Genomic DNA, 90271 nt, shown 5'->3' with positions numbered 1-90271 from the left:
AGATCTTCCGCAGATCCCGCATCAGCCCCATCCGCATGACCGTCATCGCAAAAGCCGTCCTCACCCTGGAGAGGCAACGCTGAAAACGCTCAGTGACCGTCGACCTGGACGGGGTGCTGGTGAGTGCCCATTCCGACAAGGAGGACGCCGCCCCGCCCTGGAAGGGGAAAGGGCCTCCATGACCGCACACCGAAAGGCCGATGCCGCGTAGACGGCCCGGTGCTTTGCGCGCCGAACGATGCGGCCCACGCGCCTGGGAGGACTTGCCCCTGATCGGATCCACGGGCTCTCTGCCCACCACCAGGGTTGATATCGGGGAGGGCGCCGGCGGCGACCGACAGTGACCGGCGAGTCACTCGCGTCCGCGGCGAACCCCCAGCTCACGCCCCCCGCCAAGAACGAGTTTCCGCGGAAGGCTGGCCGTACGGCAAGATGGGGTGTATCTGCCCACTGCCAGATTTCAAGCTGCCGGACGGTTTCTCTTGGCTGAGTTCATTTACACCATGCGCAAGGCGCGCAAAGCGCACGGCGACAAGGTGATCCTCGACGACGTCACCCTGAGCTTCCTGCCGGGGGCGAAGATCGGTGTCGTCGGTCCGAACGGTGCCGGTAAGTCGACCGTGCTGCAGATCATGGCGGGGCTGCAGCAGCCCTCCAACGGTGACGCCTTCATCTCCCCCGGTTACAGCGTCGGCATCCTGCTCCAGGAGCCCCCGCTGAACGAGGAGAAGACGGTCCTGGAGAACGTCCAGGAGGGCGTCGCCGAGATCAAGGGCAAGCTCGACCGGTTCAACGAGATCGCCGAGCTGATGGCGACCGACTACTCCGACGCGCTGCTCGACGAGATGGGCAAGCTCCAGGAGGAGCTGGACCACGCCAACGCCTGGGACCTCGACGCCCAGCTCGAGCAGGCCATGGACGCGCTCGGCTGCCCGCCCGGCGACTGGCCCGTCACCAACCTCTCCGGTGGTGAGAAGCGCCGCGTCGCGCTCTGCAAGCTGCTCCTCGAGCAGCCCGACCTGCTGCTCCTCGACGAGCCCACCAACCACCTCGACGCCGAGTCGGTGAACTGGCTGGAGCAGCACCTCGCCAAGTACCCGGGCACCGTCGTGGCCATCACCCACGACCGGTACTTCCTGGACAACGTCGCCGAGTGGATCCTCGAGCTCGACCGCGGCCGCGCGTACCCCTACGAGGGCAACTACTCCACGTACCTGGAGACCAAGCAGACGCGTCTGAAGGTCGAGGGCCAGAAGGACGCCAAACGCGCCAAGCGGCTCAAGGAAGAGCTGGAGTGGGTGCGGTCCAACGCCAAGGGCCGCCAGGCCAAGTCCAAGGCCCGCCTCGCCCGCTACGAGGAGATGGCGGCCGAGGCCGACAAGATGCGGAAGCTGGACTTCGAGGAGATCCAGATCCCGCCGGGCCCGCGCCTGGGCAACATCGTGGTCGAGGTCAACGACCTCAACAAGGCGTTCGGCGAGAAGATCCTCGTCGACGACCTGAGCTTCACGCTGCCGCGCAACGGCATCGTCGGCGTCATCGGTCCGAACGGCGCCGGCAAGACCACGCTGTTCAAGATGATCCAGGGTCTGGAGATCCCGGACTCCGGGGACATCAAGGTCGGCGAGACCGTCAAGATCAGCTACGTCGACCAGAGCCGCGAGAACATCGACCCCAAGAAGACGCTGTGGGAGGTCGTCTCCGACGGCCTCGACTACATCAACGTCGGCCAGGTCGAGATGCCGTCCCGTGCCTACGTCTCCGCGTTCGGCTTCAAGGGCCCGGACCAGCAGAAGCCCGCGGGCGTGCTGTCCGGCGGTGAGCGCAACCGCCTCAACCTCGCGCTCACCCTCAAGCAGGGCGGCAACCTGCTGCTCCTCGACGAGCCCACCAACGACCTCGACGTCGAGACCCTCTCCAGCCTGGAGAACGCGCTCCTGGAGTTCCCCGGCTGTGCCGTGGTCGTCTCCCACGACCGCTGGTTCCTGGACCGGGTGGCCACGCACATCCTCGCCTACGAGGGCGACTCCAAGTGGTTCTGGTTCGAGGGCAACTTCGAGTCGTACGAGAAGAACAAGATCGAGCGGCTCGGCGCCGACGCCGCCCGCCCGCACCGCGCCACCTACAAGAAGCTGACCCGGGGCTGATCTCACCTTGCGCCACATCTACCGCTGCCCGCTGCGCTGGGCGGACATGGACGCGTACGGCCACGTCAACAACGTGGTGTTCCTCCGCTATCTGGAGGAGGCCCGTATCGACTTCCTGTTCCGTCCGGACAAGGACTTCAAGCAGGGGTCGGTCGTGGCGCGACACGAGATCGACTACAAGCGGCAGCTCGTCCACCGGCACGCGCCGGTCGACATCGAGCTGTGGGTCACCGAGATCAGGGCCGCGTCCTTCACCATCACCTACGAGGTGAAGGACGACGATCTCGTCTACGTCCGGGCGTCCACCGTGATCGTCCCGTTCGACTTCGAGGCCCAGCGGCCGCGCCGGATCACCGCGGAGGAGCGCGAGTTCCTCAGCGAGTACACCGACGACGGCGGCGAAACCGGCGCGGGTGACGAGGAGGAGGCCGTCGCCGCATGACGGTGCTCCATCTCGCCGACGAGAGGGAGGCGGCGGACCTCGGCGCCTTCCTCTCCCGGCTGCTCCATTACGACCGCGGAGCGGCGGTGCGTCTCCAGGCGGCCGGCACGGCGCTCGCCGTGTTCGGCCGGCCGCCGTCCTTCGAGGTGCTCGCGATCCGCGCGGCCAGGCTCGCCAAGCCCTACGAGGACGGGCTCGACGTCACCCTCGACGCGACCGTCTCCGCCGGTGAGCTGCTGGAGTCCCTGGACGACCGGGCGGCCACCGCCGCCGTTCCCGCCGCCGTCACGGGACCGCCGTGGGCCGGGCTGCTGCCGCCGCGCGGCGGCTGGCGTCCCGAGCCGGGGCTGCCCGCCCCGGAGGAACTGCGCCGTACCGTCGGCCGGTCGGTCGCGGAGTTCCGCGCCCGCACCGAGGAACTGGCCCCCGAGGCGCGCACCCGCGCCGAACTGGACCGTACGGGACGGGAGATCTGGTCCCGCGAGATCGGTACGACCCGGCTCCCGCTGCGCGCCGTCCACGCGGCGCACTCGCTCGGCTTCCTGCGCCCCGGCACCGGCGCGGAGGACGTCGTCCTGCTGTCCTCGGGCACCTGGCTGAGGCTGCGCACGCCGTACGGCTCGGTCGCCGTGCGCGGGGCGGGTCTCGGCGCGCTCGGCGTCAGCGTGCGCTGACCTTTTCCGGGGGCTCTTCGGAGCCCCTTTTCGGGCTTCAGCCCTCGGTGTTGACCATCGAGGCGGCGGCGTACGTGAGGTAGTTCCACAGCGTCCGCTCGTGCTCCTCGGAGAGCCCCAGCTCGTCCACGGCGACCCGCATGTGCTTCAGCCAGGCGTCGTGCGCGGCCCGGTCCACGGCGAACGGCGCGTGCCGCATCCGCAGCCGGGGATGTCCCCGGTTCTCGCTGTAGGTGCTCGGACCGCCCCAGTACTGGATGAGGAAGAGCGTCAGCCGCTCCTCGGCCGGACCCAGGTCCTCCTCCGGGTACATCGGCTTGAGCAGCGGGTCCTCCGCGACGCCCTCGTAGAAACGGTGGACGAGCCGCCGGAACGTCTCCTCCCCGCCGACCTGCTCGTAGAAGGTCTGCTCCTGAAGCGTGCCACGCCGGATCTCATTCACCCGTCCATGGTCTCAGACGGGGTGACCGAGGACCTGGGTCGTAGGACCCCTGCCCGGTGCCGTGCGGCGAGGTGCCGTGCCAGGGGGCACCTCCCGGCCGGAGGCCGGCGGAGTCGCGGGCCCGCGAAGACCGGGGAGACGCCCCCTAGGACGCGGTCGGCTCGGTGGCTCGCGTACGCCGTTGCCGGTCCAGTTCGGTGTAGCGGGCGCGCATCGCGTCGCTGGCGGCCGGGCCTGCGCTGAAGACGTACGCCTCACTGTCGTCGAGGCGTTTGCCGGTGCGGGCGTCGACCACCACCGGCTCGGACTCCTGGCCGGTCTCGGTGTCGATCAGGATCATGGAGCGGTCCTGGGGGTCGAGGTGCCGGTTGCCCCAGGCGGCGAGGGCGACGATCACGGGGCGCAGGGAGCGCCCGAGGTCGGTGAGGACGTACTCGTGGCGGACGGGGTTCGTCTGATACGGGCGCCGCTCCAGCAGACCGTCGCCGACCAGGGTCTTCAGGCGTGCGGTGAGCATGCTGGTGGAGATGCCGAGGCTCTGCTGGAACTGGTCGAAGCGCGTGTAGCCGTCGAAGGCGTCGTGCAGGATCAGCAGCGTCCACCACTCGCCCACGTGCCGCACCGTGGTCGACAGCGGGCACTCGCGGTCCTCCAGCCTGATCCGGTTCGGCATGGCACTCTCCTTGGTTACTGCTAAAGTCGAAGTTACTGGCTTCTATTCTAGCAGTGACCGGGTTCCCGGCACCGAGCCATGTCGCCATCTCCCTGTCTGCGAGGCACCCCCATGTCCGAAACCCCCGACACCGTCGAACTGCCGGAGGCCGTCGAGCGCTATCTCCGGGCGCACGACGCGCACGACGTCTCCGCCACCCTGGCCACGTTCGCGCCCGGCGCCACCGTCACGGACGACGGCCAGACCTACGAAGGAACCGTCGCTCTCACGCGCTGGCTGGAGGGGACGGCCGCCGAGTTCACGTACACGACCACACTCGTCGGCGCCGAGAGCGACGGGCCCGGCCGGTACACAGTCGTCCAGCACCTGGAGGGCGACTTCCCCGGCGGAACCGTCGACCTGCGGTACCGCTTCGTTCTCGACGGCGGGCTGATCAGCCGGCTCGACATCGCTCTCTGACAACGGTCTGGAAATCGAGGAAACATGAAAACCTGGTTCATCACCGGCGGGACCCCCGGCGGTTTCGGCCTGACCTACGCCGATGCCGCTCTCGAACGCGGCGACAACGTCGTTCTCACCGCCCGCCGCCCCAAGCTGCTCGACGACTGGGCCGCCCGCCACGGCGACCGGGTGCTCGTCCTGCCACTGGACGTCACCGACGCCGATCAGATCCGCGACGCCGTCCGCACGGCGGAGGATCGCTTCGGCGGCATCGACGTCCTGGTCAACAACGCGGGGCGGGGCTGGTACGGCTCCGTCGAAGGCACGGCCGAGGCCGACGTGCGGCGGTCCTTCGAGCTGAACTTCTTCTCCGTGACGGGACTCCTGCGTGCCGTCCTTCCGGGTATGCGCGCCCGGCGCGGCGGCTGGATCGTCAACATGTCCTCCGTGGCCGGACTGCGAGGCGTCCCGGGCTTCGGCTACTACAGCGCCGCCAAGTTCGCCGTCGAGGGTCTCACCGAGGCGCTGCGCGAGGAGGTGGCCCCCTTCGGCATCAAGGTCCTGGCCGTCGAACCCGGCGCCTTCCGGACCCACGCGTACACCGCCTTCGCCGACGAGTCGGTGTCCGAGACGGTCGATGCGTACGCACCGTTCGTCGAGTCGGTCCGTGAGGCGATGATCGGGCAGGACGGGCGCCAGCCGGGAGATCCGGAGCGGGGGGTGCGAGCCGTCCTGGAGGCGATGGATCAGGAGAAGCCTCCGCGGCGCATCGTGCTGGGGGCGGCGGGGTACGACGCCGTCCACGAGCAACTGGAGGGCATGATCGAGGAGTTGCGCGCCCACGAGGATGCCTCTCGGGGTGCGGACTTTCCCCCGGGTCAGTAGCCGCAGACGCTCGCGGCCCGCAAGGCCCTGACGCGGCCTGCTCCTGAGAGGGGGTCGCCATGAAGTCGAGACCACCGCTGCCGGTGACATACGACGAGGTGGTGGCCACCGCGCACGCCGCGTCTCAGGGGCGGCCCCTCCCCCACCCGCCACCCCGGAAGCCGCCGCCGAGGCGGAACGAACCACCGGCTTCCCGACGCCCCCGCTCCTGCGCCGCCTCCCCACCGAGGTGGCCAACGGCGGCTTCGGCCCGGACGAGGGCCTCCTGGGCGCCCGCGGCGGTCACGATCTCCGACCGGCGGCGGGCGGCTCGGCCGGGCTCCGGCAAAAAGCGGCGGGCGCTGAAAATAGGGCGCGGACCTACTTCCTACGTCGCCGCCCTGCCCGCTTCTTCAGCTCGGCCTGCCCCCGCTGCGTCCAGTCCCCCTGGTGGCGATAGCAGCGCGCCGTCCCCTTCACCGTCTTGTTCTGGCAGCGGCCTCCAGCCTCCGTAGGCCAGCCGCACTTCCCTTGCTTCCACTCCCCCACAGTCCACCCCCAGGCAGCTCACGGCATGTGTCGCCCCCAGGGTGCGCGACCACGCGAACGTACGGCAGGGCGCGAGGCGGGCGGCATCGGTGCCACACGCGCACGCCGGTCGGTACGTCGAGGCGCCCGAACCCGGCACCAGCGGAAAAGGTGACGCGAACTGTCACCTTTGGCGTGCACCGTGGTGGCATGGAGAACGACACCACCCCCCAGGACGCCCCCCGCCCCCTCACGAACCGGATCGCCCTCGTCGCCGGAGCCACCCGGGGCGCCGGCCGCGCGCTCGCCGTGGAGCTGGGCCGCGCCGGAGCCACCGTCTACGTCACCGGCCGCACCACCCGCGACCGCGTCAGCGAGGTCGGAAGGGCCACGGAGACCATCGAGGAGACCGCGGAGCTGATCGACGCGGCCGGGGGCACCGGGATCGCCGTCCCGACCGATCACCTGGACGAGGACCAGGTACGCGCCCTCGTCGAGCGGATCGACCGGGAGCAGGGCCGGCTCGACATCCTCGTCAACGATCTCTGGGGCGGTGAGCACCTGCTCGTCGGCTCGGTGTTCGGGAAGAAGAGCTGGGAGACGCCGCTCGCGGACGGCCTGCGCATCCTTGAACTCGGGGTGCGGTCACACGTGATCACCGCGGCGCTCGCCCTCCCGCTGCTGGTCCGCTCGGACGCGCCGCTGCTGGTGGAAGTCACCGACGGCACGGCGGAGTTCAACCGCCGTTACCGCGACAACCTCTACTACGACCTCGCGAAGACCGCCCCCATCCGGATCGCCTACGGACTGGGCGAGGAACTGGCGGAGTACGGAGGTACCGCGGTCTCCGTGACGCCGGGTTTCCTGCGCTCGGAGCAGATGCTCGCCCACTTCGGTGTGACGGAGGAGAACTGGCGCGACGCCGCGGCGAAGGAACCGGACTTCGCCATCGCCGAGTCGCCGTACTACCTCGCCCGCGGAGTCGCCGCGCTCGCCGCCGACGCGGAGAGGGCGGCCCGCTGGAACCGGAAGTCCGCCTCCAGCGCGGAACTCGCCAAGGTCTACGGTGTACGGGACGTGGACGGCAGCCGGCCGGACGCGTGGGCGTACTTCACCGACAAGTTCGACGGGAAGCCCGGCGCTCCGGACGACTACCGCTGATCCCCCGTCTCCGCGCCGGACCAGCCGTACAGCTCGGCGAGGGCCCGCGCCCGCTCTCGGAAGCGGGCGCGCAGGCCCGCCGGGGCCAGCACCTCCACCTCCGCGCCCAGCTCGGCCAGTTGAGCGAAGGCGACCTCCTCCGACTCCACCGGCAGGTCGAGCGTGACGCGCCCGGCGTCGTCGGGCCCGGTCGCGGAATCCAGCGCCTCGTCGACCCCGGCCGCGTCGACCACGGCGGGCAGCCGACGCAGCCCCCGCTCGGTCACGCGCACGGTGACGGCCGTACGCAGCAGAGCCCGCGCGAACTCGACTGCCTGCGCCTGCCAGTGCGCGGCCAGGTCGAAGGACGGGTCGCGGGCGAACGGTTCGTCCAGGCCCGGAGCGAAGGACAGCCCCGTCACCCGGTCGACGCGGTACGTCCGCCAGGCACCGTCCCGGTCCCGCCCTTCCCCCGGCACGCGACCCACGACGTACCAGACCCCCGCCTTCAGCACGAGCCCGTACGGCTCCAGCAGGCGGGTCACCGTCCTCGGCGGCGCCCCGTCCCGCCCCGGCCGCGCGTACGCCAACTCGACCGCCCGGTCCGCCCACACGGCCCGCGCCAGCTCCGGCAGCGACTCCGGCACCGACGGCTCCCGGAACCACGCCGGTGCGTCCAGATGGAACCGCCGCACCGACGACTCCGCCGCCTCCCGCAGCGACGGCAGCAGCGTCGCCGACAGCTTCAGCCGAGCCGCGCCAGCGGCGTCCGCCAGCCCGAGATCACGCAGCGCCGTGGGCAGACCGGACAGGAACAGCGTCTCCGCCTCGCTGGGATGCAGCGTGGTCAGCCGCGTCCGATGCCCCGGAGCCAGCCGATACCCACCCGCACGCCCCCGCTCGGACCGAATCGGCACCCCGGCGTCCTGCAACGCCTGCGCGTCCCGGATCACCGTCCGCTCGGAAACCTCCAGCTCCCGAGCGATCTCGGCAGCGGTCACCCCGGGCCGCGACTGCACGAGCAGCGCCATACGGATCAAACGAGAGGCACGCATGTCTCAAGGATCCCGGACCGGCGGCTGCCCAGGGGCGTCGCCTACTCGCCCGCCTGCGCCTCTCGCCCGCGCAGGAACACCAGCACCGCCCCGCCGATCACCACGAAGCCGATCGCCACTCCGGCGATCAAGGGAGTGATCGCCGAGCCGCCGGTGGCCGCCAGGTCCGTGCCGGGCGGGGTGTCGGCGGGGAGGGCGACGGGGGTGGGGTCGCTCAGGGTCTGGGTGGACTTGGTGGTGATGACGCCCTGGGTCTTGCAGTCGAGGACGCCGGTGAAGCGGCGGCTGAAGTCGTTGGGACCGGTGACGGTGAAGTCGTAGGTGCGGTCTTCCTGGAGGGGGACGGAGACCGTGGTCGCGGTTCCGGCGGCCACCGTGTGCTCCTCGCCCATCAGCTCGAAGGTGAACGGCTGGTCGCCCTTGTCGGCGACGGTGACGTCCACGCCGCCCTTGGCGCAGTTCGTGCGGGCCGAGACCGCGGGGATCGCGCCCTCGGCGGCCCAGGTGGCGCTCGCCGTCGCGGAGACCGTGGACTCGCTGGAGCCCGCGAGGATCTGGGTCTGGCTGCGGGAGTCGGAGGCGAAGGCGCGGCCGACCGGCACGGTGGTGGACGCCTGGACGGTGAGCTGGGTGGAGCCGTCCGGCGCGTCCTCGGGGATGTCGAAGTACAGCCGGCTGCCGTCCCGCGCCGAGGTGATCACCTTGCCGGTCTTGTCGATGATCCGTACTCCGGCGGCTGCCGCGTCCCCGGGCGGGGTCACCGTCACGGTGCCGCCGTTGGTGTGCACGGTCACCGGTCCGAGCAGGTCACCGGCGTGCCCGGAGACGGCGGGCGGGTCCAGCGTCAGGGAGGACCGCGGCTCGGCCGTGTCGCGCGCGCTCTTCTGGAGGTAGTCCGCGAGCTTCTCGGCGTCGGCGTCCACCGCGTCGACCTTCGCGCCGTCCGAGTAGCGCCAGATGGCCACCTGGGTGCCTGCCGCCGCGTCCTGCTCGGTCAGCGTCCGCGCCCCGGCCTTGCGGGCGAGCGCGGCGAGGTCGTTGACCTGGGGGTAGGAGTTCTCAAGGATCCAGCGGATGCGCCCGGCGTCCTTGTTGGTGCCCAGCGAGGTGCCGCTCCAGGGGGTCTCCTGGTAGTGCGCGTCGCGCTGGGTGGGGTTGTGCAGGTCGACGCAGTACGTCTGGAGGGTGCCGCCGCCGTCCACGGACATCTCGAACAGGCCCGCGGGGACCGTCAGATCGGTGCCGTCCTCGTGGATCACGGCCTCGCCGTACGTCTTGAGGCCGTTGATCGTGGCCGTAGCCCCGCCCTGAGTCTGCGGAGCCTCGTCGGCCAGGGCCGTACCGGCGCCAGACAGCACACCCACCGCCGCCAGGCCGGAGACCAGGACCACCGCTCCGACACGGGCGGGCACGGCGGACCGGGTTATCCCAGAGAACGCACCAAGCACAGAATTCCCCTTCGAGCAGGACCTGTTGGACGTGGGGGACGGTCCCACCAGCAGAAATCGGCTGCCCCAAGGGGGCACGCCCGGCATCCTATGGATCAACGCGGCCGCACTTGCCGGGTCCGGTCTCCGGAGGCCGATCCGAGCCGCAATCGTTATCGCGAACGTTGAGAACGAACCGGGCTTGTCGACAAATCCACCGGTCGGTAAGGGTGGGAAGCGGATGTTCCGCATGTTCGACCCGTTCGGCACTCATGCGCCGATAAGCCGCGGCTCCGCTCCGAGGCCGCCCACGGACGCTGACAGCCCATCAGCCGGATTCGGCTGACATTCCGTCATGTCACTCCGGCCGCCTCGGCCGGACTTTGCCCGACCTCCTCCGTCGGTGGCGTCTCCCACTCGGGCTCGGGACGTGTCGCGGCGCGAGGTGGCGTGTCCGGCCGGGCCGAGCGCCGGAAGGCCGCCGTACCGCGTGCCAGGTCGTGCCCGATCGCCACCGCGTCGATGTCGGCCGACGCCCAGTTCTGCTGACCCTCCCGTGTCTCCGAGCGCACCTTCAACCTGCCGTGGACCACGACCGGTTGTCCCACCTCGACCGACGCGGCCACGTTGACCGCGAGCTGCCGGTTGGCCCACACCGTGAAGAAGTTGGTGTGCCCGTCCGTCCAGGCGCTCTTCTCGCGGTCCCAGTAGCGCGAGGTCACCGCGAGCCGGAACCTGGCCGACGGTCCCGCCGCCATGTCCCGGTACAGCGGCTGGGTCGCCACGTTGCCCACCACGCACACCAAGGTCTCGTTCATCCCGAACCCCTCCTCACCCGGCGCCAGAACGCCGGGCCGTCCCCCGTACGAGCCCTTCCCGTACGGCCTGCGTGCGACCAGACTGCACCCGCTCCGCCGACCTCCGCCGAGCTCTGTGGACCACCTCCGGACCTGTGGAAAACCCCGCCACCCGAGTGGGTGACGGGGCTTCCCGCCGACGAGCGCAGAGGGACCAAGAGGGCCGGAGGGCCAGGGGGCCGGGGGCCAGGGGGCCGGGGGGGCCGGGGGGCCAGGGGGATCACCCCACCCCCGCCCGCATCACCTTCCCGTACTGCTCCCGCACCTCCCGGTACCGCAGCAGCTCAGCCGCCACCGGATCCAGCACCCGGGCCCGTCCACAGCTCGCCGCCGCCTCCCGCAGCCGCCGCTCTGCCTCCTGGCCGTACCGCCGTGCGGGCGCCCGCGCCGCCAGCCGGCAGCTCCACTCCACCAGCGGCCCGCCGACGATCCCGCATAGCATCAGCAGCACCGGAACCCACAGGTTGGGCGCCAGCATCCCCGCGATCTGCCCCGCGAGCCACAGCCCGCCGACGACCTGCAGCAACGTCATCGCCGCCTGCGCCAGCACCGCCACCGGCCACCACCCGGGCCGAGGCGGGCGTCCCGGCGGCGGTCCCGCTCCCGCCGCCAGCTCGTCCAGCGACTCCGACAGCCCCTGCGACCCCCGTACGGCCGCCTCGCGCACCGCCTGCGCCCACGGCCCGGGCAACCCGGCGGAGGCGCGGTCGGACACCGTACGGACCGCCTGTTCGACGCGCTGACGGGCCGTGGCCTCCGTGTCGGCGGGTGCAGCAACCGCCAGCTTGCCGGTGGGCGGGCCGCCCCGGTCGTGGTACCAGCGCCACAGCCGCAGCCAGGGCGTACCGCAGGCGCGGTTGGCGTTGCGCAGCCAGGCGCGCTCGGCGGCGTCACCGGCGGCCGTGGCGCCCACCGCGTCCGCGAGCCCGTCGGCGAACTCCTCGCGCGCGTCCTCGGCGAGTTCTACGCCCTGCCCGGCGGCGTACACCGGCCGCAGTCCGGTCGCGGCGGCGTCCAGGTCGGCCGAGACGCGCCGGGCGGCCGCGCCGCGCTCGGCCACGAACTTGCCGAGGGCACCGCGCAGTTCACCGAGACCGTCGCCGTTGAGCGCGGACAGGGCGAGCACCGTGGCGCCCGGTTCGCCATGCTCGCCGAGCGCGACGCCGTCCTCGTCCAGGAGACGGCGCAGATCGTCCAGGATCTGCTCGGCGGCCTCGCCGGGCAGCCGGTCGACCTGGTTGAGGACGACGAACATCACCTCGGCGTGCCCGGCCATCGGCCGCAGATAACGCTCGTGCAGGGCCGCGTCGGCGTACTTCTCGGGATCGACCACCCAGATCACCGCGTCGACCAGCTTGAGGATGCGGTCCACCTGATCGCGATGGCTCACGGCCGCCGAGTCGTGGTCGGGCAGGTCCACGAGGACCAGCCCGGTCAGCGGCGGCTCGCCCTCCGGACCCGGCACCGGACGGCGGCGCAGCCGTCCCGGGATACCCAGCCGGTCGATGAGGGCGGCGGCGCCGTCGCTCCAACTGCATGCGATGGGCGAGGAGGTAGTCGGACGCCGCACGCCGGTCTCGGAGATCGTCACACCGGCCAGCGCGTTGAAGAGCTGCGACTTGCCGCTGCCGGTCGCGCCCGCGATGGCGACGACGGTGTGCTGTCCGGAGAGCCTGCGCCGCGCGGACGCCTCGTCCAGGACGCGGACGGCCTCCGCCAGCGTGTGGCTGTCCAGGCGCGCGCGGGAGAGCCCGACGAGTTCGCGCAGCGCGTCCAGGCGGGAGCGCAGGGCGCCGTCGAAGGCGAGGGGCAGGGTGCCGGGGGCGGAGGAACCGCCGCGGGGCGGGGCGTCGAGCGGGGAGCGCTCCTCGTCGGGGGCGGCGCCGGAGGTGGCGCGGCGGGCGATGAGGCCGTCGTCCCAGGGCTCGGCGGCGGTGCCGGCCTGCGCGCCGGAGGGGTCCGCGCCGACGGCGTCGGACGACGACGCGGCCGGCACGCGCGCGTCCTCCGCGCTCACGGCGTTCGAACCGCTGCCGGGGCGCCCCGCTTCCGGCGAGGGCTGCGGAACGTACCCGGCGGCCGCTCCGGCGTGCTCCCTAAGCCCCTGCGTGCGGTCCGCGCCGTCCGTGCGGTCCGGCGGCCCCGTGCCGTCCGAGTGGTCCATGCCCGTGCGATCCGTATGGTCCTTGCGATCCGTGTGGTCCTTGCGATCCGTGTGGTCCTTGCGATCCGTGTGGTTCTGGTTGGCCACGGCGGTCACCGGTCACCTCTCCTTCTGCAGTACGGACAGCGCGGCGATGAGTTCGGCCTGCGATTCGGCGTGGACGTCCAGGGCGTCGAGGGGGGCGAGACGGCGTTCGCGCTCGGTGTGCATGACGCGGTCGACGTGCTCGGTGAGCAGGCGTTCCGTCCGGTCGCGCAGCCGCAGCGCGCCATGGGGGCCGATCCGCTCGGCGAGCCGCTCCCCCGCCGTACGCGCGCGGTGTCCGCCGAGTACGGCGGTGGCGACCAGCGCGGCGACGGCCTCGGCGTCGGCCGTCGCGCCCCGCTCCAGCTCGCGCACCTCGTCCTCGGCGTACTCCTCCAGCTCGCGCCGCCAGCGCCGTACCGCGAGCCCGATGCGGTGCTCGGGGGGCTCCGGGGAGGGGTCCGGAGCGGTCAGCTCGGGGGCCTGCGCGGCGGGCTCACGGCGCCACGCCTCGCGCATCCGCTCGTCGGCGGCGGTCACGGCGCACAGCAGCAGCTCGGCCAGGCTCTCGACCAGGGCGTCCAGGAGTTCGCCCGCGGTGCAGTCGAGGGGAAAGGCGCGCCAGCGCTTGAGGGCGTCACCGGCGAGGGCGGCGCCGGAGTTGACGCGTCCGCGCACGCGCGCGTGCTCGCTGTCGTAGGCGTGGTCGACGGCGGAGGTGAGCCGGAGGGCGGCCGCGTACTGCGCGGCGGCGGCGCCGGCCAGCTCGGGCATCCGGGACTTCAGCGAGTCGAGGAGACCGTACGCGGTATGGGCGAGGACCTGGCGGCGCGCGGCTGGGTCCTGCGAGTGGTGCAGCAGCCAGGCGCGCAGGGGGGCCACGGCGGAAGCGGGCAGCAGTCCGCCGCCCCAGGCCGACTCGGGCAGCTCGGGCACCGTGAAGCGGGGTACGTCGCCGAGCCCGGCCTTGGTGAGCAGGGCACCGTACTGGCGGGAGACCTCGGCGACGACCTGGTGCGGTACGCGGTCCAGGACGGTCACCAGGGTGGCGTCGTACTCCTTCGCGGTGCGCAGCAGGTGCCAGGGGACGGCGTCGGCGTAGCGGGCGGCCGTGGTGACCATGATCCAGACATCGGCGGCGCAGATCAGCTCGGCGGCGAGGACGCGGTTCTCGGCCACCAGGGAGTCGACGTCGGGGGCGTCGAGGAGGGCGAGCCCACGGGGGACGCTCTCGGCGGTCTCGACGCGGAGTACACGCGCGGGGTGGTCGCCGTGCGGGTCGTGGCGGGTGTCCTGGTGGTGGTTGTCCTGGTGACGGTCCTGAAGCCGGTCCTGCCGGGGCAGCGGGCCGCGGGTGAGGTCGGGCAGGACGCGCATCCCGCTGAACCAGTGATGATCCTCCGGGTGGCAGACGAGGACGGGCGTCCGGGTGGTCGGCCGCAGTACGCCCGCCTCACTGACCCGGCGCCCCACGAGGGAGTTGACGAGGGTCGACTTGCCGGTGCCGGTGGAACCGCCCACCACCGCGAGCAGCGGCGCTTCGGGCGAGCGGAGGCGGGGTACGAGGTAGTCGTCGAGCTGTGCGAGCAGTTCGTCGCGGTTGGCGCGCACGCGCGGTGCTCCCGCGAGGGGCAGCGGAAAGCGAGCCGCGGCGACACGGTCGCGCAGGGCGGAGAGTGTGTCGAGCAGCTGGGGCCGTACGTCCAAGGTCACCACATGGGAAGAATGCCCAATTTTGAGGGAATTCTGAAGCATATGGACATGTCTGCGCGCCGACGGAACAGAACGGACGGACGGGACGACTGGGGCACGGGCACACTCCAGGCATAACGAGTGCACAACACCCGGCGCGTCGGGGCGCAAAAGCGATGCACGATTCGTACCCGCCTGCGATTATCAGGACCGCTTCACCGAACCTCCACATCGAGCCACGGAGGCGAGGCGGCAGGGTCGGGGACCAGTCACCTTTATCCTTGACCCGCATCGGGCCCCCGTAGCTCAGTGGATAGAGCAGGCGCCTTCTAAGCGCTTGGCCGCAGGTTCGAGTCCTGCCGGGGGCGCGTCTTCAGGCCCTTCCTGTGGGGAGGGCTTTTTGCTGGTCGGGGTGCGCGGACATGGCGCGAGCCCCGGATTCCCCCGAGAAGCTCGCTGAAGGCTCCGGGCCGGCCGGCTGTCACCGGGTTCTGATGTGTGGCCTTGCCGAATACTTGCCGGAGTTTTCGGCCGTGCGGGTGTCGTGCGGCCAAGCGCCGTAGTGCCGGGCATCTCCGAAGCGAGCCTCGATCATGGCGGGGGGACTGTCAGTCGTGGGTGCCAGAATCCCCCACATGCCGCTGTGCGATTACTTCTCCGCCGCCGACGATCAAGCCGCTGTCGCTGTCCTCCGGACGCCGGGTGGGCCGGGGCAGGCGGACCTCGACGTGGTTTACCTCAAGAACGTCGACCCGGTCATCTCGATCGCCTGGCTCGAAGCGATCATGACGGGCTGCGGTTATGAGGAGGCCGGCGGGCGTCCTCGGGCCGGACGCCTGCTTTCCGAACCGGCGGAGGAGGGCGGTTCATTCGTGGTCAGCCTGACGGACACGCTGACCACTGCCCTCGCCTCGGCTTCGCGGGACGACCTCGCCCGCTGTGCCGAACCGTGGTCGAAGACGGACGAGCTCCGGCAACTCGGTATGAGCGTCGAGGTCACGGCTGGTGTCCTGGAAGCCCTGGCCGGTCTGGCACGGCGTGCTCACGCCTCCGGTCGGCACCTGTACTGCTGGTGGGCTCTGTGACTCACCGGTGGCCGGCGTCACGCGACCCCCGCCGCCTGTCCCCCTCAGCCCCGGACACCGTCCCGACCAGCGCGGTGACCAACAGGGACGCCACCACGCTCCCCGCCACCACCAGACCCACCCCGATCACGAAGAGCCCGCTGGCGTCGTCCGACCAGTCGTAGAACGACGCGATCGCCAGCCCCACCGGAGCACCGAGGATCGCGGCGGGGAAGTGCCTGCGATAAGCGGCCAAGGACACCGGGACCAGCAGGGTCAGGGCCAGGCCGATCACCTGCCACGGCTCGTAGGGGCCGGTGGTGGAGCCGTCGGGGTGGACGTCCCGGTGCTGGTCCCAGCCGAGCCACGCGGCCCAGAGGGCGATCGATGTGGCGGTCAGGGCGAGGATCGCAAGGGACTGGGTGAGGAGGGGCTTCCAGGCTCGGGTCATGGCACCAGGGTTTCCGTTCGGGGCGGGGTCGAACAGGGTGCGGGTACTCAGGTGGGGGCGAGTACGTCAGCGCACCAAGAGCCCTCGCCCGGGCACGGCACCCCGTGCTCCGAGGCCCACCAGGCGCCCGCCCCCACGCCGGGACTCCCGTGATCCAATTGCCTCCACAACAGCCCGTCCGTCAGGGGGAGATGACATGCGACTTCGGTGCGCGGTGCTGGACGACTTCCAGGGGGTGGCCACCGAGGTGGCCGACTGGTCCGAGCTGCCGGTGGACGTCGTCGTGTTCCGCGAGCACATCCGCGGCGAAGACGCCCTGGCGACCGCCCTCGCCGACTTCGACATCGTCGTCACCCTCAGGGAACGCGTGCCCTTCCCCGGGGCGCTCATCTCGCGACTCCCCCGGCTGAAGCTGCTCGTCGCCTCCGGGATGCGGAACAGCGTCATCGACTACGAGGCCGCAGCACAGCACGGTGTCACCGTGTGCGGGACCGCCAGTTCGTCGGCGCCGCCGGTGGAGATGACCTGGGCGCTGATCCTCGGACTCGCGCGTGGGGTCGTTCAGGAGAGCAATGCCCTCAGGCGACGAGGCCCTTGGCAGTCCACCCTCGGGGCCGATCTCCACGGCGCCCGGCTGGGACTGCTCGGGCTCGGGAAGATCGGGTCGAGGGTGGCGCGGGTGGGGCTCGCCTTCGGGATGCGGGTCAGCGCGTGGAGCCGGAATCTCACCGCCGAGCGGGCCGCCGACGTGGGTGTCGAGCCGGCCGCGAGCAAGGAGGAGCTGTTCGCGCACAGTGACTTCGTGTCCGTGCATCTCGCTCTCGGCGAGCGCAGCCGGGGGATCGTCGGCGCCCCCGAACTCGCCCTCATGAAGCCGACCGCCTACCTCGTCAACACCTCCCGCGCCGCGATCGTCGACCAGGACGCCCTGCTCGCCGCGCTGCGGGAGGGCCGTATCGCGGGGGCGGGGGTGGACGTCTTCGACGTGGAGCCGTTGCCGGACGGGCACCCCATGCGGACCGCGCCCCGGCTGCTGGCCACACCGCACCTGGGATACGTCTCGCGGGACAACTACGCCACCTATTACGGACAGGCGGTGGAGGACATCGCGGCGTACCTCGCGGGCTCGCCCGTGCGCCGGCTCCCCTGAACGCGAGCGGGCACCGCAGTCACGCACCCACGACCAGGCGCGCTCGATCGGGCACGACAAACGCCTTGACCCGTTTCGCCGCAAAAGGGGGATCTCTGCCCGGTCGCCCGTGACCACCCCCGGCATGGGCCGTTGAACGGGAAGTGCGGCGGCTGGTCCTGCCGACCGCGCTTCCCGAGCAACAAGGCAACAAAAGGAGAACGTGATGTCTCGCATCGCGAAGGCAGCCGTCGTCGCCCTCGGCACCGGCGCCGTGGTGGTCGGCGGGGCCGGCCTGGCGCTGGCCGACGCGGGCGCCCAGGGTGCCGCGGTCGGTTCGCCCGGCGTGCTGTCCGGCAACGTGATCCAGGTTCCGGTCAACGTCCCCGTCAACCTGTGCGGGAACACCATCAACGTGGTCGGGCTGCTGAACCCGGCCTTCGGCAACACCTGCGCCAACGTGGGCGAGCAGACCCCGCCCACCACCCCGGTGACGCCCGAGGCCCCCGGGGGCTACGGCAACTCCGGCTACGGCAACTGAGTCACCCCCGCGCGTCACAAAAGAGCCCCGGCACTCCGAGCGCCGGGGCTCTTCCCTGTCCGCGTCCCCGGTGGATCCCTCGGACAGATCCCTCGGACAGATCCCTCAGGTCCCACCGGCCCGCACCCCCGCCGTGCCGGCCTCAGGCGTACCGGTAGATCCCGCTCACGTCCTCCAGCGAATCCGGCGTCACATTCCACGGCGGCAGCTTCTGGAGGCGGGCGACGATCCGCCCCTGCTGCTTGTCCCCCGCCCCCGGCGGGTTCGCCGGGAGGTAGCGGTGACTCGTGTGGGCCCGCTGCCAGCGGTACCACTGGTAGTCGATGAAGGCGTGGTGCAGCCAGAACACCGGGTCGTTGACGGAGGCGCCGCCGAGCATCTCGCCGCCGACCCAGCGGTGCACACGGTTGTGGTTGCGCCAGGAGACGCTGCCGCTGCCGGTTCCCCAGCCCTCCAGTTTGTTGCGGAAGCCGCGGGTGACCGTGGAGTCCCAGGGGGAGGCGTCGTAGACCGGCTCGTCCAGGGCCGACTGGAGTTCGCTCTTGGTGGGGAGCTGGATGGGGTTGGCGGCGCGGCCGAGGTCGCGGGTGAGGGCCTTGCCGTCGGTGACGTTGACCTTGAGGGTCCAGTGCCCGGCCCCGTAGGCGAACGGACCCGTCGTCACCTGGTGGTCGGAGCGCCGTCCGTTGCCGCCGAGCAGGTCGGCCGTCCAGGGCGCGGCGGTGGCCGCGCGGTCACGGGTCCAGTCCCAGTACGGCAGGGTGACCGAGGAGTCGACGCGGCGCAGCGCGTTCTCCAGGTCGAGGAGGAACCTGCGGTGCCAGGGCAGGAAGGACGGGCACATGTGGGCCGCGCGCAGGCCCTTCTCGCCGTCGGAGGTGTAGTAGTCGATGTGCGTGCGCACGAACTCGTCGTACTCGCCGCGCCGTTTCACCTCGAGGAGCGCGTTGACGAACCGGCGGCGCTCGCTCGCGGTGAGCGTGGTGACGTTCTTACGCGTGTACGCCATGCGTGCCCCCCGCCATCTCGTCCATGGCTCCGCCCGAGTGCCTCATGGTCCCGCCCGCGTGCCCCATGCCGCCGCCGACCGGCCCCGGCGCCAGGTCGCGTACGTGCCGCCCGGGGCCCAGCTCGTCGACGGCCGCCCGGGTCGCCGCCAGGGGCGTGGGGTACGAGGTGTAGTGGTCGACCATGCTCATCCAGGTGCCGTCCGCGCGCCGCATGAGGTGCAGCGGGCTGCCGTCCACGGTGATCTGCCAGTCGCCCTCGCCGCGGCGGCTGAGCGCGGGGACGGCGTAGCCCTGGATGTGGCGACCGCGGTAGGTCTCGTCGAAGGCGGTGTCCGAGGGGTCGCCCGGGGGCAGCGGGCGGGAGGCGGCGACCACCGGGGCGAGGGCGAGAGCGGCGGCGGAGGCCAGCAGCCCTCGGGCCATCTCCCGGCGGGACGGTCTCGCCGTACCCGCTCCGACCGGCGTTCCCGCCCCCACCGCCGCACCACCGGCACCGACAGCCATGTCTCAACTCCTCGTCGCGGATCGGATGTCGGTACCGGTAACCGGCGCGGGCCGCGCGTAGTCACGCGGCAGGGCCATCCGGGTAGGGCGGCCCCGGTCAGCCGGTCCAGAAGTCCCACCAGCGGGTGAGCACGAGGACGCCGACGACACCGAGGTGCAGCAGCGCGAGGAGCCAGGTGAAGTCGGCGAGGAAGGCCGGTACCGGGTCCGGCGCGGGCAGATACCCCGCGCGGACGACCAGCGAGGTGACGTACCAGAAGAGGACGATCGTCGCCGCCCAGGCCAGACAGCACCACAGGCACAGCGCGTTGACGCGGTACAGCGACTCGAACTGCAGCCAGGTGACGAAGCCGACGCCGAACAGGCACCCGGCCCAGAACGCCAGCCAGTACCAGCCGGGGAAGCTGGCACCGGCCAGCAGACCGGTGCCCACGCAGACGACGACGGCGTAGGCGACCAGGCCCAGCATCGGGTTGGGGAAGCCGAACACGGACGCCTGCGCGCTCTTCATCACGCTGCCGCAGGAGACGACCGGGTTGAGGCTGCACCCGGGGACGAAGGCAGGGTCCTTGAGGAGCTTGAACTCGTCCAGGGTGATGGCCCAGGAGGCGAGCAGTCCGGCCGCTCCGGTGAGGACGAGCAGCGCTCCGAGGCCCCGGCCGGCTGCCCGGGCCCGTGGCATCAGCCGCGCAGGGAGCGGGCCGGGAGCATGAGGTGCGCGGCCGCGTGCAGGGTCTCGTCGGCTCCGGCGAAGGCGGCGAGGGCGGCCGGGGTGACGGGCATCCCGGGGCGGCCCTGCGGCCAGGCGCGGGTGGTGAAGACGAGGTAGGCGTAGCCGCGGTGGGCGACGGCGGCGAGCCACTCCGGGGGCGCGTCTGCCTGGGCGACGAGCTGCGGCATGTTGACGACGGCCTGGCCCGCCTCGACCAGCAGGGTCACGGGGAGGCTCGGCCGGGTGGAGCCGTCGATCACCTCGCCGCCGACGGGCAGGCCGTTGAGCGCGAGCAGTTGGTGGACCGCGCCGGCGGTGACGAGCGGGCCGCCGGCCGCGTCCCCGAGGGAGTAGGCCAGCAGGTACGGCATGTCGTAGCCGTCGGGGGCCTCGCCGCTCCAGGCCAGCAGCACCAGGGTGCCGAGGTCGGTGGCGCGGAAGGCGGGGGCGTCGCTTGAGGTTGAGGTCACCGCGCGACCTTATCGACGGCTTGGGGAGGTTTCGGGCGGCTTCTCACCCTTCCGGATGAGTCGCCCGGGGTGCTCCACACGAACGAGGGAAGCGGGCTCGAACACAGCGGGGGGACGTCTGGGGGGCGGGCGCGTCAGGAGCCGCCACGGGGCCGGTCCCCCGTCGTACGGGACCGGCCCCTCCTCGCGTCTGCGGTGCCGGGTCAGCCCTTGAGGGGCAGGCCGCCGAGCAGCTGGCCGGGCTGGTTGAGCGCGGCCGTGGCGCCGTTGACGGTGTTCAGGACGGACGCCTTGTTCTCGGTGTCGAGGGCGTTCGACTGGTGCTGGAGCGGCATCACGTCGCGCACGGTCAGACCGCCCTGGGCGACCTGGTCGACGGCGCCGTTGAGGCTGGAGGGGGTCAGATCGCCGGTGTAGGCGAACGCGGGCGCGGCGGCGCCGACGAGGGCGACGGAACCGGCGAGCACGGCGGCGGCCTTCAGGGACTTCATCTTGGTTCCTCTCTACGGCAACTCACTGAAACCGGCCGCCCGCCCGCGGTCGATGCGCGGGCGGACGGCCGGCCGAAGGGGTGCGCCGCGAGATCAGTCGTTGACGCAGGTGTTGCCGAAGGCCGGGTTCAGCAGGCCGATGACGTCGATGGTGTTGCCGCAGACGTTGACCGGGATGTGGACCGGGACCTGGATGACGTTGCCCGACAGGACACCGGGGGAGCCGGCGGCGACGCCGCTCGCTCCGGCGTCGGCGGCAGCCACACCGGCACCGCCGGCGACGGCCGCGACGGCGGCGGAGGTCAGGACCAGGCCCTTGGCGATACGCGACATGGAGAGGTGCTCCTTGCAAATCGAGACAAAAGTGCGGGCGGGGTGCCCGACGCAGTGTCAACGCGTGGCATCCCCGGGGGTTGTGCCGCCAAAGGAGTGAAAGGCGTGCGGGGCACTCTCGGCGATCCGGCACAGTTGTCCCGATTCGCCTTATTGATGGCTCGGTCAGCAACTCGATCTCCGGCCCGGGAAGGGCCGCGGGAGAAGGGCGAGCCGCGTGCGCTCTCCCCGGGGCACGGTCGTGCGCCGGGCGTGGGCGCGACCCGCCCTCTCCCCCGAATGGCGTAGTGGAGCGCACGACCGGCGCGGCAGGGCTCGTACTGCCTCGGGTCGAGCGGTGGATACGGCCGTCGCCCGAGGGTGCGGCCGGCACCTGTCGGGTCTCGGCCACGCCCGGCGCGCGGGGCGGTGACCAGCGGGGCTTTCCTCTCGTTCCCCTCGGGGACGCGACGAGGACCGGTGGGTTCCGCTCCGCGAGGGGCGCCCGGCAGTACGACGCGCTCCCCTCCCAAGCCCCTGGCGCCCCCACGGCGACCGCAGCCCCGAGCGCCCCCTTCCACGAGCGAGGTAGTCCGCGACATGCACCAGCCAGCCCCCGACTTCCGGCCCCGGGTCCTGCACCTCGCGCAACCCGCCGACGGCGGTGTCGTCCGGGTCGTCCTGGACCTCGTACGGGCCCAGCTCGCCTCGGGACTGCGGGTGGCCGTCGGCTGTCCCGACGGAGAACTGGCGGACGGCGCACGCGGGTTGGGCGCCGATGTGCGGGAGTGGGCGGCCGTGCGGTCACCCGGTCCGGGGTTGCGGGGCGAGGTGCGGCGGCTCGGGCGTCTGATAGCGGAGGCGCGGCCCGAGCTGGTGCACGCGCACAGCGCGAAGGCCGGTCTCGCCGCCCGGCTCGCCCTGCGCGGCCGTGTCCCGACCGTCTTCCAGCCGCACGCCTGGTCGTTCGAGGCCGCCGACGGGATCACCGGTCTGCTCGCCCGGCGCTGGGAGCGGCTGGGGGCCCGCTGGGCCGACCGTGTGGTGTGCGTCAGCGAGGCGGAGCGCGAGCGGGGGCTGCGCGCCGGGGTGCGCGCCGCGTACGCCGTGGTCCCCAACGGGGTCGACCCAGTGCGCTTCTGCCCGGCTCCGGCGGGACCGGCGCGGGAGACCCTGGCGGCGGAACTCGGGGCGGAGGGTCCCGGCGCGGAAGGTCCCGGCGCGGAGGGCCCCGGCGCCAGAAGCGCCGGCACCGACCTCGCCCCCCTCGTCGTCTGCGTGGGCCGCCTCTGCCGCCAGAAGGGTCAGGACGTGCTGCTGCGCGCCTGGGAACGGGTCCGGGGCGAGGTGCCGGACGCGCGGCTCGCGCTGGTCGGCGACGGCCCGGACCGGGCGGCGCTGCGCGCCGCGGCGGGCCCCGGTGTGCTGTTCCCGGGGGCGGTGCGTGACGTACGCCCCTGGTACCGCGCCGCCGATCTGGTGGTGCTGCCCTCGCGCTGGGAGGGCATGGCGCTCGCCCCGCTGGAGGCGCTGGCCTGCGGGCGGCCCGTGGTGGTCACGGACGTGGACGGCGCGCGGGAGAGTCTGCCGCCCCGGTCCGCGGGGCTGTGTCTGGTGCCGCCCGAGGACCCGGCCGCGCTGGCTGCCGCCGTCGCCGGACTGCTGACCGACGCGCCGCTGCGCGCGGAGTTCGGCGAGTCGGGGCGCCGCCACGTGCTGTCCACCCACGACGTGCGGCACACCGCCGAGCGGATCGCGGACCTCTACCGCGAACTCCTCGGCGCCCGGCCGCCCATGCCCGCCGAGCGCAGGGAGTCCCTTCTCTCGTGACCACGGAAAGCACCGCCCCCACCGCGCAGCCCTGGGACCGGGCGACGGGCCAGGTCCCCGTCGTACGGGCCCGTGCCGCGCGCGGCTTCCGGCTCCCGGTACGACGGCCGCCCGCCCGGGCCGCGTCTCTCCTGCCCCTGCTCGCCGCCGACCTCGCCGGAGCCCTCGTGGGCGCCGCCGCGCTGGACACGGCCACGCGCCGTCCGCTGCTGGTCGCCGCGCTGATGTGCGCCGCCCTGCTGCTCCGTCCCCGGCCGACGCGCGCGATGTCCGGCGTGCTGGACGAACTCCCCTCCGTCTGCGGGCGGATCGCGGTCTCCTGGCTCGCGCTCGCCGCACTCGTCGCGGCCCGCGAACCGGCCGCCGCGCTGACCTCCCGGACCCTCCTGCTCGGCTGGGCCCTGCACTGCGCGGTGGCCTGCGCGGGCCGGGGCGTGGTGCGCGGCAGGCGTACGGCCGCGCGGCTGCGGCGGCCGAGCGCGGCCCTGGTCGTCGGCCCGGCCGCGACCGCACAGCGGGTGGCGGCCGCGCTGCTCAGGCACCCGCGCTGCGGAGTGCGGCCGGTCGGCGTGGTCGCGGACCACCCGGACGGCAGCGACGGTCTGCCGGTGCTGACCGGTGAGGAGCAGGTGGAACGGGCCCTGATCCAGAACGGGGTCCGCACCGTCCTCGTCGTCGGCCCCGCGACCCGCGCCGAGCGGGCCCCGCTGCTGCGGGCGCTCGCCGAGTCGGGCTGCGCCCTGTGGGAGGTGGCCCCCGACGGTCCGGCGTACGACGTGCGCGAGCGGCTGGCCGGGTTCGCCGTACGGCGTCTCGACGCGGGCGCCCGGCGGCCGGACAGCCTGGCCAAGCGGCTGCTGGACGTGACGGTCTCGGGCGCCCTGCTCGTGCTGTGCGGTCCGCTGCTGCTCGGGTGCGCGGCGGTGCTGCGGCTGACCGAGGGGCCCGGTGTGGTGTTCCGGCAGGAGCGGATCGGCAAGGACGGGCACCCCTTCACCCTGCTGAAGTTCCGCACGCACCGCCCGGTGGACGAGCGTGAGTCCGCCACGCGCTGGAGTGTGGCGGGCGAGCCGGAGATGAGCGCCTTCTGCCGCTTCCTGCGCCGGACGTCGCTGGACGAGCTGCTCCAGTTGTGGAACGTCTTCCGGGGCGACATGAGCCTGGTCGGACCGCGCCCCGAACGCCCCTTCTTCGTCGCGCGGTTCAGCCAGCTCCACCCCGGCTACGCCGCAAGGCACCGGATGCGGGTCGGCGTCACCGGGCTCGCGCAGGTCAGCGGGTTGCGCGGGGACACCTCGATCGAGGACCGGGCCCGCTTCGACAACGCGTACATCGACACGTGGTCGCTGTGGCAGGACGTCTGCATCCTGCTGCGCACCGCGGCCGTGCTCGTGCGTTCCACCGGGAGCTGACCGATGAGTCTCGCTCTGTGGCTGTCGCGCCGTCCGGTCCTGCCGGTGCTCGCCGTCGTGGTGCTCTTGGCGCTTCCCGCGTCGGGCGACGACGGGGGCGCCGGACCGGCGGACGCCGCCTCCGCGCTGGTCGTCGGGTACTGCGTCCTGCGCCTGCTGCGCGAGCGGCGGCGCCCGCTGTCCCGTACGGCCGCGGTGGTCCTCGGGCTGCCGGTGGCCGGGACGGCGCTGGCCGCGATGGGCGCGGTCTCACCCGGCGCGGGGCTCGCGGGTCTCGGCCGCTACCTCCAGATCTTCGTCCTGCTCCCGGCGGCCGTGGTGCTGCTCCTGCGCGACCGGAGGGATGTCCGGCTGCTGGTGTGGGCGTTGATCGGTCTCGCGCTGTGGGAGGGGGCGGTGGGCGTGAAGCAGTACGTCACGGCGACCGGCGCCTCCTACCAGGGCGAGGACATCCGCGCGGTCGGCACCTTCGGGGCGCAGGACGTGATGGGGATGGCGACGGTGGTGTCGTTCGGGCTGATCTGCGCGGTGGGGGTGGCGCTGGGCGGGGGACCGGGTTCGACACCCGCACCGGCACCGACACCGACACCGGCGCCGGCATCGGCGTCCCGCTCAAGGCCCGCTCGCGAGCGGGTGATCGCCGGGGTCTGCGCCCTCGCCCTGCTGGTACCGCTCGCCCTTTCCTTCAGCCGGGGCGCGTGGATCGCGACCACCCTGACGCTCACCGTGCAGCTCGCGCTGTCCGGGCCGCGCCGGGCGCTGAAGGTGGGCGCGGTCGCGCTGGCGGCCGGGGTGGTGCTGGTGGGCGGTCTCGGGGTGGGTACGGCGATGCTCCAGGAGCGGCTGGACAGCATCACGCGGGTGGCGGACGCACCGGACCAGTCGGTGACCGACCGGTACACCATGTGGGCGGCGGCGACCGGCATGTGGCGCGAACACCCGCTGACCGGAGTGGGGTTGAAGGGCTTTCCCGAGTACCGCGACGGGCACGCCTCGCTGGCGCTGTCCTCCGGCGGCGACACGGCGGGCGCCGGCGCGGGCTACCGCAAGCAGCCCCTGCTCTCCCCGCACAACATGTACCTGCTGGTCCTCGGCGAACAGGGCCTGAGTGGCCTCCTCTGCCTCGCGGGCTCCTGGCTCGCGCTCCTCGCGCTCGGGCTGCGGGGGCTGTGGACGACCCGTGCGACCCGGGGCAGGGAGTACGGCGTCATCGGCTGCGGACTGCTGATCTGGCTGCTGGTCGACTTCGTGTACGCCGACATCGGCGGCCCGTCCACCGTGCTGACCGGGGTGGTCCTGGGGCTGGTGGCGTGGTGGGCGCTGGTGGGCGGGGCGGAGCCGGGGCGGACCGTCACGCGACGCGCGACCGGGGTCGTCCCCGCCGTCCCGGCGGCGAGGGGGGCGGGAGTCCTGTGACCATCACCCCGCTCCCGGAGCCGGTGCCGGAGACGCAACCGGCGCCCGTACCGCGGGCCGATCCCGGCCCGATGCCAAAGGCCGGTCCCGGCGCCGCGCCGAAGCCCGGTCCGGATCCCGTGGAGAGGACCGGTGCGGCCCCACCGCACTCCGGCCGCCCCACCGCCCCGGCCCCGGAACTCGCCACCACCCCCCGTTTCCTCGCCCGCGCCGCCCTCCTCACCGCCTCCCTCTCGGCGGCGGGTGCCGTCCTCGGGCTGGTCCGTGACCAGTCGCTGGCGCGGCTCTTCGGGGCCGGGCAGGACACCGACGCTTTCCTGGTCGCCTGGACGGTGCCGGAGTTCGCGGCCACGCTGCTCATCGAGGACGGGCTGGCGTTCGCGCTGATCCCGGCGTTCAGCATGGCGCTGGCCCGGCGGGCGCGCGGGGCGCAGGGCGATCCGGTGCGTGCGCTCGTCGCCCATACGCTGCCCCGCCTCGCCCTCGCCCTCACCGCGGTGGGCGCGCTGCTCGCGACGGCCGCGCCCGGACTCGTCGAGGTGCTGGCGCCCGGGCTGCCCGACTCCGCGCTCGCCGTCGACTGCACCCGGCTCACCGCCACCTGTGTGGTCAGCTTCGGTCTCGCGGGCTACTGCAGCGCGGCGCTGCGGGCCCATCGCAGCTTCCTGGCCCCGGCCGCGATCTACGTCGCCTACAACACCGGCATCGTGACGGCGATGTTCGCCCTCGGCGGCGCGTGGGGCGTGCGCTCGGCCGCGTTCGGGGTGGCGCTGGGCGGAGTTCTGATGGTGCTCCTCCAACTGCCCTTCCTTGTCGGGCGCTTACGCACGCGAGAGACCGACGCACCCCTGTCCGTCGAGCCGTGTCCCGCTCCGCGGAACCAGCGTGTCGACCTCCAGCTGATGGCCACCGTGCTGCTGTTCGCGCTGTGCCGTCAGTCGCAGGTCCTGATCGAGCGGTTCCTCGCCTCGGGGCTGCCGTCGGGGGCGATCTCGCATCTCAACTACGCCCAGAAGATCGCTCAGATCCCGATGACGATGTCGATGATGCTGTGCACGGTGACCTTCCCTGTGGTCGCGCGGGCGCTGGCCGAGGGCGACACCGAGCGGGCCCGGGTCCGGGTGGAGCGGGATCTCGCGGTCGCCGCCACGCTGGTGCTGCTCGGCACGGCGGCGGTGATGGCCTGCGCCCCGCAGATCGTCCGACTGCTCTTCCAGCGCGGTGCGTTCACCGCCGAGGACACGGCGGCCACGGCGGCCGTGATGCGGGTGTACGCGGCCGGACTGCTCGGCCAGACCCTGACCGGCGTCCTGGTCCGCTCCTACTTCTCGGCGGGCCGCGCTGCCTGGTACCCGGTCGGTGCCATCGCGGCCGGAGTCGCGGTCACCGCCTGGATCGGCGCGGCGACGATCGGCACCTGGGGCGTGACCGGGATCGCCGCCGCCAACGCCACCGGCATCACGCTGACCGCCGCCCTGCTGCTCGGCGGGATGCGCGCGCGGCGCCGCGGGGTGCGGCGCGGGGTGCCGGTCCGGGTCCGGCGGGTGCTGACCGAGCTGGGCCGCCCGTTGTGCGGGGCCGCGCTGGCCGCGCCCGCCGGGGCGTTCGCCGCGAGCCTGCCCGGCGGCGCGCTCACCGGGCTCGCGGCGGGGTCCGTCACCGTCGCCGCCGTGTTCGTCCTGCTCGGCCTGCCCCGGGGCGCCCCGGGCCTGGCATCCGCCCTCCGTTCCGTACGCACCCACACCCGAAGGCTCGCCCATGCCGTCTTCCGTTGAGTCCGCGTCCCTGCCCCTCGACCGCTCCCCGGGGCGGGCCAGACCCGGCCCGGTCCCGTGGATCGCCATGTACCACTCGGTCGGGGACTGCTCCGACGACCCGTACCGCGTCACCGTCACGCCCGCCCGGCTGGAGCGGCAGTTGCGCTGGCTGCGCGGACGCGGGCTGCGCGGGGTGAGCGTGGCCGAGCTGCTGGCCGCCCGCGCGCGGGGCGAGGGACGCGGCCTGGTGGGCCTGACCTTCGACGACGGGTATGCCGACTTCCTCACCAACGCCCTGCCGGTGCTGACCCGTTGGGAGTGCACGGCCACCCTGTTCGTGCTGCCCGGCAGGCTCGGCGGCGACAACTCCTGGGACCGTCCGGGACCGTGCAAGCCGCTGCTCACCGCCGACGCCGTGCGCGAGGCGCAGTACGCCGGAATGGAGATCGGCTCGCACGGCCTGGCCCACCTCGACCTCACCCGCGCCGACGACCGCACCCTGACCGCGGAGATCCACCAAAGCCGAGCGCTTCTCGCAGAGTTGACCGGCAGTCCGGCCGACGGCTTCTGCTATCCGTACGGCACCGTGGACCGCCGGGTCCGCGACGCCGTGCGCGCCGCCGGTTACGCCTACGCCTGCGCCATCGACCCCGGCGCGCTGACCGGACCGTACGCACTCCCCCGCGTGCACGTCGGGGAGAACGACACCGCCGCCCGGCTGTTCCTGAAGTACCGGCTGCACCGCCTGCGCCGCCGTCCCGTGCCGGGGCCACGATGAGGGCGCTGCACATCATCACCGGGCTCGGCGTGGGCGGCGCGGAGCAGCAACTCAGGTTGTTGCTGAGCCACTTGCCGGTCGAGTGCGATGTGGTGACGCTGACCAACCCCGGCCCGGTGGCCGCCGGTCTGCGGGCCGACGGGGTGCGGGTGACACACCTCGCCATGGGCGGCAACCGCGACCTGGCCGCGCTCCCCCGGCTGGCCCGGCTGATCCGGCGCGGCCGCTACGACCTCGTGCACACCCACCTCTACCGCGCCTGTCTCTACGGCCGCCTCGCGGCCCGGCTCGCCGGAGTGCGCGCGGTGGTGGCGACCGAACACTCCCTGGGCGATTCCCAGATGGAGGGCCGTCCACTCAACTCCGGCGTACGCGCGCTGTATCTGGCCGGGGAACGACTGGGCCGGACCACCGTCGCCGTCTCCCCGACCGTCGCCGCGCGACTGGCCCGTTGGGGCGTCCCCGAACCTCGTATCGCGGTCGTACCGAACGGCATCGACCTCGACCGCTTCCGCTTCGACCCCGCCGTACGGGAGCGCACCCGCGCCCGGCTGGGTCTCCCGCGGCAGGCGTTCGTCGTCGGCGGCATCGGCAGACTGGCCCCGGGCAAGCGCTTCGACGTACTCGTCCAAGCCCTCGCCCGGCTCCCGCGCGATGCACGGCTGCTGCTGGTCGGCGGCGGTCCCGAGGAGGGCGCCCTGCGTCGCCGTGCCGAGGAGGCCGGGGTCGCGGAGCGGGTGGTGTTCGCCGGTGAACGGCCGTATCTGGCCGACGCGTCGGACGGCCCCGACCTGCCCGCGCTGACCTCCGCGATGGACGTGCTGGCCTCGCCCTCCCCCGAGGAGGCGTTCGGGCTCGCGGTCGTGGAGGCGCTGGCGGCCGGGCTGCCGGTTCGCCACTCCTCCTGTCCCGCCGTGGAGGACCTGCCGTCCGGGGCCGCCCCGGACGCCGTGCGCATCCCCTGCGACCCCGAGGCGTACGCCGCCGCGCTCGCCGGGGTCCGCGCCGCCGGTCCCGGCCCGCGCACCGCGCCCGAGGCCGCCCGCCACTACTGCGTCACCCGCAGCGCCGCCCGGCTGATGGACGTCTACGCGGCGGCACTCGTCCCCTCGTCCCGCACCCCCTTGGGAGGCAGCCCCTCATGACCGAGAACCCACACCGGCGTCCCCGTATCTCCCGTCCGCCGTCCTGGTCGCTGGTGGCGGCCGGGGTCGTCGCGGGCGGGCTGCTCGGCGGCGCGTACGGCCTGGTGAAGCCGCCCGCCTACACCGCCACCAGCTATGTCGTCGCGGTGCCCACCGAGCGGTCCGACCCCGGTTCGGCGCTCGGGTTCGCGCAGGCGTACGGCCGGATCGCCACGCAGCCCGCCGTGCTCGCGGCCGCGCAGGCGAAGGCGGGGACGGGCACGGACACCCTGCGGGAGAGCGTGCGCACGGCGACCTCGCCGGACGCCCCGATGGTCGCCGTCTCCGCCACCTCGGACCGTCCCGCGCGGGCCGCCGCCATGGCCAACGCGGTCGCCGAGGCCCTCACCGCGCAGGCGGGCGGCGCCGCGGCCGACACGCACGTTGAGCTGCGTCGGTTCGCGCGGGCGGTCGCGCCCACCGAGCCGAGTTCCCCCTCGGCCGCCGTGACAGGGCTGGTCGGGGCGAGCGCGGGCGGGCTGCTCGGCGGTCTCGCCCTGCTGGTCCGGCCGCGCCGACGACCCGAACCGGAGCCCGTCCGCCCGGCCACGCTGCCCGCCCCGGCCGCCGCCGACGCCGCCGGCCTGCTGTGACGGCCACCTACGCGGCGCGCCCCGCCCGCACCGTCCGCCCCGCCCTCACCACCGAACTGGTCACCGACCCCGGCGCCTTCGCCGCGCTCGCTCCGGCCTGGACCCGGCTCCACCGCCGCTGCGCGACCGCCACCCCGTTCCAGAGCCACGCCTGGCTGCACTCCTGGTGGCGCTCCTACGGCCGTCCCGGACGGCTGCGGATCCTGCTGGTGCGCTCCGGGCCCGACCTGGTCGCCGCCGCCCCGCTGACCCTGGTCCGCAGCCCGCTCACCGCGCTCGTCCCGCTCGGCGGCGCGATCAGCGACTACGGCGACCTCCTCCTCGACGACGCCGACGACGGTCGCGGCGCCGACGCCCTCACCGGCGAACTCTCCCTCGCCGCCCGCACCGCGCTGATCGACCTCCGCGAGGTACGCCCCGGCGGCGCCGCCGAGCGGATCTACGAACGCTGGCCGGGACCGCGCCGCCGCGTGCCCGACTCCCTGTGCCTGGAACTGCCCGCCGCCCCCATGGCCGACCTCATCGCCCGCCTGCCCTCGAAGAAGGCCCAGCGGGTGCGCGCCAAGCTCCGCAAGCTGACCGCGCTGGGCGTGACCCGCCGGGTCGCCGGACCCCACGACACCGACCGCGCGCTGCGCCGCCTGCTGGAACTCCACCGGCTCCAGTGGGCCGAGCGCAAGGTGACCACCGAGCATCTGCGCCCGCGCTTCCGCGAGCACCTGCTGCGCGCGGTGGGCGCGATGGCGCGCTCCGGGGACGCCGTGGTGACCGAGTTCCTGCTCGGCACCGAGGTGGTGGCCGTCGACGTCACCCTGCTCTCCCCCCACCTCGCGGGCGGCTACCTCTACGGCGCCCACCCCAGACTGCGCGAGCTGCGCGCGGACGTCGCGGTGATACTGCTGGACGCCTGCGCCGACCACGCCGCCACCGGCGCCCACCGCACCCTGAGCCTCATGCGCGGTGACGAACCGTACAAGCACCACTGGCGCCCCGACCCGGTCCGCAGCGTCCGCCTCCTGCTGGCCCGGCGCCGCACCGTCCCGCTGCTGTCGGCCGCGCTCTACGACGTGGCGGCACGGCGGCACGGCAAGGAGGTCCTGCACCGCTGGCAGGACCTCCGGCGCGGCGAGAGTGCGTGCATGGCGCCGCGCGGCAGACGAGAATCGTCAGACAGGCCCTAGCGCATCCCCCGCCACCGGGTCGCGGGAAGGCAGAAGCCCTGCCCCAGCCACTCCTGGATCCAGCTCTCCGGCAGCAACGGCGTGCAGCCGTCCGGGAGTCCGGGGGCGGGGGACGGCTCGGGAGAACCGGTGGGCGTCGGCGAGGCGCTCGGCGTCCCATCGGGCGAGGGCGACGGCGACGGCGAGGGTGACGGCGACGGCGACGTCGAGGGGGGCGTCGGTGTCGGAGTCGGCGTGCCGCTCGGCGTCGGCTGACCCGCCCCGCCCGACAGCGCCGTCCGGTACACCGCCGCCGCCCTCGGATTGGCCGCGCACTGCCAGACGCCGTGCGGGCAGTAATCGGTGAGCGTGTTGTACAGCGGCCGGTGCTCGTCGAACCAGGCGAGCATCCGCCGCATGTACTCCGGGTTGTCGCCGTTGCGGAACAGCCCCCACTCCGGGTACGAGACCGGCTTGCCGTGGGCGCGGGCGAAGTCCACGTGCGCCTGGAGGCCGTACGGCTCGCTCACCTGCTCGTCGAAGGAGAGCCCGCTCGGCTGGTCGTAGGAGTCCATGCCGACGATGTCCACGGTGTCGTCGCCCGGATAGCACTCGGTCCACGGCACGGCGTCCCGGCCGCGGCTGGGCGCGAAGTCGAAGCGGAAGCGCTGGCCGGGGACCGAGCGCATGGCGGTGACGATCCGGTTCCAGTACGCCTTCCACGCCTCGGGGTCGGGCCCGCAGCGGTGGGTGTAGGTGACGCCGTTCATCTCCCAGCCGAGCACGAGGACCGTGTCGGGCACCTTGAGGTCGACCAGGTGCCGGGCCAGGGTGCGGAAGTGCTGGTCGAAGTCGCCGTCGGCGCCCTGGCGCAGGAGCTGTCGTACCCGCGCGTCGGAGAGGCGGTCCTCGTTGTGCTCCTGGAGCGGCACGTTGAGGACGAGCGTGCGGTCCGCCGCCGCGCGGCGCCAGTGCGCCCAGGGGGCGAGGAAGAGGGGGTCGCCCTCGATGTCGCTCCAGTGGCCGCCGGGCAGATAGGTGTGGGCGACCTTCAGCTCCCTCCCGCCGAGCCAGCGGCTCAGCCCGGCCATGCGGGCGACACCGAGCGGCCCGGAGTCGAGGAAGGCTCCGAAGGCGGGCGGCTGCGCGCTCGCGGGGTCCTCGCGCGCCGCGAAGCCGGAGCCGGTCATCAGTGCGGCCGAGGCGGTGACCGCGGCCACGGCCGCCGTCAGCCGGCCACGCCGGACCCGTCGTCGCGGTGCGTCCATGACCGCCCCTCTCTTCTCTGCGCGCGCTGTACCTGACACCCAGTCACAGGGTGCGGGCGCGCGCCAGCGCGGTGGGGCTTTCAGGTGGCCGCCCCCTGCCACCCGGGTGAACGACGCCGATCACACAAAGGGGCCGGCAGGCTGGCCAGGTCCCGCCGGACGGCGTGGCGGGACACCGGAGAAGGTCCGGCGCTGAAGGATTCGGTACGGCGCCGTGGCGGTACGGCGCCGCGTGCCGCCGGTGTGCCGGGCGCTCGGGTCCGGCACCCGGCGCACTACCGACGGGACACTGCCCGGCCTCGCCGGTACAGCACCGCACCGGCCGCGATCAGCACGGCACCGGCGGCCGAGGCGCCGAGCAGGAGACGTTCCTGCCCACCGGTGTGCGGAAGGGACGGCTTGTGCGGGTGGTGGTGTCCACCGTGGTGCGGCGGGTGCGTGTGGGGCGGGTGGGTGTACGGCGGAGGTGTGCTCTCCTCACCGCCGTAGGGCGGCGGCGTGCTGTGGTGCGGCGGAGGCGTGGTTTCCTCACCGCCGTAGGGCGGCGGCGTGCTGTGGTGCGGCGGAGGCGTGGTCTCCTCACCGCCGTAGGGCGGCGGCGTGGTCTCTTCACCGCCGTACGGCGGAGGAGTCGTTTCCTCACCGCCGTAGGGCGGCGGCGTGCTGTGGTGCGGCGGAGGTGTGGTCTCCTCACCGCCGTAAGGGGGAGGAGTCGTTTCTTCACCGCCGTAAGGAGGCGGAGTGGTCTCCTCACCGCCATAGGGCGGCGGCGTGGTCTCGTCGTCGCCGTAGGAGGGCGGAGTGGTCTCGTCGTGGTGCCCGTACGACGTGGGCGGCTTGGTCGCGTGGCCGCCGTACGCGGGGGGCGTCGTCTCGCTGTCGTCCCCGTAGGACGCGGGCGGGGTCGTCTCGTCGTGGCCGTAGGACGGTGGGGTGGTCTCGTCGTCGCTGCCGTACGAGGCGGGAGCGGTCGTCTCGTCGTGGCCGTAGGACGCGGGCGGGGTCGTCGCGGGCGCCGTGGTCTCGTGACCGTAGGCGGGCGGCGGGGTGGTGTGGCCGCCGGAGCCGTGGCCGTGGCCATGACCGTGGCCGGCGGAGCCGTAGCCAGAGCCGGAGCCGTAGCCGGAGTCGTCGTCACCGTAGGAGTCGTGGTGGCGCCCGCTCTTGCCGGTCAGGCAGGACTCGGCGAGGGCCGGGTCGAGGGCGGCCGACACGTCGACGGTGGTGCCGCAGATGGTGACCGGCATGTGGGCCGGTAGGCGGAGGGGATTGCCGGACAGTGCGCCGGGCGAGCGCTGTCCGGCGCCCTGCGCTCCCGAATCGGCGAGCGCCTGACTGCCGTACAAGGACAGCACGCCGGTCGCGGCCGCGGCGGCGGCCACGACGATGCCCTTGCTGAGGGTCTGTCTCACTCTCGTGGTCTTCCTGCTCGAAGAAGTGGGAAGGCCGGCCCCGGAACGCAGATTCGAAGGGATCGACGGTCCGGGGCCGGCCTGAACGCAGCCGTGCTGCTGGTGCCTCGCGGCGGTGGGGTCAGCCGTTGACGCAAGCGTTGCCGAACGCCGGGTTCAGCAGCGCGATGACGTTGACCGAGTTGCCACACACGTTGATCGGAACGTGGACCGGGATCTGGACGACGTTGCCCGACAGCAGACCCGGCGAACCGACGGCCGCACCCTCGGCACCGGCGTCGGCGAAGGCGGGGGCCGCCCCGCCCAGGGCCAGGATGGCGCCGACGACGACAGCAGCGGTCTTCTTCATGGTGTTTCCCTTCTCCGCGGTCATGTCCTTATGTCGGCCGAAGCCGAGCGAGCACAGCTTGAACGGCTCGCACCATGACCGGCAGGCTGTGAAACGAGGGATAGACAGCCGAAGAAACCATGGAACGGGTGCCGCCCCCGAATTCACTCGAACGCCTCCACGGAATTGACAGGTTGGCGGATTCGGAGAGGATTCGGCAGGGGGCGGAAAACGCGGTGAATCATGGGGAAACGGCGAAGGCCGCCCCCGTGCGGGGGCGGCCTTCGCTGCGGACCGGCGGACCGGCCCGCCGGGCGTCAGTGGTTGGCGACGCCGTTGCCCGCGAGGACGGAGACGTCGTCCACCAGGTGGGAGAGCGGCTCGTCGTTCTTCGCCTGGGTGGAGTTCTCCGCGCACTGCTGGTTCTGCGGGGAGGACAGCACCGGGATGTCCTGGACACCGACGTTGATCAGCGCGAGGACCGACTGCACGTCCGCCTTGACGGGCAGGCCGACGCAGAGCTTGTTGAGCGAGCTCTGGACCAGGGTGGCCTGCGGGCTGAGGTTGCCGCCGGTGACGTTGTTGCCGAACGCCTCGGAGGCGCCGTTGCCGCTCAGCGACGTGGTGCCGGTGTCGTTCCCGATGGCGAGAGCCTGGGGGGCGGCAGCCGCCGACACCCCGATGAAGGACGCGGCGACCGCGGCCGCGGCCATTGCCTTCTTCAGCATTTCGCTTTCCTTTCCCTGGCTCCACGCCAAGACGCACGTTCCTGTCCGGCATCAACCCCGGGGCGGCGAAATGGTTGCGGTATGTCACCCGATCGGATCGGAGCGCGGCACGGAGTGGATGCGGATTTCCCTTGGGAAGTCGGGCTTTCGGCCGTATCCCGTGTGGGCCATCGGAGTGAACGGGAGGAACCCCGCGGTGGGCGGGGCAGTTGAGCCGTGCACTCCGGTGACGGGGTTTCTCCAGAAGGGAATCGCAAGTGATCAAGAAGGTTCTGGCCGCCGCCGCGGTCGCCGCCTCCGTTGTCGGTGCGTCCGCAGTCGCCGCGTCGCCGGCCCTGGCCATCGGCAACGACACGGGCACCACCTCGTTCAGCGGAAACGGTGCTTCGCAGGCGTTCGGCAACTCCGCCACCTACGGCAACATGAGCCCGCAGATGGCGCTCATCCAGGGTTCGCTGAACAAGCCCTGCATCGGCCTGCCCGCGAAGGTCAACGCCCAGTCCCTGATCGGTCTGCTCAACGTCGGCGTCCAGGACATCCCGATCCTGTCCTCGCCGCAGAACCAGCAGTGTGTCGAGAACTCCACCCAGGCCAAGGGCGACGAGCCGCTGTCGCACATCCTGGACGACATCTCCGCCCTGTCCGGCAACGGCGCCGGCAACAACTGATCAGTCACTGATCCGGAGATGTGCGGTGCCCCTCGCGGGCTCCGCGTGGCGGGCCGCCGAGCGATCGGCGGCCCGTCGGCATGTCCGGGACCGATGAACTCATCTCTGGTTCAGGCGACTTGGGCGTGACTCCACGAACGAGGGGGCGCTTGTGAACTCATCGCACTGCGCTGCCCCGTTAGGGGCACAGACCGCAACCCCGGTGTCCGTCCGCCCGTTGACGATCACGCAACTCCTCCCCGGAGTCCGCCTTTCGAAAGGGAACGCACATGAAGAAGCTGTGGGCAACCGCGGCTGTCGCCGCCTCCGTCGCCGGTCTCGCGGGCGTGGCCGCCCCGCAGGCCCTCGCCATCGGGGACGACCACGGCACCACCTCGTTCAGCGGCAACGGCGCCTCGCAGTCGTTCGGCAACTCGGCCACCTTCGGTGACATGAGCCCGCAGCTCGCGCTGGTCCAGGGCTCGCTGAACAAGCCGTGCATCGGCCTGCCCGCGAAGATCAACGCCCAGTCGGTGCTCGCGCTGATCAACGTCGGCGTCCAGGACATCCCGATCCTGTCCTCGCCGCAGAACCAGCAGTGCGTGGAGAACTCCACCCAGGCCAAGGGCGACGAGCCGCTGTCGCACATCCTGGACGACATCTCCGCCCTGTCCGGCAACGGCGCCGGCAACGGCTGATCGAGCCCGTACCGCGACGGCGGGCCACCGGTTTCCCCGGTGGCCCGCCGTTTCGCGTGTCCGGACGCCTCGCCCGCCGACGCCCAAGTGCCCTACGACACCACGTCCTTGCCGGCGAAGCCCCGGAAGGCCAGGGCGAACAGGACGAGGGCGCAGGCCACCGAGACCGAGGCGCCCTGGATCATCCCGGCCCACTCGGCGTGCGGCTGGAGGGCGTCCGCCCAGGCGAACTGCCAGTGGGCGGGCAGGAAGTCGCGCCAGTGGCCGAGCGCGGTGACGGCGTCCAGGACGTTGCCGACGATGGTCAGACCCACCGCGCCGCCGACCGCGCCGAGCGGGGCGTCCGTACGCGTCGACAGCCAGAACGCGAGCGCGGCGGTGACCAGTTGGGACACGAAGATGTACGCGACCGCGACCGCCAGGCGCTGCACGGCGACGCCCGGCTCCAGCGCGCCCCCGGTGGGGATGCGCAGCGGGCCCCAGCCGTAGGCGGCGGTGCCCGCGACGAGGGCGACGGCGGGCAGCAGCACCATCGCGGCGAGGCTCAGCCCGAGGCCGACGACCAGCTTGGACCACAGCAGCCGGACCCGGGGCACGGGTGCGGCGAGCAGATAGCGCAGGGAGGACCAGTTGGCCTCGGAGGCCACCGTGTCCCCGCAGAACAGGGCGACCGGGACGACCAGCAGGAAGCCGGCCGAGACGAACAGGGCGACGGCGGCGAAGTTGGCGCCGGACGCGGTGGCCGTGTCCATGAGGGTGATCCGGGAGCTGCGGCCACCGGGCTTCCCGCCGATGGCGAAGGCGGCGAGGAGCACGAACGGCAGCACGGCGAGGAGCAGGCCCATGACCAGCGTCCGGCGCCGCTTGAGCTGGCGGATCAGCTCCACGCGCACGGGCAGCGTGCGGACGGGGCGGTAGCCGGGTGCCGTGTCCGCGCCCGGGGTGAGCGTGCTCACGGGGTGCCTCCGATCAGGGTGAGGAAGGCGTCTTCGAGGCGCCGGTGCGGGCCGACGGAGGCGACGGGCACCTCCAGGCGTACCAGGTCCACGACCAGGGCCTCGGCGGTGGCGCCGGGCTCCAGGCGGATCAGCAGCCCGTCCTCGGTGCGCACGGCGGAGGCGACGCCGGGCAGGGCGGCCACCTTCTCCACGAGCGGTTCGCGCACGGGGGTGCCGGTGCCGACCAGGAGGGTGTCGCCGGAGCCGATGATGTCGCGCACCGGGCCCGCCTGGACGAGTCGGCCCCGGTCCATCACCACGAGGTGGGTGCAGGACTGCTCGACCTCGGCGAGGAGATGGCTGGAGACGATGACCGTGCGTCCGGCGGCCGCGTAGCGGATCATCACCTCGCGCATCTCGCGGATCTGGGGCGGGTCGAGTCCGTTGGTGGGCTCGTCGAGGATGAGGAGGTCGGGCAGGCCGAGCATGGCCTGGGCGATGGCCAGGCGCTGGCGCATTCCCTGGGAGTAGGTGCGCACCGCGCGGTCGAGGGCGTCGCCGAGGCCGGCGATCTCCAGGGCCTCCTCCAGATGGGCGTCCTCGGCGGGGCGGCCGGTGGCGCGCCAGTACAGCTCCAGGTTCTCCCGGCCCGACAGGTGCGGCAGGAAGCCCGCGCCCTCCACGAAGGCGCCGACCCGGGAGAGGACGGGGGCGCCGGGGCGCACGGCGTGGCCGAAGACGCGGATCTCACCCGCGTCGGGCCGGATGAGGCCCATCAGCATCCGCAGGGTGGTGGTCTTGCCCGCGCCGTTGGGGCCGAGGAGTCCGAGGACCTGGCCCTTGTCGACGCGGAAGGACAGCTCGCGTACGGCGTACCGCTCGGACGAGCCCGCGTAGCGCTTGCTCAAGTCGCCGATGACGAGCGGGACGTCGGCCAGTTCCGGGTCGGGAGCGGGGGCGCTGGTGGGGCGGCGGGCGGTGAGGAGCAGGGCCGCGGCGAGGGCGGCACCCGCGAGGGGCAGCCACCAGACCCAGGCGGGCAGCGGGGTCCGGGCGGTGGTGACGCCGGGTGCGGTGGGCACGCTCAGGGCGCCCCTGAGCGAGACCGTGTACGTCGCCGGGGCGGTCGGGGAGGCGTAGGCGAGGTCGGTGGAGGCGAGGACCAGGCGGAGGCGGTGGCCCTTCTGCATCTCGTGGTCGACGGCGGGGAGGGTGACCGTGACGTCCCTGCCCGCGCGGGCGCCGGTGACACGCAGGGGCGTGACCAGCTGGGAGGGCAGCACGCGGGTGCCGCCGGGGCCGACGTCGTAGAGCTTGGCGAAGAGGACCGCGTCGTCGGAGGTCGCCTTCACGTGGACGCGTGCGGTGGGCGAGCCGGTGACGCGGAGCGTGGCGCGCAGCGGGGCGGAGTCGAACTGGGCGTTCTGGCCGGGGAAGTCGAGGGAGACGCCGGTGCCGAGGGCGGAGAGCCGGGCCAGGCTGCCGAGGCCGGGCAGCGCGGAGACGGCGGGCGGGCCCGCGCCGGCCGGGTTGGCGACGTGCTGGGTGCCGCCGCTGAGCTTCACGGTGTGCTGGTGGGAGTGCAGACCGGGGTAGGCGTTTCCGCTCGCACCGCGCAGTTGCACCGTGCCGTCGGTGGAGTCGACGCCTCCGGTGCGGGTGACACGGAAGGCGGGGCCGGTGGCGGCGGCCTTGTCGTCCTTGAGGTAGCGGTCGAACCAGGAGCGCATCCGGGTGGTGACGCGGTGGGTCTCGTTGTCGCCGCCGTCGTGGCCGCCGGAGATCCAGTCGACCTTCACCGGGGCGCCGTTGGCCTTGATCGCCTGTTCGGCCGCGTCGGACTGGGCGAGGGTGAACAGGGAGTCGGTCTGGCCCTGGAAGAGGAGGGTGGGCACCTTGATGCGGGCGGCGACGGCGGAGGGGGAGCGTTCCGTCAGGAGGCGACGGGCCTCGGTGTCGGGCGTGCCGGACTGCGCGACGCGCTGGTACATCCGGCACAGGGCGGGCTCGAAGTCCGCGCAGCCGCCGCCGGAGCTGAAGAAGACCCCGGCCCACAGCTTCTTGAACACGCCGTCGGGGAACAGGGCGTCGGCGAGGTTCCAGTAGGTGACGGCGGGGGCGATCGCGTCGACGCGGTGGTCGTATCCGGCGGCGAGCAGGGAGATGGCGCCGCCGTAGGAGGCTCCGGCCACGCCGACGCGGGGGTCGCCGGGGGCGTCCAGGCGGACCTCGGGGCGTTCGGCGAGCCAGTCGACGAGCTGGGAGACGTCCTTGACCTCGTGCTTCGGGTCGTTCAGGCCGATCTCGCCGGTGGAGCCGCCGAAGCCGCGCGCGGACCAGGTCATGACCGCGTAGCCGTGTCGGGCGAGGTCCCGTGCCTGGCCGAGCATGTCCTTCTTACTGCCGCCGAAGCCGTGGGCGAGGAGGACGGCGGGGCGGCGGCCGGGGCGGCCGTCGGTGAAGAAGGAGGTGGCGAGGCGGGTGCCGTCGGTGGTGGTCAGTTTCTGGTTGACCTGGTGCACGCGGGGGGTGTCGTCGCCGGTCGCGGTCGCCGTCCAGGTTCCGGCGGCCGCGAGCAGCACGGCGGCGGCGAGGGCGGCGGCCGCCCGGCGCGGCCCCTTGAGGAGCCGCGCCACGGGCACTCGAAGATCCATGTCCCCACCGTAAGGGCCCGGGGCGGCGGCGGACGGCGCCGCCGGGCGGAACCCCCGGCCCTCCCCGGGGAGTACGCGTCCGGGCGGGTGTACCGCGGGCGCGGTACACGGCGCGCCTCCGGGCTCAGGGGCGCGTGCCGCTCAGGGGCGCGTGTCCTCGGGGAGGGAGACGAGCCAGTGGGTGGCGGCGCGGGGGCGGAGGTAGAGCGCCCAGTAGAGGGTGGCGACGGCGGTGATGCCGCCGGTCCACAGCAGGTAGCCGGCGTCCTGCTGGGTGAGGACGTAGGCGAGGACGACGATGAGCAGGACGGGCATCGCGGGCCACAGCGGCATCCGCCAGGCGGGGGTGTCGCGGTGGGCGTCGCGGCGGCCGAGCAGGGCGGCGACGGCGACGAGCAGGTACATCGCGGTCACGGAGACGCCGGTGACGCCGTAGAGGGTGTCGAGGTCGACGAAGCAGAACAGCGCGCCGGGGACGCCGACGGCGAGGGTGGCGACCCAGGGCGAGCCGAAGCGGCCGAGCCGGGAGAAGAGGCTGTTGACCGGGGTGGGCCACGCCTTGTCGCGGGCGGAGGCGAACAGGACGCGGGAGTTCTGGATGACCATGACGATGCCCGCGTTGACGATGGCGAGGGCGACGCAGAGGCTGACGAAGGTGCCGACGGCGGTGTTGGACCAGGCGGTCACCATGGCGCTGATGTCGCCGCCGGTCAGCTCCTTGAGGTCGGTGGCGCCCATGGTGATGGCGGCGACCGGCACCAGGATGATCACCGTGGAGATGGCGAGGGTGGCGAGCACGGTGCGGGCCACGTCGCGGCGGGGGTGCTCCAGTTCCTCGGAGAGGTAGACGGCGGTCGAGAAGCCCTGGGTGACGAAGAGGGCGATGGCGAGCCCGGAGACGACCAGCACCCCGGTCACCGCGTCCGTGTGGCCGTGGGCGCCCGCGACCTGCATCGAGACGAGGCTGCCGAGCCCGCGGTGCCCGTGGGCGAAGCCGAGGACGGCGACGACGGCGGCCGCGATGACCTCCAGGACCAGGAAGATCCCGGTGATCCAGGCGTTGGCGCGCAGGTCGAGCAGTCCGGCGAGGGTGGCGAGCAGCATGACGGCCGCGCCGGTGAGCGAGGGGTCGAGGTGGACGACCGGGGCGAGGTAGTCGGCGGTGCCCATCGCGATGACGGGCGGCACGATCATGACGACCAGTAGGGAGAGTACGAAGACCAGCCAGCCGGTGAGCCGCCCGGCCAGGGTGGAGACCATGGCGTACTCGCCGCCCGCGCTCGGGATGAGGGTGCCCAGCTCGGCGTAGCAGAACGCCACGGCGATACAGAGCAGCGAGCCGATGGCGATGGTCAGCGCGGTGGCGGTGCCGAGGGTGCCGAAGAGGTCGGGGACGACTACGAAGAGGGTGGAGGCGGGGGTCACGCAGGAGAGCGTCAGCAGGGTGCCGCCGACGACGCCGATGGAACGCTTGAGCTTCTGGGGGCTGTCGGCCGGCTGCCCGGGGGCGGCGGCTTCGGCGGGGCGGAGCGTGTCGGTCATGCGGCGGTCCGATCGACTCGTGCGGTGAGGGCTCGGGCGGGAGCGCTATCGCCTCCGGCGGTTCGTGGCGTACGTCATGTCTCTCGCTCCCGGCGGCTGCATCGAACACCGACGAAAACCGGCGCGTCAATGGGTGTTCATCTACGGATTCCGTAGGCGATCACGCGTCGCGGCGACGCATACAGCGGCATCTCGCGGGTGGTTCCCCGCTTGTCACCGGTACGGGAACCGCAGGTGCCATGCCGAAAAAAACCGGGCCCGAAGACGTGGTGAACGCCTCCGGGCCCGGACGGGTGCCGCCTCGGGTCACTCCTCGCGGCCGGGCCCGGTGGACGGGCCCGGCCGTTCACGCGGCTCGGCTCAGGGGCGGACGGTCACGGCTCAGTGGTTGCGCGGGAATCCCAGGTCCACGCCTGCCGGGGCGTCGGCGGGGTCGGGCCAGCGGGTGGTGACGACCTTGCCGCGGGTGTAGAAGTGCGTGCCGTCGTTGCCGTAGATGTGGTGGTCGCCGAAGAGGGAGTCCTTCCAGCCGCCGAAGGAGTGGTAGCCGACGGGGACCGGGATCGGGACGTTCACGCCGACCATGCCGGCCTCGACCTCCAGCTGGAAGCGGCGGGCGGCACCGCCGTCGCGGGTGAAGATCGCGGTGCCGTTGCCGAAGGGGGAGGCGTTGATCAGCGCCACGCCGTCGTCGTAGGTGTCCACGCGCAGCACGGTCAGCACCGGGCCGAAGATCTCGTCCTGGTACGCCTTCGCGGTGACCGGCACCCTGTCGAGCAGGGAGATGCCGATCCAGTGGCCGTCCTCGTAGCCCTCGACGGTGTAGCCCGTGCCGTCGAGCACGACCTCGGCGCCCTCGGCGGCGGCGCCGGAGACGTAGGAGGCCACCTTGTCGCGGTGGGCCGCCGTGATCAGCGGGCCCATCTCGGAGGTGGGGTCGGTGCCGGGGCCGATCTTGATCTTCTCGGCGCGTTCGCGGATCTTGTCCACCAGCTCGTCGCCGATGGCACCGACCGCGACGACCGCGGAGATGGCCATGCAGCGCTCGCCCGCCGAGCCGTAGGCCGCCGAGACCGCCGCGTCCGCCGCCGCGTCGAGGTCGGCGTCCGGGAGTACCAGCATGTGGTTCTTGGCGCCGCCGAGCGCCTGGACGCGCTTGCCGTGGGCGGAGGCGGTGGTGTGGATGTAGCGGGCGATCGGGGTCGAGCCGACGAACGACACCGCCCGCACGTCCGGATGCTCAAGGAGCCGGTCGACGGCCACCTTGTCGCCGTGCACGACGTTGAACACGCCGTCCGGCAGGCCCGCCTCGGCCAGCAGCTCGGCGATCTTGAGCGAGACCGACGGGTCCTTCTCCGACGGCTTCAGCACGAAGGTGTTGCCGCACGCGATGGCGAGGGGGAACATCCACATCGGCACCATCGCCGGGAAGTTGAACGGCGTGATGCCCGCGACGACACCGAGCGGCTGGCGGATCGCGGCCACGTCGACTCCCGTCGCGACCTGCGTCGACAGCTCGCCCTTGAGCTGCACGGTGATCCCGCAGGCCAGGTCCACGATCTCCAGACCGCGCGCGACCTCGCCCAGCGCGTCGGAGTGCACCTTGCCGTGCTCGGCGGTGATCAGCGCGGCGATCTCGTCGCGGTGCTCGTCGAGGAGCGCGCGGAACTTGAAGAGGATCGTGGTGCGCTGGGCCAGCGAGGAGTGGCGCCAGGTCGCGAAGGCGTCCTTGGCGGCGGCGACCGCCGCGTCCACCTCCCCGACCGTGGCGAAGGCTACCTGGGTGGTGACCTCGCCGGTCGCCGGGTCGGTGACCGGCCCGTACGTACCCGACGCGCCCTCGGCGGTCTTGCCGCCGATCCAGTGGTTGACGGTCTTCGTCATGTCCTCGGGCTCCTTGTCACAGATGGCGGCGGCGGGCCGACCGGTGCCGTTCGTACAGCTCGCGTGCCTTGACCGCGGACGGCCTGGTCGCGGTCTCGGCCACGGGAACATCCCACCAGGCCGCGGCCGGGGGCGCGCCCGACACACTGTCGGACGTTTCGGTCTCGACGTAGACACATGTGGGAGTGTCGGCGGCGCGCGCCTCGGCGAGGGCGGCCCGCAGCTCCCCCACCGTCCGGGCGCGCAGCACCCGCATCCCCAGGCTGGCCACGTTGGCGGCGAGGTCCAGGGGCAGCGGGGCGCCGGTGTACGTCCCGTCGGGCGCGGGGTGGCGATAGGCGGTGCCGAAGCGCTCGGCGCCGACCGACTCCGAGAGGCCGCCGATGGACGCGTACCCATGGTTCTGGATCAGCACCATCTTGACCGCCACGCCCTCCTGCACGGCGGTGACGATCTCGGTCGGCATCATCAGATACGTCCCGTCGCCCACCAGCGCCCACACGTTCCGGTGGGGCGCGGCGAGCTTCACGCCGAGGGCGGCCGGGATCTCGTAGCCCATGCAGGAGTAGCCGTACTCCAGGTGGTACTGGTCGCGGGAGCGGGCGCGCCAGAGTCTGTGCAGGTCGCCGGGGAGGGACCCGGCGGCGTTCACGATGATGTCGCTCTCGTCCACCAGGGCGTCGAGCGCGCCGACGACCTGCGGCTGGGTCGGCACCGCGTCCGGGTCCTCGGCGGCGAAGCAGGCGTCCACCCGGGCCTCCCAGCGGGCCTTGTCCTCGGTGTACTCGGCCACATAGGCGTCCGGCACCCGGTGGTCGTGCATCTCCAGCGCCTCGGTCAGCTCGCCGAGGCCGCTGCGGGCGTCCGCGACCAGCGGGAGTCCGGACATCTTGTGGCCGTCGAACGGCGCGATGTTGAGGTTGAGGAAGCGCACGCCGGGGTGCTCGAAGAGGGTGCCGGAGGCGGTGGTGAAGTCGGTGTAGCGGGTGCCGACGCCGATCACCAGGTCGGCGGCGCGGGTGAGTTCGTCTGCGGTGGCGGTGCCGGTGTGGCCGATGCCGCCCACGTCCTGGGGGTGGTCGTGGGCAAGTGAGCCCTTGCCCGCCTGGGTGGAGGCGACCGGGATGCCGGTGACGGCGGCGAACTCGGCCAGCGCCTCCTCGGCGCGGCTGTGGTGGACCCCGCCGCCCGCGACGACAAGGGGACGCCGGGCCTGTCTGATCGCCCGTACGGCTTCGGCCAGTTCGGTCGGGTCGGCCCCCGGGCGCCGTACGGTCCACACCCGCTCGGCGAAGAACTCCTCGGGCCAGTCGTACGCCTCCGCCTGCACGTCCTGCGGCAGCGCGAGCGTGACGGCGCCGGTCTCCACCGGGTCGGTGAGGACCCGTACGGCTGCCAGCGCGCTCGGGATCAGGGCTTCGGGGCGGGTGACGCGGTCGAAGTACCGGGACACCGGGCGCAGGGTGTCGTTGACCGACACGTCGCCGGCGTAGGGGACTTCGAGCTGCTGGAGGACGGGGTCGGCGGGGCGGCCCGCGAAGACGTCGCCGGGGAGGAGCAGGACGGGGAGGTGGTTGACGGTGGCGAGGGCGGCGCCGGTGACGAGGTTGGTGGCGCCGGGGCCGATGGAGGTGGTCACCGCGTGGGTGGAGAGGCGGTTGGACTGGCGGGCGTAGCCGACGGCCGCGTGCACCATCGCCTGCTCGTTGCGTCCCTGGTGGAACGGCATCGACTCCCGGTATTCCACGAGGGCCTGACCGAGTCCCGCGACGTTGCCGTGGCCGAAGATCCCCCAGGTGGCGCCGATGAGCCGCCGTCGTGCACCGTCGCGCTCGGTGTGCTGCGCGGCGAGGAAGCGGACGAGCGCCTGCGCGACCGTGAGCCGGACGGTGGTCATCGGTAGCCCCCTGTGGTCTCGGTGTGGTCCGGGTGGAAGCGGATGCGCCATTCGCGGGTCGCGGCGGGTCCCGCCATGACGTTCAGGTAGTACATGGGGTGGCCGGGCTGGGCGATCGACGGGCCGTGCCAGCCGTCCGGGACGAGCACCGCGTCACCCGTGCGGACCTCCGCGAGCACGTCGGCGCCGCCGTCGCGGGAGGGGAAGACCCGCTGGTAGCCGAGGCCGCCGTCCTCGATCTCGAAGTAGTAGATCTCCTCCAGCTCGGACTCCTCCCCCGGCAGGTGCTCGTCGTGCTTGTGCGGCGGGTACGAGGACCAGTTGCCGCCGGGGGTGATCACCTCGACGGCGATGAGCCGGTCGCAGTCGAAGGTGTCGGCGGCGGCGAAGTTGCGCACCCTGCGGGCGCAGGTGCCGCTGCCGCGCTCTTCGACGGGGACCTCCGGCGCGGGGCCGTAGCGGGCGGGGAGTCGTCGCTCGCACTTCGCTCCTGCCAGGGCGAAGCGGCCTCCCGCGCCGGAGGCGATCTGGACCCGGGCGTCACGGGGTGCGTACGCGAAGTCGCTGACCTGCGCGAAAACGCTTTCCCTGCCCTGGATCTGATACGTGCTCTCGTCAATTTGTACGGTACATGCACCTTGCAGGGGCAGCACGATCCACTCGGCGTCCCCGGTGTCGAAGGTATGCGTGGCGCCGGGTTCCAGGTGGACGACGCGCAGGGCGGTGTGCGCCCAGCCGGGGCGCCCGGGGACGACGTCGAGGGCGTACGGGCCGTTCGCCGCGGTTCCGGCGGGCAGATGCAGTCCGTCACTGGTCGTCATGCGGCCCTCACAGCAGTCCGGCGGCGGTGTCGACGGCGGCGGCCACGTCGCCGTCCGCCGGGTACAGCAGCGAGCGGCCGACCACCAGCCCGCGCACGGTGGGCAGTTGGAGCGCGCCGCGCCACTTCTCGTAGGCGGCGGCCTGCTCCTCGGCCGTCCCGCCTGCCTCGCCGCCGAGCAGTACGGCGGGCAGGGTGGTGGTCGACATGACCTCGGCCATGTCCCCGGGGTGCTCGGTGACGGGCACCTTCAGCCAGGTGTAGGCGGAGGTGCCGCCGAGTCCGGAGGCGATGGCGAGGGAGCGGGTGACGGCCTCCGCCGACAGATCGTTGCGCAGCCGTCCGTCGGGACCGCGTCTGCTGAGGAACGGTTCGATGAACAGGGGCAGTTGGCGCTCCGCCATCGCGTCGACCGCGCGGGCGGCGCTCTCCAGCGTGGTCAGCGAGCCCGGGTCGGTGTAGTCGACGCGCAGCAGCAGCTTGCCCGCGTCGAAACGCAGCCGCTCGATGTCCTGCGGACGGTGCCCGGTGAAACGGTCGTCCAGCTCGAAGCTCGCGCCCTGGAGCCCGCCCCGGTTCATCGACCCCATGACGACCTTGCCGTCCAGCGCTCCGAGCAGCAGCAGGTCGTCCAGGATGTCGGCGGTGGCGAGCACGCCGTCCACCCCTGGGCGGGACAGCGCGAGACACAGCCGTTCCAGCAGATCGGCCCGGTTGGCCATGGCGAACTCCCGGCCGCCCGCCCCGAGGGCGCCCCGGGCGGGATGGTCGGCGGCGACGATCAGCAGCCGCTCACTGGCCCGGAGCAGCGGACGGCGGACACGGCGGGCGGCGGCCTCGGCGATGGCCTGGGGGTGCCGGGTGCGGAGGTGGACCAGGGCGGAGACGTCGACGCGGGGGCCGGTGACGGGGCGGGCGCCGGCAGTGGGCCGACGCTGGGAGGCGACGGGCACGCCCCGTGTCACGCCGCTCACCGCACCGCTCCCGCCGTCAGCGCGGCCGACACTTCCTCCGGTGTCGGCATCGCGGACGAACACTCCAGACGCGAGGCCACGATGGCGCCGGCCGCGTTCGCGTGCCGCATCACCGTCTCCAGGTCCCAGCCTTCCAGCAGCCCGTGGCACAGCGAGCCGCCGAACGCGTCGCCCGCGCCGAGGCCGTTGAGGACGGTCACCGGCAGCGGGGGCACCTCGGCGCTCTCCCCGTCCCGGCTCATCGCGAGGACGCCCTCGGGTCCCTGCTTCACCACGGCCAGTTCCACCCCGGCGGCGAGCAACGCCTCGGCGGCGGCGCGCGGTTCGCGGACACCGGTGGCGATCTCGACCTCGTCCAGGTTGCCGACGGCCACCGTGGCGTGCCGCAGGGCCTCGGCGTAGTGGGGGCGCGCGGTGTCGGGGTCGCTCCAGAACATCGGCCGCCAGTCGAGGTCGAAGACGGTGACACCGGAGCGGGCGCGATGGGCGAGGGCGTCGAGAGTGGCCGTGCGGCTCGGCTCCTCGCTCAGTCCGGTGCCGGTGACCCAGAAGACACGCGCCGCGCGGATCGCGTCGAGGTCGAGTTCGCCGGGGCGGATCTCCAGGTCGGGCGCCTTGGGCAGCCGGTAGAAGTAGAGCGGGAAGTCGTCCGGCGGGAAGACCTCGCAGAAGGTGACCGGCGTGGGCAGTCCGGGGACCGGGGTCACCCAGCGGTCGTCCACGCCGAAGCCGCGCAGCGCGTCGTGGAGGTAGTCGCCGAAGGGGTCCGCGCCGGTGCGGGTGACGACCGCCGTGCGGAGTCCGAGCCGGGCGGCGGCGACCGCGACGTTGGTCGCCGAGCCGCCGAGGAACTTGCCGAAGGACGACACCTGGGCGAGCGGGACCCCGGTCTGGAGCGGGTAGAGGTCCACCCCGATCCGCCCCATGGTGATCAGGTCGTACGCCATCGGCTCCCCTTCGTCCCGGGTCTCTTCCCGGTGTTCTAGTCCGGTCCGGTGAGCCCTGTCAATGTTTTGTCCGGACATTCGGACCAGGTATTGACACCCCTTCCGGCAGGCGCCCACGCTGGCGCTCATGACGTCGCTGCCGACTTCCCCACTGTCCCGTATCCGCGTCGGATCGGCCCCCGACTCCTGGGGTGTGTGGTTCCCGGACGACCCCCGGCAGGTGCCCTGGCGACGCTTCCTCGACGAGGTCGCGGACGCCGGGTACGAGTGGATCGAGCTGGGCCCGTACGGCTATCTGCCGACCGACCCGGCCGTGCTCGCCGAGGAGACGTCCCGGCGCGGTCTGAAGGTGTCCGCCGGCACGGTCTTCACCGGACTGCACCACGGCCCGGAAGTCTGGGAGAAGACGTGGGAGCACGTCGCGGCCATCGCGGACCTCACGCGGGCGACGGGCGCGCGTCATCTGGTCGTCATCCCCTCCTTCTGGCGCGACGACAAGACCGGCGAGGTGCTGGAGCCGGCCGGGCTGACGGCGGAGCAGTGGCGGAACCTGACCTCGCTGACCGAGCGGCTGGGCCGCGAGGTGCGCGAGCGGTACGGCCTGACGATCGCCGTCCACCCGCACGCCGACACCCACATCGACACCGAGGAGAACGTCACCCGCTTCCTGGACGGCACCGACTCCGCCGACGTGTCGCTCTGCCTGGACACCGGGCACTACGCCTACTGCGGCGGCGACAGCGTCAAGCTGATCGAGACCTACGGCGAGCGGATCGGCTACCTCCACCTCAAGCAGGTGGACCCGGAGATCCTGGCCGGGGTGCGCGCCGAGGGCACGCCGTTCGGTCCGGCGGTCGCGCGGGGCGTGATGTGCGAGCCGCCCGCCGGGGTGCCCGCGCTCGGCCCGGTCCTGGAGGCGGCGGCACGTCTCGACACCGACCTGTTCGCGATCGTCGAGCAGGACATGTACCCCTGCGAGCCGGACCGCCCGCTGCCGATCGCCCGGCGGACCCGGGCGTTCCTGCGCTCGTGCGGGGTATGACGCGGGCCGGAGGTTGACGCCCGGCTCCCCGGCGGATCATCCGCGCCCCCGCGCGTCAATCTCCCACGCCCGCCGCTCGTCATACTGATCGGCTGCGGTTCCGTCACGAATACGCCCCTCCTGTCACATACGTCGCGCGTACGCGGGTTCTCCGTCACACCCGACCCACAAACCCCTCCCGGTGGTCACTCTGTGTCGTTGAGTCGGCACAGGCTTGTGATCACCAGCGCTGCGCCCGGTCCCCCGACGGCCGCCCCCGGCCGTGCCCGCGGCGCGCGCGCAGGGAGGTGCGACTCATGACCGACCGAAGGCTCTGGTCCTACAAGGAGATCGCGGCGCACATCCGGGTGCAGCCGGACACCGTGCGGTCCTATCGCAAACACGGCCTGCTGCCCCCTCCCGACCTGGTGGAGGGCGGCAAGCCCTACTGGTACGCCGACACGGTGCGCGCCTGGGTCGCCTCGCGCCCGGGCAACCGCGGCCGCAGAGACTGAGCCTCCGCCACCACCGCGTCCCCCGAACGCCCGCACACCGTCCCCCGAGGGAGGGTGCGCGGGCGTTCGGCACACTGCGACAAAGCACGCGTATACATAGGGTGCGGGAGGATTCACCCGCCATCGGGGAGCCCTTGGGGAATACCCCCTAGGGGTATAGTGTTGACAGAGGTGGGGTTCCCCGCGGACCCCACCGGCCACACCGGCCCCGCCCCACGCACGTCCGACGAGGAGAACGACATGAGCGCCCAGACCGACACCCCGGGCTCCGTCACCGCCGTCTACCAGGTGAGCGGCATGAGCTGCGGCCACTGCGAGGGCTCCGTCTCCGCCGAGATCTCCGAGATCCCCGGCGTCAGCTCGGTCAAGGCCGTCGCCTCGACCGGCGAGGTCACGGTCGTCTCCGCCGCCCCGCTCGACGAGGAGGCCGTCCGCGCCGCCGTCGACGAGGCGGGCTTCGAGCTGGCCGGCCGCGCCTGACGGCACCTGTCACACGTCCGGCCCGCACCCCGAGCGCGGCCGGTGCACACCTTCCCCGACCGGGCCGTACCGACCAGCTCATACTGGATTCCGTACGGCCCGGTCCGATGTCTGGAGTCCGGACATGACCAGCACCACCTCAGAGCCACGGCAGACGGACGGCGTCACCTCGCAGGTCGAGCTGCTCGTCGGCGGCATGACCTGCGCGTCCTGCGCCGCCCGGGTGGAGAAGAAGCTCAACCGCATGGACGGCGTGAGCGCCACCGTCAACTACGCCACGGAGAAGGCGAAGGTCAGCTACGGCCCCGGCGTGCGGGTCGCCGACCTCATCGCCACCGTCGTGAAGACCGGGTACACCGCCGAGGAGCCCCCGCCGCCGGAGCCCGAGCCGGAGGAGGAGACCGGAAGGAGCGCCGAGGAGCGCGACCCGGAGTCGGCCGCGCTGCGGCAGCGGCTGCTCGTCTCCGTCGCCCTCGCCGTCCCGGTGGTCCTGCTCGCCATGGTCCCGGCACTCCAGTTCACCAACTGGCAGTGGCTCTCGCTGACCCTGGCCGCGCCCGTCGTCGTCTGGGGCGGGCTGCCCTTCCACCGGGCCGCCTGGACGAATCTGCGGCACGGCGCGGCCACCATGGACACCCTGGTCTCGGTGGGCACGCTGGCCGCCTTCGGCTGGTCGCTGTGGGCGCTGTTCTTCGGCGGTGCGGGCAGGGCAGGGATGCACGACTCCTTCCGCCTCACCGTCTCGCGCGCCGAGGGTGCCTCCTCGATCTATCTGGAGGTCGCCTCCGGAGTCGTGGCGCTGATCCTGCTCGGCCGCTATCTGGAGGCCCGCTCCAAGCGCCGGGCGGGGGCCGCGCTGCGGGCGCTGATGGAACTGGGCGCCAAGGACGTGACCGTGCTGCGCGAGGGGCGCGAGACGCGGGTTCCGGTGTCCTCGCTGGCCGTCGGCGACCGGTTCGTCGTACGGCCCGGCGAGAAGATCGCCACCGACGGCACGGTGGCCGAGGGCGTCTCCGCCGTGGACGCCTCGATGCTGACCGGCGAGTCCGTGCCGGTGGACGTGGGCCCCGGCGACCGGGTCACCGGCGCCACGGTGAACGCGGGCGGGCGGCTGGTCGTCGAGGCGACCCGGGTGGGCGCGGACACCCAGCTCGCCCGGATGGCCCGGATGGTGGAGGACGCGCAGAACGGCAAGGCCCAGGTACAGCGGCTCGCCGACCGGATCTCCGCCGTGTTCGTGCCGGTCGTCATCCTGATCGCGCTCGGCACCTTCGGCGTCTGGCTCGGCGTCACCGGGGACACGGCCGCCGCGTTCACCGCCGCCGTCGCCGTGCTGATCATCGCCTGCCCGTGCGCCCTGGGCCTGGCCACCCCGACCGCGCTGATGGTCGGCACCGGGCGGGGCGCCCAGCTCGGCATCCTCATCAAGGGGCCCGAGGTCCTGGAGTCCACGCGCCGGGTCGACACCGTGCTGCTGGACAAGACCGGCACCGTCACCACGGGCCGGATGACCCTCCAGGAGGTGCACACCGCCTTCGGCGAGGACGAGGAGGAGGTCCTGCGTCTCGCGGGCGCCCTGGAGCACGCCTCCGAGCACCCCGTGGCGCGTGCGATCGCCGCAGGGGCCCAGGAGCGCGTCGGCACGCTGCCGCCGGTCGAGCACTTCGAGAACGTCCCCGGACGGGGCGTACGCGGCCGCGTGGAGGGCCACGACGTGGTCGTGGGGCGCCTCGACCACAAGCTGTTCGAGGAACTGATCGCCGCGCGCGCCCTGACCGAGGAGGCGGGCCGTACGGCCGTCGCGGTGAGCTGGGACGGGCGCTCGCGCGCGGTGCTGGCCGTCGCGGACGCGGTCAAGGACACCAGCGCCGAGGCGGTGCGCGAGCTGCGCGCCCTCGGTCTCACCCCGGTCCTGCTCACCGGCGACAACCGCACGGTCGCGGAGGCGGTCGCACGGGAGGTCGGCATCGACGAGGTGATCGCGGAGGTCCTCCCCGAGGACAAGGTGGAGGCGGTACGGCGGCTCCAGCGCGAGGGGCGGACCGTGGCCATGGTCGGCGACGGCGTCAACGACGCGGCCGCGCTCGCCACCGCCGACCTCGGGCTCGCCCTGGGCACCGGGACCGACGCGGCCATCGAGGCCGGCGATCTGACCCTGGTGCGGGGCGATCTGCGGGTGGCCGCGGACGCCATCCGGCTGTCCCGGAAGACCCTCGCCACCATCAAGGGCAACCTGGTGTGGGCCTTCGGCTACAACGTCGCCGCGCTGCCGCTGGCCGCCGCGGGGCTGCTGAACCCCATGATCGCGGGGGCCGCAATGGCCTTCTCGTCCGTGTTCGTCGTCACGAACAGCCTGCGACTGCGCCGCTTTGCCTGAAATACCCCCCGGTTACCGGCGGTTCGGGCGGGGAGAAGTAAGAGTCCCTCTAGAGTCGGGCCCTTGCCTCACATAAGCTCTTCACAAGGCTCGCGCATCATCCTTACGCTTGGGCACCCGATCGCCGTATCGGGGCTCTTGTGCACCTAAAGGACATATGCAAGAGACGCAGATCACAGTGATGCGAACGTAACCATCGAAGGGGTTCGAAGGTCTAAGTTGGCGGTGTCAGTCCAGCGTCTTGGGGGGCGCCGGCTGGCATCTGGGGTTGTCTTGGGGGACTGCCTCAGAGATGCGTTGCCGGGGCACGTACACCGGGAAGCTTTGAGCGGCCCTCCCAGCGTGCGCTGTCCCGGCAGACCGCAACCGTTGTGCATCACTGGAGCGCGGTGGGTTCGCCCGCCGTGCTCAGGCAGCGAATTCAGGCGCTGCCTCTCCGAGCGCCCGGCCCGGATCCCGTGGGGGGAATCCGCACCGGGGCATGGGAAGGCGCCCTGGACGTCGGCCCGTGGGGGGACCGACGCGCCAGGGCGCCTTCTTCTTTCCTTCTTCAGGCTCGTTCCGTCTCCGGGGCGCCGTGCGGCGCCCCGGAGTCCGAAGCCTTACGGCGCCGAGATCAGCGCTCCTCCACCGGGATGAAGTCGCGCTCGACGACGCCCGTGTAGATCTGGCGCGGACGGCCGATGCGGGAGCCGGGCTCCTTGATCATCTCGGTCCACTGGGCGATCCAGCCCGGCAGCCGGCCGAGGGCGAACAGGACCGTGAACATCTCGGTCGGGAAGCCCATGGCGCGGTAGATCAGGCCGGTGTAGAAGTCGACGTTCGGGTAGAGGTTGCGCGAGACGAAGTAGTCGTCGGAGAGCGCGTGCTCCTCCAGCTTCAGCGCGATGTCCAGCAGCTCGTCGGACTTGCCGAGCGCGGAGAGGACGTCGTGCGCGGCGGCCTTGATGATCTTGGCGCGCGGGTCGAAGCTCTTGTAGACCCGGTGGCCGAAGCCCATCAGGCGGACGCCGTCCTCCTTGTTCTTCACCTTGCGGATGAAGGAGTCGACGTCGCCGCCGTTGGCCTGGATATCCTCCAGCATCTCCAGCACCGACTGGTTGGCGCCGCCGTGCAGCGGGCCCCACAGCGCGTTGATGCCCGCGGAGATCGAGGCGAACATGTTGGCCTGCGAGGAGCCGACCAGGCGGACCGTGGAGGTCGAGCAGTTCTGCTCGTGGTCCGCGTGCAGGATCAGCAGCTTGTCGAGCGCGGAGACCACGACCGGGTCGAGGTCGTACTCCTGCGCCGGCACCGAGAACGTCATGCGCAGGAAGTTCTCGACGTAGCCGAGGTCGTTGCGCGGGTAGACGAACGGGTGGCCGATCGACTTCTTGTAGGCGTACGCCGCGATCGTCGGCAGCTTGGCGAGCAGGCGGATCGTGGAGAGATCGCGCTGCTGCTCGTCGAAGGGGTTGTGGCTGTCCTGGTAGAAGGTGGACAGCGCCGAGACGACCGAGGACAGCATGGCCATCGGGTGGGCGTCGCGGGGGAAGCCCCGGTAGAAGTTCTTGACGTCCTCGTGCAGCAGCGTGTGCCGCGTGATGTCGTTCTTGAACGTCGTCAGCTCGTCGACGGTGGGCAGCTCGCCGTTGATGAGCAGGTACGCCACCTCGAGGAAGGTGGAGCGCTCGGCGAGCTGCTCAATCGGGTAGCCGCGGTAGCGGAGGATGCCCGCCTCGCCGTCGAGGTAGGTGATCGCGGATTTGTACGCGGCCGTGTTGCCGTAGCCGCTGTCCAGGGTGACCAGACCGGTCTGGGCGCGGAGCTTCCCGATGTCGAAGCCCTTGTCACCGACGGTGCTGTCGACCACCGGATAGGTGTACTCGCCGTCGCCGACCCGCAGTACTACAGAGTTGTCGCTCACGTCTTCCCTCACCGACTTAGTGCCTCATCTTCGAGGTGCCCTGACTGTCTCTACCATCCCCCATTTGGCTCAGGAGAGTGCACTCGGGGTCGCCACTTGGCCCGTTGGCGGCACTCAGTGCCGTCAACCTGCACATCCTGCCGCCTGCGCGGACCCTGCGGAAGTGCTCTGTGACCTTCGTGACTCGTTTGATCGATCATTTTTCCAGGGCCGCTTCGCGGGCTGCCCTCGGGGTCAGCCGGAAGTCGAGCGCGGTGCACCGCCGCCCCGCCGAGACGGTGCGCACGGCCTGCCCGATCGCCTTGCGCGAGCCGACCAGCACGACCAGCCGCTTGGCCCGGGTGACCGCCGTGTAGAGCAGGTTGCGCTGGAGCATGGTCCAGGCGCTGGTGGTGACCGGGATCACCACCGCCGGGTATTCACTGCCCTGCGAACGGTGGATGGTCACCGCGTAGGCGTGGGCCAGCTCGTCCAGTTCGTCGAAGTCGTATCCCACCTCCTCGTCCTCGTCGGTGCGCACCGTCAGACGCTGCTCGACCGGATCGAGGGAGGTGACCACGCCGACGGTGCCGTTGAAGACGCCGTTCTCGCCCTTGTCGTAATTGTTGCGAATCTGGGTGACCTTGTCTCCGACGCGGAAGACCCGGCCGCCGAACCGCTTCTCCGGGACGTCGGGGCGCCCCGGCGTGATCGCCTGCTGCAACAGGCCGTTGAGCGTGCCCGCGCCCGCGGGACCCCGGTGCATCGGCGCGAGCACCTGCACGTCACGGCGCGGGTCGAGGCCGAAGCGGGCCGGGACGCGGCGCGCTGCCACGTCCACGGTGAGCCGGCCCGCCTCCTCGGTGTCGTCCTCCACGAACAGGAAGAAGTCCTTCAGGCCGTCGGTGAGCGGGTGCTGCCCGGCGTTGATCCGGTGCGCGTTGGTGACCACGCCGGACTGCTGGGCCTGGCGGAAGACCCGGGTGAGCCGGACGGCGGGCACCGGGCCGCCCTCGGCGAGCAGATCGCGCAGCACCTCCCCGGCGCCGACGCTGGGCAACTGGTCCACGTCCCCGACGAAGAGCAGGTGGGCGCCCGGGGGCACCGCCTTGACCAGCTTGTTGGCCAGGAGGAGGTCCAGCATGGACGCCTCGTCCACGACCACCAGGTCGGCGTCCAGCGGGCGTTCGCGGTCGTAGGCGGCATCGCCGCCGGGCTTCAGCTCCAGCAGGCGGTGCACGGTGGACGCCTCGGCGCCGGTCAGCTCCGCGAGCCGTTTCGCGGCGCGTCCGGTGGGGGCGGCGAGCAGCACCTTGGCGCGCTTGGCGCGGGCCAGTTCCACGATCGAGCGCACGGTGAAGGACTTGCCGCAGCCGGGACCGCCGGTGAGCACGGCGACCTTCTCGGTGAGCGCGAGCCGCACGGCCGCCTCCTGCTCGGGCGCGAGGTCGGCGCCGGTACGGCCCTTCAGCCAGCCGAGCGCCTTGTCCCAGGCCACGTCGCGGAAGGCGGGCATCCGGTCCTCGCCGGTGCGCAGCAGACGCAACAACTGCGCGGCGAGGGAGAGTTCGGCGCGGTGGAAGGGGACGAGATAGACGGCGGTGACCTCCTCTCCCCCGTCGGGCCCGGGGACCTTCTCCCGTACGACACCGGGCTCTTCCCGGGCCGGGTCGGCGAGTTCGGCCAGGCACTCGATGACCAGCCCGGTGTCGACCTGGAGCAGCTTGACCGCGTCCGCGATGAGCCGCTCCTCGGGGAGGTAGCAGTGGCCCTGGTCGGCGGACTGGGACAGGGCGTACTGGAGTCCCGCCTTGACGCGTTCGGGGCTGTCGTGCGGGATGCCGACCGACTGGGCGATCTTGTCGGCGGTGAGGAAGCCGATGCCCCAGACGTCGGCGGCGAGCCGGTAGGGCTGGTTCCGCACCACCGAGATCGACGCGTCGCCGTACTTCTTGTAGATCCGCACGGCGATGGAGGTGGAGACCTCGACGGTCTGGAGGAAGAGCATGACCTCCTTGATCGCCTTCTGCTCCTCCCAGGCGTCGGCGATCTTCCGGGTGCGCTTGGGGCCGAGCCCGGGGACCTCGACGAGCCGCTTGGGCTCCTCCTCGATGATCCGCAGGGTGTCGACGCCGAAGTGCTGGGTGATCCGGTCCGCGAAGACCGGTCCGATGCCCTTGACCAGGCCGGAGCCGAGGTAGCGCCGGATGCCCTGGACGGTGGCGGGCAGGACGGTCGTGTAGTTCTCGACGTGGAACTGCCTGCCGTACTGCGGGTGGGAGCCCCAGCGGCCCTCCATCCGCAGCGACTCCCCCACCTGCGCGCCGAGCAGCGCGCCGACGACGGTGAGCAGCTCGGCGCCGCCGCGGCCGGTGTCGACGCGGGCGACCGTGTACCCCGTCTCGTCGTTGGCGTAGGTGATGCGCTCCAGCACCCCTTCGAGCTGAGCCGTGCGGTGCTCGCCGGTGGGGCTTCCCGACTGTTGGGCCATGGGGGTGACGGTATCGGTGGGGGGTGACAGGGGCGGGCTGACCGGGCGCGGAACGGCCCCGGACCGGGCGCGGATCAAGGGCGCTCATCTGAGCGCACTTCATCACAATCCGATTTCGGCCTGCCTCAAGGGGCTTGCCGAACGCCCGTGTAATCGATTCCAATCCTCCGGACACGTCGTTGAAAACGATTCCACAAGGAGGTGGAGCCGTCGATGGCGAGCATCAAGGACGTCGCCGCCACAGCGGGCGTCTCGGTCGCCACGGTCTCGCGCGTTCTGAACGCGCACCCGTCGGTGAGCGCGGACGCGCGCACTCGGGTACTGACCGCCGTCGCCGCGCTGGGCTACCGGCCCAACGGCGTGGCCCGTTCGCTGCGCACCGACCAGACCCACACGCTCGGCCTGGTCATCAGCGACGTGCTGAACCCGTACTTCACCGAGCTGGCCCGTTCGGTGGAGGAGGAGGCCCGCGCCCTCGGCTACAGCGTGATCATCGGCAACGCGGACGAACGGCCCGACCTCCAGGACCATCACGTACGGACCCTGCTGGACCGCAGGATCGACGGCCTGCTCGTCTCCCCCGCCGACATGGACTCCGCGCTGCTGCTCGACGCGGCTCGCGCGGGCACCCCGATGGTGTTCGTGGACCGGTGGATACCGGGGGCGCTGGCCCCCGTCGTACGGGCCGACGGACGCCGGGCCGTACGCGACCTGGTGGCGCATCTGCACCGGCTCGGGCACCGGCGGCTCGCGATCATCGCCGGCCCCGCGGCCACCACCACCGGCAGCGAGCGGGTGGAGGCGTTCCGGGAGGCCATGGGCGCGTTCGGGCTGCCGCTGCCGGAGGAGCGCATCGGCCGGGGCGACTTCCGGGCCGGCAGCGGACGGCGGATCACCGAGGGCTTCCTCGATCTGCCCGAGCCGCCCGACGCGGTCTTCGCGGCCGACAACCTGATGGCGCTCGGCGCGCTGGACGCGATCCGGGCGCGCGGGCTGCGCGTCCCCGACGACGTCGCGCTGGCCGTGTTCGACGACATCCCCTGGTTCGTGCACACCGATCCGCCCATCACCGCGATCGCCCAGCCCACGGGCGAACTGGGCCGGGCGGCCGTACGGGCCCTGGTGGACCGCATCGAGGGGCGGCCCGCCGACTCCCTGACCCTGCCCGCCCGGCTGGTCGTCCGCCGCTCGTGCGGCGAGTCCCCCACCCCTGAGCCCTCCGTCCCGGAGCCTTCCGTCCCGGAGCCCACCACCCCCGTGTCCCCCACTCCCGCGCGAAGGAGCACACCGTGAGCGACCCCGAAGAACTGCTGCGCGTCGAAGGGATACGCAAGTCCTTCCCCGGCGTGGTCGCGCTGGACGGCGTCGACTTCGAGTTGCGCCGGGGCGAGGTCCATGTCCTGCTCGGCGAGAACGGCGCGGGCAAGAGCACCCTCATCAAGACCCTGTCCGGGGCGCACACGCCGGACGGCGGACGGATTCTGGTCGGCGGCGAGGAGGTCCGCGTCCAGAGCGCGCAGGACGCGGAGCGGCTCGGGATCGCCACGATCTACCAGGAGTTCAACCTGGTGCCCGAGCTGACCGTGGCGGAGAACATCTTCCTCGGACGGCAGCCGCGCCGGTTCGGGCTCGTCGACCGCGGGCGGATGGAGGCCGACGCGGAGGAGCTGCTCACGCGGGTCGGCGTCCAGGTCTCGCCGCGCACGCGGGTGCGCGAACTGGGCATCGCCCGGCTGCAGATGGTGGAGATCGCCAAGGCGCTCAGCCTGGACGCCCGGGTGCTGATCATGGACGAGCCGACCGCCGTGCTCACCTCGGAGGAGGTCGATCGGCTGTTCACGCTGGTGCGCGGGCTGCGCGCGGACGGCGTCGGGATCGTGTTCATCACCCACCACCTGGAGGAGATCGCCGCCCTGGGCGACCGGGTGACCGTCCTCCGGGACGGCCGCAGCGTCGGGCAGGTCCCGGCGTCCACGCCCGAGGACGAACTCGTCCGGCTCATGGTGGGGCGCTCCATCGAGCAGCAGTATCCGCGCGAACGGCCCGAGCGGGGCGAGGCGTTGCTCTCCGTCGAGGGGCTGACCCGCGACGGCGTCTTCCACGACGTGAGCTTCGAGGTGCGCGCCGGTGAGGTCGTCGGCATCGCGGGGCTGGTCGGCGCGGGCCGTACCGAGGTCGTGCGGGCCGTGTTCGGGGCGGACCCCTACGACGCCGGGGCCGTGCGGGTCTCGGGCGCCGAGCTGCGCCGGGGCGACGTGAACGCGGCCATGGCCGCCGGGATCGGGCTCGTGCCCGAGGACCGCAAGGGCCAGGGGCTCGTGCTCGACGCCTCCGTGGCGGAGAACCTCGGGCTGGTCACGCTGCGGTCCGCGACCCGGGCCGGACTGGTGGACCGCAGGGGCCAGCACGAGGCCGCCGGGCGGATCGCCGGGCAGCTCGGGGTGCGCATGGCCGGGCTCGGCCAGCCGGTGCGCACGCTCTCGGGCGGCAACCAGCAGAAGGTCGTCATCGGCAAGTGGCTCCTCGCCGACACCAAGGTCCTCATCCTCGACGAGCCGACGCGCGGCATCGACGTCGGCGCCAAGGTCGAGATCTACCAGTTGATCAACGAACTCACGGCCGCCGGTGCCGCCGTCCTGATGATCTCCAGCGATCTGCCCGAGGTGCTCGGCATGAGCGACCGGGTGCTGGTGATGGCACAGGGCCGGATCGCGGGCGAACTGGCCGCGGCCGAGGCGACGCAGGACGCGGTGATGTCCCTCGCCGTGAGCACGAGCACCACCACCACCACCGACAACGTCACCCCCCTCTCCACTCCTGGAACGGAGGCCCCCCGTGGCAACTGACACGCTCAAGAGCACGACGGGCGCGAAGGGCGCCCCGGGCGGCCTGCGCCGCCTGCTGCTCGACAACGGCGCGCTGACCGCGCTGATCGTCCTCGTCGTCGCCCTCTCCGCGCTGTCCGGCGACTTCCTGACGACGGACAACCTGCTCAACATCGGCGTCCAGGCCGCCGTGACGGCGATCCTCGCCTTCGGTGTGACCTTCGTGATCGTCTCTGCGGGCATCGACCTGTCGGTCGGCTCGGTGGCCGCGCTCACCTCGACCGTGCTGGCCTGGAGCGCCACGCAGTCCGGGATACCGGTCGCGCTCGCGGTCGTCCTCGGGCTCGGCACGGGTGTGGCGGCCGGTCTGGTCAACGGCTTCCTGATCGCCTACGGCAAGCTGCCGCCGTTCATCGCGACGCTCGCCATGCTGTCGGTGGCGCGGGGTCTGTCGCTGGTCATCTCCGGCGGCGTGCCCATCCCCTTCCCGGACTCCGTCTCCCACCTCGGGGACAACCTGGGCGGCAGGCTGCCCGTGCCCGTGCTGGTCATGGTGGTCATGGGGCTGCTCGCGGCGCTGGTCCTCGGGCGCACCTACATCGGCCGGTCGATGTACGCGATCGGCGGCAACGAGGAGGCCGCGCGCCTGTCGGGCCTGCGGGTCAAGCGGCAGAAGCTGGCCGTCTACGCGCTCTCCGGTGTCTTCGCGGCCGTCGCGGGCATCGTGCTCGCCGCCCGCCTCGGCTCGGCGCAGCCGCAGGCCGCCGACGGCTACGAGCTGGACGCCATCGCGGCCGTCGTCATCGGCGGCGCCTCGCTCGCGGGCGGCACCGGCAAGGCGTCCGGCACCTTCGTCGGCGCGCTGATCCTCGCGGTGCTGCGCAACGGTCTCAACCTGCTGAACGTCTCCGCCTTCTGGCAGCAGGTCGTCATCGGTGTCGTCATCGCGCTCGCGGTGCTGCTCGACGCGGTGCGCCGCAAGGCGGGCACGTCACCGGTGCCCGGCGCGGGCGGCCCCAAGGGCAAGCAGGCGGCGACCTACGCGCTCGCGGCCGTGGTGACCGTGGCGATCGTCGGCGCGACCTCCTTCCTGCACAGCGGCTCTTCCGCCGCCGCCAACCCGCGCATGGGCCTGTCGCTGTCCACGCTGAACAACCCGTTCTTCGTGCAGATCCGCTCGGGCGCCCAGGCCGAGGCGCGCAAGCGGGGCATCGACCTGACCGTCACGGACGCCCAGAACGACGCCTCTCAGCAGGCCAACCAGCTCCAGAACTTCACGGGTTCGGGCTACGACGCGATCGTCGTCAACCCGGTGGACTCGGACGCTGCCGCCAACTCGGTCAAGGCCGCCGACCGGGCCAAGATCCCGGTGATCGCCGTGGACCGGGGCGTCAACAAGGCGTCCGTCGCCGCGCTGGTCGCCTCCGACAACGTGGCCGGCGGTGAGCTGGCGGCCGAGTCGATCGCCGAGAAGCTCGGCGGCAAGGGGAAGATCGTCGTCCTCCAGGGCCAGCCGGGCACCTCCGCCGCCCGTGAGCGCGCCCAGGGCTTCGCCCAGGGGCTGAAGAAGTACCCCGGCATCAAGGTGCTGGCCCAGCAGCCCGCCGACTTCGACCGGGCGAAGGGGCTGGACGTCATGTCGAACCTGCTCCAGGCGCACCCCGACGTCCAGGGCGTCATCGCTGCCAACGACGAGATGGCACTCGGCGCGGTCAAGGCGCTCGGCGCCAAGGCGGGCAAGTCCGTCCAGGTCGTCGGCTTCGACGGCACCCCGGACGGACTGAAGGCCGTGAAGGACGGGACGCTGTACGCATCGGTCGCGCAGCAGCCCACCCAGCTGGGCCGGATCGCGGTGGACAACGCCCTCAAGGCGGTCCACGGCGGCAAGACCGCGCCGACCGTGAAGGTGCCGGTGAAGGTGGTCACCCGCGAGAACGTGGCCGGCTTCACCGGCTGACGCTCCAACTCACTGCTCAGGGAGTCCTGTTCATGTACGACTACGACCTGCTGGTCGTGGGCTCGGCCAACGCCGACCTCGTGGTGGCGGTCGAGCGGCGCCCCGGCGCCGGGGAGACCGTCCTCGGCGGTGACCTCGCCGTTCACCCGGGCGGCAAGGGCGCCAACCAGGCCGTCGCCGCCGCCCGCCTCGGGGCCCGTACGGCGCTGCTCGCGCGCGTCGGCGACGACGGCCACGGCCGTCTGCTCCTGGACTCCCTGGGCTCGGCCGGGGTCGCCACGGCGGGTGTCCTGACCGGCGGCGCGCCGACCGGGGTCGCCCTCATCACCGTCGACCCCTCCGGCGACAACAGCATCGTCGTCTCTCCCGGCGCCAACGCCCGCCTCACCCCTGACGACGTGCGCGCAGCCGAGCCGCTGCTGCGCTCGGCGCGGGTGGTGTCGGCGCAACTGGAGATCCCGCAGGAGACGGTGACGGAGGTGGTGCGGCACCTTCCCGAGGGCACCCGCTTCGTGCTCAACCCCTCTCCGCCGCGCCCGCTGTCGCCCGAGGTCCTGGCCGCCTGCGATCCGCTGGTCGTCAACGAGCACGAGGCCCGCGTCCTGCTGGACGGCTCCGCCGAGGACCCGGCCACCCAGGCCCGCGCGCTGCTCGCCCTCGGGCCCCGCTCGGTCGTGGTGACCCTGGGCGCCGAGGGGGCGTTGGTGTGCGACGAGTCGGGTGTCCGTCGCGTGGCCCCGGTGCGGGTGAGCGCGGTCGACACCACGGGCGCGGGTGACGCCTTCACCGCCGCGCTGGCCTGGCGGCTGGGCGCCGGTGTCCCGCCGGCGGAGGCGGCGGCCTGGGCGGCCCGGGTGGGGGCGGCGGCCGTGACACGCCGGGGTGCGCAGGAGTCGTACCCCACGGCGGACGAGGTGGCCGCGCTGCCGGGCTGAGTCACCCGCCGGCTGAGTCACAGCCGCCGCGCGCACCCCACCGGATCGGCCCCGCCCACCTGGACGTACAGGGAGGTGGACGGCGGGCACGCGCGGCGGTTCGGGGCGGTCTCGGTGACCTGGTAGCGCGGGGGGTGGGGGCCCGTGCCGTCGCAGGCGGTCTCGCGGACCTGGCCGTCGCCGGAGTCGTAGACGCAGTCGCCGGGGACGGTGCGGGGGCCGCCGCCGTGGCCGGGGTCGCCGGGGTGCGGCGGCTGGAGGTTGCGCATGCAGGCGTAGCCGCGCGGTACGGCGGGGGCGGTCGTGCGGCCGGTCGCGGGACGGCCGCCGCCGATGTGCAGGACGAAGTCGGTGGCCGGCGGGCAGGGCGGTCCTTCGGTCACCGGGCCGTCGTGGCGGGCGACGACCCGGGCGGCGGCCCGCTCACCCGAGCAGGGCACCTCGGTGAAGCTGGTCGGGCCGAAGGAGCTGCACTCGCCCAGGGCGAGGAACGTGCCGTCGCGCGTCGGCGGGGCAGCCGAGGGGCGCACCCCGGCCGAGGGCGCCGTGCGCTGGCAGCCCGTCACGCCCCACAGCACCGCCAGCGCCAGCAGTAACGCGGACGGCAGTCGTGCCGCCGTGCCCACGGCACCGTTCCCGCGCATCGCACTCCCCCCGAAGACCCCGCCCAGCCTGACGCGCCGCGCGGGCGCCGCGCCAGTCGACAGGGGTGGTTTCCGCCCTTCGGGGGTGTCCTGCCCGGTGCGTGACGTATGTCTAGTACGTCAGCCCGTGACCGAGCGGGTACAGCACCTGCGCCGGATCGTCCGCCCGCTGCACCGGCACCGGGAGCTTGCCGCGCGGGGCGACCTTGCCCGCGACGACCCGGGCGGCGGCGCGCACCTCGACGTCGGTCCAGCCGTACGAGGTCAGATACGCCTTGACGGTGGGCAGTTGGGCCACGTCGTAGGGGTTGCGGACGGCCACCGCGACCACGGGACGCTTGGTGGCGAGGAGCTTGTCGACCAGGGTGCGCTGGGGGTCGCCGGCGGTGAGGTTGTACGTCAGCACGACCACCGCGTCCGCTTTCCCGGCCGCCGTCACCGCCTTGGCCACGGTCGCGGAGGAGGGGGCCGTGCCGGTGGCGAGGACGGTGGTGGTGAAGCCGAGTTCCTTCAGGGCGGCGGCCATGACCTTGGTGGGCGGACCATCGGTGCCGGACGGGGAAGCCGGGTCGGCGCCGACCACCAGGACGCGGGGCGTGTGGCGGCGGTCGAGCGGGAGCGTGCGGTCCTCGTTGACCAGCAGGGTGGTGGTGCGCTCGGCGATGCGGTCGGCCGCGGCCAGGTGGGACTTGCTGCCCACGGCCGAGGTCACCCGGGAGTGAGTGGTGTAGGCGTGGTCGAACAGGCCGAGGCGGGCCTTCATCCGCAGGATGCGCAGAACCGATTCGTCGAGGCGGGCCTCCGTCAGCTCGCCCCCGCGCACCGCGTCCCGTACGGCGTGCCAGGCCACGTCGATGGAGGGCGGGTTGAGGAGCTGGTCCACGCCCGCCTTGAGGGCGAGCACCGGCACCCGGTCGTCGCCGTACTTGGTGCGCACGCCCTCCATGCCGAGGGAGTCGGTGATGACCACGCCGTCGTAGCCGAGGTCGCCGCGCAGGATGCCGGTGACGATGGGGTGGGAGAGGGTCGCCGGGTCGCCGGAGGGGTCGAGCGCGGGGAACTGGATGTGCGCGGTCATGATCGAGTCGATGCGCGCGGAGATCGCGGACCGGAAGGGCACCGCGTCGAGCTTCTCCCACTGCTCCCGGGTGTGGGTGATGACCGGGAAGCCGGTGTGGCTGTCGGTCGCGGTGTCGCCGTGGCCGGGGAAGTGCTTGGCGGTCGCCGCGACCCGGGCCGACTGATAGCCCTTCACCTCGGCGGAGACCAGGAGCCCGGCGAGACCCGGGTCCGCGCCGAAGGAGCGCACCCCGATGACGGGGTTGGCCGGGTTGATGTTCACGTCCGCGTCGGGCGAGTAGTCCTGGTTGACGCCCATCGCGCGCAGCTCGGTGCCGGAGAGGCGGCCGAGGGCGAGGGCGTCGGTGTAGGAGCGCCCGGCGGCGACGGCCATGGCGCCCGGGAAGAGCGTGGCGGGCTTGCCCACCCGGCACACCGCGCCGTGCTCCTGGTCGGTGGCGACGAGCACGGGCAGCCCGCGCTTGAGACCGAGGGACGCCTTCTGGATGCCGTTGGACAGGTCCGCGATCTGGTGGGGATCGCGGGTGTTGTGCGCCCAGGTGAAGTAGATGATGCCGCCGACGCGGTACTTGGCGATCAGCTCGGCGGCGGTGGCGACGCCCAGCTCCTGGCGGTTGGCGTCGATGTCGGCCTGGTCGGGGGCGGTGGCGGAGTGGCCGTAGACCCGCATCACGAAGAGCTGGCCGACCTTCTCCTCCAGCGTCATGCCGGCGATCAGCGCGCGCAGCGCCTGGTCGTCCGGCGTGGCGGCGGCGTGGGCGGCCGGAGCGGGCGCGGCGAGGGCCGCGGTGAGCCCGGCGGTCGCGGCGAGGACGGCGCGTCTGGACGGCCGTGCGGTGTTTCCCGTGCTTGCCGTGCGGGTGTCGGGCACGTGCGCCCCTTCCGGAGGAGAAAAAGCTGAAGGAAACTTCCGAGGAATCACCAATATCCGGGAAGTTTCTTTCCGTCAAGGGACCGCACAGGACGGGTCACCGGGGCGAACGGGGGCCCGGGAACGGTGCCGCCACCGGCGCATGGGAGGGGGGCGCGCCGGTGGCGGCGACGCCGGTCGCGGTGCGGCTTGGGAGGGTGGTGTCGGTTCCTGGTCTGCGGACCCGGCCGACACCGCACCACGAACTGGTCCGGCGTTCGGGGCTTGGACGGGCGAGGGCGCCGACCGGTTCCCGCCCGGTCGGCGCCCTCCCCGCCATGCGCCTTACGGTCGCAGCGCGGGCTCGCGCTCCACGTCGCGTACGTCGAGCCGCGCGTCGAAGCGGGCCAGCGGCTTCGCGGCCGAGGGGTCGTCCTGGACCGCCGCGGTGGCGACCCCGGCCCAGTCGAGGATCCGGGCGGTGGCCAGGGTGCGCTGGTCGGCCGTCAGACCGGCGACGTTGGCACCGTGGTTCATGCCGGGCGCGGTGAACACGTAGGAGTCACGGGCGCCCGCGCCGGGGCGGAAGCGCTCGGCTCCCCACGGGTCGTTCTGGCCGTAGACGAACAGCATGTGACGGGCGTGGTGGCGGACCCAGGTGTCGACGTCCCGCATGACGCCGGGCTGGAAGCGCATCGGGATGGAGCGCGGCACGAAGGTGCGCGGAGGCTGGTAGCCGTAGCGGATCAGCCCGCGTTCGATGTGCGGGAAGTGGATGGTGGGCGAGCCGAGCTGGGTGCCCGCCTGGTAGTAGTACGGGGTGTACTGCTCCAGACCCTGGTCGGTGTAGGCGGAGAAGCCGGAGATCGCGTCCACGGAGTCCCAGATGGCGTCGTCGCTCGCGTGCGCCGCGTCGGCCGGGATGCCGTCGCAGTCGGGCCCGTTGTACTGCCAGAAGCCCCACACGTAGTCGAGGACGACGGCCTCGTACGCCTTGTCCAGGGAGCCGACGGTGGTGAAGGTGTACCCGCCCTCGGTCGCGTACTGCGCGTACCGCTGCTCCAGCGCCTTGCGGCGCACCAGGGCCTCGCGCTGGACGGCGTCGAGCCGGTCGCGGCACTCCCTGGTGCCGACGTGCTCGAAGAAGCGGTCGTACGCCGAGTCCTCGTCGTTCACCACGTCGTTGGGGGCGACGTAGGCGACCACGCCGTCCATGTCGCGCGGGTAGAAGCGCTCGTAGTAGGTGGCGGTCATGCCGCCCTTGGAGCCGCCGGTGGCCAGCCAGTTGGCGGAGTAGACGCTCTTCAGCGCCTGGTAGACGCGGTGCTGGTCGCTCGCCGCCTGCCAGATGTCGAGCTTGGACCAGTCGGCCGGGGCCGGGCGGGACGGGGTGAAGTAGCGGTACTCCAGGGATACCTGGTTGCCGTCCACGATCTGGGTGGGCTCGCGGCGCGACGGCGTGGTGGAGACGTTGTAGCCGCTGGTGTAGAAGACGGTCGGGCGGCTGGTGTCCTTGTGCAGCACGGTGATCCGCTGCTGGAAGGTGCCGCGGTCCGGGTGCCGGTGGTCCACGGGCTGGGTGAAGTTCAGGACGAAGAAGCGGTAGCCGGAGTAGGGCTTCTCCTCGATCAGGCTCATGCCGGGTATGGCGAGGAGCCGGTCCTTGATGTCGGCGGGCGCGGCGGTGGCCGCCCCTGCGGTGCCTGCCGCGCTCAGGGTGCCGAGCAGCACCGTGAGCGCCAGCAGCCATCTGAGGGCCTTGCGCATTCGACTCTCCCCTGTGAGACACATGTGCGCCGGAAGCTATCCGAGCAACTGCCGTGACACCAGGGGGTGTTGGGTGTGTCGGGGCGAGAGAGCCGTGCGGGTCGGGCGGGCCGGGGGGCGGGCGGGCCGTGCGGGTCGGGCGGCCCGTGGGGGTCAGGCGGTCAGGCGGTCAGCCGGTCAGCCGGTCAGCCGGTCAGCCGGTCAGCACAGAATCCAGCCGGAGCTGACCGAGCCGCGCCCCACCGTCCCGCGCACCCGGACGCAGCGGTGTCCGGCGTGCACGGTGACGGGTCCCGCGTGGTCGCGGTAGCGGCCCTTGTCGGTCACCGGCCGGTTGCCGCGCGCCTGCACGCTGAGCGACATCGCGCGCGGGGCGCCGGGAGCCTTGGCGACGGTGACCGCGCAGACGTAGCCGTCGCGCTTGTAGAGCCGGACGACACCGGTCCGGAACGGCAGGCTGCGCACCTGGTGCCCGGGGCAGTCGTGGCGCGGGGCGGCCCCGGCGCCGGGCGCGGCGAGGACGAGCACCCCGAGGACCGTCAGAACGGCCGCGCAGGCCGCCGACAGCCGACGTATCGCATCACCGGCCACTTCCCGTGCCTCCCCCGCGCCCCCGCGCACACGCCCTCGATGTACGTACTGGTGTACGGACGCACGGGATGTACCGGATGGTTGCACGATCGTCAGCGAAGCGCGCGGGGCGCGGGCGCCCCGGCGCACGCTTTCCTCCCGCGCGCCGGGTGTCCGGCTCAGCCCGTCACACCCACCGGCTCCTCCGGCTCCGACTCCCCCACGAACGTCCGCCACAGCGCGGCGTACCGGCCGCCCAGGGCGAGCAGTTCGTCGTGGGTGCCGTCCTCGGCGACCCGGCCGTGGTCCATCACGACCACGCGGTCGGCGCGGGCGGCCGTGGTCAGCCGGTGGGCGACCACCAGGGTCGTACGGCGGCCCGTCAGGCGGTCGGTGGCCTGGTTGACCTGGGCCTCGGTGGCCAGGTCCAGGGCGGCGGTGGCCTCGTCGAGGAGCAGGATGTCGGGGTCCACCAGCTCGGCGCGGGCGAGCGCGACGAGCTGGCGCTGACCGGCCGAGAGGTTGCGGCCGCGCTCGGCGACCTCGTGCAGATAGCCGCCGTCGAGCGTGGCGATCATCTCGTGCGCGCCGACCGCCCGCGCGGCCGCCTCCACCTCGGCGTCGGTGGCGTCGGGGCGGCCGTAGGCGATGGCGTCGCGGACCGTGCCGGGGAAGAGGTACGCCTCCTGCGGCACGACCCCGAGCCGGTGCCGGTACGAGGTGAGGTCCAGGGCGCGCAGGTCGGTGCCGTCGACGGTGACCCGGCCCGAGGTGGGGTCGTAGAACCGTGCGACCAGCTTGACCAGCGTGGACTTGCCCGCGCCGGTCTCGCCGACGAAGGCGACCGTCTGCCCGGCCGGGACGGTGAGGGCGACGCCGGTCAGCGCCTCCTCCTCGTCGCCGTACGCGAACGACACGTCCTCGAAGGCGATGTCTCCGCGCAGCGAGAGCACCTCCAGGGGCTCGGCGGCGGAGCCGGTGGAGGCGGGCTCGCGCAGCAGCTCCTGGATACGGCCGAGGGAGACGGTGGCCTGCTGGTAGCCGTCGAAGACCTGGGAGAGCTGCTGGACGGGCGCGAAGAACAGGTCGATGTAGAGCAGATAGGCGACCAGCGCGCCGGTGGTCAGCGTGGCCGCCTCCACCCGCCCGGCGCCCGCGATCAGCACGGCGGCGGCCGCGACCGAGGACAGGAGCTGGACGAACGGGAAGTAGACGGAGATCAGCCACTGGCCCCGGATGCGGGCCTGCCGGTAGCTGTCGCTGCGCGCGGCGAACCGGCGCCCGCCGTCGCCCTCGCGCCGGAACGCCTGCACGATCCGCAGCCCGGCGACCGACTCCTGGAGGTCGGCGTTGACCACCGAGACCCGCTCGCGCGCCAGCTCGTACGCCTTCACGCTGGCCCGGCGGAAGAAGAAGGTGGCCACGATCAGCGGGGGCAGCGTGGCGAAGACGACCAGCGCGAGCTGGACGTCGAGCACCAGCAGCACGCCCATGATCCCGAAGAAGGTGACGACGGAGACGAACGCGGTGACCAGACCCGTCTGGAGGAACGTGGACAGCGCGTCCACGTCCGTGGTCATCCGGGTCATGATGCGGCCGGTCAGCTCGCGCTCGTAGTAGTCGAGACCGAGCCGCTGGAGCTGGGTGAAGATCTTCAGCCGCAGCGCGTAGAGCACCCGCTCGCCGGTACGGCCGGTCATCCGGGTCTCGCCGTACTGCGCGACCCATTGCACCAGGACCGTGAGCAGCCCGAGCAGCGAGGCCGCCCAGACCGCGCCGAGAGCGGCCCGGGTGACGCCCTGGTCGATGCCGTGCCGGATCAGGATCGGCAGCAGCAGTCCCGCGCCCGCGTCGACGGCGACGAGCAGCAGGCTGATCAGCAGGGGGCGCCCGAAGCCGTGCAGCAGGCGGCGCAGCCCGTAGGAGTCCTCGGGACGGACCGCGCGGGCCTCGTCCACGCCGGGGGTGTCGGTGGCCGGGGGCAGCGCCTCGACCTTGGCGAGGAGTTCCGGGGTGGCCGGGGTGCCGGCGAGCGCCCGGTCGCGGGGCTCGCGGTCGCCGGTCCACAGCCTGGGGGTGACCCCGCGCTCGGCGTCGAACTCGGCGTTCAGCTCCTCGCGGACGGATGTGTCCTCGCGCGGTTCGGCCGGGACGGCGCGGCCCGGGGAGACCCCGCCCAGCTCGTCGGGGTCGGTGAGCAGCCTGCGGTAGAGCGGGGAGCGCTTCTGGAGTTCGGCGTCGGTGCCGATGTCCGCGAGGCGGCCGTCCTCCAGGACCGCGATGCGGTCGGCCAGGTTCAGGGTGGAGCGGCGGTGGGCGATGAGCAGGGTCGTACGGCCCTCCATCACCTGCTTCAGCGCCTCGTGGATCTCGTGCTCCACGCGGGCGTCGACGGCGCTGGTCGCGTCGTCCAGGACCAGCAGACGGGGGTCGGTGAGCAGGGCGCGGGCGAGCGCGACGCGCTGGCGCTGGCCGCCGGAGAGGGTGAGGCCGTGCTCGCCGACCTTGGTGTCGTAGCCCTGGGGCAGCTCGCTGATGAACCCGTGCGCCTGGGCGGCGCGGGCGGCCGCCTCGATCTCGTCCTGGGTGGCGTCGGGGCGGCCGTAGGCGATGTTCTCGCGGACCGAGGTGGAGAACAGGAAGGAGTCCTCCGGGACCAGGCCGATCGCGGCGCGCAGCGAGTCGAGGGTCAGCTCGCGCACGTCGTGGCCGCCGACCAGGACGGCGCCGCGGCTCACGTCGTAGAAGCGGGGCAGCAGCAGGGAGAGGGTGGACTTGCCGGAGCCGGAGGTGCCGACGACGGCCAGGGTCTCGCCCGGCCGGATCTCGAAGCTGAGCCCGTCGAGGACGGGCCGGTCGGCGTCGTAGCCGAAGGACACGTCGTCGAACTCGACGGAGGCGGGGGCGTCGGCCGGGAGGTCCTTGGTGCCGTCCTTCATGGTCGGCTCGGTGTCGATGAGCTCCAGGACGCGCTCGGTGCCCGCGCGGGCCTGCTGGCCGACAGTGAGCACCACGGCGAGCATCCGCACCGGGCCGACCAGCTGGGCGAGGTAGGTGGAGAAGGCGACGAACGTGCCGAGCGTGATGTGGCCGCCCACCGCGAGCCAGCCGCCGAGGGCGAGCATGGCGACCTGGCCGAGCGCGGGCACGGCCTGGAGGGCGGGGGTGTACTTGCTGTTCAGCCGGATGGTCCGCAGCCGCGCCGCGAACAGCCTGCGGCCGACCTCGCGCAGCTTCCCGGTCTCCTGCTCCTCCTGCCCGAACCCCTTCACCACGCGGACGCCGCTGACCGCGCCGTCCACCACCCCGGCGACGGCGGCGGCCTGCGCCTGCGCGTACCAGGTGGCGGGGTGCAGCCTGCTCCGGCTGCGCCGGGCGATCCAGCCGAGCGCGGGTCCTACCGCGAGCGCGACCAGGGTCAGGGGCAGCGACAGCCACGCCATGATCCCGAGGGAGATCAGGAACAGCAGCACGTTCCCGATGGTCATCGGAAGCATGAACAGCAGGCCCTGGATGAGCTGGAGGTCGCTCGTCGCCCGGCCGACGACCTGCCCGGTGGACAGCTCGTCCTGCCGTCGGCCGTCGAGCCGGGTGATCGTGCGGTACATCTCGGTCCGCAGATCGTGCTGCACGTCCAGGGCGACCCGGCCGCCGTAGTAGCGGCGGACATAGGTGAGCGCGTACACGAGGAGCGCGGCCCCGATCAGGGCGCCGGCCCACGGGGCCATCGCGCGGGTGTGGCCGCCGATCACATCGTCGATGATCACCTTCGTGATCAGCGGGACGACCGCCAGCACGGCCATCCCGGCGAGCGAGGAGCCGAGAGCGAGGACGACGTCCTTCGGATACCGCCAGGCGTACCCCGCCAGTCGCCGTGCCCATCCCCGTTGCGGTCCCACGCGGGTGTCCTCCGTCTTGTCGGCCTGATCTTCCGTGAGGCACAAACACGGGGTGGACGGGGCGTATTCCGTACGAGGTGCCGTCCCACGGGTGGCGCCCGCCGGGCGGGCTGTCCCCATCTGTGCTGGAATGCGTCGCGGCGCACGGACTGCTGCCGGACCCCTGGAGGCGCTCATGGACAAGGGCAACATCGACACACCGGACGCCGCCGACCTGGACGCCGCGGCCCGGCGCCACAGTGCCGCCGAGGGATGGGCGCTGCCCGACGGCAGTTATCCCGTCCGCCCGGCGGAGCTGCACGGCGCGGAGGATCTGCGCCGTGCGATCCACGCGGTCGGCCGGGGTCGCCGCGACCCGCACGACACGATCCGCCGCCACATCATGGACCGCGCCCGCGCGCTCGGGCTGTCCTCGGAGATCCCGGACGACTGGAACGCGGACGGGAGCCTCAGCGAGTAGCGGTCGTACGCACCCGGAGGTGGTAGAAGCGGGTCGTCTGGGACGGGTTCTGGTTGTCGTCGCTGACCAGGAGCACCTTGAGCCGCCCCGTGCCGTCCCGCCCCGTGACCGTCATGCCCTCGATGTTGTCGAGCAGCGGGTTGGGCTGGGGCTGCCGGGCGGTCGCGCCGAGCGGGGGGCAGTCGGCGATGTCCGCGAGCGGGGTCTTGCGCAGGAGGCGTACGCCGGGCTGTCCGGTGAGGTGCGGCACGCGCGACGTGTCGGTGGCGTGGCGCGGGTCGGCGAGGTAGAGCCGGACGGTGTTGCCCACCCCCGCGGTGAAGCCGCGCTCCAGGACGAGAAGGCGGCCGTCGGGGGTGGCCTGCACCTCGGGCACGCCGAGGCTCGGGTCGTCGGTGCGGTACGCGTACTGCGCGCCGAGCCGGAACCTCCCGTGCTCCCGCGTCCACGTCTGGAAGCGGACGGTGCCCGAGTCGTCCCCGGCGAGCGCGTACTCCATCGACGCGAGCAGGGTGTGGCCGCCGGGCAGCAGGGTCAGGCCCTCGAAGGTCTGGTTGGCGGTGGCGCGTCCGGCGGGGGCGACGCGGAGGTCGTCGGGGACCGGCAGCCGCTCCAGGATCTTCCCGTCGAGCGAGTACCGCCGTACGGACGGCTCGGTCTCGGACGTCACCAGCCGGGTGCCGTCCCGGTCCACGGCCAGCCCCTCTGAGTCCAGTTCCTTCCCGCTCTCGTCGGCGAGCGGCAGGGCCTCGGTGGGCCGCAGGGTCTTCGCGTTCAGCTGGAACAGGGTGGACCTGTCAGCGAGCGCGGCGAGCGATCCGTCGCGGTCGACGGCGAGGGCGGAGAGGTTGCCGACGTACGTGCCGTCGTACGTCGTCTTGTCGAGGGCGTCGGAGAAGCGGTCGAGGGTGACGGCGGGGGAACAGGCGTGATTCTGGCGGGCGTCGGCGTGCGCCGCTCCGGGTGCCGCGAGGCAGAAGGCGGCGGCGAGGGTTGCGGAGAGGACGGGACGGGTTCTCTTGCGCGGGGTCATGGGGGTCACGGTAGGGGGCGGGACCCAAGGACGCATGGCGGTGGGGATGTTGGCGCATGCGCACGGGCCCGGCTCCTCCGGTGGACTGAGGAGCCGGGCCCGTGACGAAGGTGCGTCAGCCCTGCGGGGGCGTGGCCACGATGGCCTCGCGCGGGGTGCTGGTCGGGACGTAGACGGCGGACTTGGACGCCGTCGGGTTGAGGTCCTTGTGGATGACCTTGGAGACGTTCTGGATGGTGGTGACGCCGTAGTCCATCGTGCTGTTGTCCTGCGTCAGCACGGTGATCATGTAGTCGCGGCCGCCGCCGTCGAAGGTGCCGAGGCTGTGGACGCGCCAGCCGTGGGTCGAGCGCTGGAGCCAGCCGTTCTTGACGTGGACGGCGACCGTGGAGGGGGCGCCGGCCGGGGTGCCCCAGCGCTGGGAGGAGACGACCTGGCCCATGAGCTTGAGGATGTACGCCCGGGCGTTGTCGCTCAGCACGCTGTTCTTGGCGGTGACGAGCTTGAGCAGCTTCTGCTCGTCGGTGACGTTGATCTGGGTCAGTCCCCAGTAACCGTCCGCCCCCGGCGTGGTCTTGGTCATCCCGGCGGCCGCCAGGAAACCCTTGACCTTGGTCACGCCGAGCTGCTTCCACAGCTTGGTGGTGGCGGTGTTGTCCGACTGCGTGATCATCGCCTTGGCGAGCGTGGTCTCGGTGCTCGTCAGATACCGGTTGTGCTTCTTGGCGTCCCAGAGCAGCGTGGCGAGCACGGTGACCTTGACGGTGCTTGCCGAGTCGTACGCGCTGGTCGCCCGCAGCGAGCAGGTGGTGCCGGTCGAGCGGTCGTACACGCCGAGCGCGACACTGCTCTTCCGCGTCGCCAGCGCCGCCGTGATGTCCTTCTCCAGCTTGTCCGCCAGCCCCGCCTTCGACGACGTGCAACTGACGACCGAGGCCGCGGACGCCGGAGTGGCGGCCACGGCCGGTATGAGCAACGCGACACCGAGCGCGGCGGCGACCGCTCCGGTACGACGTGGAGTCTGGGGTTTCATGCCCAGTTGACTAACGGACCATGGCGGAGGTTGCACGGACCATGTCCGGATTCGCACGACTTCCCCTCACAACTTGCCCGAGCCTGACGGGTTCTTTACTGGCGCTTGATGTTGCTTCCGGTGGCGAACCGTTCCCTCGAACTGGTGTCGGCGGGCGAGGTCACGACGTACGCCCACGACTTCACCGACCAACTCGCCCACTCCATCAGCCCGGACGCTCGGTCGTCTGACCGCGCAGTCCGTGACGGGCGCCGGCGGGGAGACGATCCGGCACCGCGCGTACACCTACCGCCCCGACGCAACGTCACCGGCGTCGACGACCTCCTGTCCGGCACCCGCCGCTTCGGCCTGGACGCGACGGGCGGTAAGTCGATCACCGTGAGTGCCCCAGCTCGGCTGGGCGACATCCTCACCGAGGGAATGGGTGCAGTTCACGTCCTCATCTGCCGCGAACACGTGAAGCCCTGGTGAAACATGACGCACTATCCCGACCTCAGCGCTTACGAATACAACGCGACCGAGCGGAAGACCCTCAACGTGGGCTGGCTCTCACGAGAGCACCCGTACGCGACCGGGGAGGCACCCGCAGGGCTGGTCGACGTCCTCGCCGAGCTGGCCCGCAATGCCGTGAACGCTGATCGAGGAATGCACTTCTGCGAGCTGTGTCCCGATTTCCCGACTGCCAGGGAACACACGTCCCGGGGTGATGTTTTCATCGGCGGCGGGGAGATTCGCGTAACCGGTGAACAGGGGGTCGAATACACATCTCCGGCCATGGTCGTTCATTACGTCGAAGATCATTCATACCTCCCTCCGGACGATTACTGCACAGCAGTCCTGGCTGCGACTTCCTGACGTTTCTCCATACCGCGCAAGGCCGTGGCCGACACCGAGTCCGGCCTCGCCGTATAGGTGATCACGCGTTGGCCCGAGGTGGCCGGGAGGGTCAGGGTTTCGAAGGCGAGGTCCAGCTCGCCCGCCACCGGGTGGCGCAGGCGCTTGACCCCTGACGTGCACGTGCGGACCGGGTGGCGGTTCCAGTGGGTCGTGAAGTCGGGCGAGTTGATGGTGAGGTGGCCCACCAGGGCTGACAGGCCGAGGTCGTCGGGGTGGCGGGCCGCCACCTGGCGGAGGGAGGCCACCGCCAGGACGGCCTCGGAGGGCCAGTCGCGGTACAGGGCGCGGTAGGCGGGGTCCAAGAAGAGCATGCGGGTGAGGTTGGGGCGGCCGGCGGACCTCTCCGGGGCCTCGAAGTGCAGGTGTGGCGCCAAGAGGGCGTGGCCCAGGGCGTTCCAGGCCAGGACGTCGTTCCGGCGGTCCAGCGCCAGGGCCGGTACCTCGCGCATCGACGCGAGCAACTGGCGTACCGACGCGCTCGCTGCTTCCGGACGGGACGGCTTCGTACGGGACCGTACCGGGTGGGCCAGTGCCTTCAGGTGGGCCGTTTCATCCTCGGTGAGGCGCAGCGTGCGGGCGATCGCGTTCAGGACGGAGTCCGAGGCGCCGGCCGCGCGGCCCTGTTCCAGGCGGGTGTAGTGAGTGACGCTGACACCGGAGAGCATGGCCAGTTCCTCCCGGCGCAGGCCGGTGACGCGGCGGCGGTTGGGGAGCGGGGTGAGGCCCACCTCCTCCGGACGCAGGGCGGCACGACGGGACTTGAGGAACTCGCCCAGTTCGGACGGGACGTCCATCACGGCCTCCACGGGTCGGGATTCCCATGATGACCGCCGTCGGGGCGCATGGCGGCCGCCGAGGGTGGTCACGTCATGACCACCCTCCCGGTGACCACTCGGATCGGGGCTCTGGCTGCCCCCTGTCCCTCCGGCGAGCCTGGCTTCACCCAGCCGGCCCGTCGAAGGGAACCCCCGTCATGTCGCTCACCGGAACCCCACCCCAGGCTGAAGCCACCACCCTTACCCCCCGCCTCCGTCTCGTCCTCGTCCTCCTCCTCGCCGCCCAGTTCATGCTGGCCGTGGACTTCTCGATCCTGAACGTCGCGCTTCCCGTGATCGGACAGGGCCTCGGCTTTCCGCTCGGCCGACTCCAGTGGGTCGGCACCGCGTTCGCCCTCTGCGCGGCAGGCTTCACCCTGCTCTTCGGCCGGGTGGGGGACCTCTTCGGACGGCGGCGCCTGTTCCTCGGCGGTCTCGCCGTACTCGCCGTCGCCTCCCTCGCGGGCGGACTCGCCACCAGCACCGGGGTACTGCTCGCCGCCCGCGTGCTGCAAGGGCTGGCCACCGCCGCCGTGACCCCGGCGGGGCTGTCGTTGCTGACGACCTCCTTCCCCGAGGGGCCGCTGCGGGAGAAGGCGCTCGGGCTCAATGGGGCTTTGATGTCGGCGGGGTTCACCACCGGGGCGATCCTCGGCGGGGTCCTCACCGATCTGCTGTCCTGGCGGTGGGCGTTCTTCGTCAACGTGCCCGTCACCCTAGCGGTCCTGCTGATCGCCCCCGCGGTCATCGCCGAGTCCCGCACCAGCGGCCCCCGGCCGGCGCTGGACCTCCCCGGCGCCCTCACCGTCACCCTCGGTCTGCTGGCCGTCGTGCTGGGACTCACCCAGGCGGGCGAGCGAGGCTGGGGGTCGCCGTACACCCTGGGCGCGCTCGTCGCGGGAGTGGCCCTCCTGCTCGCCTTCGGCGCGGTGGAACGCCGGGTGGCCGAACCCCTCGTACCGCTCCACGTCCTCCGCACGCGCACCGTCACCTGGGGCAATCTGGCGGGCCTCCTCGCCTTCCTCACCGAGACCTCCCTCGTCTTCCTGCTGACCCTGTATCTCCAGAAGGTGCTCGGCTTCTCCCCGCTGGCGGCCGGGCTGTCCTTCGGGGTGCTCGGGGTCGGTACGGTCACCGGCGGCGCCGTCGCTCCAAGGGTCATCGGACGGATCGGCAGCCGTCGGACGCTGATCGTCGGCGGGATCGTCCAGGCGGTGTTCACGGCCGCGCTGCTCGGCCTCGGCACGGGGCACGCGTCCCTGGGGCCGCTGCTCGTCGGCACCTTCGCGGGCGGTGTCGGGAACATGCTCGTCATCGTCGGCTTCATGGTGACCGCCACGTCGGGTCTGACCGACCGGGAACAGGGTCTGGCCACCGGCCTCGCCACCATGACCCAGCAGATCGGCATCACCATGGGCACCCCGGTGATGAGCGCGATCGCGACCGGCGCGATGACCGGTACGGGCACGCTCGCGTTCCTGGCCGGGCTGAAGGCGGCCATAGCGGCGAACGCGGCGCTGGTGCTCCTGGGAGTGCTCACCAGCGCGGTGTTCCTGCGGGGCGGTTCCGGGCGGACGTCAGTGGCGTGAGACTGCCCAGAGGGGCGGACAAGGCTGCTTTTGCCCAGGTGAGATGAGTCGGGCACGGTTTTCGAGAGGTGCCGCCGTGGGGGTGCGGGCTTGTGCGGGGCCGCTGTGGCCGGTCGCGCAGTTCCTCGCGCCCCTTGGGAGTGGCGGTCGACCGCGCCTGCGGAAGCTCCCCGGCCGCACAGGTGCTGCTCGGCGCCGGGGAGTGACGCCCGTCAGTCCAGGTGCGTCGGCGCGAACATCCGCAGTACCGCCGGGAGTACGACCACCGAGGGGCCCGGAGCGGCCAGTGCCTTGGACAGGTCCGCCTCCAGGGTCTCCGGGGAGGTCAGGACGCCGGGGACGCCGAAGGACTCCGCGAGGGCGACGTAGTCGGGGCGGGTCAGTTCCGTGGCGGTCGGTTCGCCGAAGGCGTCCGTCATGTACTCGCGGAGGATGCCGTAGCCGCCGTCGTCGACGATGAGCCAGGTGACCGGGAGGTCGTACTGGCGGGCCGTCGCCAGCTCCGCGATGGAGTAGAGGGCGCCGCCGTCGCCGGAGACCGCGAGGACCGGGCGGGTGGGGTCGGCCGCCGCCGCGCCGAGGGCGGCGGGGAAGCCGTAGCCGAGGCCGCCGGCGCCCTGGGCGGAGTGCATGGTGTTGGACCCGCGGGGGTCGAAGGCGGACCAGGCCCAGTAGGCGAGGATCGTCATGTCCCAGAAGGACGGGGAGCCCGCAGGCAGCGCCTTGCGCACCGACGCCAGCACGTCCTGCTCCAGGGTGAGTTCCTGGGAGGCGATGCGTGCCGTCACCTTGTCCAGCAGTTCTCGCACCCGCTCGGGCGCGGTCGCGTCCGTACGCTCCTCCACCGTCTCGAGCAGCGCCTGCAACGCCGGCCGGGCGTCCGCGTGGATGCCGAGCGCCGGATGGTTCGACTCCAGCTTGCCGAGGTCCGCCTCGATCTGGATGACCCGGCCGCGCGGCTTGAACGTGTGGTAGTTCGAGGAGAGTTCGCCGAGCCCCGAGCCGACGACCAGCAGGACGTCCGCGTCCTCCAGGAAGTCCGTCGTGTGCCGGTCCTCCAGCCAGGACTGGAGGGACAGCGGGTGTTCCCAGGGGAAGGCGCCCTTGCCGCCGAAGGTGGTCACCACGGGGGCGTCCAGCTTCTCCGCGAGCCGAAGCAGCTTGCCCGAGGCGTCGGAACGTACGACTCCGCCGCCCGCGATGATCGCGGGCCGAAGCGCACGGGACAGCAGGTCCGCCGCCACCGCCGTGAGTTCGACGCGCGGGACCAGTTCCTCCGGGGTCGCGTCCGGGGCCGTCACCACCGGCAGGGAGGTCTCCGCGAGCAGCACGTCCTGCGGGATCTCCACCCACACCGGACCGTGCGGGGCGGTGAGCGCGGAACGCCACGCCTCCGCGATGGCCGACGGGATCTGCGACTGCGAGCGCACCGTGTGAACCGACTTCACCACGCCCCGGAACGAAGCCGACTGATCCGGGAGTTCATGCAGATAACCGTGGCGACCACCACCGAGCCCCGCCGTCGGGATCTGGCTGCTGATCGCCAGGACCGGCGCCGACGCCGACGCCGCCTCCTGGAGCGCGGCCAAGGACGTGAGCGCGCCCGGCCCCGTGGAGAGCAGCAGCGGCGCCGCCTCCCCCGTGATCCGGCCGTACGCGTCCGCCGCGAAACCCGCGTTGTTCTCCACCCGCAGGCCGATGTAGCGCAGCGAGGAGCGGCGCAGGGCGTCGAACATGCCGAGCGCGTGCTGGCCGGGCAGGCCGAAGACGGTCGTCGCGCCGAGCCCGGCCAGGGTCTCCACGACCAGGTCGCCGCCGTTGCGCCCGGGAGGAGGGTTCAGGGCGGCGGAGATCTGCGCCTCGGTCGGGCGGAGCACCAGGTCGTGGTCGTGAGTCACTGCGCTTACGCGTCCTTCCGGGCCGCCGCGATCTGACGGCTCATGATGGTGGTGAGTTCGTACGCGGTGTGGGAGGCCGCGACCGAGGTGATCTCGGCGTGGTCGTACGCCGGGGCGACCTCGACCACGTCCGCCGAGACCAGGTTGCACGAGGCGAGCCCGCGCAGGATCTCCAGCAGCTCGCGGGAGGTCATGCCGCCCGCCTCGGGGGTGCCGGTGCCGGGGGCGTGGGCCGGGTCGAGGCAGTCGATGTCGATGGAGATGTACAGCGGCCGGTCCCCGATGCGCTGGCGGAGCTGGTCGGCGACCTCGTCGGCGCCCCGGCGGTAGACGTCCGCCGAGGTGACGATGCCGAAGCCCATCTTCTCGTCGTCCGTGAGGTCCTGCTTGCCGTACAGCGGGCCGCGCGTGCCGACGTGCGACAGCGCGGAGGTGTCGAGGATGCCCTCCTCGACCGCGCGGCGGAACGGGGTGCCGTGCGTGTACTCGGCGCCGAAGTACGTGTCCCAGGTGTCGAGGTGCGCGTCGAAGTGCAGCAGCGCGACCGGACCGTGCTTCTTGGCGACGCTGCGCAGCAGCGGGAGCGCGATGGTGTGGTCGCCGCCCAGCGTCATCAGGCGGGCGCCGGTGCCGAGGAGGTCGTCGGCGGCGGCCTCGATGGTGTCGACGGCCTCGTTGATGTTGAACGGGTTCACCGCGATGTCGCCGCCGTCCGCGACCTGCGCGAGGGCGAAGGGGGAGGCGTCCTGCGCGGGGTTGTACGGGCGCAGCAGCCGGGACGCCTCACGGATGGCGTTGCCGCCGAAGCGGGCGCCCGGCCGGTACGAGACGCCGGAGTCGAACGGCACACCGACCACGGCGACGTCGGCGCGGCCGACCTCGTCGAGGCGGGGCAGCCGGGCGAAGGTCGCGGGGCCCGCGTAGCGCGGGACGCGGGAGGAGTCGACGGGTCCGCGGGGCGTCTCGGAGCTGCTCATCGTGAAATGCCTTCTTCCTTGCGCTTCGTCGCGCATGTACTGCTTTCCGTACGACTCTACTGGTGAGCCGGGACCGGTTCGGACGGGAGTTCGGGGGATTTGCCGGCGAGGCGGTCGCGCCAGACGGCGAGGACGCGCTCGTCGGTGGGCTTCGTGGCCAGGGAGACGACGACGTAGGCGACGAGGGAGGCGAGCAGGCCGTAGTAGACGGGCTCGTTGGCGAGGATGCCGTAGGCCGCCATCAGGCCGATCACCGCGAGGCCGCCGACGATCACGGAGGCCAGCGCGCCCTGCACGGTGCCGCGCTTCCACAGCAGCCCGCCGAGGATGGGCACGAGCAGACCGCCGACGAGGAGGTTGTACGCGACGGTCAGCGCCTCGACCACGTTGTTCAGGGCGATGGCGGTGCCGATCACCGCGAGGCCCATGATCAGGATGAAGACGCGGTTGCCCTTGACCTCGTCGTGCGGCTCGCCCGAGGAGGATTCCGGGCGGACCAGACCCCGCAGCCGGGACCAGATGTCGTTGTTGGCGACCGTCGCGCAGGCGATCAGCGCGCCGGAGGAGGTGGACATCACGGCGGCGAGGGCGGCGGCCAGCACCAGACCCCGTACGCCGATGGGGAGTTCGTCCTTGACGATGGTCGCGAACGCGTCGTCCGGGTTGGCCAGCTTGGGGTAGAGGACCTTGGCGGCGGTGCCGATGACGGCGCCCGCGACGGCGTAGGCCAGACAGTAGGTGCCGGCCACGGTGCCGCCCCACTTGGCGGTGCGGTCGTCGCGGGCGGTGAACACGCGCTGCCAGATGTCCTGCCCGATCAGCATCCCGAAGGTGTAGATCAGCACGTAGGTGAAGATCGTCTCGCCGCCGATGCCCAGCGGGTCGAAGTACGTGGTGGGGAGCTTGGCCTTCATCTCGGCGAAGCCGCCCGCCTTGACCACGGCGATGGGCAGCAGCAGGAGCAGCACGCCGATGGTCTTGACCACGAACTGCACCATGTCGGTGAGCGTGATCGACCACATGCCGCCGAGGGTGGAGTACGCGACGACGATCGAGCCGCCGAGGACGATCGCGAGGGTGCGGTTCATGTCGAACAGCACGTCGAAGATCGTGGCGTAGGCGATGGTCGAGGTGACGGCGAGCATGAGGGTGTACGCCCACATGACGACGCCGGAGATGACACCGGCCCGGCCGCCGTAGCGCAGGTCCAGCATCTCGGAGACGGTGTAGACCTTCAGGCGGGCGATGCGGGCCGAGAAGAACACCGAGAGGGCGAGCAGCCCGAGGCCGATGGTGAAGACCATCCAGGCGCCGGAGAGGCCGTAGCGGTAGCCGAGGCCGACGCCGCCGATGGTGGACGCGCCACCCAGGACGATCGCGGCCATGGTGCCGGAGTACATGGCGGGCCCCAGGCGGCGGCCCGCCACCAGGAACTCGCTCTTCGACCTCGCCCGGCGCATCCCCCACCAGCCCATGGCCAGCATTCCGACGAGATAGACGACGATCACTGTGTAGTCGACGGCCATGGGCGGGGCCCTCCTTCGCGCGCAGTCCGGTGGCGTGTCGTGCGGTGTCGTGGGGGTGCGACGGCAGCATTTCGCGGGGACATCCGCCCGTACCCGTGGCTGCCGTTCCGCCTAGAGATTAGGTGGCCGGAAAGCGACTGCGAAGTGTACGTTTCATCCACTCGAACGGGGCGGGACGGAGGAATCGCACATCATGACGGACCCGATCGCGCCGGCCGTGCCGCCGACCCCGCCCGTACCGCTCTCCGCCCTGCTCGCGCGGGATGACCTGGGGCTGCGGCAGATCGCGGGCCCCGCGGACCCGGACACCGTGATCCACTGGGCGCACACCTCGGAGATGGCGGACCCGTACCCCTATCTCCTCGGGGGCGAGCTGCTGCTCACGGCGGGCGTCCACGTGCCGGAGGCGGCGGGCTCCGATGGGGGCACCCCCTGCTCGAGCGAAGTCGAGAGCTTGGGGGACTACTTCCACGACTACGTCTCCCGGATCGTCGCGGCGGGCGGCGCCGCCCTCGGCTTCGGTCTCGCCCCGGTGCACGACACGGTCCCGCGCGCGCTGGTGGCCGCCTGCGAGGTGCACGGCCTGCCGCTCCTCGAGGTGCCCCCGCGCACGACGTTCTCAGGGGTGGCCCGCGCCGTCTGGCAACTGATGGCCCAGGCCCGCCTCGCCGAACTCCGCCGCGTCACCGAGGCCCAGCAGAGCCTGACCGCCGCCGCCTCCCGCCCCGATCCGGTCCCCTCCGTCCTCCGCCAGCTCGCCCAACGCCTCGCGGGCCACGCGGTCCTCTACGGCCCCGACGGCACACTGATCGCCTCGGCGGGCCGCGCCCCGACGACCCCGGACACCCGGGAGGCGCTGGCCCGGCTGGCATCCGTGGTGCGGCCGCTGCGGGTGCCGGTGCCGTCCGCCGGGGAGGGCGATACGGCGGGCGGCACGGCTCGGGAGGACGGCACCGCGACGGGACACCCGGGCACCGACGTCGACGCCCACCTCAGGCCCGAGCCCCACCCGGCGCCGGGCGCCGACACCGCCCCCAGACCCGGGACGGAACCCGAACCCCGTCCGGGCAACGTCCCCCGCCCCACCCCCACCTCCGCCACCGACACCCACCACGGCACCCACCTCGCCGCCTATGCCCTCGGGACCAACGGCGGGTTCGTGCTCGGGGTCGCCGCCGGGCAGCGGACCGCCGGGGATCACACCATCGCGTCCGTCGCCGCCGTGCTGTTGTCGCTGCTGACCGGGGAGCATCAGAGCGGGGCGGGAGCGGACCGGTCGTCGGCGCTGGTGCGGTTGTTGCTGGGCGCGTCGGCCGAGGAGGTCGTGCCGTTGCTGCGGCCGGGGCGGGATGAGCCGTGGGTGGTCGTGCACGCGCGGCCCGAGGGAAGGGCGCCGGACGCCGTGGCCGCCGCCGCGCTGGGGACGGCGCTGGGTTCGCCGCTGACCGACCTCGCCCGGGACGTCGTACGGGTGCTGGTGCCCGGCGGGCGGGAGCCGGCGCCGCAGCCCGGGTGGACGCTCGGGGTGAGCGCGCCCGCACAGCCCGCGGACTGGGCCGCCGCCGACGCGCAGGCGGCCCGCGCGCTGGCACGCGCCCGCGCGACTCGCACCGCGCTGGTGCGGCACGGTGCTCGCCCGGGGCTCGCGGACCTGGTGCCCCCGGCGGACGCCGAGGCGCACGCCCGCGCCCTGCTCGCCCCGCTCGCCGTGGGACCCGCGCTCGCCGAGACACTGCGCGCCTGGCTTTCGCTGCACGGGAGTTGGGACCGTACGGCGGTCGCGCTGGGCGTCCACCGCAACACCGTGCGCCAGCGGATCGCCCGCTGCGCGACCCTGCTCGGGGCCGATCTGGACGATCCGGACGTACGGATGGAGTTGTGGTTCGCGCTGCGCCGGGGCTGAGCCCTGCGGCGGCGCAATGACGGAGACGGCACCCGGCCCGCTGCCCCACAATGGGGGACATGCCGATACCCGGGACACCCAGCCGCGCCGAGCTGGTCGAGCATCTGGTGAGAACCCGTATCGCGGGCGAGGTCGCCACCCCCCGCGAGAACAACCTCTCCCACTACCGCAGGCTCGCCAACGGAGACCGTCACTTCTGGCTCGGTCTGGAGCTCGGCGACCGCTGGTCCGACGAGCAGGACGTGCTCGCGGTGATGGCCGAACGCGTCGGTGTGAACGACGATCCCGGCCACCGGTACGGTCAGGACACCATCGACCCCGAGCTGACCGTGGACGCGCTGGACCGCATGGCCGCCCGGCTGCGCAAGGCGGCCGAGGGCGAGCAGCGGGTGCTGTTCGCGACCGGTCACCCGGGCGGTCTGCTCGACGTGCACCGCGCGACGGCCGCCGCGCTGCGCGCCGCCGGCTGCGAGATCGTCGTCATCCCCGACGGGCTGACGACGGAGGAGGGGTACGTCATGCAGTTCGCGGACGTGGCCGTCCTGGAGCACGGCGCCACCCTCTGGCACACCCACTCGGGCGAGCCGATGCGCGCCATTCTCACCGGACTTGAGCGCGCCGGGCGCCCGCTGCCCGATCTCGTGGTGGCCGATCACGGCTGGGCGGGATACGCCGCGCAGCACGGCGTGGACGCGGTGGGCTACGCCGACTGCAACGACCCGGCGCTCTTCCTCGCCGAATCCGAGGGCACCCTCCAGGTGGCGGTGCCGCTCGACGACCATGTGGTGAGCCCTCGCTTCTACGACCCGATGACCGCCTATCTCCTGGCGGAAGCGGGGCTGTGACGCGCCGAGCGCGATGTGCGGCCCCGTCCAGGGCCGCACATCGCGCTCAGATCGCGGTGAATGAGTCAGCGTCCGTGGCCGCCGCCACCATGGCCGCCGCCACCGTGACCGCCGCCACCGTGGCCGCCGCCGCCATGGCCGTAGCCACCGTGACCGCCGCCGTGGCCGTAACCGCCGTGGCCATAGCCACCGTGACCGTAACCGCCGTGGCCGTAACCGCCGTGGCCGTAGCCGCCGTGACCGTAGCCCCAGCCACCCCGGCCCCAGTCGTCGTTCCACCAGTTGTTGTGGTGGTACCGGCCACCCCAGTCGTTGCCCCAGTTGTTGTCGTTCCAGCCGTTGTTCCAGCCGTTGTGGTTCCTGCCGCCCCAGTCATTGCCGTAGGAGCTGCGGTCGTTGTTGTGAGACGGGGCTGCAGAGGCGGTGCCCGCGGTGCCTATCGCGGCTCCTCCGGCCAGCAGCAGGCCGGTGGCGGACATCGCGACGAGGCGCCTCGTGCGCTGTGATCGCATGGGAATACCTTCCATCTCCATCGTCTCTCGCGTGTCCCCAGGCTGGGGGCGAGGTGGATGGCCGTCGCCGCGAAAAGAGAGGACGCGGCGCGGTCTTCAGATGTCACCGCATTGTCTGAGCGGCACGATGTGGAGCCGCCGACACCTGCAAGTCATCCGTACGCTGTGCGTCACCGGGTGCTGCGGCTGAGGTCCGGGCGTCCGGAGGCTCGTCGGCCGGGCAAACCGTGCGTTGCGGCTTTCACTGATAGAGCCTAGTACCCCATGCGCCACTCGTCACTTCGAGCAACCATGTATCTGGAAGTATTGTCAAGTCCCCTTCACCACAAGGTTGTTGACGGTGCCACTTCAGTGCGGGACACGCACCACGCCCTCCTGGACGACCGAGATGGCGAGCTGTCCCTCCCGGGTGAAGATGCGGGCCTGACCCAGACCCCGGCCGCCGTGCGCGGACGGTGACTCCTGGTCGTACAGCAGCCACTCGTCGGCGCGGAAGGGGCGGTGGAACCACATCGCGTGGTCCAGCGAGGCGCCGACCACGTCGCCGACGGCCCACCCTCCGCGCCCGTGCGCGAGCAGCACGGAGTCGAGCAGGGTCATGTCGGAGACGTAGGTGGCGAGGACGACGTGGAGCAGGGGGTCGTCGTCCAGCTTGCCGTTGGTGCGGAACCAGACCTGGCTGTGGGGCTCGCGCGGGGTGCCGAACTCGCCGTACGGCGGCTCGTCCACGTAGCGCAGGTCGATCGCCTCGCGGGCCTCCAGGAAGCGCTCGACGACCTCGGGGTCGAGGTGGTCGTAGCCGCGCAGCCGCTCCGGAGAGGTGGGCAGCGTGGCCGGGTCGGGGGCCGGTGGCATGGCGGCCTGGTGGTCGAGGCCGTCCTCGAACGTCTGGAAGGACGCGGAGAGATGGAAGATCGGCTTGCCGTGCTGGACGGCGACCACGCGGCGGGTGGTGAAGGAGCGGCCGTCGCGGATGCGGTCGACGCTGTAGACGATCGGCGCTCCGGGGTCGCCCATGCGCAGGAAGTAGGCGTGCAGGGAGTGCGCGTGACGGTCGGCGGGGACGGTGCGGCCCGCGGCGACGAGCGCCTGGGCCGCGACCTGTCCGCCGAAGACGCGGGGGACGACGGCGGAGCGGGACCGCCCGCGGAAGATGTCCTCCTCGATCCGTTCGAGGTCGAGCAGATCGAGGAGGTCCTGAAGTGCCTGGCTCATGACGTGTAGTGGTATCGGCCAGTCATTGCGGGGGCCTTACAGGCCCATGTCCTTGGCGATGATCGTCTTCATGATCTCGCTGGTGCCGCCGTAGATGCGGTTGACACGGTTGTCCGCGTACAGGCGGGCGATCGGGTACTCGTTCATGTAGCCGTAGCCGCCGTGGAGCTGGAGGCAGCGGTCGATCACGCGGTGGGCGACCTCGGTGCAGAACAGCTTCGCGGAGGCGGCCTCGGCGGGGGTCAGCTCGCCGGCGTCCAGCGCCTCGGTGGCGCGGTCGGCGACGGCCTCGGCGGCGTCCACCTCGGCCTGGCAGGCGGCCAGCTCGAACTTGGTGTTCTGGAAGTGGGCGACCGGCTTGCCGAAGACCGTGCGGTCCTGCACGTACTGCTTGGCGAAGCGGACGGCGGCCTTGGCCTGGGCGTAGGCGCCGAAGGCGATGCCCCAGCGCTCGGAGGCCAGGTTGTGGCCGAGGTAGGAGAAGCCCTTGTTCTCCTCGCCGAGGAGGTCCTCGACGGGGACCTTGACGTCCACGAAGGCGAGTTCGGCGGTGTCGGAGGTCTTCAGGCCGAGCTTGTCCAGCTTGCGGCCGACCGAGTAGCCCTCGGACTTGGTGTCCACGGCGAAGAGGGAGATGCCGAACCGGCGGTCGTCCTCCTTCGGGGCGGAGGTACGGGCGCAGACGATCACCTTGTCGGCGTGCACACCGCCGGTGATGAAGGTCTTGGCGCCGTTGAGGACGTAGTGCGTGCCGTCCTCGGAGAGCCTGGCGGTGGTCTTCATGCCCGCGAGGTCCGAGCCGGTGCCGGGCTCGGTCATCGCGATGGCCCACATCTCCTCGCCGGTGACGAACTTCGGCAGGTACCGCTTCTTCTGCTCGTCCGTGGCCAGCATCTTGATGTACGGCAGGGCGAGCAGCACGTGCACGCCGGAGCCGCCGAACTGGACGCCCGCGCGGGCGGTCTCCTCGTAGAGGACGGCCTCGAACTTGTGGCTGTCGAGCCCCGCGCCGCCGAACTCCTCCGGGACGTTGATCCCGAAGATGCCCAGCTCGCCGAGCTTGTAGTAGAAGTCGCGGGGAGCCTGGCCGGCCGCGAACCACTCGTCGTAGACGGGCACGACCTCGGCCTCGATGAAGGCCCGAAGGGTCTCCCGGAACGCCTCGTGATCCTCGTTGAAAACCGTACGGCGCACGCCGCCACCTCCACGTACCTCGGCATGACATCGGGCATGTCTAAGCGCTTGCTCAACCGAAGATACCGGCGAGTACGAGGACCCGTCCAGGGTGAGCTTCCCCACCCCGGACGACGAGGATCAGCTGCCGGCCTTGCCGTACCGCCGGAAGTCGGCGGTGTCGATCAGCCAGGGACCGAAGGGGACCGTGTCGCCGAAGATGTAGGCGTCCTTGCGGGCGTAGCGGCCCTTGCAGGGGTCGGAGTGGGCTTCGATGGTGCCGGTGCGGGGGTCGACGATCAGGTAGTGGGCGATGCCCATGGCGGGGTAGTCGGCCAGCTTCTCGATGTAGTCATTGGTCGGGTTCGACGGAGACACGATCTCGACGACCCCCAGCGCCTGCGTCGCATCGACGGCGATGCCTTCTTCGTCAAGGGCGACCTCGGGAATGACGACCGCGTCGGGGAGACGCATGCGACCGATCGCGGGGTGTTCGATCTCGGGGCCGCTCGCACAGATGTAGCCGGGATGCGTGCGGAGAAGCTGATCATCCAACTGCTTGCAGATGCGGCGAACCGTGCCCTCATGACGCTTCGACGGACACATCATGGCCAGTATCGGGCCGGACGGACCGATCTCGACGCTCCAGGCTCCTTCGAGCCGCTCGGCGTAGGCGCCGAGCTCCTCGGCGATCACGCGCATCTTCGCGTAGTCCATGGGGCCAGCGTACTGAGGATGCCCTCTGCGGCGGCGCCGTTCAGACCCCCGCCGCCGCGAACGCCCCCCGCGCCATCCGGTGCAGCAGCGCTGCCGTGGTCCCCCGCCCGGGGAGCGTGCCCGCGCGGCCGAGGTGGGGGGTGGAGTTGAGGAGGCCGAAGACGGAGTGGACGGCGGAGCGGGCGGCGGGTTCGGTCAGGAGCGGGTGGACCCTGCGGACCACCTCCACCCAGAGTTCGACGTACTGGCGCTGGAGCTGGCGGACGAGCTTTCGGTCGCTCTCGCGCAGCCGGTCCAGTTCGCGGTCGTGGAGGGTGATCAGCGGGCGGTCGTCGAGGGCGAAGTCGATGTGGCCCTCGATGAGGGAGTCGAGGACCGCCGAGGCGTCCGCGTGGCCGTCGGCCTCCGAGAGGCGGCGGCGGGCGCCGGTCAGCAACTGGCCGCTGATGCCGACGAGCAGCTCGGCGAGCATCGCGTCCTTGCCGGGGAAGTGACGGTAGAGACCGGGTCCGCTGATGCCGACCGCCGCTCCTATCTCGTCCACGCCCACGCCGTGGAAGCCGCGCTCGGCGAACAGGCGCGCGGCCTCCCTGAGGATCTGCTGGCGCCGGGTCGGGGCGTCGGTTCTGCTGGCCATGCGGTTCATTCTAGACAGGGAGGTTAGCGGTCGTTAACCTGAGGGAAATGCGTTAACGCTCATTAACAAGGTGAGGGGTTCGCAGGATGCACGAGGCACCGGAGCTGACGAGCGCGGCGGATCCCGCGTCGGAGGCCTGGCGGGCCAACGAACAGGCCCATCTCGCCCTCGGCGAGGAGCTGCGCGCGAAGCTCGCGCACGCCGCCCTCGGCGGCGGCGAGAAGGCGCGCGCCCGCCACACCGCGCGCGGCAAGCTGCTGCCGAGGGACCGGGTGGACACACTGCTCGACCCCGGCTCCCCCTTCCTGGAGCTGGCCCCCCTCGCGGCCGACGGGATGTACGAGGGACAGGCCCCGGCCGCCGGGGTCATCGCCGGGATCGGCATGGTCAGCGGCCGCCCCTGCGTGATCGTCGCCAACGACGCCACGGTCAAGGGCGGCACGTACTACCCGATGACGGTCAAGAAGCACCTCCGCGCCCAGGAGGTCGCCCTCGACAACCGCCTCCCCTGCGTCTACCTGGTCGACTCCGGCGGCGCCTTCCTGCCCATGCAGGACGAGGTCTTCCCCGACCGCGACCACTTCGGCCGCATCTTCTACAACCAGGCCCGCATGTCCGCGGCCGGCGTCCCGCAGATCGCCGCCGTCCTCGGCTCCTGCACGGCGGGCGGCGCGTACGTCCCGGCGATGAGCGACGAGGCGGTCATCGTCCGCGACCAGGGCACGATCTTCCTCGGCGGCCCCCCGCTGGTGAAGGCAGCCACCGGCGAGGTCGTCACCGCGGAGGAGCTGGGCGGCGGCGAGGTCCACTCCCGCGTCTCCGGCGTCACCGACCACCTCGCGGAGGACGACGCCCACGCCCTCAGGATCGTGCGGAACATCGTCGCGACCCTCCCCGCCCGCAAGGACGCCCCCTGGGAGGTCACGGCGCCCGTCGAGCCCAAGGTGGACCCCCACGGGCTGTACGGCGCGGTCCCGGTCGACTCCCGCACCCCCTACGACGTCCGCGAGATCATCGCGCGCGTCGTGGACGGCTCGCGCTTCAGCGAGTTCAAGTCCGAGTTCGGCCAGACCCTGGTCACCGGCTTCGCCCGCATCCACGGCCACCCGGTCGGCATCGTCGCCAACAACGGCATCCTGTTCTCCGAGTCCGCCCAGAAGGGTGCCCACTTCATCGAGCTGTGCGACCAGCGCGGCATCCCGCTGGTCTTCCTCCAGAACATCTCCGGCTTCATGGTCGGCAGGGACTACGAGGCGGGCGGCATCGCCAAGCACGGCGCCAAGATGGTCACCGCCGTCGCCTGCACCCGTGTGCCGAAGCTGACGGTCGTGGTCGGCGGTTCGTACGGCGCGGGCAACTACTCGATGTGCGGCCGCGCCTACTCCCCCCGCTTCCTGTGGATGTGGCCCGGCGCCAAGATCTCCGTCATGGGCGGCGAACAGGCCGCCTCCGTGCTCGCCACGGTCAAACGCGACCAGATGGAGGCGCGCGGCGAGGAGTGGTCCGCCGAGGCCGAGGACGCCTTCAAGGCCCCGATCCGCGCGCAGTACGAGGACCAGGGCAGCGCGTACTACGCCACCGCCCGCCTCTGGGACGACGGCGTGATCGACCCGCTGGAGACCCG

The 90271-nt window shown here is 72.3% G+C and carries 78 protein-coding genes, 1 tRNA gene and 1 pseudogene (1 of these 80 only partly in view); 36 read left to right on the top strand and 44 right to left on the bottom strand.

The genetic code is table 11. The features are described 5' to 3' along the window. The 4 genes and pseudogenes from ACWEEU_RS14415 to ACWEEU_RS14400 all read left to right on the top strand — a co-directional run. Positions 1-83, top strand: a pseudogene (locus tag ACWEEU_RS14415) (IS5/IS1182 family transposase); the annotation flags it as partial. A 399-nt stretch (positions 84-482) separates the two neighbouring features. Continuing rightward, positions 483-2147 carry an energy-dependent translational throttle protein EttA gene (ettA, locus tag ACWEEU_RS14410; protein ID WP_385743683.1) on the top strand — a complete coding sequence of 555 codons (1665 nt, stop codon included), beginning with the start codon at positions 483-485 and terminating at the stop codon, positions 2145-2147. A 7-nt stretch (positions 2148-2154) separates the two neighbouring features. Continuing rightward, on the top strand, positions 2155-2589 hold the full coding sequence (locus tag ACWEEU_RS14405) for an acyl-CoA thioesterase (RefSeq protein ID WP_385743681.1): 435 nt from the start codon (positions 2155-2157) through the stop codon (positions 2587-2589). Next, positions 2586-3263, top strand: coding sequence for a hypothetical protein (locus ACWEEU_RS14400; RefSeq protein WP_385743679.1), 678 nt, complete (start codon positions 2586-2588; stop codon positions 3261-3263). The genes ACWEEU_RS14405 and ACWEEU_RS14400 overlap by 4 nt, the downstream gene beginning before the upstream one ends. A gap of 37 nt (positions 3264-3300) precedes the next feature. On the opposite strand, the gene ACWEEU_RS14395 is transcribed toward ACWEEU_RS14400, so the two are convergent. Next, positions 3301-3705 (bottom strand): globin, encoded by a 405-nt coding sequence (locus ACWEEU_RS14395; RefSeq protein ID WP_385743677.1) that lies wholly within the window; start codon positions 3703-3705, stop codon positions 3301-3303. 145 nt (positions 3706-3850) lie between these two features. After that, the gene (locus ACWEEU_RS14390; protein WP_385743675.1) at positions 3851-4378 is read right to left on the bottom strand and encodes a winged helix-turn-helix transcriptional regulator; all 528 of its coding nucleotides are present in this window, start codon (positions 4376-4378) and stop codon (positions 3851-3853) included. 111 nt (positions 4379-4489) lie between these two features. Here ACWEEU_RS14390 and ACWEEU_RS14385 point away from each other — a divergent pair, with 111 nt between their 5' ends. The 3 genes from ACWEEU_RS14385 (at position 4490) to ACWEEU_RS14375 (ending at position 7372) form a co-directional block, all read left to right on the top strand. Further along, positions 4490-4837 (top strand): nuclear transport factor 2 family protein, encoded by a 348-nt coding sequence (locus ACWEEU_RS14385; RefSeq protein ID WP_451732095.1) that lies wholly within the window; start codon positions 4490-4492, stop codon positions 4835-4837. Between the two features lie 24 nt (positions 4838-4861). Next, a complete protein-coding gene (locus tag ACWEEU_RS14380; RefSeq protein WP_451732092.1) occupies positions 4862-5704 on the top strand; it encodes an SDR family NAD(P)-dependent oxidoreductase in 843 nt (280 codons plus the stop codon). Positions 5705-6421: 717 nt separating this feature from the next. Further along, a complete protein-coding gene (locus tag ACWEEU_RS14375) occupies positions 6422-7372 on the top strand; it encodes an SDR family oxidoreductase (RefSeq protein ID WP_451732089.1) in 951 nt (316 codons plus the stop codon). Here ACWEEU_RS14375 and ACWEEU_RS14370 read toward each other — a convergent pair. From ACWEEU_RS14370 to ACWEEU_RS14350, 5 genes are all read right to left on the bottom strand, one after another. Continuing rightward, positions 7363-8406: a helix-turn-helix transcriptional regulator gene (locus ACWEEU_RS14370; RefSeq protein WP_451732086.1), complete on the bottom strand. Its 1044-nt coding sequence runs from the start codon at positions 8404-8406 to the stop codon at positions 7363-7365. The genes ACWEEU_RS14375 and ACWEEU_RS14370 overlap by 10 nt on opposite strands. 41 nt (positions 8407-8447) lie before the next feature. Beyond that, positions 8448-9854 (bottom strand): Cys-Gln thioester bond-forming surface protein, encoded by a 1407-nt coding sequence (locus ACWEEU_RS14365; protein WP_451732083.1) that lies wholly within the window; start codon positions 9852-9854, stop codon positions 8448-8450. Positions 9855-10186: 332 nt separating this feature from the next. After that, positions 10187-10651: a single-stranded DNA-binding protein gene (locus ACWEEU_RS14360; protein ID WP_451732080.1), complete on the bottom strand. Its 465-nt coding sequence runs from the start codon at positions 10649-10651 to the stop codon at positions 10187-10189. Between the two features lie 259 nt (positions 10652-10910). Further along, positions 10911-12950: a GTPase gene (locus ACWEEU_RS14355; RefSeq protein ID WP_451732077.1), complete on the bottom strand. Its 2040-nt coding sequence runs from the start codon at positions 12948-12950 to the stop codon at positions 10911-10913. A 3-nt stretch (positions 12951-12953) separates the two neighbouring features. Next, a complete protein-coding gene (locus tag ACWEEU_RS14350) occupies positions 12954-14594 on the bottom strand; it encodes a dynamin family protein (protein ID WP_451732074.1) in 1641 nt (546 codons plus the stop codon). Positions 14595-14865: 271 nt separating this feature from the next. On the opposite strand from ACWEEU_RS14350, the gene ACWEEU_RS14345 reads away from it, so the two are divergent. Beyond that, positions 14866-14938: transfer RNA gene (locus ACWEEU_RS14345), tRNA-Arg, on the top strand. A 267-nt stretch (positions 14939-15205) separates the two neighbouring features. Next, entirely contained in the window at positions 15206-15655 is a 450-nt protein-coding gene (locus tag ACWEEU_RS14340) for a hypothetical protein (protein ID WP_451732071.1), read from the top strand. Between the two features lies 1 nt (position 15656). On the opposite strand, the gene ACWEEU_RS14335 is transcribed toward ACWEEU_RS14340, so the two are convergent. Then, the gene (locus tag ACWEEU_RS14335; protein WP_451732068.1) at positions 15657-16085 is read right to left on the bottom strand and encodes a hypothetical protein; all 429 of its coding nucleotides are present in this window, start codon (positions 16083-16085) and stop codon (positions 15657-15659) included. A 196-nt stretch (positions 16086-16281) separates the two neighbouring features. Here ACWEEU_RS14335 and ACWEEU_RS14330 point away from each other — a divergent pair, with 196 nt between their 5' ends. Together ACWEEU_RS14330 and ACWEEU_RS14325 are read left to right on the top strand one after the other, a co-directional pair. Continuing rightward, positions 16282-17235 (top strand): D-2-hydroxyacid dehydrogenase family protein, encoded by a 954-nt coding sequence (locus ACWEEU_RS14330; RefSeq protein WP_451732065.1) that lies wholly within the window; start codon positions 16282-16284, stop codon positions 17233-17235. Positions 17236-17440: 205 nt separating this feature from the next. Further along, positions 17441-17755 (top strand): chaplin, encoded by a 315-nt coding sequence (locus tag ACWEEU_RS14325; protein ID WP_385743619.1) that lies wholly within the window; start codon positions 17441-17443, stop codon positions 17753-17755. A gap of 142 nt (positions 17756-17897) precedes the next feature. Here the strand turns inward: ACWEEU_RS14325 and ACWEEU_RS14320 are convergent, their stop codons facing one another. The 6 genes from ACWEEU_RS14320 to ACWEEU_RS14295 all read right to left on the bottom strand — a co-directional run bounded on the left by ACWEEU_RS14320 (position 17898) and on the right by ACWEEU_RS14295 (position 21275). Further along, on the bottom strand, positions 17898-18764 hold the full coding sequence (locus ACWEEU_RS14320) for a tyrosinase family protein (RefSeq protein ID WP_385743617.1): 867 nt from the start codon (positions 18762-18764) through the stop codon (positions 17898-17900). After that, entirely contained in the window at positions 18748-19269 is a 522-nt protein-coding gene (locus ACWEEU_RS14315; protein ID WP_451732061.1) for a tyrosinase family oxidase copper chaperone, read from the bottom strand. Before ACWEEU_RS14315 ends, ACWEEU_RS14320 begins: the two co-directional genes overlap by 17 nt. A 97-nt stretch (positions 19270-19366) precedes the next feature. Next, positions 19367-19951, bottom strand: coding sequence for a vitamin K epoxide reductase family protein (locus ACWEEU_RS14310; RefSeq protein ID WP_451732058.1), 585 nt, complete (start codon positions 19949-19951; stop codon positions 19367-19369). After that, positions 19951-20451, bottom strand: a complete 501-nt coding sequence (locus tag ACWEEU_RS14305) for a DUF5949 family protein (protein ID WP_451732055.1) — start codon at positions 20449-20451, stop codon at positions 19951-19953. The genes ACWEEU_RS14310 and ACWEEU_RS14305 overlap by 1 nt, the downstream gene beginning before the upstream one ends. A 203-nt stretch (positions 20452-20654) precedes the next feature. Continuing rightward, positions 20655-20942, bottom strand: a complete 288-nt coding sequence (locus ACWEEU_RS14300) for a hypothetical protein (RefSeq protein WP_451732052.1) — start codon at positions 20940-20942, stop codon at positions 20655-20657. Positions 20943-21035: 93 nt separating this feature from the next. Next, positions 21036-21275: a chaplin gene (locus ACWEEU_RS14295; protein WP_018545032.1), complete on the bottom strand. Its 240-nt coding sequence runs from the start codon at positions 21273-21275 to the stop codon at positions 21036-21038. A 579-nt stretch (positions 21276-21854) separates the two neighbouring features. Here ACWEEU_RS14295 and ACWEEU_RS14290 point away from each other — a divergent pair. Genes ACWEEU_RS14290 through ACWEEU_RS14255 form a run of 8 tightly spaced genes read left to right on the top strand, consistent with a single transcriptional unit; the run spans position 21855 to position 31405 of the window. Next, entirely contained in the window at positions 21855-23084 is a 1230-nt protein-coding gene (locus tag ACWEEU_RS14290; RefSeq protein ID WP_451732049.1) for a glycosyltransferase, read from the top strand. Then, positions 23081-24496, top strand: coding sequence for an exopolysaccharide biosynthesis polyprenyl glycosylphosphotransferase (locus ACWEEU_RS14285; protein ID WP_451732046.1), 1416 nt, complete (start codon positions 23081-23083; stop codon positions 24494-24496). Before ACWEEU_RS14290 ends, ACWEEU_RS14285 begins: the two co-directional genes overlap by 4 nt. A gap of 3 nt (positions 24497-24499) precedes the next feature. Continuing rightward, positions 24500-25912 carry an O-antigen ligase family protein gene (locus ACWEEU_RS14280; protein ID WP_451732043.1) on the top strand — a complete coding sequence of 471 codons (1413 nt, stop codon included), beginning with the start codon at positions 24500-24502 and terminating at the stop codon, positions 25910-25912. Next, entirely contained in the window at positions 25909-27687 is a 1779-nt protein-coding gene (locus ACWEEU_RS14275; protein WP_451732040.1) for a lipid II flippase MurJ, read from the top strand. The genes ACWEEU_RS14280 and ACWEEU_RS14275 overlap by 4 nt, the downstream gene beginning before the upstream one ends. Then, positions 27671-28447, top strand: a complete 777-nt coding sequence (locus tag ACWEEU_RS14270) for a polysaccharide deacetylase family protein (RefSeq protein WP_451732037.1) — start codon at positions 27671-27673, stop codon at positions 28445-28447. Before ACWEEU_RS14275 ends, ACWEEU_RS14270 begins: the two co-directional genes overlap by 17 nt. Then, positions 28444-29592, top strand: coding sequence for a glycosyltransferase (locus tag ACWEEU_RS14265; protein ID WP_451732034.1), 1149 nt, complete (start codon positions 28444-28446; stop codon positions 29590-29592). Before ACWEEU_RS14270 ends, ACWEEU_RS14265 begins: the two co-directional genes overlap by 4 nt. After that, positions 29589-30224 carry a lipopolysaccharide biosynthesis protein gene (locus ACWEEU_RS14260; protein ID WP_385743599.1) on the top strand — a complete coding sequence of 212 codons (636 nt, stop codon included), beginning with the start codon at positions 29589-29591 and terminating at the stop codon, positions 30222-30224. Before ACWEEU_RS14265 ends, ACWEEU_RS14260 begins: the two co-directional genes overlap by 4 nt. Continuing rightward, entirely contained in the window at positions 30221-31405 is a 1185-nt protein-coding gene (locus tag ACWEEU_RS14255; protein ID WP_451732031.1) for a GNAT family N-acetyltransferase, read from the top strand. Before ACWEEU_RS14260 ends, ACWEEU_RS14255 begins: the two co-directional genes overlap by 4 nt. Here ACWEEU_RS14255 and ACWEEU_RS14250 read toward each other — a convergent pair. From ACWEEU_RS14250 to ACWEEU_RS14235, 4 genes are all read right to left on the bottom strand, one after another. Then, positions 31402-32652, bottom strand: a complete 1251-nt coding sequence (locus ACWEEU_RS14250; RefSeq protein ID WP_451732028.1) for a glycoside hydrolase family 26 protein — start codon at positions 32650-32652, stop codon at positions 31402-31404. The two genes, ACWEEU_RS14255 and ACWEEU_RS14250, sit on opposite strands and share 4 nt — an antisense overlap. Before the next feature lie 275 nt (positions 32653-32927). After that, positions 32928-34064, bottom strand: coding sequence for a chaplin (locus ACWEEU_RS14245; RefSeq protein WP_451732025.1), 1137 nt, complete (start codon positions 34062-34064; stop codon positions 32928-32930). A 121-nt stretch (positions 34065-34185) separates the two neighbouring features. Beyond that, a complete protein-coding gene (locus ACWEEU_RS14240) occupies positions 34186-34413 on the bottom strand; it encodes a chaplin (RefSeq protein WP_385751452.1) in 228 nt (75 codons plus the stop codon). A 296-nt stretch (positions 34414-34709) separates the two neighbouring features. Further along, a complete protein-coding gene (locus ACWEEU_RS14235; RefSeq protein ID WP_385751579.1) occupies positions 34710-35120 on the bottom strand; it encodes a rodlin in 411 nt (136 codons plus the stop codon). Positions 35121-35377: 257 nt separating this feature from the next. Here ACWEEU_RS14235 and ACWEEU_RS14230 point away from each other — a divergent pair, with 257 nt between their 5' ends. Together ACWEEU_RS14230 and ACWEEU_RS14225 are read left to right on the top strand one after the other, a co-directional pair. Further along, a complete protein-coding gene (locus ACWEEU_RS14230; protein ID WP_385751582.1) occupies positions 35378-35788 on the top strand; it encodes a rodlin in 411 nt (136 codons plus the stop codon). 269 nt (positions 35789-36057) lie between these two features. Continuing rightward, positions 36058-36465: a rodlin gene (locus tag ACWEEU_RS14225; RefSeq protein ID WP_161179273.1), complete on the top strand. Its 408-nt coding sequence runs from the start codon at positions 36058-36060 to the stop codon at positions 36463-36465. A 92-nt stretch (positions 36466-36557) separates the two neighbouring features. On the opposite strand, the gene ACWEEU_RS14220 is transcribed toward ACWEEU_RS14225, so the two are convergent. The 8 genes from ACWEEU_RS14220 to iolC all read right to left on the bottom strand — a co-directional run bounded on the left by ACWEEU_RS14220 (position 36558) and on the right by iolC (position 48121). After that, complete coding sequence (locus ACWEEU_RS14220; protein ID WP_385749824.1) at positions 36558-37421, bottom strand: ABC transporter permease; 864 nt, start codon at positions 37419-37421, stop codon at positions 36558-36560. Beyond that, positions 37418-40057: an alpha/beta fold hydrolase gene (locus ACWEEU_RS14215; protein ID WP_451732019.1), complete on the bottom strand. Its 2640-nt coding sequence runs from the start codon at positions 40055-40057 to the stop codon at positions 37418-37420. The genes ACWEEU_RS14220 and ACWEEU_RS14215 overlap by 4 nt, the downstream gene beginning before the upstream one ends. 141 nt (positions 40058-40198) lie before the next feature. Beyond that, a complete protein-coding gene (locus ACWEEU_RS14210; RefSeq protein WP_451732016.1) occupies positions 40199-41599 on the bottom strand; it encodes an APC family permease in 1401 nt (466 codons plus the stop codon). A gap of 381 nt (positions 41600-41980) precedes the next feature. After that, complete coding sequence (gene mmsA / locus ACWEEU_RS14205; protein ID WP_451732013.1) at positions 41981-43483, bottom strand: CoA-acylating methylmalonate-semialdehyde dehydrogenase; 1503 nt, start codon at positions 43481-43483, stop codon at positions 41981-41983. 16 nt (positions 43484-43499) lie between these two features. After that, complete coding sequence (gene iolD / locus ACWEEU_RS14200; protein WP_451732010.1) at positions 43500-45380, bottom strand: 3D-(3,5/4)-trihydroxycyclohexane-1,2-dione acylhydrolase (decyclizing); 1881 nt, start codon at positions 45378-45380, stop codon at positions 43500-43502. Then, a complete protein-coding gene (iolB, locus tag ACWEEU_RS14195; RefSeq protein WP_451732007.1) occupies positions 45377-46201 on the bottom strand; it encodes a 5-deoxy-glucuronate isomerase in 825 nt (274 codons plus the stop codon). Before iolB ends, iolD begins: the two co-directional genes overlap by 4 nt. A gap of 7 nt (positions 46202-46208) precedes the next feature. After that, complete coding sequence (locus ACWEEU_RS14190; RefSeq protein ID WP_451732127.1) at positions 46209-47078, bottom strand: Cgl0159 family (beta/alpha)8-fold protein; 870 nt, start codon at positions 47076-47078, stop codon at positions 46209-46211. 92 nt (positions 47079-47170) lie between these two features. Continuing rightward, positions 47171-48121 (bottom strand): 5-dehydro-2-deoxygluconokinase, encoded by a 951-nt coding sequence (iolC, locus tag ACWEEU_RS14185; protein ID WP_451732004.1) that lies wholly within the window; start codon positions 48119-48121, stop codon positions 47171-47173. A 127-nt stretch (positions 48122-48248) separates the two neighbouring features. On the opposite strand from iolC, the gene ACWEEU_RS14180 reads away from it, so the two are divergent. The 4 genes from ACWEEU_RS14180 to ACWEEU_RS14165 all read left to right on the top strand — a co-directional run bounded on the left by ACWEEU_RS14180 (position 48249) and on the right by ACWEEU_RS14165 (position 52514). Further along, positions 48249-49163: a sugar phosphate isomerase/epimerase family protein gene (locus ACWEEU_RS14180; protein WP_385749809.1), complete on the top strand. Its 915-nt coding sequence runs from the start codon at positions 48249-48251 to the stop codon at positions 49161-49163. Between the two features lie 296 nt (positions 49164-49459). Beyond that, positions 49460-49657 (top strand): helix-turn-helix transcriptional regulator, encoded by a 198-nt coding sequence (locus ACWEEU_RS14175; protein ID WP_018545008.1) that lies wholly within the window; start codon positions 49460-49462, stop codon positions 49655-49657. 240 nt (positions 49658-49897) lie between these two features. Beyond that, complete coding sequence (locus ACWEEU_RS14170) at positions 49898-50137, top strand: heavy-metal-associated domain-containing protein (RefSeq protein ID WP_018545007.1); 240 nt, start codon at positions 49898-49900, stop codon at positions 50135-50137. 124 nt (positions 50138-50261) lie between these two features. Next, complete coding sequence (locus ACWEEU_RS14165; protein ID WP_451731999.1) at positions 50262-52514, top strand: heavy metal translocating P-type ATPase; 2253 nt, start codon at positions 50262-50264, stop codon at positions 52512-52514. A 616-nt stretch (positions 52515-53130) separates the two neighbouring features. On the opposite strand, the gene ACWEEU_RS14160 is transcribed toward ACWEEU_RS14165, so the two are convergent. Together ACWEEU_RS14160 and recD2 are read right to left on the bottom strand one after the other, a co-directional pair. Then, positions 53131-54420, bottom strand: a complete 1290-nt coding sequence (locus ACWEEU_RS14160; protein WP_385750562.1) for a citrate synthase — start codon at positions 54418-54420, stop codon at positions 53131-53133. A 196-nt stretch (positions 54421-54616) separates the two neighbouring features. Further along, a complete protein-coding gene (gene recD2, locus ACWEEU_RS14155; RefSeq protein ID WP_451731995.1) occupies positions 54617-56890 on the bottom strand; it encodes an SF1B family DNA helicase RecD2 in 2274 nt (757 codons plus the stop codon). A 213-nt stretch (positions 56891-57103) separates the two neighbouring features. Here recD2 and ACWEEU_RS14150 point away from each other — a divergent pair, with 213 nt between their 5' ends. From ACWEEU_RS14150 to ACWEEU_RS14135, 4 genes are read left to right on the top strand one after another with little or no spacing between them, the layout of a single operon-like run. Beyond that, positions 57104-58183, top strand: coding sequence for a LacI family DNA-binding transcriptional regulator (locus ACWEEU_RS14150; protein WP_451731992.1), 1080 nt, complete (start codon positions 57104-57106; stop codon positions 58181-58183). Continuing rightward, positions 58180-59736 (top strand): sugar ABC transporter ATP-binding protein, encoded by a 1557-nt coding sequence (locus ACWEEU_RS14145; protein ID WP_451731989.1) that lies wholly within the window; start codon positions 58180-58182, stop codon positions 59734-59736. Before ACWEEU_RS14150 ends, ACWEEU_RS14145 begins: the two co-directional genes overlap by 4 nt. Beyond that, on the top strand, positions 59726-61672 hold the full coding sequence (locus ACWEEU_RS14140; RefSeq protein WP_451731986.1) for an ABC transporter permease/substrate-binding protein: 1947 nt from the start codon (positions 59726-59728) through the stop codon (positions 61670-61672). The genes ACWEEU_RS14145 and ACWEEU_RS14140 overlap by 11 nt, the downstream gene beginning before the upstream one ends. Before the next feature lie 32 nt (positions 61673-61704). Continuing rightward, positions 61705-62607 (top strand): ribokinase, encoded by a 903-nt coding sequence (locus tag ACWEEU_RS14135; RefSeq protein WP_451731983.1) that lies wholly within the window; start codon positions 61705-61707, stop codon positions 62605-62607. A gap of 17 nt (positions 62608-62624) precedes the next feature. On the opposite strand, the gene ACWEEU_RS14130 is transcribed toward ACWEEU_RS14135, so the two are convergent. The 5 genes from ACWEEU_RS14130 to ACWEEU_RS14110 all read right to left on the bottom strand — a co-directional run bounded on the left by ACWEEU_RS14130 (position 62625) and on the right by ACWEEU_RS14110 (position 71417). Then, positions 62625-63251 carry a hypothetical protein gene (locus ACWEEU_RS14130; RefSeq protein WP_451731980.1) on the bottom strand — a complete coding sequence of 209 codons (627 nt, stop codon included), beginning with the start codon at positions 63249-63251 and terminating at the stop codon, positions 62625-62627. A gap of 112 nt (positions 63252-63363) precedes the next feature. Further along, positions 63364-65202, bottom strand: a complete 1839-nt coding sequence (locus ACWEEU_RS14125; protein ID WP_385750543.1) for a glycoside hydrolase family 3 protein — start codon at positions 65200-65202, stop codon at positions 63364-63366. A 324-nt stretch (positions 65203-65526) separates the two neighbouring features. After that, positions 65527-66948, bottom strand: coding sequence for a S28 family serine protease (locus ACWEEU_RS14120; RefSeq protein ID WP_451731977.1), 1422 nt, complete (start codon positions 66946-66948; stop codon positions 65527-65529). 201 nt (positions 66949-67149) lie between these two features. Next, entirely contained in the window at positions 67150-67539 is a 390-nt protein-coding gene (locus ACWEEU_RS14115) for a hypothetical protein (RefSeq protein WP_385751104.1), read from the bottom strand. Between the two features lie 158 nt (positions 67540-67697). Beyond that, positions 67698-71417: an ABC transporter ATP-binding protein gene (locus ACWEEU_RS14110; protein ID WP_451731973.1), complete on the bottom strand. Its 3720-nt coding sequence runs from the start codon at positions 71415-71417 to the stop codon at positions 67698-67700. Between the two features lie 175 nt (positions 71418-71592). On the opposite strand from ACWEEU_RS14110, the gene ACWEEU_RS14105 reads away from it, so the two are divergent. Next, complete coding sequence (locus tag ACWEEU_RS14105) at positions 71593-71877, top strand: hypothetical protein (protein WP_385751098.1); 285 nt, start codon at positions 71593-71595, stop codon at positions 71875-71877. On the opposite strand, the gene ACWEEU_RS14100 is transcribed toward ACWEEU_RS14105, so the two are convergent. Then, entirely contained in the window at positions 71867-72910 is a 1044-nt protein-coding gene (locus ACWEEU_RS14100) for an esterase-like activity of phytase family protein (RefSeq protein WP_451731970.1), read from the bottom strand. The two genes, ACWEEU_RS14105 and ACWEEU_RS14100, sit on opposite strands and share 11 nt — an antisense overlap. Before the next feature lie 115 nt (positions 72911-73025). Further along, the gene (locus tag ACWEEU_RS14095) at positions 73026-73943 is read right to left on the bottom strand and encodes a serine hydrolase (protein WP_451731967.1); all 918 of its coding nucleotides are present in this window, start codon (positions 73941-73943) and stop codon (positions 73026-73028) included. Between the two features lie 120 nt (positions 73944-74063). Here ACWEEU_RS14095 and ACWEEU_RS14090 point away from each other — a divergent pair, with 120 nt between their 5' ends. Both ACWEEU_RS14090 and ACWEEU_RS14085 read left to right on the top strand, forming a co-directional pair. Continuing rightward, the gene (locus ACWEEU_RS14090) at positions 74064-74414 is read left to right on the top strand and encodes a hypothetical protein (protein WP_451731964.1); all 351 of its coding nucleotides are present in this window, start codon (positions 74064-74066) and stop codon (positions 74412-74414) included. Positions 74415-74417: 3 nt separating this feature from the next. Beyond that, on the top strand, positions 74418-74798 hold the full coding sequence (locus ACWEEU_RS14085; protein WP_451731961.1) for a DUF7919 family protein: 381 nt from the start codon (positions 74418-74420) through the stop codon (positions 74796-74798). On the opposite strand, the gene ACWEEU_RS14080 is transcribed toward ACWEEU_RS14085, so the two are convergent. Continuing rightward, complete coding sequence (locus ACWEEU_RS14080; protein WP_451731958.1) at positions 74765-75634, bottom strand: helix-turn-helix transcriptional regulator; 870 nt, start codon at positions 75632-75634, stop codon at positions 74765-74767. The two genes, ACWEEU_RS14085 and ACWEEU_RS14080, sit on opposite strands and share 34 nt — an antisense overlap. A gap of 179 nt (positions 75635-75813) precedes the next feature. On the opposite strand from ACWEEU_RS14080, the gene ACWEEU_RS14075 reads away from it, so the two are divergent. Further along, a complete protein-coding gene (locus tag ACWEEU_RS14075) occupies positions 75814-77244 on the top strand; it encodes an MFS transporter (protein ID WP_451731955.1) in 1431 nt (476 codons plus the stop codon). A 212-nt stretch (positions 77245-77456) separates the two neighbouring features. Here ACWEEU_RS14075 and ACWEEU_RS14070 read toward each other — a convergent pair whose 3' ends face one another. From ACWEEU_RS14070 to ACWEEU_RS14060, 3 genes are read right to left on the bottom strand one after another with little or no spacing between them, the layout of a single operon-like run. Further along, a complete protein-coding gene (locus ACWEEU_RS14070) occupies positions 77457-79142 on the bottom strand; it encodes a thiamine pyrophosphate-binding protein (RefSeq protein ID WP_385750734.1) in 1686 nt (561 codons plus the stop codon). Between the two features lie 5 nt (positions 79143-79147). Continuing rightward, positions 79148-80119, bottom strand: coding sequence for an agmatinase (gene speB / locus ACWEEU_RS14065; protein WP_018544987.1), 972 nt, complete (start codon positions 80117-80119; stop codon positions 79148-79150). Between the two features lie 56 nt (positions 80120-80175). Next, complete coding sequence (locus tag ACWEEU_RS14060) at positions 80176-81645, bottom strand: sodium:solute symporter (RefSeq protein WP_385750731.1); 1470 nt, start codon at positions 81643-81645, stop codon at positions 80176-80178. A gap of 193 nt (positions 81646-81838) precedes the next feature. Between ACWEEU_RS14060 and ACWEEU_RS14055 the strand changes: the two genes are divergently transcribed. Both ACWEEU_RS14055 and ACWEEU_RS14050 read left to right on the top strand, forming a co-directional pair. After that, the gene (locus ACWEEU_RS14055; RefSeq protein WP_451731950.1) at positions 81839-83548 is read left to right on the top strand and encodes a helix-turn-helix domain-containing protein; all 1710 of its coding nucleotides are present in this window, start codon (positions 81839-81841) and stop codon (positions 83546-83548) included. Between the two features lie 59 nt (positions 83549-83607). Beyond that, positions 83608-84393: a phosphatase gene (locus ACWEEU_RS14050; RefSeq protein ID WP_385750726.1), complete on the top strand. Its 786-nt coding sequence runs from the start codon at positions 83608-83610 to the stop codon at positions 84391-84393. A gap of 65 nt (positions 84394-84458) precedes the next feature. On the opposite strand, the gene ACWEEU_RS14045 is transcribed toward ACWEEU_RS14050, so the two are convergent. The 5 genes from ACWEEU_RS14045 to ACWEEU_RS14025 form a co-directional block, all read right to left on the bottom strand. Then, positions 84459-84905, bottom strand: a complete 447-nt coding sequence (locus ACWEEU_RS14045) for a hypothetical protein (protein ID WP_385741504.1) — start codon at positions 84903-84905, stop codon at positions 84459-84461. Positions 84906-85253: 348 nt separating this feature from the next. Further along, on the bottom strand, positions 85254-86120 hold the full coding sequence (gene tesB, locus ACWEEU_RS14040; protein WP_385741501.1) for an acyl-CoA thioesterase II: 867 nt from the start codon (positions 86118-86120) through the stop codon (positions 85254-85256). 36 nt (positions 86121-86156) lie between these two features. After that, positions 86157-87314, bottom strand: a complete 1158-nt coding sequence (locus tag ACWEEU_RS14035; protein ID WP_451731945.1) for an acyl-CoA dehydrogenase family protein — start codon at positions 87312-87314, stop codon at positions 86157-86159. Between the two features lie 120 nt (positions 87315-87434). Further along, positions 87435-88010, bottom strand: coding sequence for a Uma2 family endonuclease (locus ACWEEU_RS14030; RefSeq protein ID WP_451731942.1), 576 nt, complete (start codon positions 88008-88010; stop codon positions 87435-87437). A 40-nt stretch (positions 88011-88050) separates the two neighbouring features. Continuing rightward, entirely contained in the window at positions 88051-88647 is a 597-nt protein-coding gene (locus ACWEEU_RS14025) for an SACE_7040 family transcriptional regulator (protein WP_385741492.1), read from the bottom strand. 86 nt (positions 88648-88733) lie between these two features. Between ACWEEU_RS14025 and ACWEEU_RS14020 the strand changes: the two genes are divergently transcribed. Beyond that, positions 88734-90271: the 5' portion of a carboxyl transferase domain-containing protein gene (locus ACWEEU_RS14020; RefSeq protein ID WP_385741490.1), read on the top strand. Its footprint extends 79 nt past the window's final position; the window shows 1538 of its 1617 coding nt (coding positions 1-1538); its start codon is at positions 88734-88736; its stop codon lies off the right edge, out of view.

The sequence above is a fragment of the Streptomyces sp. NPDC005004 genome, from assembly GCF_053600675.1.
Note: the sequence above shows the minus strand (reverse complement) of the source record. Positions and strands in the feature narration are given on the sequence as shown.

Coding starts and splice junctions, on each gene's coding strand:
- ACWEEU_RS14400 (WP_385743679.1), top strand. CDS start 2,586: ATGACGGTGCTCCATCTCGCCGACGAGAGGGAGGCGGCGGACCTCGGC.
- ACWEEU_RS14390 (WP_385743675.1), bottom strand. CDS start 4,378: ATGCCGAACCGGATCAGGCTGGAGGACCGCGAGTGCCCGCTGTCGACC.
- ACWEEU_RS14385 (WP_451732095.1), top strand. CDS start 4,490: ATGTCCGAAACCCCCGACACCGTCGAACTGCCGGAGGCCGTCGAGCGC.
- ACWEEU_RS14380 (WP_451732092.1), top strand. CDS start 4,862: ATGAAAACCTGGTTCATCACCGGCGGGACCCCCGGCGGTTTCGGCCTG.
- ACWEEU_RS14375 (WP_451732089.1), top strand. CDS start 6,422: ATGGAGAACGACACCACCCCCCAGGACGCCCCCCGCCCCCTCACGAAC.
- ACWEEU_RS14370 (WP_451732086.1), bottom strand. CDS start 8,406: ATGCGTGCCTCTCGTTTGATCCGTATGGCGCTGCTCGTGCAGTCGCGG.
- ACWEEU_RS14360 (WP_451732080.1), bottom strand. CDS start 10,651: ATGAACGAGACCTTGGTGTGCGTGGTGGGCAACGTGGCGACCCAGCCG.
- ACWEEU_RS14340 (WP_451732071.1), top strand. CDS start 15,206: ATGCCGCTGTGCGATTACTTCTCCGCCGCCGACGATCAAGCCGCTGTC.
- ACWEEU_RS14335 (WP_451732068.1), bottom strand. CDS start 16,085: ATGACCCGAGCCTGGAAGCCCCTCCTCACCCAGTCCCTTGCGATCCTC.
- ACWEEU_RS14330 (WP_451732065.1), top strand. CDS start 16,282: ATGCGACTTCGGTGCGCGGTGCTGGACGACTTCCAGGGGGTGGCCACC.
- ACWEEU_RS14325 (WP_385743619.1), top strand. CDS start 17,441: ATGTCTCGCATCGCGAAGGCAGCCGTCGTCGCCCTCGGCACCGGCGCC.
- ACWEEU_RS14320 (WP_385743617.1), bottom strand. CDS start 18,764: ATGGCGTACACGCGTAAGAACGTCACCACGCTCACCGCGAGCGAGCGC.
- ACWEEU_RS14315 (WP_451732061.1), bottom strand. CDS start 19,269: ATGGCTGTCGGTGCCGGTGGTGCGGCGGTGGGGGCGGGAACGCCGGTC.
- ACWEEU_RS14310 (WP_451732058.1), bottom strand. CDS start 19,951: ATGCCACGGGCCCGGGCAGCCGGCCGGGGCCTCGGAGCGCTGCTCGTC.
- ACWEEU_RS14300 (WP_451732052.1), bottom strand. CDS start 20,942: ATGAAGTCCCTGAAGGCCGCCGCCGTGCTCGCCGGTTCCGTCGCCCTC.
- ACWEEU_RS14295 (WP_018545032.1), bottom strand. CDS start 21,275: ATGTCGCGTATCGCCAAGGGCCTGGTCCTGACCTCCGCCGCCGTCGCG.
- ACWEEU_RS14290 (WP_451732049.1), top strand. CDS start 21,855: ATGCACCAGCCAGCCCCCGACTTCCGGCCCCGGGTCCTGCACCTCGCG.
- ACWEEU_RS14280 (WP_451732043.1), top strand. CDS start 24,500: ATGAGTCTCGCTCTGTGGCTGTCGCGCCGTCCGGTCCTGCCGGTGCTC.
- ACWEEU_RS14270 (WP_451732037.1), top strand. CDS start 27,671: ATGCCGTCTTCCGTTGAGTCCGCGTCCCTGCCCCTCGACCGCTCCCCG.
- ACWEEU_RS14265 (WP_451732034.1), top strand. CDS start 28,444: ATGAGGGCGCTGCACATCATCACCGGGCTCGGCGTGGGCGGCGCGGAG.
- ACWEEU_RS14260 (WP_385743599.1), top strand. CDS start 29,589: ATGACCGAGAACCCACACCGGCGTCCCCGTATCTCCCGTCCGCCGTCC.
- ACWEEU_RS14250 (WP_451732028.1), bottom strand. CDS start 32,652: ATGGACGCACCGCGACGACGGGTCCGGCGTGGCCGGCTGACGGCGGCC.
- ACWEEU_RS14240 (WP_385751452.1), bottom strand. CDS start 34,413: ATGAAGAAGACCGCTGCTGTCGTCGTCGGCGCCATCCTGGCCCTGGGC.
- ACWEEU_RS14235 (WP_385751579.1), bottom strand. CDS start 35,120: ATGCTGAAGAAGGCAATGGCCGCGGCCGCGGTCGCCGCGTCCTTCATC.
- ACWEEU_RS14225 (WP_161179273.1), top strand. CDS start 36,058: ATGAAGAAGCTGTGGGCAACCGCGGCTGTCGCCGCCTCCGTCGCCGGT.
- ACWEEU_RS14215 (WP_451732019.1), bottom strand. CDS start 40,057: ATGGATCTTCGAGTGCCCGTGGCGCGGCTCCTCAAGGGGCCGCGCCGG.
- ACWEEU_RS14210 (WP_451732016.1), bottom strand. CDS start 41,599: ATGACCGACACGCTCCGCCCCGCCGAAGCCGCCGCCCCCGGGCAGCCG.
- mmsA (WP_451732013.1), bottom strand. CDS start 43,483: ATGACGAAGACCGTCAACCACTGGATCGGCGGCAAGACCGCCGAGGGC.
- iolD (WP_451732010.1), bottom strand. CDS start 45,380: ATGACCACCGTCCGGCTCACGGTCGCGCAGGCGCTCGTCCGCTTCCTC.
- iolB (WP_451732007.1), bottom strand. CDS start 46,201: ATGACGACCAGTGACGGACTGCATCTGCCCGCCGGAACCGCGGCGAAC.
- iolC (WP_451732004.1), bottom strand. CDS start 48,121: ATGGCGTACGACCTGATCACCATGGGGCGGATCGGGGTGGACCTCTAC.
- ACWEEU_RS14180 (WP_385749809.1), top strand. CDS start 48,249: ATGACGTCGCTGCCGACTTCCCCACTGTCCCGTATCCGCGTCGGATCG.
- ACWEEU_RS14175 (WP_018545008.1), top strand. CDS start 49,460: ATGACCGACCGAAGGCTCTGGTCCTACAAGGAGATCGCGGCGCACATC.
- ACWEEU_RS14170 (WP_018545007.1), top strand. CDS start 49,898: ATGAGCGCCCAGACCGACACCCCGGGCTCCGTCACCGCCGTCTACCAG.
- ACWEEU_RS14165 (WP_451731999.1), top strand. CDS start 50,262: ATGACCAGCACCACCTCAGAGCCACGGCAGACGGACGGCGTCACCTCG.
- recD2 (WP_451731995.1), bottom strand. CDS start 56,890: ATGGCCCAACAGTCGGGAAGCCCCACCGGCGAGCACCGCACGGCTCAG.
- ACWEEU_RS14150 (WP_451731992.1), top strand. CDS start 57,104: ATGGCGAGCATCAAGGACGTCGCCGCCACAGCGGGCGTCTCGGTCGCC.
- ACWEEU_RS14135 (WP_451731983.1), top strand. CDS start 61,705: ATGTACGACTACGACCTGCTGGTCGTGGGCTCGGCCAACGCCGACCTC.
- ACWEEU_RS14130 (WP_451731980.1), bottom strand. CDS start 63,251: ATGCGCGGGAACGGTGCCGTGGGCACGGCGGCACGACTGCCGTCCGCG.
- ACWEEU_RS14120 (WP_451731977.1), bottom strand. CDS start 66,948: ATGCGCAAGGCCCTCAGATGGCTGCTGGCGCTCACGGTGCTGCTCGGC.
- ACWEEU_RS14105 (WP_385751098.1), top strand. CDS start 71,593: ATGGACAAGGGCAACATCGACACACCGGACGCCGCCGACCTGGACGCC.
- ACWEEU_RS14100 (WP_451731970.1), bottom strand. CDS start 72,910: ATGACCCCGCGCAAGAGAACCCGTCCCGTCCTCTCCGCAACCCTCGCC.
- ACWEEU_RS14095 (WP_451731967.1), bottom strand. CDS start 73,943: ATGAAACCCCAGACTCCACGTCGTACCGGAGCGGTCGCCGCCGCGCTC.
- ACWEEU_RS14085 (WP_451731961.1), top strand. CDS start 74,418: ATGACGCACTATCCCGACCTCAGCGCTTACGAATACAACGCGACCGAG.
- ACWEEU_RS14080 (WP_451731958.1), bottom strand. CDS start 75,634: ATGGACGTCCCGTCCGAACTGGGCGAGTTCCTCAAGTCCCGTCGTGCC.
- ACWEEU_RS14075 (WP_451731955.1), top strand. CDS start 75,814: ATGTCGCTCACCGGAACCCCACCCCAGGCTGAAGCCACCACCCTTACC.
- speB (WP_018544987.1), bottom strand. CDS start 80,119: ATGAGCAGCTCCGAGACGCCCCGCGGACCCGTCGACTCCTCCCGCGTC.
- ACWEEU_RS14060 (WP_385750731.1), bottom strand. CDS start 81,645: ATGGCCGTCGACTACACAGTGATCGTCGTCTATCTCGTCGGAATGCTG.
- ACWEEU_RS14055 (WP_451731950.1), top strand. CDS start 81,839: ATGACGGACCCGATCGCGCCGGCCGTGCCGCCGACCCCGCCCGTACCG.
- ACWEEU_RS14050 (WP_385750726.1), top strand. CDS start 83,608: ATGCCGATACCCGGGACACCCAGCCGCGCCGAGCTGGTCGAGCATCTG.
- ACWEEU_RS14045 (WP_385741504.1), bottom strand. CDS start 84,905: ATGCGATCACAGCGCACGAGGCGCCTCGTCGCGATGTCCGCCACCGGC.
- tesB (WP_385741501.1), bottom strand. CDS start 86,120: ATGAGCCAGGCACTTCAGGACCTCCTCGATCTGCTCGACCTCGAACGG.
- ACWEEU_RS14030 (WP_451731942.1), bottom strand. CDS start 88,010: ATGGACTACGCGAAGATGCGCGTGATCGCCGAGGAGCTCGGCGCCTAC.
- ACWEEU_RS14025 (WP_385741492.1), bottom strand. CDS start 88,647: ATGGCCAGCAGAACCGACGCCCCGACCCGGCGCCAGCAGATCCTCAGG.